Source organism: Mycobacterium sp. E2699 (genome assembly GCF_001666745.1).
Classification (GTDB): domain Bacteria; phylum Actinomycetota; class Actinomycetes; order Mycobacteriales; family Mycobacteriaceae; genus Mycobacterium.
Genome location: NZ_LZJH01000093.1, coordinates 1 through 81,015, shown reverse-complemented (window position 1 = coordinate 81,015; position 81,015 = coordinate 1). Strand labels below are relative to the sequence as shown.

At 70.9% G+C, this 81,015-nt stretch carries 87 protein-coding genes and 2 pseudogenes; 34 read left to right on the top strand and 55 right to left on the bottom strand.

From position 1 onward, the window contains the following. Positions 1-72: 72 nt before the first annotated feature. Both A5696_RS29210 and A5696_RS17360 read right to left on the bottom strand, forming a co-directional pair. Positions 73-147, bottom strand: a pseudogene (locus tag A5696_RS29210) (hypothetical protein); the annotation flags it as partial. Beyond that, on the bottom strand, positions 144-1,757 hold the full coding sequence (locus A5696_RS17360; RefSeq protein WP_067881533.1) for an amidohydrolase: 1,614 nt from the start codon (positions 1,755-1,757) through the stop codon (positions 144-146). The gene A5696_RS17360 and the pseudogene A5696_RS29210, both read right to left, overlap by 4 nt. Before the next feature lie 77 nt (positions 1,758-1,834). Between A5696_RS17360 and fadD8 the strand changes: the two genes are divergently transcribed. Then, on the top strand, positions 1,835-3,436 hold the full coding sequence (gene fadD8 / locus A5696_RS17355) for a fatty-acid--CoA ligase FadD8 (protein WP_067881530.1): 1,602 nt from the start codon (positions 1,835-1,837) through the stop codon (positions 3,434-3,436). 72 nt (positions 3,437-3,508) lie between these two features. On the opposite strand, the gene A5696_RS17350 is transcribed toward fadD8, so the two are convergent. Beyond that, positions 3,509-4,060 (bottom strand): TetR/AcrR family transcriptional regulator, encoded by a 552-nt coding sequence (locus A5696_RS17350; RefSeq protein ID WP_067881527.1) that lies wholly within the window; start codon positions 4,058-4,060, stop codon positions 3,509-3,511. Between the two features lie 83 nt (positions 4,061-4,143). Here A5696_RS17350 and A5696_RS17345 point away from each other — a divergent pair, with 83 nt between their 5' ends. The 11 genes from A5696_RS17345 (at position 4,144) to A5696_RS17295 (ending at position 13,040) form a co-directional block, all read left to right on the top strand. Further along, complete coding sequence (locus A5696_RS17345) at positions 4,144-5,064, top strand: aldo/keto reductase (protein WP_067881523.1); 921 nt, start codon at positions 4,144-4,146, stop codon at positions 5,062-5,064. Between the two features lie 10 nt (positions 5,065-5,074). Continuing rightward, on the top strand, positions 5,075-5,530 hold the full coding sequence (locus A5696_RS17340; protein WP_067881520.1) for a nitroreductase family deazaflavin-dependent oxidoreductase: 456 nt from the start codon (positions 5,075-5,077) through the stop codon (positions 5,528-5,530). 4 nt (positions 5,531-5,534) lie between these two features. Continuing rightward, on the top strand, positions 5,535-6,230 hold the full coding sequence (locus A5696_RS17335) for a hypothetical protein (RefSeq protein ID WP_067881517.1): 696 nt from the start codon (positions 5,535-5,537) through the stop codon (positions 6,228-6,230). Beyond that, a complete protein-coding gene (locus A5696_RS17330; protein ID WP_067881514.1) occupies positions 6,227-7,129 on the top strand; it encodes a 1,4-dihydroxy-2-naphthoyl-CoA synthase in 903 nt (300 codons plus the stop codon). Before A5696_RS17335 ends, A5696_RS17330 begins: the two co-directional genes overlap by 4 nt. A 33-nt stretch (positions 7,130-7,162) precedes the next feature. Then, positions 7,163-8,053: an SDR family oxidoreductase gene (locus A5696_RS17325; protein WP_067881510.1), complete on the top strand. Its 891-nt coding sequence runs from the start codon at positions 7,163-7,165 to the stop codon at positions 8,051-8,053. Positions 8,054-8,125: 72 nt separating this feature from the next. After that, positions 8,126-8,515, top strand: a complete 390-nt coding sequence (locus A5696_RS17320; RefSeq protein WP_067881507.1) for a VOC family protein — start codon at positions 8,126-8,128, stop codon at positions 8,513-8,515. A 112-nt stretch (positions 8,516-8,627) separates the two neighbouring features. Then, entirely contained in the window at positions 8,628-9,872 is a 1,245-nt protein-coding gene (locus A5696_RS17315; RefSeq protein ID WP_067881504.1) for an inorganic phosphate transporter, read from the top strand. After that, positions 9,869-10,174 (top strand): hypothetical protein, encoded by a 306-nt coding sequence (locus tag A5696_RS17310; protein WP_067881501.1) that lies wholly within the window; start codon positions 9,869-9,871, stop codon positions 10,172-10,174. The genes A5696_RS17315 and A5696_RS17310 overlap by 4 nt, the downstream gene beginning before the upstream one ends. Positions 10,175-10,222: 48 nt before the next feature. Next, the gene (locus A5696_RS17305; protein WP_067881498.1) at positions 10,223-10,525 is read left to right on the top strand and encodes a DUF3349 domain-containing protein; all 303 of its coding nucleotides are present in this window, start codon (positions 10,223-10,225) and stop codon (positions 10,523-10,525) included. Positions 10,526-10,593: 68 nt separating this feature from the next. Further along, entirely contained in the window at positions 10,594-11,676 is a 1,083-nt protein-coding gene (gene menE / locus A5696_RS17300; RefSeq protein ID WP_231964363.1) for an o-succinylbenzoate--CoA ligase, read from the top strand. Between the two features lie 11 nt (positions 11,677-11,687). Then, complete coding sequence (locus A5696_RS17295; protein ID WP_067881495.1) at positions 11,688-13,040, top strand: hypothetical protein; 1,353 nt, start codon at positions 11,688-11,690, stop codon at positions 13,038-13,040. A 440-nt stretch (positions 13,041-13,480) separates the two neighbouring features. Here the strand turns inward: A5696_RS17295 and A5696_RS17290 are convergent, their stop codons facing one another. The 3 genes from A5696_RS17290 to A5696_RS17280 are packed head-to-tail and all read right to left on the bottom strand — an operon-like array spanning position 13,481 to position 16,431. After that, positions 13,481-14,143 (bottom strand): DUF2064 domain-containing protein, encoded by a 663-nt coding sequence (locus A5696_RS17290; RefSeq protein ID WP_067881492.1) that lies wholly within the window; start codon positions 14,141-14,143, stop codon positions 13,481-13,483. Next, a complete protein-coding gene (locus A5696_RS17285; RefSeq protein WP_067881488.1) occupies positions 14,140-14,796 on the bottom strand; it encodes a glycosyltransferase family 2 protein in 657 nt (218 codons plus the stop codon). Before A5696_RS17285 ends, A5696_RS17290 begins: the two co-directional genes overlap by 4 nt. 3 nt (positions 14,797-14,799) lie before the next feature. Then, positions 14,800-16,431: a hypothetical protein gene (locus tag A5696_RS17280; protein WP_067881486.1), complete on the bottom strand. Its 1,632-nt coding sequence runs from the start codon at positions 16,429-16,431 to the stop codon at positions 14,800-14,802. Positions 16,432-16,824: 393 nt separating this feature from the next. On the opposite strand from A5696_RS17280, the gene A5696_RS17275 reads away from it, so the two are divergent. Further along, the gene (locus A5696_RS17275) at positions 16,825-18,363 is read left to right on the top strand and encodes a hypothetical protein (protein ID WP_231964362.1); all 1,539 of its coding nucleotides are present in this window, start codon (positions 16,825-16,827) and stop codon (positions 18,361-18,363) included. Here the strand turns inward: A5696_RS17275 and A5696_RS17270 are convergent. After that, a complete protein-coding gene (locus A5696_RS17270; protein ID WP_067881480.1) occupies positions 18,360-19,391 on the bottom strand; it encodes an NAD(P)-dependent oxidoreductase in 1,032 nt (343 codons plus the stop codon). The two genes, A5696_RS17275 and A5696_RS17270, sit on opposite strands and share 4 nt — an antisense overlap. Next, a complete protein-coding gene (locus A5696_RS17265) occupies positions 19,388-20,164 on the bottom strand; it encodes an S-methyl-5'-thioadenosine phosphorylase (protein ID WP_067881570.1) in 777 nt (258 codons plus the stop codon). Before A5696_RS17265 ends, A5696_RS17270 begins: the two co-directional genes overlap by 4 nt. A 60-nt stretch (positions 20,165-20,224) precedes the next feature. Here A5696_RS17265 and A5696_RS17260 point away from each other — a divergent pair, with 60 nt between their 5' ends. Next, a complete protein-coding gene (locus A5696_RS17260) occupies positions 20,225-21,097 on the top strand; it encodes a 1,4-dihydroxy-2-naphthoate polyprenyltransferase (protein ID WP_067881567.1) in 873 nt (290 codons plus the stop codon). 107 nt (positions 21,098-21,204) lie between these two features. Here the strand turns inward: A5696_RS17260 and A5696_RS17255 are convergent, their stop codons facing one another. Beyond that, positions 21,205-21,561 carry a DUF4229 domain-containing protein gene (locus A5696_RS17255; protein WP_067881477.1) on the bottom strand — a complete coding sequence of 119 codons (357 nt, stop codon included), beginning with the start codon at positions 21,559-21,561 and terminating at the stop codon, positions 21,205-21,207. A gap of 46 nt (positions 21,562-21,607) precedes the next feature. On the opposite strand from A5696_RS17255, the gene A5696_RS27715 reads away from it, so the two are divergent. Continuing rightward, positions 21,608-21,766, top strand: a complete 159-nt coding sequence (locus A5696_RS27715; RefSeq protein WP_156738452.1) for a hypothetical protein — start codon at positions 21,608-21,610, stop codon at positions 21,764-21,766. Positions 21,767-21,772: 6 nt separating this feature from the next. Here A5696_RS27715 and A5696_RS17250 read toward each other — a convergent pair whose 3' ends face one another. The 9 genes from A5696_RS17250 to A5696_RS27200 all read right to left on the bottom strand — a co-directional run bounded on the left by A5696_RS17250 (position 21,773) and on the right by A5696_RS27200 (position 29,618). Beyond that, the gene (locus A5696_RS17250; protein ID WP_067881473.1) at positions 21,773-23,068 is read right to left on the bottom strand and encodes a MinD/ParA family protein; all 1,296 of its coding nucleotides are present in this window, start codon (positions 23,066-23,068) and stop codon (positions 21,773-21,775) included. Positions 23,069-23,112: 44 nt separating this feature from the next. Next, the gene (ccsB, locus tag A5696_RS17245) at positions 23,113-24,084 is read right to left on the bottom strand and encodes a c-type cytochrome biogenesis protein CcsB (protein WP_067881470.1); all 972 of its coding nucleotides are present in this window, start codon (positions 24,082-24,084) and stop codon (positions 23,113-23,115) included. Continuing rightward, positions 24,081-25,661 carry a cytochrome c biogenesis protein ResB gene (locus A5696_RS17240; RefSeq protein ID WP_067881561.1) on the bottom strand — a complete coding sequence of 527 codons (1,581 nt, stop codon included), beginning with the start codon at positions 25,659-25,661 and terminating at the stop codon, positions 24,081-24,083. Before A5696_RS17240 ends, ccsB begins: the two co-directional genes overlap by 4 nt. A gap of 101 nt (positions 25,662-25,762) precedes the next feature. Next, positions 25,763-26,542: a cytochrome c biogenesis CcdA family protein gene (locus A5696_RS17235; protein ID WP_067881466.1), complete on the bottom strand. Its 780-nt coding sequence runs from the start codon at positions 26,540-26,542 to the stop codon at positions 25,763-25,765. Further along, complete coding sequence (locus A5696_RS17230) at positions 26,539-27,108, bottom strand: TlpA disulfide reductase family protein (RefSeq protein WP_067881564.1); 570 nt, start codon at positions 27,106-27,108, stop codon at positions 26,539-26,541. Before A5696_RS17230 ends, A5696_RS17235 begins: the two co-directional genes overlap by 4 nt. A 17-nt stretch (positions 27,109-27,125) precedes the next feature. Continuing rightward, complete coding sequence (locus tag A5696_RS17225) at positions 27,126-27,734, bottom strand: histidine phosphatase family protein (protein ID WP_067881463.1); 609 nt, start codon at positions 27,732-27,734, stop codon at positions 27,126-27,128. Continuing rightward, positions 27,734-29,077 carry a glutamate-1-semialdehyde 2,1-aminomutase gene (hemL, locus tag A5696_RS17220; protein ID WP_067881460.1) on the bottom strand — a complete coding sequence of 448 codons (1,344 nt, stop codon included), beginning with the start codon at positions 29,075-29,077 and terminating at the stop codon, positions 27,734-27,736. Before hemL ends, A5696_RS17225 begins: the two co-directional genes overlap by 1 nt. 60 nt (positions 29,078-29,137) lie before the next feature. Further along, a complete protein-coding gene (locus A5696_RS17215) occupies positions 29,138-29,479 on the bottom strand; it encodes a hypothetical protein (protein WP_067881457.1) in 342 nt (113 codons plus the stop codon). Continuing rightward, entirely contained in the window at positions 29,460-29,618 is a 159-nt protein-coding gene (locus A5696_RS27200) for an FAD-dependent oxidoreductase (protein WP_255382106.1), read from the bottom strand. The genes A5696_RS17215 and A5696_RS27200 overlap by 20 nt, the downstream gene beginning before the upstream one ends. A gap of 106 nt (positions 29,619-29,724) precedes the next feature. On the opposite strand from A5696_RS27200, the gene A5696_RS17210 reads away from it, so the two are divergent. Further along, positions 29,725-30,216 carry an STAS/SEC14 domain-containing protein gene (locus tag A5696_RS17210; RefSeq protein WP_067881453.1) on the top strand — a complete coding sequence of 164 codons (492 nt, stop codon included), beginning with the start codon at positions 29,725-29,727 and terminating at the stop codon, positions 30,214-30,216. A 4-nt stretch (positions 30,217-30,220) separates the two neighbouring features. Here A5696_RS17210 and A5696_RS17205 read toward each other — a convergent pair whose 3' ends face one another. The 4 genes from A5696_RS17205 to A5696_RS17190 form a co-directional block, all read right to left on the bottom strand. Then, positions 30,221-31,591: an amino acid permease gene (locus tag A5696_RS17205; RefSeq protein WP_067881559.1), complete on the bottom strand. Its 1,371-nt coding sequence runs from the start codon at positions 31,589-31,591 to the stop codon at positions 30,221-30,223. Between the two features lie 58 nt (positions 31,592-31,649). Beyond that, positions 31,650-32,393: a class I SAM-dependent methyltransferase gene (locus tag A5696_RS17200; protein WP_067881450.1), complete on the bottom strand. Its 744-nt coding sequence runs from the start codon at positions 32,391-32,393 to the stop codon at positions 31,650-31,652. A gap of 235 nt (positions 32,394-32,628) precedes the next feature. Then, positions 32,629-33,774 carry an LLM class flavin-dependent oxidoreductase gene (locus tag A5696_RS17195; RefSeq protein ID WP_067881447.1) on the bottom strand — a complete coding sequence of 382 codons (1,146 nt, stop codon included), beginning with the start codon at positions 33,772-33,774 and terminating at the stop codon, positions 32,629-32,631. An 85-nt stretch (positions 33,775-33,859) separates the two neighbouring features. Next, a complete protein-coding gene (locus tag A5696_RS17190; protein ID WP_067881444.1) occupies positions 33,860-35,458 on the bottom strand; it encodes a phospholipase C in 1,599 nt (532 codons plus the stop codon). Positions 35,459-35,625: 167 nt separating this feature from the next. On the opposite strand from A5696_RS17190, the gene A5696_RS17185 reads away from it, so the two are divergent. Together A5696_RS17185 and A5696_RS17180 are read left to right on the top strand one after the other, a co-directional pair. Further along, complete coding sequence (locus tag A5696_RS17185) at positions 35,626-36,510, top strand: alpha/beta hydrolase family protein (RefSeq protein ID WP_067881442.1); 885 nt, start codon at positions 35,626-35,628, stop codon at positions 36,508-36,510. Between the two features lie 9 nt (positions 36,511-36,519). Next, a complete protein-coding gene (locus tag A5696_RS17180) occupies positions 36,520-38,679 on the top strand; it encodes an acyltransferase family protein (RefSeq protein ID WP_067881439.1) in 2,160 nt (719 codons plus the stop codon). Positions 38,680-38,910: 231 nt separating this feature from the next. Here A5696_RS17180 and A5696_RS17175 read toward each other — a convergent pair whose 3' ends face one another. Further along, positions 38,911-39,600 (bottom strand): GDSL lipase, encoded by a 690-nt coding sequence (locus tag A5696_RS17175; RefSeq protein WP_067881436.1) that lies wholly within the window; start codon positions 39,598-39,600, stop codon positions 38,911-38,913. 162 nt (positions 39,601-39,762) lie between these two features. After that, on the bottom strand, positions 39,763-41,007 hold the full coding sequence (locus A5696_RS17170) for an acyltransferase (RefSeq protein ID WP_067881557.1): 1,245 nt from the start codon (positions 41,005-41,007) through the stop codon (positions 39,763-39,765). A 288-nt stretch (positions 41,008-41,295) separates the two neighbouring features. On the opposite strand from A5696_RS17170, the gene A5696_RS17165 reads away from it, so the two are divergent. Then, positions 41,296-41,727 carry an STAS domain-containing protein gene (locus tag A5696_RS17165; protein ID WP_067881433.1) on the top strand — a complete coding sequence of 144 codons (432 nt, stop codon included), beginning with the start codon at positions 41,296-41,298 and terminating at the stop codon, positions 41,725-41,727. Here A5696_RS17165 and A5696_RS17160 read toward each other — a convergent pair. The 7 genes from A5696_RS17160 to A5696_RS17130 form a co-directional block, all read right to left on the bottom strand. Further along, complete coding sequence (locus A5696_RS17160) at positions 41,711-41,977, bottom strand: hypothetical protein (protein WP_067881430.1); 267 nt, start codon at positions 41,975-41,977, stop codon at positions 41,711-41,713. The genes A5696_RS17165 and A5696_RS17160 overlap by 17 nt on opposite strands. Further along, positions 41,974-42,483: a DUF3093 family protein gene (locus A5696_RS17155; RefSeq protein ID WP_067881554.1), complete on the bottom strand. Its 510-nt coding sequence runs from the start codon at positions 42,481-42,483 to the stop codon at positions 41,974-41,976. Before A5696_RS17155 ends, A5696_RS17160 begins: the two co-directional genes overlap by 4 nt. A gap of 14 nt (positions 42,484-42,497) precedes the next feature. Further along, positions 42,498-43,478, bottom strand: coding sequence for a porphobilinogen synthase (gene hemB, locus A5696_RS17150; RefSeq protein ID WP_067881427.1), 981 nt, complete (start codon positions 43,476-43,478; stop codon positions 42,498-42,500). Between the two features lie 88 nt (positions 43,479-43,566). Next, complete coding sequence (locus A5696_RS17145; RefSeq protein WP_067881424.1) at positions 43,567-45,228, bottom strand: uroporphyrinogen-III synthase; 1,662 nt, start codon at positions 45,226-45,228, stop codon at positions 43,567-43,569. A gap of 22 nt (positions 45,229-45,250) precedes the next feature. Further along, on the bottom strand, positions 45,251-46,195 hold the full coding sequence (gene hemC / locus A5696_RS17140) for a hydroxymethylbilane synthase (protein WP_067881551.1): 945 nt from the start codon (positions 46,193-46,195) through the stop codon (positions 45,251-45,253). 13 nt (positions 46,196-46,208) lie between these two features. Continuing rightward, entirely contained in the window at positions 46,209-47,585 is a 1,377-nt protein-coding gene (locus A5696_RS17135; RefSeq protein WP_067881421.1) for a glutamyl-tRNA reductase, read from the bottom strand. Between the two features lie 97 nt (positions 47,586-47,682). After that, on the bottom strand, positions 47,683-47,952 hold the full coding sequence (locus A5696_RS17130; protein ID WP_067881548.1) for a glutaredoxin family protein: 270 nt from the start codon (positions 47,950-47,952) through the stop codon (positions 47,683-47,685). Between the two features lie 65 nt (positions 47,953-48,017). On the opposite strand from A5696_RS17130, the gene A5696_RS17125 reads away from it, so the two are divergent. The 5 genes from A5696_RS17125 to cmaA2 all read left to right on the top strand — a co-directional run bounded on the left by A5696_RS17125 (position 48,018) and on the right by cmaA2 (position 51,132). Further along, positions 48,018-48,329, top strand: coding sequence for a WXG100 family type VII secretion target (locus tag A5696_RS17125; RefSeq protein ID WP_082956524.1), 312 nt, complete (start codon positions 48,018-48,020; stop codon positions 48,327-48,329). Continuing rightward, positions 48,322-48,612: a WXG100 family type VII secretion target gene (locus A5696_RS17120; protein WP_067881418.1), complete on the top strand. Its 291-nt coding sequence runs from the start codon at positions 48,322-48,324 to the stop codon at positions 48,610-48,612. The genes A5696_RS17125 and A5696_RS17120 overlap by 8 nt, the downstream gene beginning before the upstream one ends. A gap of 105 nt (positions 48,613-48,717) precedes the next feature. Further along, on the top strand, positions 48,718-49,644 hold the full coding sequence (locus A5696_RS17115; protein ID WP_067881414.1) for an HAD family phosphatase: 927 nt from the start codon (positions 48,718-48,720) through the stop codon (positions 49,642-49,644). A 44-nt stretch (positions 49,645-49,688) separates the two neighbouring features. Further along, complete coding sequence (locus A5696_RS17110) at positions 49,689-50,201, top strand: MaoC family dehydratase N-terminal domain-containing protein (protein ID WP_067881411.1); 513 nt, start codon at positions 49,689-49,691, stop codon at positions 50,199-50,201. A gap of 10 nt (positions 50,202-50,211) precedes the next feature. Then, complete coding sequence (cmaA2, locus tag A5696_RS17105; protein ID WP_067881408.1) at positions 50,212-51,132, top strand: cyclopropane mycolic acid synthase CmaA2; 921 nt, start codon at positions 50,212-50,214, stop codon at positions 51,130-51,132. A gap of 54 nt (positions 51,133-51,186) precedes the next feature. Here the strand turns inward: cmaA2 and A5696_RS17100 are convergent, their stop codons facing one another. The 9 genes from A5696_RS17100 to A5696_RS17065 form a co-directional block, all read right to left on the bottom strand. Then, entirely contained in the window at positions 51,187-52,278 is a 1,092-nt protein-coding gene (locus tag A5696_RS17100; RefSeq protein WP_156738449.1) for a lysophospholipid acyltransferase family protein, read from the bottom strand. Further along, a complete protein-coding gene (locus tag A5696_RS17095; RefSeq protein ID WP_067881405.1) occupies positions 52,260-53,372 on the bottom strand; it encodes an SDR family oxidoreductase in 1,113 nt (370 codons plus the stop codon). Before A5696_RS17095 ends, A5696_RS17100 begins: the two co-directional genes overlap by 19 nt. A gap of 71 nt (positions 53,373-53,443) precedes the next feature. Beyond that, on the bottom strand, positions 53,444-53,545 hold the full coding sequence (locus tag A5696_RS27195) for a 30S ribosomal protein bS22 (protein ID WP_003402602.1): 102 nt from the start codon (positions 53,543-53,545) through the stop codon (positions 53,444-53,446). 94 nt (positions 53,546-53,639) lie between these two features. Further along, positions 53,640-53,897 (bottom strand): cell division/environmental response transcriptional regulator, encoded by a 258-nt coding sequence (locus A5696_RS17090; protein ID WP_066917724.1) that lies wholly within the window; start codon positions 53,895-53,897, stop codon positions 53,640-53,642. 139 nt (positions 53,898-54,036) lie between these two features. Then, a complete protein-coding gene (gene proC, locus A5696_RS17085; RefSeq protein WP_067881403.1) occupies positions 54,037-54,909 on the bottom strand; it encodes a pyrroline-5-carboxylate reductase in 873 nt (290 codons plus the stop codon). Positions 54,910-54,937: 28 nt separating this feature from the next. Beyond that, positions 54,938-55,777 (bottom strand): thioesterase family protein, encoded by an 840-nt coding sequence (locus A5696_RS17080; protein ID WP_067881400.1) that lies wholly within the window; start codon positions 55,775-55,777, stop codon positions 54,938-54,940. 23 nt (positions 55,778-55,800) lie between these two features. Further along, positions 55,801-56,643 (bottom strand): sugar phosphate isomerase/epimerase, encoded by an 843-nt coding sequence (locus A5696_RS17075; protein WP_067881397.1) that lies wholly within the window; start codon positions 56,641-56,643, stop codon positions 55,801-55,803. 29 nt (positions 56,644-56,672) lie between these two features. Next, on the bottom strand, positions 56,673-57,644 hold the full coding sequence (locus tag A5696_RS17070; protein ID WP_067881394.1) for a hypothetical protein: 972 nt from the start codon (positions 57,642-57,644) through the stop codon (positions 56,673-56,675). Then, positions 57,641-58,657, bottom strand: a complete 1,017-nt coding sequence (locus A5696_RS17065) for a Ppx/GppA family phosphatase (protein WP_067881392.1) — start codon at positions 58,655-58,657, stop codon at positions 57,641-57,643. Before A5696_RS17065 ends, A5696_RS17070 begins: the two co-directional genes overlap by 4 nt. Positions 58,658-58,853: 196 nt before the next feature. Here A5696_RS17065 and A5696_RS17060 point away from each other — a divergent pair, with 196 nt between their 5' ends. Next, positions 58,854-59,639 carry a hypothetical protein gene (locus A5696_RS17060; protein WP_067881389.1) on the top strand — a complete coding sequence of 262 codons (786 nt, stop codon included), beginning with the start codon at positions 58,854-58,856 and terminating at the stop codon, positions 59,637-59,639. A 13-nt stretch (positions 59,640-59,652) separates the two neighbouring features. Here A5696_RS17060 and A5696_RS17055 read toward each other — a convergent pair whose 3' ends face one another. After that, a complete protein-coding gene (locus tag A5696_RS17055) occupies positions 59,653-60,375 on the bottom strand; it encodes a FadR/GntR family transcriptional regulator (RefSeq protein WP_067881386.1) in 723 nt (240 codons plus the stop codon). Between the two features lie 76 nt (positions 60,376-60,451). Between A5696_RS17055 and A5696_RS17050 the strand changes: the two genes are divergently transcribed. The 3 genes from A5696_RS17050 to A5696_RS17040 are packed head-to-tail and all read left to right on the top strand — an operon-like array spanning position 60,452 to position 63,599. Next, positions 60,452-61,417, top strand: coding sequence for a hypothetical protein (locus A5696_RS17050; protein ID WP_067881382.1), 966 nt, complete (start codon positions 60,452-60,454; stop codon positions 61,415-61,417). After that, positions 61,414-61,743: a hypothetical protein gene (locus tag A5696_RS17045; protein ID WP_067881380.1), complete on the top strand. Its 330-nt coding sequence runs from the start codon at positions 61,414-61,416 to the stop codon at positions 61,741-61,743. Before A5696_RS17050 ends, A5696_RS17045 begins: the two co-directional genes overlap by 4 nt. Continuing rightward, positions 61,740-63,599 (top strand): GMC family oxidoreductase, encoded by a 1,860-nt coding sequence (locus tag A5696_RS17040; protein WP_067881377.1) that lies wholly within the window; start codon positions 61,740-61,742, stop codon positions 63,597-63,599. The genes A5696_RS17045 and A5696_RS17040 overlap by 4 nt, the downstream gene beginning before the upstream one ends. An 89-nt stretch (positions 63,600-63,688) precedes the next feature. Here A5696_RS17040 and regX read toward each other — a convergent pair whose 3' ends face one another. The 6 genes from regX to A5696_RS17010 all read right to left on the bottom strand — a co-directional run bounded on the left by regX (position 63,689) and on the right by A5696_RS17010 (position 69,709). Further along, complete coding sequence (gene regX, locus A5696_RS17035) at positions 63,689-64,372, bottom strand: two-component sensory transduction protein RegX (RefSeq protein ID WP_066917713.1); 684 nt, start codon at positions 64,370-64,372, stop codon at positions 63,689-63,691. After that, complete coding sequence (locus tag A5696_RS17030) at positions 64,369-65,589, bottom strand: cell wall metabolism sensor histidine kinase WalK (RefSeq protein WP_156738447.1); 1,221 nt, start codon at positions 65,587-65,589, stop codon at positions 64,369-64,371. Before A5696_RS17030 ends, regX begins: the two co-directional genes overlap by 4 nt. Before the next feature lie 150 nt (positions 65,590-65,739). Next, positions 65,740-66,489: a phosphoglyceromutase gene (locus A5696_RS17025; protein ID WP_067881372.1), complete on the bottom strand. Its 750-nt coding sequence runs from the start codon at positions 66,487-66,489 to the stop codon at positions 65,740-65,742. A 13-nt stretch (positions 66,490-66,502) separates the two neighbouring features. Next, positions 66,503-67,021, bottom strand: coding sequence for a YbjN domain-containing protein (locus A5696_RS17020; protein ID WP_067881368.1), 519 nt, complete (start codon positions 67,019-67,021; stop codon positions 66,503-66,505). Then, the gene (gene mshA / locus A5696_RS17015; protein WP_067881366.1) at positions 67,018-68,349 is read right to left on the bottom strand and encodes a D-inositol-3-phosphate glycosyltransferase; all 1,332 of its coding nucleotides are present in this window, start codon (positions 68,347-68,349) and stop codon (positions 67,018-67,020) included. The genes A5696_RS17020 and mshA overlap by 4 nt, the downstream gene beginning before the upstream one ends. Before the next feature lie 52 nt (positions 68,350-68,401). Next, positions 68,402-69,709, bottom strand: a complete 1,308-nt coding sequence (locus A5696_RS17010) for an ROK family transcriptional regulator (RefSeq protein WP_067881540.1) — start codon at positions 69,707-69,709, stop codon at positions 68,402-68,404. 177 nt (positions 69,710-69,886) lie between these two features. On the opposite strand from A5696_RS17010, the gene A5696_RS17005 reads away from it, so the two are divergent. Further along, entirely contained in the window at positions 69,887-70,636 is a 750-nt protein-coding gene (locus A5696_RS17005; RefSeq protein WP_067881363.1) for an SDR family NAD(P)-dependent oxidoreductase, read from the top strand. Here A5696_RS17005 and A5696_RS17000 read toward each other — a convergent pair. Both A5696_RS17000 and A5696_RS16995 read right to left on the bottom strand, forming a co-directional pair. Next, the gene (locus A5696_RS17000; RefSeq protein WP_067881360.1) at positions 70,620-71,912 is read right to left on the bottom strand and encodes an Ig-like domain-containing protein; all 1,293 of its coding nucleotides are present in this window, start codon (positions 71,910-71,912) and stop codon (positions 70,620-70,622) included. The genes A5696_RS17005 and A5696_RS17000 overlap by 17 nt on opposite strands. Positions 71,913-72,033: 121 nt before the next feature. Then, positions 72,034-73,152 carry a UDP-N-acetylmuramate dehydrogenase gene (locus A5696_RS16995; RefSeq protein WP_067881357.1) on the bottom strand — a complete coding sequence of 373 codons (1,119 nt, stop codon included), beginning with the start codon at positions 73,150-73,152 and terminating at the stop codon, positions 72,034-72,036. A gap of 26 nt (positions 73,153-73,178) precedes the next feature. Here A5696_RS16995 and A5696_RS16990 point away from each other — a divergent pair, with 26 nt between their 5' ends. The 3 genes from A5696_RS16990 to A5696_RS16980 are packed head-to-tail and all read left to right on the top strand — an operon-like array spanning position 73,179 to position 75,618. Beyond that, on the top strand, positions 73,179-73,697 hold the full coding sequence (locus A5696_RS16990) for a DUF2505 domain-containing protein (protein WP_067881354.1): 519 nt from the start codon (positions 73,179-73,181) through the stop codon (positions 73,695-73,697). A 23-nt stretch (positions 73,698-73,720) separates the two neighbouring features. Continuing rightward, a complete protein-coding gene (locus A5696_RS16985; RefSeq protein ID WP_067881351.1) occupies positions 73,721-74,563 on the top strand; it encodes a carbon-nitrogen hydrolase family protein in 843 nt (280 codons plus the stop codon). Further along, positions 74,560-75,618 (top strand): DUF2993 domain-containing protein, encoded by a 1,059-nt coding sequence (locus A5696_RS16980; RefSeq protein ID WP_067881348.1) that lies wholly within the window; start codon positions 74,560-74,562, stop codon positions 75,616-75,618. Before A5696_RS16985 ends, A5696_RS16980 begins: the two co-directional genes overlap by 4 nt. 10 nt (positions 75,619-75,628) lie before the next feature. Here the strand turns inward: A5696_RS16980 and deoC are convergent, their stop codons facing one another. The 6 genes and pseudogenes from deoC to A5696_RS16950 all read right to left on the bottom strand — a co-directional run bounded on the left by deoC (position 75,629) and on the right by A5696_RS16950 (position 79,745). Next, complete coding sequence (gene deoC, locus A5696_RS16975) at positions 75,629-76,321, bottom strand: deoxyribose-phosphate aldolase (RefSeq protein WP_067881345.1); 693 nt, start codon at positions 76,319-76,321, stop codon at positions 75,629-75,631. Beyond that, positions 76,321-76,734, bottom strand: coding sequence for a DUF2599 domain-containing protein (locus tag A5696_RS16970; RefSeq protein WP_067881342.1), 414 nt, complete (start codon positions 76,732-76,734; stop codon positions 76,321-76,323). Before A5696_RS16970 ends, deoC begins: the two co-directional genes overlap by 1 nt. A gap of 4 nt (positions 76,735-76,738) precedes the next feature. Beyond that, on the bottom strand, positions 76,739-77,026 hold the full coding sequence (locus A5696_RS16965; RefSeq protein WP_197517001.1) for a DUF2516 family protein: 288 nt from the start codon (positions 77,024-77,026) through the stop codon (positions 76,739-76,741). 103 nt (positions 77,027-77,129) lie between these two features. Beyond that, a complete protein-coding gene (gene hbhA / locus A5696_RS16960) occupies positions 77,130-77,723 on the bottom strand; it encodes a heparin-binding hemagglutinin HbhA (protein WP_067881339.1) in 594 nt (197 codons plus the stop codon). Positions 77,724-77,856: 133 nt separating this feature from the next. Beyond that, positions 77,857-78,277, bottom strand: a pseudogene (locus tag A5696_RS16955) (helix-turn-helix domain-containing protein); the annotation flags it as partial. Positions 78,278-78,359: 82 nt separating this feature from the next. Then, positions 78,360-79,745 carry a DUF445 domain-containing protein gene (locus A5696_RS16950; RefSeq protein ID WP_369803363.1) on the bottom strand — a complete coding sequence of 462 codons (1,386 nt, stop codon included), beginning with the start codon at positions 79,743-79,745 and terminating at the stop codon, positions 78,360-78,362. 133 nt (positions 79,746-79,878) lie between these two features. Here A5696_RS16950 and A5696_RS16945 point away from each other — a divergent pair, with 133 nt between their 5' ends. Beyond that, positions 79,879-80,580: a TetR/AcrR family transcriptional regulator gene (locus tag A5696_RS16945; RefSeq protein ID WP_067881333.1), complete on the top strand. Its 702-nt coding sequence runs from the start codon at positions 79,879-79,881 to the stop codon at positions 80,578-80,580. Positions 80,581-80,818: 238 nt separating this feature from the next. After that, positions 80,819-81,015: class I SAM-dependent methyltransferase (locus A5696_RS16940; protein WP_197517000.1), on the top strand; the 197-nt coding region annotated here is incomplete at its 3' end.

Here is an 81,015-nt window from a genome sequence, read left to right as displayed (position 1 = left end):
CCCCGAATACGGTCCGCCCGAGGCCGCGCACTGGCTCGCCGCGGGTATCGAGGCCGCCTACCGCCCGCCCCCGCCGCGGAAGCGCACCCGCATCGGCAGCGCCACCACGTGCAGCCGATCCAGCAGGTCAGCCAGCGAGGGCGTCACGCGCCGTAGACCCGGCGGCCCGCCAGATACGTCGCGCGCACCTCGAGGTCGGCGATGTCCTCGGGCGGCACGGTGCGCGGATCGGCCGACAGCACCACCATGTCGGCGTACTTGCCGACCTCCAGCGAGCCGATCACGTCGTCGGAGAACAGCTGCCAGGCGGCGTCGATGGTCTGCGCGCGGATCGCCTGTTCGACCGTCAGCCGCTCCTCGGGCGCGAGCACCCGGCCGCTGGGTGCCGTGCGGGTGACCGCCACGCTGATGTTGCGCAGCGGCTCCTCGGGCGTGACCGGCGGGTCGTTGTGCAGCGAGATCCGCATGCCGGTGGCCACGGCGGAACCCGCCGGCATCCAACGGGATCCGCGCTCGGGCCCGAACAGCCCGTCGACGATGATGTCGCCCCAGTAGTGGATCTGGTCGACGAAGATGCTGCAGGTGACGCCGAGGTCGGCGGCCCGCCGGAGTTGGTCGGGGCGGATGGCGCCGACGTGCTCGAGGCGCAGCCGGTGGTCGGGGCGCGGGTGCCGCTCGAGCGCCTCCTCGTAGACGTCGAGAATGGTGTCCACCCCGGCGTCGCCCTGCACGTGGCACGCCATCGGCCAGCCCAGCGGGAAGTAGGCGCCGACGATCTCGGTCAGCTGCTCCTTGGTGTAGTTGGCGTGCCCGCAGGAGCCGGGCGGCACCCCGATGGTGCGGCTGGCGTCGGTGTCCAGGTAGGGGAAGGTCAGGGCGATGTTGCCCACCCACGGCGAGCCGTCCACCCAGATCTTGATGCCGACCTGGCGCAGCATGTCGTCGCCCTGGCCGGGGGTGGCGTCGCTGCGCATCTGCGGGTTGGAGATCTCGTAGGTGCGCAGCCGGACGGTCAGCTCACCGCTCAGCTTCTCGACCAGCGGCCGGAACGCCGGGTCGAACGCCATCTCCGAGCAGGTGGTCAGGCCCGCGCGGTTGAGCCGGGCGCACTCGGCGCGCAGCAGCTCCGGGTAGTTGCCGGGCTCGACGGCGCCGGCCAAGAGCGGGAAGACGGCCCCGGTCTCCTCGGCGCTGCCGTCGAGTTCGCCGTCCGTGCCGCGGCCGAACCGGGCGCCCTTGGGGTCCGGGGTGTCGCGGGTCAGCCCGGCGCGCCGGGCGGCGTGCGAGTTGAAATAGGCCTTGTGCCCGGAGTTGTGGATGATCACCAACGGGCCGTCGGGGGCGACGTCGTCGAGCCATTCGAGGCTGGGCTGCGGCAGCCCGGCCTGGAGCAGCGGGTCCCAGCCGTTGAGGTAGGCGCCGGCCTCGCCCCTCTTGGCGACCTCGCCGCGCACGGCCGCGACGACGTCGTCCGCGTCGGCGATGGTGACGGGCCGGATGTCGACGATCCGGTCCGAGAGCGCCATGGCCTCCATCAGCGGATGTCCATGCGCCTCGACGAATCCCGGCATCACGCAGCCCCCACCCATCGAGCCCGCGTCGACGATCTGGGTGCCGGCGCCGATATGCTCGGCGACCTCGGAGCGGGTGCCGACCGCGGTGATGCGTCCGTCGGTGATCGCGAGGGCCTCGGCGGCGGGCCGCTTCTCGTCGACCGTCAGGATGGTTCCGGTGACGACGAGATCTGCGGCGACCATAGGCAGGGATGCTAGTGCTCGCCGGCCTTCGGCGGGGGGTGGCTGACTGGAACTGCAACACGTTCTAGTCTGGCCACATGAGTGACGAGCTCCTGCGCCATCCCATTCATTCCGGACACCTGACCGTCGGTGCGCTCAAGCGCAACAAGAACAAGCCGGTGCTGCATCTCGGCGACACCACGCTGACCGGCGGGCAGCTCGCCGAGCGCATCAGCCAGTACATCCAGGCGTTCGAGGCGCTCGGGGCGGGCACCGGCGCCACCGTCGGGCTGCTGTCGCTGAACCGGCCGGAGGTGCTGATGATCATCGGCGCCGGCCAGACGCAGGGTTACCGGCGCGTGGCACTGCACCCGCTGGGCTCCCTGGACGACCACGCCTACGTCCTGGGCGACGCCGGCGTGACGTCGCTGATCATCGATCCCAACCCGATGTTCGTCGAGCGGGCGCTCGGGCTGCTGGAGAAGGTGCCCGGCCTCAAGCAGATCCTGACGATCGGGCCGGTCCCCGAAGCGCTCAGTGAATCCGCCGTGGACCTGGTGGCCGAGGCCGCGAAGTATGCGCCGAAGCCGTTGGTGGCGGCCGACCTTCCGCCCGACCACATCGGCGGGATGGCCTACACCGGCGGCACCACCGGCAAGCCCAAGGGCGTGCTGGGCACCGCGCAGTCGATCACCACGATGACCACGATCCAGCTCGCCGAGTGGGAGTGGCCCGAGAACCCGCGCTTCTTGATGTGCACGCCGCTGTCGCACGCCGGGGCGGCGTTCTTCGTGCCGACCATCATCAAGGGCGGCGAGCTGATCGTGCTGACCAAGTTCGACCCGGCCGAGGTGCTGCGGGTGATCGAGGAGCAGAAGATCACCGCCACCATGCTCGTGCCGTCGATGATCTACGCGCTGATGGACCACCCCGATTCGCACACCCGCGACCTGTCCTCGCTCGAGACCGTCTATTACGGCGCCTCGGCGATGAACCCGGTGCGGCTGGCCGAGGCCATCCGCCGCTTCGGGCCGATCTTCGCCCAGTACTACGGCCAGTCCGAGGCCCCGATGGTGATCTCGTATCTGGCCAAGAAGGACCACGACGAGAAGCGGCTCACCTCCTGCGGGCGGCCCACCCTGTTCGCCCGCACCGCGCTGCTGGACGCCGACGGCAACCCCGTGCCCCAGGGCGAGGTCGGCGAGATCTGCGTGTCCGGCCCGCTGCTGAGCGGCGGCTACTGGAACCTGCCGGAGGAGACGGCCAAGACGTTCAAGGACGGGTGGCTGCACACCGGTGACATGGCCCGCGAGGACCCCGACGGCTTCTGGTTCATCGTCGACCGGGTCAAGGACATGATCGTCACCGGCGGGTTCAACGTGTTCCCGCGCGAGGTCGAGGACGTCGTCGCCGAGCACCCGGCCGTCGCGCAGGTGTGCGTCATCGGCACGCCGGACGAGAAGTGGGGCGAGGCCGTCACCGCGGTGATCGTGCTGCGGCCCGACCACCCCTCCGACGAGGAGACGGTGGCGCGGGTGACCGTCGAGATCCAGGCCGCGGTCAAGGAGCGCAAGGGTTCGGTGCAGTCGCCCAAGCAGGTGATCGTCGTCGAGTCGGTGCCGGTGACCGCGCTGGGCAAGCCCGACAAGAAGGCCGTGCGGGCGCGGTTCTGGGAGGGCGCCGACCGCGCGGTCGGCTAGGTTCGCGCTGCCGAGCGTGCGGCTGGCCGCACACTCGCGGCCGACCGTGCGGCTGGCCGCACACTCGGCGCTTCAGTGGGCCGACACACCGGCGGCCAGCAGGTCGAGCATGCGGCCCGTCTGCTCCGGCGAGCCGCTGGCCAGGAAGATGCCGATCAGGCTGGACACCACGTCGTCGGCCTGCACGTCGGCGCGCAGGCTGCCGTCGTCGGCGCCGGCGCGCAGCAGCAGCTCGACGGCGCCGACGATGCTGTCGCGGGTCCGGCTGGGCTGCATGGCGCCGGAGTCGAAGATCGCGTGCAGCGACTCGGCCATCCCCCGCTTGGCGGCCACGAAGCCGGCGTAGCGGTCCATCCAGCGGCGCAGCGCCTGCTCGGGCGGATGCCGCTCGAGCAGGCGTTCGGCCGCCGCGGCCACCTCGGCGAGCTCGGCGCGGTAGATCGCCTCGACGAGGGCCTCCCGGCTCGGGAAATGGCGATACAGCGTGCCGATCCCGACGCCGGCGTCGCGGGCGATCGACTCCAGCGACACCGGTCGCCCCTGCGCGCCGGCGAACGCCGCGGTTGCCGCCTCGATCAGCTTGTCGCGGTTGCGGCGCGCGTCGGAACGGCTCGGCTGGACCAAAGTGGAGGATCCTCCGGTTCTGCTAGGCTCGGTGCAAGCGGAGGGCCCTCCGCATTCCTACCAGTGTGGCACGAGGGAGCACCATGACGGATCAAGCGGCCCCAGGCGGTATCGGCAGCATCGGGACGCTCAGCGTCGCCCGCATCGGCTACGGCGCGATGCAACTGTTCGAGGCCACACCCGAGGAGGCGGCCAGCGTGCTGCGCCGCGGGGTCGAACTCGGCGTCAACCACATCGACACCGCGTCGTTCTACGGCCCGGGCGAGGTGAACCGCCGGATCCGCGCGGCGCTGGCCCCCTACCCGGACGACCTCGTCATCGTCAGCAAGGTCGGCGCCCGCTACACGGGCGCGCAGCCGGTGCCCCTGGCCGCCGCCCAGAAGCCCGCCGAGCTGCGCGCCGCGGTCGAAGACGACCTGCGCCAGCTCGGCCTCGACCGCGTTCCGGTGGTCAATCTGCGCCGCATGGACCTCGGGCCCGGCGTGGCCGCCGAGGGCGACCAGATCGTCGACCTCGACGACCAACTCGCCGAGATGGTCGCGCTGCGCGACGAGGGCAAGATCGGCGCGATCGGCGTCAGCGCCGTGCCGCTCGAAGTGGTGCGCCGCGCCGCGCCCGCGGGCATCGCGTGCGTGCAGAACCCCTACAGCGTGCTCGACCGCTCCCAGGAGGAGACGCTGGATTTCTGTGCGGCCGAGGGCATCGCCTGGGTGCCGTACTTCCCGCTCGGGTCGGCGTTCGCGGGGTTCCCCAACGTCGCCGACCACCCGGTGGTGGCCGGCATCGCGGGCGAGCTCGGCGTGTCGGGCGCCCAGGTCGGCCTGGCGTGGCTGCTGGCCCACGCACCCAACACGCTGCTGATTCCGGGCACGCGATCCGTCGCACACCTCGAGGAGAACCTCGCGACGGCGGGCCTCACCCTGGGCGCCGACGCGCTGGCACGGCTGGACGGCGTCGGCGCGACGGCGCCCCAGCCGCACGGGGCCGAACCCTTCCAGAGGTAACGTCGCTGCCGTGGGCAGTGACAAACCGGTCCGGCCGCCGCGGTGGCTGAAGCCGGCCAACAAGCTCTTCATCCGGATGTCGCGGCTGGGACTGAGTTTCGGCGGCGAGAGCCCGGTCGTGCTGACGGTGAAGGGGCGCAAGTCCGGGCGCGACCGGTCGACGCCGGTGACGCCGATGACGGTCGACGGGAAACAGTTCGTCGTCGCCGGGTTTCCCGGTGCCGACTGGGTGGCCAACGCGCGCGCGGCCGGCCGGGCGACCGTGGCCCGCGGCCGGCAGGTCCGGCACGTGCGGCTGGTGGAGCTGTCGCCGGACGACGCGCGGCCGATCCTGCGGGCCTTCCCGGCCGAGGTGCCCACCGGCGTCGGCTTCATGAAGCGGGCGGGACTGGTCACCGAAGGCAGGCCCGAGGAGTTCGAAGCCCTGGCCGGCCGCTGCGCGGTGTTCCGACTGGATCCGGTGTAGGCGGATGCGACGTCTGCTGCTGGCGCTCTCGGTGCTCGTGGCGGTTTTCGGCGTGCCCCCGGCGCGGTCGTTCGCCACGACGGGTTGCGCGCCCGGCGGCACCGCGCCGCCGGTTGGTTCGGCCCAGCGCAAGGTCGGTGACCTCGACTGGGACGGTCAGCCGGACACGTTGTGGCTCGGGCAGTTTCGCGACGGCTCGGGCCGCACCGTGCGGATCGTCGGGATCACGACGGCAAGCGGCGCCAACTCCAGCGTGGAGGTCGCATCGGCTAGTCCAATCCCCTTGAGCGCCTTGGCAATCGATGCCCAACAGGACGGGCAGCACCAAGTGATCGTCAGCGACGGACGCGGCGCCCACCTGTACGTCTTCGCCGACTGCCGGCTGCAGACCGTCGCCGACAACCAGGGCGCGCCGTTCCTGTTCGACCTGCAGGACCTGCGCGGCAACGGCACCGGAATCGGTTGCAGCAACCTGGGGCTGCCATCGCCGGGGCGGCACCTGGTCGGGTTGCGGGCCTCGAACGACGACGGCCAGTGGACCGTGCGCCGCACCGAGATCGACCTCAACGGCACGCTGGCCACCATCGGAGCGTCCGACACCGTGACGGCCACTTCCGCCCAGGACCCCGCGGTGGTCTCGGCGCAGACGATCAGCTGCGGCGACCTCACCATCAGCAAGGACGGAGTTCAACAGCCTTGAGTGCCAACCCTTTTGATGAGCAGGCCTGGCGACCCGTCGACGGATTCGGCGACCTGACCGACATCACCTACCACCGCCACGTCTCCGACGCCACCGTGCGGGTGGCGTTCGATCGTCCCGAGGTGCGCAATGCGTTCCGGCCGCACACCGTCGACGAGCTGTACCGGGCGCTGGATCACGCCCGGATGTCGCCCGACGTGGGCGTGGTGCTGCTGACCGGCAACGGCCCGTCGCCCAAGGACGGCGGGTGGGCGTTTTGCTCCGGCGGCGATCAGCGCATCCGCGGCCGGTCCGGCTATCAATACGCGAGCGGCGACACCGCGGACACCGTCGACGCCGCGCGCGCCGGGCGGCTGCACATCCTCGAGGTGCAGCGGCTGATCCGGTTCATGCCCAAGGTGGTGATCTGCCTGGTGAACGGCTGGGCCGCCGGCGGTGGCCACAGCCTGCACGTGGTGTGTGATCTCACGCTGGCCAGCCGCGAGCACGCCCGCTTCAAACAGACCGACGCCGACGTCGGCAGCTTCGACGGCGGTTACGGCAGCGCGTACCTGGCGCGGCAGGTGGGCCAGAAGTTCGCCCGCGAGATCTTCTTTTTGGGCCGGGAATACACCGCCGAGCAGATGCACCACATGGGCGCGGTCAACGAGGTCACCGACCATGCCGACCTGGAACGGACCGGCGTGCAGTGGGCGGCCGAGATCAACGCGAAATCCCCTCAGGCGCAACGCATGCTGAAGTTCGCGTTCAACCTGCTCGACGACGGGCTGGTGGGCCAGCAGCTCTTCGCCGGCGAGGCCACCCGGCTGGCGTACATGACCGACGAGGCCGTCGAGGGCCGCGACGCCTTCCTGGAGAAGAGGCCGCCGGACTGGAGCCGGTTCCCCCGGTATTTCTGAGGCCGCATCGCGCCCCCGCCTAAACTCCCCACGGTGAGCAAGAGTCCCCTCGGCAGGTTCCGAGACCAGCTGGTGCTGGCCACCATGCGACCGCCCGCGTCGCCGCAGATTCTGGTCAACCGGCCCGCGATCAAGCCGGTCGACCTCGACGGCAAGCGGATCCTGGTGACCGGGGCGTCGTCGGGCATCGGCGAGGCCGGGGCCGAGCGGCTGGCCCGCGAGGGCGCGACGGTGGTGGTCGTCGCCCGCCGCCAGGACCTGCTCGATGACCTGGCGGACCGGATCACCAAGGCCGGCGGGGCCGCCATCGCGATCCCGTGCGACATCTCGGACATGGACGCCGTCGACGCGCTGGTGACCGACGTCGACAAGCGGCTCGGCGGCGTCGACATCCTGATCAACAACGCCGGCCGGTCGATCCGCCGGCCGCTGGCCGAATCGCTGGAACGCTGGCACGACGTCGAGCGGACCATGGTGCTCAACTACTACGCGCCGCTCCGGCTGATCCGGGGGTTCGCGCCGGGGATGCTCGAGCGCGGCGACGGCCACATCATCAACGTCTCGACGTGGGGCGTGCTCTCGGAGGCGTCGCCGCTGTTCGCGGTGTACAACGCGTCCAAGGCCGCGCTGTCGATGGTGAGCCGGGTCGTGGAAACGGAGTGGGGTCGCCGCGGAGTGCATTCGACAACGCTGTATTACCCGTTGGTGGCCACGCCGATGATCGCGCCGACGAAGGCCTACGACGGCATGCCCGCCCTGACGTCTCGGGAGGCCGCCGAGTGGATGGTCAGCGCGGCGCGCACCCGGCCGGTGCGCATCGCGCCCCGGATGGCGATCGTAGCCAAGGCGCTGGACACCTTCGGGCCGCGCTGGGTCAACACCCTCATGCAGCGGCAGAGCATCCAGCCCAACCAGCAAGCCTGATCGCGCTGCCCGTCATGGCCCGTCCGGGCGTAGTGACCCTGCGCGGGCGGTGCGCGTGATAGACACGACGCTATGGAGATCCTGGCCAGCCGGATGCTGCTCCGGCCGGCGGACTATCAGCGGTCGTTGGGCTTCTACCGCGACGAGATCGGGCTGGCGATAGCCCGCGAATACGGCGCCGGCACCGTGTTTTTCGCCGGGCAGTCTTTGCTGGAGCTGGCCGGTTACGGCTCACCAGACCATTCCCGGGGACCCTTCCCGGGCGCGCTGTGGCTCCAGGTCCGTGACGTCGCCGCGGCCCAGGCCGAACTGGAGGGCCGGGGAGTTCCCATCGCCCGCGAGGCGCGGCGCGAACCGTGGGGCCTGCGCGAGATGCACGTGACCGATCCGGACGGCATCACGCTGATTTTCGTCGAGATCCCCGGGGACCATCCGCTGCGCCGCGATACCCGCGGCGATTGAAGAACACCGGGTTAACGAACGGCTAACATCCAACGACAAGTCAAGGTACACCTGCATTTCGGCCATCCCTGCATTCGACAATTTAAGCCCCCTACTACGAGAATCAGGCGCTGTGAACATCGATTTGTTCCTCCTCATCATTGTCGTAATCACGGCACTCGCTTTCGATTTCACCAACGGCTTCCACGACACCGGCAACGCGATGGCAACGTCCATTGCCAGCGGCGCGCTGGCGCCCAAGGCCGCCGTCGCGCTGTCCGCGGTGCTGAACCTGGTGGGCGCGTTCATGTCCACCGCCGTCGCGGCCACCATCGCCAAGGGCCTCATCGACGGGCACATCGTGACGCTGGAACTGGTGTTTGCCGGCCTCGTCGGCGGCATCGTCTGGAACCTGCTGACCTGGCTCCTCGGCATCCCGTCGAGTTCCTCGCACGCGCTGATCGGCGGCATCGTCGGCGCCACCCTCGCCGCCGTGGGCGCGCACGGGGTGATCTGGAAGGGCCTGGTGTCCAAGGTGCTGATCCCGGCCGTCGTCGCCGCGATCCTGGCCATCGTGGTCGGGGCGATCGCGACGTGGCTGGTCTACCGGATCACCCGCGGCATCCCGACCCAGCGCACCGAGGCCGGGTTCCGGTACGGGCAGTGGGGCTCCGCGTCGCTGGTCTCCCTGGCGCACGGCACCGGCGACGCGCAGAAGACGATGGGCATCATCTTCCTGGGGCTGATGTCCTACGGCGCGGTCAGCAAGACCGACTCGGCGCCGCCGCTGTGGGTGATCGTGTGTTGCGCCCTGGCGATGGCGGCGGGCACCTACCTCGGCGGCTGGCGCATCATCCGCACCCTGGGCAAGGGACTGGTCGAGATCAAGTCACCGCAGGGCATGGCGGCCGAATCGTCCTCGGCGGCAGTCATTCTGCTGTCCACCCACTTCGGCTACGCGCTGTCGACCACCCAGGTCTGCACCGGTTCGGTGCTGGGCAGCGGGCTGGGCAAGCCCGGCGGCGAGGTGCGCTGGGGAGTGGCCGGCCGGATGGTCGTCGCGTGGCTGATCACCCTTCCCTCGGCCGGGTTGGTCGGGGCGATCACCTACTGGACCGTGCACCTCATCGGCGGCTACCCCGGCGCGATCATCGGCTTCAGCCTGCTGGTCGCGGTCTCCGCCGCCATCTACATCCGCTCGCGGCGGGTCAAGGTCGACCACAAGAACGTCAACGCCGAATGGGAGGGCAGCCTCACCGCCGGTCTCGAGGCCTCGGACGAACATCCGCCGTCGGATACCGGGCCCAAAGTCGGCACCGGCGCCTCGCGCCGGTCCGGCACCGACGAAGACACGGTGACCGCGGGGAACCCCTCATGAGCCACTTCGGCGACTGGTTCAACTACGAGGCCTCCCTGAAGATCCTGGTGTTCAGCATGCTGGCCGGTGCCGCGCTGCCGGCGCTGTTCGCCGTGGGGCTGCGGTTCCACGCCGTCGGCGGCGGTCAGGTCAGCACGGACGGCAGCCCGCCGCACAAGAATCCGGCGCTGCTGGCGATCGCCTGGGTGATCTACGCGGTGGTGCTCGCCGTGATCCTCTTCGCGCTGCTGTACATCTCCCGAGACTTCATCGCGCACCAGATCAATCAGCCGTTTCTGGGGGCCAAGCCGCCGCACAAGTAGCATCGAAATCGTCCACCCAGCCGAACCCCCGCGTGGAGGGATAGCGACGTGAACGGATTCCTGAGCTCGATCGTCTCGTGGCTGCGCGCGGGGTATCCGGAGGGCGTTCCACCGACGGACACCTTCCCGGTGCTGGCCCTGCTGACCCGCCGGTTGGGTCACGACGAGGTCATCGCGGTGGCGCACGAGCTCATGGAGCGGGGCTGCTTCGACGACATCGACATCGGTGTGGCGATCACCCAGATCACCGACGAGCTGCCGTCGCCGGAAGACGTCGAACGCGTGCGGACGCGGCTGGCCGCCCACGGCTGGCCGTTCGACGAGCCGCGCGACGCCCAGGACCCCGCATAGCCGTCCTGCGTGCGCTCGGCGTGCCGCCGGGTTCCGCGGTCGCGGTGCTGTTGCCGGCCCTGGAGCGGGTGCTGGACGGGCGCGATCCCGCGCTGGTCGCGCTGGCGCCCGGCGACGACGGCACGCCGCGCGCCTTGCGGGTGGGCGAAGACATCGACGACGACGTGGCCCTGGTCGCGACGACGTCGGGAACCACCGGCGCGCCCAAGGGCGCGCTGCTGACGGCCGCGGCGCTGACCGCCAGCGCGTCGGCCACCCACCAGCGCCTCGGCGGCCCCGGCGCCTGGCTGCTGGCCCTGCCGCCCCACCACATCGCCGGGCTGCAGGTGCTGGTGCGCAGCGTGCTGGCCGGGTCGGCGCCCGTCGAGCTGGACGTGTCCACCGGTTTCGACGTCAGCGAATTGCCCTCCGCGATAAGGCGATTGGGTCCCGGCCGACGCTACACGTCGCTGGTCGCCGCGCAGCTGGCCAAGGCGCTGGCCGAGCCGGCGGCGGCGGCCGCGCTCGCCGGGCTGGACGCCGTGCTGCTCGGCGGCGGACCGGCGCCGCGGCCGGTCCTGGACGCCGCCGCGGCGGCGGGCATCGCGGTGGTCCGCACCTACGGGATGAGCGAGACCGCGGGCGGCTGCGTCTACGACGGCGTCCCGCTGGACGGGGTGGCGCTGCGGGTCGGGGCCGACGGGCGCATCGTCATCGGCGGCGCGACGCTGGCGAAGGGCTACCGCAACCCGGTCGACCCCGACCCCTTCGCCGAGCCGGGCTGGTTCCGCACCGACGATGTGGGCTCGGTCGACGAGGCGGGCGCGCTGACCGTGCTCGGCCGCGCCGACGACGCGATCAGCACGGGCGGCCTGACGGTGCTGCCGCAGCCGGTCGAGGCCGCGCTGTGCGCCCATCCCGCGGTCGGCGACTGCGCGGTCTTCGGTGTGCCCGACGACCGGCTGGGGCAGCGGGTGGTCGCCGCGGTCGTGGTGCGCGACGGCAGCGCGGCGCCGACGCTGCAGGCGCTGCGGGCCGAGGTGACCCGTGCCCTGGACGCCACCGCGGCGCCGCGCGAGCTGCACATCGTCGAGGCGCTGCCGCGCCGCGGGATCGGCAAGGTGGACCGGGCCGCCCTGGTGCGCCGGTTCGCCGGCGCGAGCGGTCAATAGGCTGGTCGACCGTGAGGGTCGCGCGGCGGGAGTCGGCAGCCGTCGCGGCCGGGGCCGTCCTGGTGGCGGCGGCGTTCGTGCTGCCACGCCTGCACTGGGGCGTGCGGCCGCGCCTGGACGTGGGCCAGGAGCGGTTCGGCACGCACGCCGGGGCGTCGCCGATCTTCGGGGCGTGGGAGATCCACGCCAGCTGGGGAACCGGCCCCGCGATTCTGATCGCGGTGGCCGCCGTGGTGTGGGGACCCGCTGTGGCGCAACGCCTTTCGTGGCGGGCTCTGACGCTGGGCACCTGGGCCACCGCCTGCGCGTGGGCGTTTGCGCTGGCGATGATCGACGGCTGGCAACGGGGCTTCGCCGGGCGCTTGACCACCCGCGACGAGTACCTGTCGCAGGTGCCGACGATCACCGACATCCCGGCCGCCGTCCGCACCTTCGCCAGCCGGATCGTCGACTACCAGCCGAACTCGTGGACCACCCACGTCTCCGGGCACCCGCCCGGCGCGCTCCTGACGTTCGTGTGGCTGGACCGGATCGGGTTGCACGGCGGGGCGTGGGCCGCCCTGCTGTGCCTGCTGGCCGGGTCCAGCGCTGCCGCGGCCGTGGTGATCGCCGTGCGCGCGCTCGCCGACGAGGGCACGGCGCGCCGGGCCGCGCCGTTCGTGGCGGTCGCGCCGACGGCGATCTGGGTGGCGGTCTCGGCCGACGGATACTTCGCCGGGGTCGCGGCGTGGGGCCTGACGCTGTTGGCCCTGGCCGTGCACCGTCCGGTCCGGTTCCCCGCGCTCGTCGCCGCCGGGGCGGGCCTGCTGCTGGGGTGGAGCGTGTTCCTCAGCTACGGCCTGGTCCTGCTGGGGCTGCCGGCGCTGGCGGTGCTGGTCTCGGCCTCCGATTGGCGCGCGGTGCTGCGCGCGCTGGGTCCCGCGGCGCTGACCTCGCTGGCGGTGGCGGTGGCGTTCGCCGTGGCGGGATTCTACTGGTTCGACGGGTACGCCCTTGTGCAGCAACGCTATTGGCAGGGCATCGCGAAGGACCGGCCCTTTCAGTACTGGTGGTGGGCCAACCTGGCGTGCGTGGTGTGCGCGATCGGGCTGGGCAGCGTCGCCGGGATCAGCCGCGTCTTCGATGCGGCCGCCATCCGCCGCCGCTCGGGTTTCCACCTGGTGCTGCTGGCGATGCTGGCCGCCATCGCCTGCGCCGACCTGAGCATGCTGAGCAAGGCCGAGGTGGAACGGATCTGGCTGCCGTTCACCGTCTGGCTCACCGCGGCGCCCGCCCTGCTGCCGGTGCGGTCACATCGCTGGTGGCTGGCGGTCAACGCCGTCGGCGCCCTGCTGGTGAACACCGTGATGGTCACCAACTGGTGACTTGCGTGTGCGCTGACGGCTTTGCGTGTGCATGTAGGGCGGGATTTCGGCGATTTTTCCGCCCAGCGTTCACGCGCAAAGCCCAGGGCTCACACGCAAACCGGGAGGGGTGCCGCCACGGCGAGTGTGCTCTGACGGCATTGCGAGTGTGCGCTGACGGCTGCGAGTGTGCGCTGACGGCTTTGCCGTGTGTACTGACGGCTTTGAGTGTGTATTTAGGGCGGGATTTCGGCGATTTTTCCGCCCAGCATTCACACGCAAAGCCCAGGACTCACACGCATACCGGGAGATGGTGCCGCCACGGCGAGTGTGCTCTGACGGCTTTGCGTGTGCGCTGACGGCTTTGCGTGTGCGCTGACGGCTTTGCGTGTGCATGTAGGGCGGGATTTCGGCGATTTTTCCGCCCAGCATTCACACGCAAAGCCCAGGACTCACACGCATCAGATGCCGGCCGTGCGGGTGACCCGCGCGAAGCGGCTTTCCGGCCCGCACGCGTCGCGGACCGCGGCGACGTCGTCGGCGACGTCGATGTCGGCCAGGCGTTGCACCTGTGTCACGCGAATACCGTTGTCGCGCAGAGCCTTCAGCGTGAGCTCCCCGGTGTCGGGCCGAGACATCGGCACGGTGCGCAGGCATTCGGCCATCGTCGGTGCCGCCACGCCGAGCACCCACCAGCCGCCGTCGTGGGCCATGCCGAGGATCGCGGGCGCGCCGAGCAACTTCCGCGCGCAGGCGCTCAGCAGTGCGGCGGTGACCTGCGGGGTGTCCATCCCGATCTGCAGGACCGGATGACCGTCGGCCGAGTCGGCGTGGGCGTTGGCGAGCCGGTCGGCGAAGTCGTCGCCGCGCTGCGGGATCACGGCGAACGACGCGAGCCGTTGCCGGATCTCGGCGGAAGCCGCGGCGGCGTCGAGCTCGCCGGTGAGGGCGACCACCCGGGCGGCCACCGGCGCGGCCGCCACCGCGTCCAGCGTGTCCAGCAGCGCGGCGGCGGCGATGTCGGCGGCGACCCGGTCCCCGACCGTCGCCGCGAGCCGAGTCTTGGCCCGGCCCGGCTCCGGCGCCTTGGCGACCACCAGCACGGTCACCGGCAGCACGCTCACGAGATCACCTTCCAGAAGTCGACGATCGCGGTGATGCTGCCCCGCAGCGAGCCGCTGACCTTCGACTTGCCGCCGGTGCGCGGGCCGTAGCCGACGTCGAGTTCGACCACGCGCCAGCCGGCGGCCGCCGCGCGCACCAGCAGTTCCAGCGGGTAACCCGAACGCCGGTCGGCGACACCGAGATTCAGCAGCGCGTCCCGGCGCGCCACGCGCATGGGCGCGATGTCGTGCACCGGCAGCCCGTGGCGGGTGCGCAGCCGCCAGCTCATCACCACGGTGCCCACCCGCGCGACCCACGGCCAGTGCAGCCCCGGCACCGGCCGGCGCCGGCCGATCACCAGGTCGGTGCCGGTGTCCAGCGCCTCGACCAGCCGGGGCAGGTCACCGGGGTCCATCGAGCCGTCGGCGTCGATGACCGCCACGACCGGGGTGGTCGCGGCGACCACGCCCGCGTGCACCGCGGAGCCGTACCCGGGCCGCGATTCGGCCACCACCCGGGCGCCGTACCGGGCGGCCACCGCGGCGGTGGCATCGGTGCTGTTGTTGTCCACCACCAGCGCGTGATAGCCGGCCGGAATGGCGGCCAGTACCGCCGGCAGCGACTCTTCCTCGTTGAGACACGGCAGCACGACCGTGACCGCGTCCTGGGGCATCGGTCAGTGCTGGGTATGCGGGAGCAGCGGTTTCACCGGTTGCTGCGGGGTCACCGGCTGCTGCGTGTGCGGCTGCGTCGGGATCGTCTGCGTTTGGGTGTGTGGTGCCTGCGTCGTCGGCTGCGGTGCCTGCGTCGTCGGCGCCGGCGTGGTGGTGTGCGGCGCCTGGGTCGTCGTCGGCGCCTGCGTGGTAGTCGGCGGCTGCGTCGTTGTAGTCGGCGGCTGCGTCGACGTCGTCGGCGGCTCCGTCGTGGTCGGCGGAGTCGTCGTGGGCGGCGACGTCGTCGTGCTCGGCCCCAGCGTCGTCGTCGGCGGGGTCGTCGTGATCACCGTCGTGGAGGGCGGATACGGGTTCGGATAGGGGTTCGGGTACGGAGGCCGCCAGCCCGGGTAGGGGATGATGATCGGCACCGGGATTGGCACGGCCGGGTTGGGATTCGGCACGAAACCGGGCACGCCCGGCGCCGGATTGACCGGGGCCGGCGCCCCGCCGGGCGACATCAGCTGCGGCGGGATGTAGCCGTTGGAGTCCGGGATGACGCCGCCCTGGAAGCCGGCGTTGGGCTGATCGGCCGGCGGCGGTGGCACCGGGGCCTGCTGCTGCGTCGGCAACAGCGGCATGAACTTGCCCGGGGCGGCGTTCTGGTGGCCCACCACGGGTTGCTGGCTCGCGGTCGGCCGGATGGCGATGGCGACCGCGGCGGCCAGCGATGCGAATCCGATGACGGCAAAGGCGATGACGGCGTTGCCGAGCACCAACGAACGCCTGCTCAACGGCATCCGGCCGGTCTCGGCCTCGCCCTCCCCGAATTCGCCGAAATCGTCGTACTCGGGCCCGAACTCGTCCATCCCGAACGGCTCGCCCTCGCCGGCCATCGAGTACGCCAGCTGCGGCCCCCCGGCGGCCGCCCCGGCCGCGGGAGCGAACGCGGTCTCGTCCCCGGTGAGCGCGGCCGCCGGCGCGATCGCGGTGGCATCGCCCGCCGCCGGGGGCAGGGCGGCCATCGCCGCGCCGCGGGCGACCGCAAACGTGGGGTCCTCGGGAATCTCCACCCGCATGGTCGACGCGTCGCGCAGCTGGTCGGCGACCCCGGCCAGGTTCGATGACGCCCCAACGAGGTAGAGCTCGGTCGGGGCGCCGGGCTGGTCACCGAGCCGGGCCATCATGGTGTCCAGCGCGGCGGTGGCTTCCGGGCCCGAGCCGCCGGCCAGGGGCTGGCTGGCCAGCATGGTCGGCGGCGCGTCCGGGTCTCCGCCCGAAACGACCGACAGCGTCGCCGTCTCGTCGTCGACGACGAGCACACCGCCGGCCCGGCCCGCCGCGCGCATCAACGCCGTCACCGCCTGCGATTCGGAGAGCACCGCGACGTCGTGCACACCGGAGTCCTCGAGCGCCCGGCGCAGCTGGTCGGCCTTGGCGGCGTCCGGCCAGCACAGCCGGGTGGCGACCAGCCGGTGGTTCTCGTCGGCCAGTAGCCGGCTCGTCCCGGCGACGGTCTGGGTCAGGGTGTCGACCGGACGGTCGGCCAGGTCGACGACGGATTGGTCGAGCACGTCCGAACCTTGGCCGCCCGACCCGACGAGCGCCAGGCGGGCGACGGAACCCGTGACCGCGACCCCCAAAACGACGTCCATCCAGGCTCTCCTTCGGCCGGCTACCCCACAACCAGCATGTCCCGGCATCATTACACTGCGATACCGTCGGCACTAACAGTCATTCGGGCGACACGTTCGCCTGTGCAGCGTAACCGGGTTGGCAAACCGGCAAAGCCGCACGCGTTCTGTGCACTGCCGCGTCGTCCGAACGGAGATTATGTTTCCAAGTGAGCAACGAAGTCGGCGCGGCAGGGGGTTCCCCCGCCTCCCGACCCACGTTGCGCCGCAAGTGACCGTCCTCGACATCCGGGGGGAACCGTGAGTCAGACCGGCGACGACGCCCCTACCGGCCCCATCCGCGGGCAGCTCCAATCGCCGCCGCCGGGGCGCCGGCCGGCCGGTGAGGTCCGGGCGCCGACGCGGCGGTGGAGCATCGCCGGCGACCTGACCGCGGCCGCGCTGCTCGTCGTCGCGCTGCTGCTGCCGTGGAACCTGTACTTCGGCATGGGCATCCCGGGCAGCAACAAGCCGCTGCTGGCGGTGCTGTTCGCCGTGACCCTGCTGTCGCTGGTGTCGATCGCGCTGGCCGGCTCCTGGCGGTCGTCGAGCGCGCGATTCAACCCCGGGCTCGCCGCGCGGCTTCGGCTGGCGCTGAACCTTCCCTACGCGCTGCTGGTCCTCGGCTTCGTCGCGTTCGACGTGTTCGAGACCGTCCGCTTCGGCGGCACCGTGAACGTCCCGGGCGGCGTCGGGCCGGGCGCGTGGCTGGGCATCGCCGGCGCCCTGCTGGGCGCGCGACCCGTGCCGGCACCGGCGGCCGATCAAGACATCCGGGCCGTCCGGATCGTCGGCTACGCCTCGATCGTCGGCGCGGCGCTGAGCTTCGGCTTCAACCTGTTCTGGCGGGTGCGTTACGCGCTGCAGGGCGACTTCGGCAAGCAGAACGTGGCGGTCATCGCGACGGCGCTGGTGTACGGCGTGGTGGCGCTGGCCGCGGTGGTCGTCGGGTCTCGGTGGCTGCTGCGCAGCAGCAGGGCCGCCCGGCTGGCGACCGTGGCGCTCGGGGTGTCGACGCTCGTCGCCGGGATCCTGGTGTGGCTCCTGCCGATTGGTCGTGACATCGACGCGTTCCACGGCATCGCACAGAACACGTCGACGGCGGGGGTCGGGTTCGAGGGCTACCTGGCGTGGGCGGCCGCCGCGGCGATCTTCGCCCCGGCCGCGCTGCCGGCCCGGCGCCACCCGTCGGCGACCGAGGAGAACGCCTGGCGGGCGGCGGCCCGAAATGGCTTGCTGCTCATCATCGTATGGTGCCTGGGATCGATGGTCATGCGCATCACCGACCTCATCGTCGGCGTCAGCCTGAACTACCCCTTCTCGCGCTACGACAGCGTGGTGCTGGCCGCGTTCGACCTGGCCACCGCGCTCCTGGCGGTCTGGCTGCGCATCAACCTGGGCAACGACGCCGTCTCGGGCCGGCTGATCTCGGCGCTGTGCGGGCTGGTCGCCACCCTGAGCATCACCCGCGTGGTGGTCGGCGTGGCGCTGGCGCCGCGGTTCGAGGAGCCACCCAACGCCCCGGCGCCAAACCCGGTGTACGGCAACAACCTCGCCCAGCAGATCACCAGCACCTTCGACGTCGTGCTGTGCGTGCTGGGCTTGAGCATCCTCGCGGCGGCGGTCATCACCGGCCGGCTCAGCGTGCGACGGCGGCGCCGCCGCCGCGCCGCCCACAAGCGGGGCGCTCCCCCGGGCTCGGCGGCGCCGACGACGCGCATCCCCGTCGGCCACGCCGGGGCGCCGTCGGCGGCCGCGACGACGCGGATACCGACCCACGGCCGCGAAGCACCCACCACCGCGATGCCGCAACTGGCCGGCTCGCCGCGGATCTTCCGCGGCGACGACTCCGCCACCCGGCAGATCCCCGTCCACAAGCCGCGGATCTTCCGCCCCCCGCAGGGCCCGGGTTAACGCAACGGCGCGAAGGCGAATTCGCGCAGGCCGTCGCGCGGGTCGACGGCCGCGCGGAAGCCCAGCACGTCGGCCGCGCGGGCCGGGTCGGCCACGATATGGCGCACGTCGCCGCTGCGGTACTGCCCGGTGACCACCGGGCGCAGCGACCCGTCCCGCGCGTCGCACAGCGCGTCGGCGACCTCCAGGATCGAGATCGGCCGCCCGGAGCAGACGTTGAATGCCGCGAAACCGTCGGCGTCGACGGTCGCGGCGGCGAGGTTGGCTGCGGCCACGTCGTCGACGTGCACGAAGTCGCGCATCTGACCGCCGTCCTCGAAAACCCTTGGCGCCTCGCCCTTTTCCAGCGACGAGCGGAAGATCGCGGCCACCCCGGAGTACGGCGTGTCGCGCGGCATCCCGGGGCCGTACACGTTGTGGTAGCGCAGCGCCACCACGGAGCCGCCCGTCGCCTCCGACCACGCCAGCGCGTAGTGCTCCTGCGCGGTCTTGCTGGCCGCGTACAGGCTGCGCGGTCGCAGGGCCGCGTCCTCGCCGACCAACCGCCAGGTCACGTCGAGACCACATGCGGGGCAATGGTTTTCGAAGACGCCGGCGTCGAGGTCGGCGCGCCGCCGCGGCGGCGGGTCGACGACGCCATGCTCGGGGCAGGCGTAGTGGCCCTGGCCGTAGACCACCATCGACGACGCCAGCACCAGGCGGCGCACCCCCGCGGCGAACATCTGCGCCAGCAGCACCGTCGTGCCGTAGTCGTTGTGGCCGCCGTAGGCGGGCGCGTCGGCGGCGTCGACGCCGGCACCGACCATCGCCGCCTGGTGGCAGACGACGTCCACGCCGTCCAACAGCGGGGCCAGCGCGTCGCCGTCGCGGACGTCCACCCGCCGACAGCCCTTCGGCAGCACTGCATTCGGGCCGTGCGCGGCGGGCAGCAGGACATCGATGGCGACCACGTCGTGACCCGCCGCCCGCAGCGCGGCGTCCACCCGCGACCCGATGAAGCCGGCCGCGCCCGTCAGCAGAACCCTCATGGCAGCTCCACCGGCAGGGTGACGCCGGTATGCGGCTGGCAGTGCGTGCACGTGCGCTCGGCGGCGACGCGGCGGATCGCCGCGCGCACCAGCTCCTTGAAAAGCTCGATGTTGCGTTCGAATTGGGCGAACACCTCGACGGCCTTCACCCCCTCCCCGGCCGCGATGCCGGCGTCCAGGTCGGTTACCAAAGCGATTGCCGCGTAACAGATTTCGAGCTCGCGGGCCAGCACCGCCTCCGGGTAGCCGGTCATGTTGACCAGGCCGAAGCCGGCCGAGGCGAACCACCGGCTTTCGGCGCGGGTGGAAAAGCGCGGGCCCTGGATCACCACCATGGTGCCGCCGTCGACCACGTCGGGCAGGCCCGTGGCCGCGGCCCGCAGCGTCGGACAGTACGGGTCGGCGAAGTCGACGTGGACGGCACCGGAGTCGAAGTAGGTGTCGGCTCGGCCGCTGGTGCGATCGACCAACTGATCGGGGACAACCACCGCGCCCGGCCCGTTGTCGGGGTTCAGGCTGCCGACGGCGCACGGGCCGAAGACCCGCCGCACGCCGAGCTTGCGCAGCGCCCACATGTTGGCGCGATACGGCACGGTGTGCGCCGAGAACTGGTGGGTCGCGCCGTGCCGGGGCAGGAAGGCCACCTCGTGGTCGCCGACGGCGCCCACCGTGACGGGCGCGCTGGGCGGGCCGTACGGGGTGTCGACGTCGACGTTGCGGACGGACGAGTCGAAGAACGTGTAGAAGCCGCTGCCGCCGATGACTCCGAGCATCCGCCCATTGTGGATGCCCCGCGTTTGATCGCCGGGGGCGGGCACCGGCAGGATGCCCTGGTGGCCAGTTTCGCGCAGTGGGTCGAAGGCGCCCGGCCCCGGACGCTGCCCAACGCGGTGGCGCCGGTGGTGGCAGGCACCGGCGCCGCGGCGTGGCTGGGAGCCGCGGTGTGGTGGAAGGCGCTGCTGGCGCTGGTCGTGGCGGTGGCGCTGATCATCGGCGTCAACTACGCCAACGACTATTCCGACGGGATCCGCGGCACCGACGACGACCGCGCCGGCCCGGTGCGGCTGGTGGGCTCGCGGCTGGCGAGCCCACGGTCCGTCCTGACCGCGGCGGTGGCGAGCCTGTCGGTGGGCGCGGCGGCCGGGCTGGCGCTGGCGCTGCTCAGCGCGCCGTGGCTGATCGCGGTGGGCGCCGCCTGCATCGCCGGGGCGTGGCTGTACACCGGCGGGTCAAAACCGTACGGCTACGCGGGTTTTGGCGAGCTCGCGGTGTTCGTGTTCTTCGGCCTTGTCGCCGTGCTGGGCACCGAGTACACCCAGGCGCTGCGGGTGGACTGGGTCGGGCTGGTGCTTGCGGTGTCGATCGGTGCGCTGTCGTCGTCGGTGCTGGTGGCCAACAACCTGCGAGACATCCCCACCGACGCGCAGTCCGGCAAGATGACGTTGGCGGTGCGGCTGGGCGATGCCCGCACCCGGGTGCTCTACCAGGCGCTGCTGGCGACGGCCGCGCTGTCGACGCTGGTGCTCACCGCGGCGACCCCGTGGTGCGCCGTCGGGCTGGTGGCCACACCGCTGGCGCTGCGCGCGCTCGCGCCGGTGCGCTCCGGCCGCGGCGGGCGCGAGCTGATTCCGGTGCTGCGGGACACCGGGCTGGCGATGGTGGTGTGGGCGATCGCGGTGGCGGGGGCGCTGGCGCTCGCGCATTGACTGGCTGTGCGCTCCTGGCTTTTGGTGTGCGCTCGGGGCGGCCTGGGCCGGCGTGTCGTCGCCCCGGGCTCACACTCAACGCCGTGAACGCACACTCGGCGCAAAAGCTACGCGTCGGGCTCCTCGGGCTCCTGCCGGTCCGGTGCGGCCTCCCCGCGCAGCCGGGCCTGCAGCTGTTCGCGTTCCCGGCGCCGCCGTTCCCCGGCGATGGCCAGCCCGGCGGTGGCGCGCCGGCGCAGCGGCGCGAACAGCCAGATGCCCAAGGGCATCGCGAGGATCAGGGCGAACAACACGGCCACCACGAGCGGGAACTGCGTGACCCCCAGCAGTCGCGCGACGCCGTAGATCGCCGCGCCGAGCGCGGCCACCAGCACCAGCCGCGCCGCCGCGTAGAGCAAGACGTCGACGAGCACGCGGCGGCGCGCGGGCTCTCCAGTGCTGTTGTCCCCAGGACCTTCTGACACAGCTCGAGCCTACGGTGCAGGTATATTCGCTCGGAGGAGGTGTTGAGTGCTCTACCTGCTGCTCGTCGTGATTCTGGGGACGCTGATCTACGTTGGCTGGCGCGCGGCGCGGTCACAGGCCCATCGGCCCAAGACGCGCGTCATCGGACCCGACGACGATCCGGACTTCCTGCGGCGGCTAGGTCACGGGGACAAACCGCTCTAGGCCCCTCTAGGCGACACCCGGGTTGCGCTGATCGCCGGGGAACCCATCGGCCACGACGGCCGCCAACTCGGTGAGCGCCTCGCGCGTCCCGCGCCGCAATCGATCCAGCTCGATCTCGGCGCCCTCTTCCAGGTGCGGGTCGAACGGGATCAGGCGCACGGCGCGGCAGCGGCGCGAGAAGTGATCGATCACCTTGTTCATGTCGACCTTGCCGGTGCGCGGGCGCACGCCGTTGATGACCGCGATCGAGTTGCGGACCAACTCCTGGTGCCCGTGTGCGTCCAGCCAGTCCAGCGTCGCCGAGGCGCTGCGCGCGCCGTCGATGGACCCCGAGGCGACCACCAACAACACGTCGGCCTTCTCCAGCACCGACGACATCACCGAGTGCAGCAGCCCGGGGCCGCAGTCGGTGAGCACCAGGCCGTAGAACCGCTCCAGGATGTCCAGGACGCGGGTGTAGTCGTCGGCCCCGAACGCCTCGGAGACGGCCGGGTCGGTATCGGACGCCAGCACCTCCAGCCCGCTCGGGCCCTTCGAGGTGTAGCGGCGCACGTCGCTGTAGCGCTCGATGCTCCCGGCGTCGTGCAGCAGCTGCCGCACCGTCGCCGCCGTCTCCAACGGGATCTTCTGGCTCAGGGTGCCGCGGTCGGGGTTGGCGTCGACGGCCACCACCCGGTCGCCGCGGATGGACGCGAAGGTCGCCCCCAGCGTCGCGGTGATCGTGGTCTTGCCGACGCCGCCCTTCAGCGACAGCAGGGCGATCCGGTAGCAGCCCCGCAGGGGCCGGTTGACCTGGGCCACCAGGTTGTTGTGGCGCAGGGCGCGGGGGCTCTCGCCCAGGTTGATCAGGTGGCCGGACAGGTCGTAGACCAGCCGGCGCCAACCCTCCGACGGCGGGGGCTTGACCGGCCGCAACAGCATGCCGGTGGACAGCTCCGGGTAGGGCGTGTGCGGCAGGTGCTCGGGCCGGTACGGGGGCGCCTGGGCTTCCGCAGGCGGCGCCTCGGCGGGGCCGTTGTAGTAGGCGCCGTAGGCGGTCGGGTCGACGCGCGGGATGCCCGTGACCGGGGTGGAGTCCCAGGGCGGCATCGGGCCGCGCGCGGGCGCGGGTCCTGCCGCCGTCGACGGTGCCGCCTCCCGCCGCTCGACCGGGGGGACCCGGCGCTCGGTGCGGAATCCGGCGAAGGCGCGGGTCGGCGCGTCGCCCGAGTCCGCCGGCGGTTCGCCGGATTGCCGGGCAGGAGGCAGCCCTGTGGTCTGCGGCTCGGGCGGCCCGACGCCCGTCGTTGGATGGTCGGACACCTGCGCTCCCCCTTGTTGCGATTACTTAGGTCGGTTGCTCACTGTCATCCCACGCCCGCATACGAATGCAGGCCCACGGTGACCAGGTTAACGAAGAACAAGTTGAAGACCATGGCCACGAAACCCACGACGTTGATCCACGCCGCCTTCCTGTCCCGCCATCCCGCGGTCGACCTGGCATGCAGATAGGCCGCGTATACCACCCACGCGACAAACGAAACCGTCTCCTTGGGATCCCAGCCCCAGTACCGGCCCCAGGCCTCCTCGGCCCAGATCGCGCCGAAGATGACACCGAAACCGAACACGGGGAAGGCGAAGATGGTGGTCCGGTAGGCGACGCGGTCCAGGGTCTGCGCGTCCGGCAGGCGCCGCACCATCCTGGCCAGCGCGCCGTCGGCGTCGCTTTCGGAAAGCCGCGACGTGCGCAGCAGGAACAGGATGCTGGCGATGCCGGCGACCATGAACACACCGGAGCCCAGGCTGACCACCGACACGTGGATGGGCAGCCAGTAGGACTGCAGCGCGGGCATCACCGGCGCGGCGTTGGTGTAGAGCCAGCGCCCGGAAACCGTCAGCAGGACCAGCACTGGCACCAGCAGGAACACCCACAGGGGGCGGTATTGCGGCCGGCGCAGCACGACCGCGCCGGCGACCAGGCCGCAGAAGCAGGTCAGGTTGATGAACTCGTACATGTTGCCCCACGGCACCCGCAGGGTCGCCAAGCCGCGCAGCACGATGCAGGCCGCCAGCAGCCCGATGCCCAGGTAGACCACGGCCAGCCCGGCCCGCCCGACGCGCTCGTCGAACGGCCGCTGGTCGCCGTCCTCCACGATGCCGGGGAGGGCGCTGTCGGCGGCGACCGCGCCGGCCGGGACGCGCCGGTCCACGCGGCGGCTCCCCACGTAGGCCAACTCGAAGGCCAGCAGCAACATGGCCACCACCAGCGCCACCACCGCCGAGGTGAACGCCCAGTCCGAGGCACGCGCCAGCCCGATGTCGACGTGCAGGGTGTTCATGTGACGTCCACCTGAGAACTCCTTTTGGACGCGGCGGGCGTGGGCAGGCCGGGGTCGCCCAGTCCTTCCGCCAGCCGCTCGGTCAGCCGCTCGAACTCGTCGCCCCACCCGGAGTTGTCGGTGCGCGCCAGCCCGCCCAGTTCGACGTTCACCGTACCGGCCGCCCCGCCGCCCGCCGCCGTGAGCCTGACCCACACCCGGCGGCGGCGCACCAGCAGCGACACCAGCAGCCCGGCCATCATCGTGACGGCGAAGACGAGCACCCAGGTCTGGCCCGGGTCGTGGGAGACCTGCAGGTTGACGAACGGCACGGCGCCGTCGAAGCGGACGACGGTGCCGGCGGCCGGACCCTGGTCGAGCCGCACCTGCTGGCCGGCGCGCAGGTTGACCCTCTTCTCCTTGGTCAGCCGGCCCTGCTCGATCAGCCGGGGATCGAGCGCGAACAGGGACTGGGGCCGGCCGGTGTCCAGGCCGGTGTCGCCGCGGTAGATGTCGACGGCCACCGCGGGGGCGTTCAGGGCGGGAAAGCGCGACGACAACAGCGACCCGTCGAGCTGCTCGGTGGGCGCCAGCAGGCCCTGGATGGCGATCTCGTGCCGGCGGCGATCGGCGGCGTTGGGATAGCTGCCGGCGGGCGGGTCGATGCGCGCCACGCCCGAGCTGAGCAGGGTCTGCGGGTTGTCGGGCCGCCACTGCACGGTCGACGTGCGCGTCTGCCCGTCCGGGAAGATCACGGTGAACGTCGGCGCGTAGCCGTGGCCCTGCAGGTACACCCGGTCGCCGCCGACCCGCAGCGGGTGGTTGACCTCCAGCAGGTAGTGCCGCCAGGTGTTCGCGGCGAGATCCTGGCCGGCCTGGTAGTCGACGTCGGCGGCGAACGAGGTGGCCTGCCCGGACGGCAGGTAGTGGGCCTGGAAGTCGTTGACCCGGATGCAGATCGGGCGCAGTGACGTGCCGTCGACGGTGTTGCCGGCGCGGAACGAGTCGAACGCGGCCGGCGACGCCGAGCAGAAGCCGGGGCCGCCGTCGGCGATGACGATCACGTTGCCCTCGTAGCCGAAGAGCTTGCCGACCGCCACGGCGACCAGCAGGCCCAGCAGCGAGAAGTGGAAGACGATGTTGCCGAACTCGCGCAGGTAGCCCTTCTCCGCCGAGACCTCGACGACTTCGCCTTCATGCCGGATGGCCGTGCGCCAGCCGCGCAGCCGGCCGGCGACCGTGTTGGCCAGGGCGTTCAGGTCCGCGGCGTCTCCGGCGACCTCCGCACTCGCGTGCTTGGGCAGCCGGGACAGGTTGCGCGGGGCGGGCACCGGGGTGGCGCGCAGGCTGCGCGCGTGCTCGATCATCCGCGGGGTCAGGCAGCCGACCAGCGAGACGAACAGCAGCACGTAGACCGCGGTGAACCAGAAGCTGGAGAACACGTCGAACGCCTGCAGCCGGTTCAGCCAGGGTCCGATCACGCGATGGGCCTTGAGGTAGTCGTCGACCTTGCCGGCGTTGAGGCTGCGCTGCGGCAGCAGCGCGCCGGGTATCGCGCCGAGCGCGAGCAGGAACAGCAGCACCAGCGCGGTGCCCATCGAGGTCAGCGCGCGCCAGGTGTTGCGGCTTTTCGCGGCGAGCAGACGCAAAAGCCCCCAAAATGGGCCACTTTGGGGTGCTTTTGCGTCTGCTCGCGCCATCAAATCGGGAGCCTCACGTCGGATACGAACGCGTCGCGCAGCCAGGAGATGAAATCGTTCCACACCCCGGTGACCAGCAGCACGCCGACCGCGATCAGCAGTGCGCCGCCGAAGATCTGGATGGCCCGGGTGTGCCGCCGCAGCCAGCCCAGGGCCCCCACCGCACCCGCCGAGCCGAACGCCAGCAGCACGAACGGGATGCCCAGCCCCAGGCAGTAGGCGATCACCAGCGCGACGCCGCGCGCGACATTCGCACCGTCGGTGGCCGAGGCCACGGTGATCACCCCGGTCAGCGTCGGCCCCAGGCACGGCGTCCACCCGAGCGCGAACACCGCGCCGAGCAGCGGCGCCCCCGCGACCGTCGTCAGCTGTCGCGGGCTGAACCGCGCCTGCCGCTGCAGCGCCGGGATCAGGCCCACGAACACCAGCCCCATCACGATGGTCAGCACTCCCCCGGCCCGCTGCAGCGCCAGCTGGTTGGTGATCAGCGTGGTGGTCATGCCGAGCACCGCGACGGTGCCGAGCACGAACACCGTGGTGAACCCGGCGACGAACAACGCCGCCGACCCTGCGACCCGCCACCGGGCGGCCGGCGGGGCCTTCAGTGCCCCGGGGGGCGGCTGCTCGTCCACCCCGACGACCGCGGCCAGATAGGACAGGTAGCCCGGCACCAGCGGCACCACGCACGGCGAGGCGAACGACACCAGCCCCGCCAGCAGGCACACCCCCAGCGCCACCAGCAGCGGCCCGGCGGCGGCGATCTGCGCGAAGCCGGTCACGATTCTTGCGCCACCCGCTGCACGACGGGCTGCAGGTCCTGGGCCAGCAGCTCGCGCAGGAAGACCGCGGCGACCCGGTGCTGCCGGTCCAGCACCAGCGTGGACGGGATGACGGTGGTGGGGTACTTGCCACCGAACGCGATCAGGGTGCGCATCGCCGGATCGTAGAGCGACGGGTAGGTCACGTGGTGGTCGTCGACGAAGTCCAGGGCCGCCTGGCGGTTGTTGTCCCTGACGTCGATGCCCAGAAAGGACACCCCGGCCCCGCGGGTGGCGTCGTAGACCTGCTGCAGCTGGCCGACCTCGGCGCGGCACGGTCCGCACCACTGCCCCCAGATGTTGACGACGACGACCTGGCCGGCGAAATCGTCCAGCGACCGGGTGTGCGCGGGGTCGGCCAGGTCCGGTCCGGACAGCGGACCGGGCCGGCCGCGGCTGGACGGCGGGTTGTAGTAGATGTCGGTCTTGCCGCCGGGCGAGACGAATTCGAAGGTGCCGCCCTGGGCCACCGCGTCGTGGCCGGACGAACAGCCGGCGACGAGGGTCGTCAGCACGACCCCCGTCAGCGCCAGTCGCCACCCGGTCAAGGCGCCGCCGGTTGGAAGTACTCGATGTCGACCAGCCGGTCGCCGTCGTAGATGAGCGTGGTGATCGAGCACAGCCCGCATTCGCGCCGCCGCGGGTCGTGCCAGAGCCGCTTGCCGCTCAGGTGCAGCCGCAGCGTCCACACCGGCAGCTGGTGGCTGACGCACACCACCTCCTGGCCCGTGCCGCGGGCGCGCGCCTTGTCCACGGCGGTCGTCATCCGGTTCGCGATCTCGGTGTAGGGCTCACCCCACGACGGCGTGAAGGGGTCGCGCAGCCGCCACCAGAACCGCGGGTCGCGCCACGCGCCGTCGCCGGGGCCGACACGGCGGCCCTCGAAGAAGTTGGCCGACTCGATCAGGTCGGGGTCGGTGTCCACGGCCAGGTCGTGCTTGGCGGCGATGGGCACGGCGGTCTCCTGGGCGCGCTGCAGCGGGGAGGCGATGACGGCGACGATGTCGCGGCCGGCCAGCGCCTCGGCGACGGCGTCGGCCTGGGCTCTGCCCTTGTCGGACAGGTGGAACCCGGGCAGCCGCCCGTACAGGACGCCGCTCGGGTTGTGCACCTCGCCGTGGCGCACTACGTGGACGCGGGTTTCGTCGGCCATCAGGGCTTGTCCTCCTCGGCGGCCCGGCGGGCGGCGTCGGGCAGCGCCCCGGCGACCCGGTCGAACGCGTCGTCGTCCAGGGCGGTCGAGACGAACCACGCCTCGAATGCGCTGCACGGCGGGTAGACGCCCGCATCCAGCAGGGCGTGGAAGAAGGGTGGGTAACGCCACGTCTGGGTCGCGCGCGCCGACGCGAAGTCGGCCACCGGCGTTTCGGAGAAGAACACGCTGAGCATGTTGCCGGCCTGCGGAACCTGATGTGGCACACCGGCTTTCGTGAGCGCCTCCGATATCAGCCCGGCCAGGCGGTCGGCGTTGGCGTCCAGCGCGGCGTAGGCGGCGTCGTCGGCGGCGCGCAGCGTGGCCAGCCCGGCGGCCATGGCGACCGGGTTACCCGACAGCGTGCCGGCCTGATACACCGGCCCCAGCGGCGCCAGCCGCTCCATCACCTCGGCCCGCCCGCCGAACGCGGCGGCCGGCAACCCGCCGCTCATCACCTTGCCGAAGGTGAACAGGTCGGCTGCGACGGGATCGATTCCGTACCAACCACTTCGGCTGACGCGGAAGCCGGTCATCACCTCGTCGACGATCAGCAGCGCGCCGTGTTCGGCGGTGACCGCGCGCAGCGCCGCGTTGTAGCCGGGTGCGGGCGGCACCACTCCCATGTTGCCGGGGCTGGCCTCGGTGATCACCGCGGCGATCTGGTCGCCGAAGTTTCCGAAAGTCTGGCGCACGGCCTCGATGTCGTTGTAGGGCAACACGATCGTGTCCGCCGCGGCCGCGCCGGTCACGCCGGGCGAGGACGGCAGGCCCAGCGTCGCAACGCCGGAGCCCGCGTCGGCGAGCAACGCGTCGGCGTGGCCGTGGTAGCAGCCCGCGAACTTGACGATCTTGGCCCTGCCGGTGAACCCGCGGGCCAACCGGACGGCGCTCATGGTGGCCTCGGTGCCGGAATTCACCAGCCGGATCCGCTCGACCGGGGCGACCCGCCCGATGATCTCGGCGGCGAGCTCGCTCTCGGCCGGCGTCGGCGCCCCGAACGACAGGCCGGAGGCGGCGGCCTTGGCGACGGCGTCGACGACGGCGGGATGTGCGTGGCCGAGGATCATCGGCCCCCAGGAGCAGACCAGGTCGACGTAGCGGTTGCCGTCGGCGTCGGTGAGCCAGCACCCGCGCGCCTCGGTGATGAAGCGCGGGGTCCCGCCCACAGCCGTGAACGCCCGCACCGGGGAGTTCACCCCGCCCGGAATCACCGCGCAGGCGGCCTCGAACAACCTCGCCGACGCCGCGGTGACCCCGGTCGCGGCCGGGGCGGGTGCGGTCGCCTGGTCACTGCTACCCATGCCGACCAGTGTCCCAGCCTCCGCAAATCGTTCAACTACAGGGTGTAGCAGACGCGGGGGTCAGGCGTCTTGCCGGTCCGATTCCTGGGCGGCCCGCAGCTCGCGCCTGGCGGCTTCACGCTCCCGTTCCGCGGCGCGTTGGTGCGCGGCGACGTCGCCGAGGCCTTCCTCGACCGCGAGTTCCTGGATTTCGGCGGCGCGTTCGTGGGCGGCACCCGCCTCGTAATGGCGCTGCAGGTCGCGTCGATGCGCCTCCCGGTCGCGCTCGTGGGCGCGCTCGGCGCGCTCGGCGGCGAGCTTGACGTCGTCCTCGGTGACGGCCTTGCGGGCGGCCAGCTCCGCGCCCCGCCGCTGCAACTCCCGGGCGCGCTCGGCGGCCTCATCACCAGGCGAAACGGCCATGACGCGACATTACGCCGGTTGCGCCGCCCGTGCGGAGCCGCGGCGCCTTCTCGATCAGCGTCGGCTCGCGGCCGTAGCGCCGCAGCCAGTACGCAAGCGTGGGGCCGGCGATGCCGGCACCGACAATGGCGATCTTCATGCGTGCAGACCTCCGGTGAATGAAGCTGTCGCTATCATAGCACTAGGCAACAGTTGCACTGGGAAGTAGAATCTGGAGGCGGGTCGGCGTCCGAGAGGAGGTCGTTGTGCTGAAGGAACTTTCGGGCATGCCGCCCGGAATTCAAGCCCTGGAGGCCGTCGGGACGGTGACGGCGGCGGACTACGGACGGGTGTTTGCACCGCTGGTCGATCGGGCGCGACGGAGCGGAAGCCGGATGCGGCTGCTCTACCAGTTCGGCCCGGCCTTCCAGCGCATCACGGCCGGGGCGCTGTGGGCCGACGCCCGAGTTGGGTTGGGCTACTTGCCAATCCTCGACGGCTGCGCCGTGGTGAGCGACATCGGCTGGGTCCGCGCACCGGCGCGCGACATCGGCGCGTGGATGCCATGCCCGGCGCGGGTGTTCGACAACGCCGAACGCGATGACGCCGTGGCATGGCTGGCCTCACTGGGGCAAGCCTCCGACGTGTCGGCCCGCGATATGGCCAAGGCCTACATCGGTGGGGTGGGCGCCGCAGTCGCGAGCCCTACCGGGCTGCTCGTCTCCAGGGGCATCGGCCACCCGGCATCGGCGGGCTGAGAGTTCATTCGCCCGAGGCGATTTCGCGTCCGACGCGGATCCGGCCGCGGGTCCGGGCGAGGAAGTACAGCCCCCCCACCACGGCCCAGGACAGCAGGGACAGCCATAACTGGCTGCGCGCGGAACGATCGAACGCCATCTGCACGAGCACGGCGGTGATCGCGGCCAGGGTGAGGATCGACAGCGCCGGGAAGAACCACATCTTGACCCGCAGCTTGTCCGCGGGTGTGCGCCTGCGCAGGATGATCTGCGACAGCGCGATCAACCAGTAGACGAACAGTATGATGGCGCCCGACGAGTTGAGCAGGAACAGGAACACCGTGCCGGGCGCCAGCCACGCCATGACGACGCAACCGAAGCCGATCGCCGACGAGACCAGGATGGCCAGATAGGGGACGCCGCGCCGGCTGAGCGTGATCAGCCGGGCCGGCGCCTCGCGCCGGTCGGCGAGCACGAAGAGCATGCGCGAGGCCGTGTACAGGCCCGAGTTCAGGCAGGACAACACCGCGGTGAGCACCACCGCGTTCATCACCTGATCCGCCCCGCGCAGGCCGATGTGTTTGAGCGCTGCCACATACGGCGAGGAGCCCGGCTCCACCGAATTCCACGGCAGGAGCACCACGAGCAGGAACACCGAACCCACGAAGAAGACGCCGATGCGCGCCACCACCGATCGCGTCGCCCGCTGCACGGCGAGCTCGGGATCGCGGCTCTCGGCGGCGGCGACGGTGACGATCTCGGCGCCGACCATGGAGAAGATCACCACGACGATGGCCGCGAAAACCGCCCCGACGCCCTTCGGGAAGAATCCGCCGTGCGACGTGAGGTTGGAGAAGTCCAGGTGATGGCCCGGCAGCAGGCCCAGCGCGACGAGCGAGCCGACGACGAGAAACCCGACGATGGTCGCGACTTTGATTCCGGCGAACCAGAATTCGAATTCGCCGAAGGACGACACCGAGAACAGGTTCGTCGCGGTCATCAACGACATCAGGCACAACGACAGCAGCCACAACGGCGCGTGGAACCAGTAGCCCAGGACCTTTCCGCCGGCGACCGCCTCGAACCCGACCACGATCACCCAGAAATACCAATAGAGCCAGGCCACCGAAAAGCCCGCCCAGCCGCCCAGGGCCCGCGCCGCGTAATCGGCGAACGAACCCGTCGACGGGTTGGCGGCCGCCATCTCGCCCAGCATCCGCATCACCAGGACGATCAGCAGGCCGCACAGCGCGTACGTCAGGAACGCGGCCGGCCCGGTGTCCTTGATCACCACGCCGGAGCCGACGAACAAGCCGGCGCCGATCACCCCGCCGAGCGCGATCATGCTGAGCTGCCGCTGCGACAGCCCTTGCCGCAGTTGCGTTGTGCCGGCCATGGTTAACCACAGCACATCGCCCGCGCGGGCACCACCCCGGCGCGCGGACGACGGGGCCTCAGTCCTCGCGGGTGGCCACCACGGACCAGACCGGCAAGTGCACCAGTCCGTCGTGCAGCAGTGGGCTCAGGATGTCCATCTGGCGCTTGAGCGGCTGCATCTTCTCGACGGCGTCGCCCTGCCGCTCGGCCATGATCCTGCCCATGGCTTCGAACGTCTCGGGGCCGAAGCGGGCCAGGTAGGTGGTGCCGCCGAGGTAGTCCAGGCGCCATCCGCTCGCGCCCAGCACTCGCTCGAAGTTGTCGGCGGGGATGCCCTGCCACTGCAGGCCGTTGACGTTGTGCGGGCTGAACTCGAACATGAACAGCCGCGCGCCGGGCTTGGTGGCGCGGTGCAGCGCCTGCGCGTATCGGGTCTGGGTCGCCTCGTCGTCGAGGAACACGTGGTAGAAGGCGCTGTCCACCACGGTGTCGAAGCGGCCGTCGAAGCCGTCGAGCTTGGTGGCGTCGGCCACCTGGAAATCAACGCGCACCCCGGCCCGCTCGGCGTTGCGCCTGGCCCGCTCGATGGCGGTGGGCGAGCCGTCGATGCCGGTGGCCGAATAGCCGCGGGACGCATAGTGAATGGCGTGGTAACCGGGCCCGGTCCCAGGGTCGAGCACCTCGCCGCGGATCGCCCCGTAGGCCACCAACTGCTGGACCACCGGCTGCGGACCGCCGATATCCCAAGGGATCAAGCCGTCGGTGTGTTCCGCCTCGCCGTACAACGGCTCGAATCCGGACTCGCTCGCGTCAACCGTCATGGTCCCTCGCCTCCAGCTTGTAGACGTCATCGTTCACTAATTCATCACCGTAGTCCGGGCGAGCAAGGGACGCAATCGTCCATTCGAAGCGAGATTGAAGTAAGGGCGCTTCGAGCCTGCGCACAGTGCGTGAAAGCCGCGGAAAATGCGGTCTGAGCGCAGTCTCGATGGCCCGGGCCGTCTGCGGCCGGTTGGGCTCAGAGGTGCAGGTCTCGGTCCCGGATCAGCGCCGTGGCTAGTGCGCCGAGGCGACCGCGAACGGCGTCGACGGCGCCGGTTGGGTCTGCCGGTTGGGGTGGCGCCACAACCCTTTTCGCTCGAGCAGCGGCAGCACGCCCTCACCGAACCAGTAGGCCTCCTCCAGGTGCGGATAGCCCGACAGGATGAAGTGGCTGATGCCCAGCCGCGAATACTCGACCAGCCGTTCGGCCACCTCGGCGTGCGACCCCACCAGCGCGGTGCCCGCACCGCCGCGCACCAGGCCGACCCCGGCCCACAGGTTGGGGCCGACCAGGAGCCGGCCGCTGTCGCCGCCGTGCAGGTTCAGCATGCGGCGCTGGCCCTCCGATTCGCTGCGCGCCAGGCTGGCCTGCACTCGCTCGACGTCGGCCGGGTCGACGGCCGCGAGCAGCCGGTCGGCCTCGGCCCAGGCCTGCTCGGAGGTGTCGCGGCTGATCACGTGAATCCGCAAGCCGTACTGCAGGATCCGCCCCGCATCGACGGCCAGCCCGCGAACCCAGTCGAGCTTCTCGGCGACGGCCGCCGGCGGCTCACCCCAGGTGAGGTAGACGTCGGAGTAGGCGGCCGCGACCGGCCCGGCGGCCGCCGACGAACCGCCGAAGAACACCGCGGGCGTCGGGTCGGGCGGGTTGTTCAGCTGCGCGCCCTCGATGCTGATGTGGTCCCCGGCGAAGGTCACCGGCTCCCGCGACGTCCACAGCTGCCGCACCACATGCAGGAACTCGGCGGTGCGGGCGTAGCGCGCCTCCTTGTCCAGGAAATCCCCGTAGGCGCGTTGCTCGTGCGGCTCGCCGCCGGTGACGACGTTGAGCAGCAGCCGCCCGTTCGAGTGGCGCTGGAAGGTCCCGGCCATCTGCGCGGCGAGGGTGGGACTGAGCAGCCCGGGCCGGAACGCGACGAGGAACTTCAGCGTCCGGGTCCCCTCGATCAGCATCGCCGTGGTCAACCACGCGTCCTCACACCACAGGCCGGTCGGCGTGAGCACCGCCTCGAAGCCGTTGTCTTCGGCGGCCGCGCAGATCTGGTGCAGGTAGCGCAGACTCGCGGGCCGGTCGCCGTGCATCGCCGTGCCGTGCCCGCCCGCGACCAGGTTGCGCGAATCCCCATACGTCGGCAAAAACCAATGAAACGCCAGGCTCATCCTCTCCCCTTCGATCTCTGGCATCCTCCGGGACATCGGTGCACCGCGCGAGGGTTGAAACCGCGGAGATCGGATCCCGGCGAAGCTAGCGCGGGTTGCCGGTGTGCGGGTCGAGGGTCAGCGTCGGTTGGGCCGGACCGCCGAAATCGAACATCCCGGTGAGCGCGCCGGCGCGCTCGTCGAAGGAGTGGTCGCCGATGCGGCCCGTGCTCCAGTTGTCCTCGATGAACCGCAGGATCGAGGTTTGGTCGGCGAGCGTGTGATCGACGAAATTTGCTCTGGCATAAGGGGATAACACCAGCAGCGGCAATCGCGGACCGTACCCGCACCGGCCCTGGTAGGCGGCGGGCGCGGTGGCCGGATCACCGCAGCGGCCCGGGCCGTTCAGGGCATCCTCGGTCGTCGCCGACGACGACACGATCGGCGAGGGCTTGTGATCGTACCAGCCGTCGGAGTCGTCGTAGGTGATGACGATCGCCATGTCCCGCCATACCGGCAGCCGCTGCAGATGGTTGACCGTCTCGACGAGGAACTGCTGCTCGTCGAGCGGATCGGAGTAACCGGCGTGCCCGTTCTGGTACGCCGGGGGCTTCAGGAAGCTCACCGACGGCAGGCGGCCGCCGTCGGCGGCGGCCCAGAAGTCCGACAGGTCGTATTGGTGGTTGGCCTGATCCGCGCGACCGATCTTGTCGACCGCACTCGGCGGCAGATGGTGCGGGTTGGCGGTGGACGAGTAGTACTGGAACGGCTCGTGATGCGGGACGTAATCCGGTTTGGTGCCGAACGGCAGCGCGCCGCCCGTGCCGGTGCCGCCGACGGCCGCGCCGATGTTGTGCGTCGCCCCGCACAGCGCCGCGCCGTTCGTTCCGCGGCCGGTGGGCCTGAAGCCGCCCTGGAACCAGCCCCAGGTGACGCCCTTCGCGTTGAGCAGGTCGCCGACGTTCTTGTTGCCCGGGCCGAACCGCACCTGGTCGCGGGAGGAGCAGTCGTCACCGAGGGGTTGCGAGTCGTCGATGAGGGTCCCCTGCCCGTTGCCGGTGTCGGCGATCACGTTGTGCGGCGGGAACCGCTGGCCCCCGGGCATGAATGTGGCTGTCACGCCGTGGGTTTGGCCCGAGACGAGGTTGATGTGGCCGGGTGAGGAAGGGCCGAAGGTGGTGTTGTAGAAGTTGTCGCTCATCGAATAGCGCTGCGCGTAGTTCCACAGCGCGGTGACCGTGTTGCCGTCGTAGTAGCCCATCACCAGCCCGGGGGTGTTGAAGGCCGGCGGCGGGCACGGCTCGCCCTCGGTGTGCTCGACGAAGCGGTCCATCGCGCCGCCGTTGAACGCCGCCTGCTCGGCCTGGTAGGCGTGGTCCTGGTCGCAGGTGACCTGCTGACCCGGACCGCCCAGGCGCATCGGCTGGACCGCGTTGGGGTTGTGCGTCAACAACTCTGGCGTGAGGCCGTCCACCCCCGGGGTGCCCGCTCTGGCGGTGAACGGCTGGCCGTCGACGCCCGCGGCGCGGGGATAGGTGCCGAAGTAGTGATCGAACGACACGTTCTCCTGGTATACGACGACCAGGTGGCGGATCGGCGTGGCGGTCGCGGGTTCCGCGGCCGGGCCGGGCCGGTGCGCGCACGCGGCGACCAGACCGAGCACCGCGACGGGGACCGCCAGGACGGCGAAGCGCTGCACCACCATGCCGCGAAGGCCTACCGGCTCCAGGTGCCCATTGCGTGAACGGCGCGTCAATAACAGGGGTCCGGCGCTTCGAAGGTCACCTCTTCGCGACCGACAGATCACACGAGATCACACAATGCTTCCAAAACGGCGTGGCTTGGCCGAAAACGCCGTGTCGGCGCGGCATTATGACGCCTGTGCCTGACCTGAACCGCCGCGCGGTACTGCGTATGGGCGCCGGTGCCAGCGCGGCGGCCGCTGGCGCGTGGGTGTTGAGCGCGCTGCTGGATCCGCTCGAGCCGCACGCGGCGCCCGCGCCGCTGGCCCCCGCCCCGTTCGAGCCGTCGGCGGCCGGCAGCACCCTGCCGAACCGGTTGACCGGCTCGTTCGTCTCGGCGGCGCGCGGGGGGATCAAGACCAACTGGGTGATCGCCCTGCCGCCCGGGCAGAAGGCCGAAGCCGGCGCCCTGCGTCCGGTCATCGCGCTGCACGGCAAGGACGGCGACGCCAACATGATGCTCGACTGCGGTGTCGAGAAGGCGCTGGCCCAATTGGTCAGGGAGGGCAAGCCGCCGTTCGCGGTGGTGGGCGTCGACGGCGGCGCCAACAGCTATTGGCACCGCAGGGCCTCGGGCGAGGACCCCGGCGCGATGGTGCTCGAGGAGCTGTTGCCGATGCTGTCCTCGATGGGTTTCGACACCTCCCGGGTGGGCTTTTTGGGGTGGTCGATGGGCGGCTACGGCGCGCTGCATCTGGGCGCCAAGCTGGGCCCGTCGCGCACGGCCGGCATCTGCGCCATCAGCCCGGCGTTGTACACCTCGTTCACGGGCAGCGAGCCGGGCGCCTTCGACAGCTACGACGACTGGGTGCAGAACACCGTGGTGGGCGTGCCGGCGCTGAATTCGATTCCGCTGCGCGTCGACTGCGGCACCTTCGACCGGTTCTATTTCGCCACAAGACAATTCGTCGGCCAGCTGAAGACGCCCTCGGCGGGCGGCTTCTCGCTGGGCGGGCACGACATCGGCTACTGGCGAACGCAATTGCCGGGCGAGCTGGCCTGGATGGCGACCTAGCCCACGCACATGACAGTCCGGCAGGAAGACACCGCCAGCGGCCCACGTCGAGTGGAGCGGCGGACTTCCCGGAACGGTTTTCGCCCGGACATCGAGGGGCTGCGCGCCGTCGCGGTCATCGCGGTCGTGCTCTACCACGCGGGCATACCCGGACTCGGCGGCGGCTACATCGGTGTGGACGTCTTCTTCGTCATCTCCGGCTTCCTCATCACCGGGCTGCTCTGGCGCGAGGCCGCCGCCACCAATACCGTTGCGCTGGGCCGCTTCTACGGCGCACGGGCCCGGCGCCTGCTGCCGGCCGCGGCCACCGTCGGCGTCACCACCGCCGTCGTGGCGGCCGCCGTCCTGCCGCCGCTGCAGGCGCGCAGCGTCTTCGTGGACGGCATCGCCAGCGCGCTGTACGTGGGCAATTACCGGTTCGCCACGCGCGGCACCGACTACCTGTCCGCCGATATCCCATCGCCGTTCCAGCACTACTGGTCGCTGGGTGTCGAGGAACAGTTCTACCTGGCGTGGCCGCTGCTGATCATCGGCACGGCGTGGCTTGCCGGCAGGGTGCGCCGCGGCGCCGGCGCGGGCGCCGCGCCCTACGCGGTGGTGCTGGCCGTGGTGGCGGCGGCGTCGCTGGCGGCGGCTATCGGGTGGACCCGCACGTCGCCGTCCTGGGCGTTCTTCTCGCTGCCCACCCGGGCCTGGGAGCTGGCGGCCGGCGGCCTGGTGGCCCTGTCGATCCGGCACTGGCGCAGGCTGCCCCTGCTGCCCGCGACGATCGTCGGGTGGGGCGGCCTGGCGCTGATCGCGCTGACCTGCACCCAGCTGGGCCCCGGCACCCCGTACCCCGGCACCGCGGCGCTGCTGCCCGTGCTGGGCACGGCGCTGGTGATCGGTGGTGGGTGCGTCACCGGCGGCCTGGGCGTCGGCCGCGTGCTGTGCCGGCCGGAGATGCGGGCGATCGGGCGGGTGTCCTACTCCTGGTACCTCTGGCACTGGCCGGTGCTGCTGCTGATGCCGCAGCTGCTGGGCGAGCCCGCGGGGCTGCCGGCCAGGCTGACCGCCACCGCGGTGTCCGGCGGGCTCGCCGTGCTCACGTTGCATCTGGTCGAAAACCCCGGCCGGTTCGCGGCCGCGCTGCGCCGGTCGGTGCGGGCCAGCCTCGCGGCGGCCGCGGCGGCCACCGCGGCGGCGGCCTGCGCGTGCGTGGTGTTGCTGACGATGACGCCGGTGCCCGCGGGCCACGGGGTCGCGGCACCCAAGGCGAACATCGCAGTGCTCCCCCCGGCCAACGTCCCCGCCGTCAGCCCCCAGGAGGCGACCGTCCGGCAGGCCTTCGCGCAGGTGCGCGACGCGGTCGCGGCGTCGGCCGGCCTGCGCGCCGTCCCGTCCAACCTGGACCCGCCGCTCGCGCAGGCGCCGGCCGACAAGGCGCCCGTGTTCGTCAACGGGTGCGTGCGCTCCTGGCGCGAGGTCGGTCAAAGCGAGTGCGCGACGGGCGATACCGCTTCGCCGACGACGGTGACCCTGGTCGGCGACTCGCACGCCGCCATGTGGGAGCCGGCGCTCCGGCGGGCCGCCGAGCAGCGCCACTGGCGGCTGGAGACGCTGGCCAAGGTGACGTGCCCGCTGCAGGAACTGCCCATCCGCAGCCCGTACCTGGGTCGCGAGTACACCGAGTGCGAACAGTGGCGCGCCCAGGTCTCCGACCGGCTCAGGGCCGAGCACCCGCGCCTGGTGGTGCTCGACATGAGCCGGCGCTACGGCGCGGACTTCGGTTTCAAGTCCTACGACCCGGCTTGGATCGACACGCTGGGCCGCGCCGTGGCGCAGCTGCGGAGCACCGGTGCGACCGTCCTGGTCCTCGGCCCGGCGCCGGACCCGCACGGGCCCGTGCCCGCCTGCTTGTCGGCCCATCTCGACGACGCCACCGCGTGCGCGCCGGCGCGGCAGGCCGCGCTCGACGGCGACGGCATCGGTGCCGAGCGGGCGGTGACCACCGGCGCCGGCGGGCAGTACGCCGACCTGACGGACCTGTTCTGCACGCCCGACCGCTGCCCGCCGATCATGGGCAACACCTTGATTTTCCGCGACGACAACCACGTGACGACCGAGTACGCGCAACTGCTGGCGCCCGTGATGGGCGCGCTGGCCGACCGCGCGCTGGCGGGCGGGTGACCCTTGTTGAACTTCTCCGTGCGAACGAACGTCTTATTGCTGAAGGGTTTTGGGAGGTTGTGAGATGACTTCGCTGCTGCTGGTCTGCATTGCGGCCATCGCGCCGGTCGCCGGCATCGGCCTGATGCAGTTGCAGGCGCGCCTGGAACGGTGGGACTACGAACGACACGCGGAAGACTAGTCCCCGCAGCGTATTTCGCTAAACCCTTGCGGGGCTGGGGCTTTCGCCGATCACCGGGACAGCTGCATGCTGATGAGTGGCGCGATGTTGTCCGCGAGATACTGATGCCCCGCGTCGTTGGGGTGCACGCCGTCCGGGCCGATCAGATCCGGCCGGTCGACGAACCAGTGGTCTCCGATCGGATCCACGAACGCCGCCCCCGCGGCCCGGGCGGCCGCGTTGAGCACGTCGCGGATCTGCAGGATCGACTCGGGCACGTCGGCGGTCGGCCACGGCGGGCCGATCACCAGCAACCTGGCGGACGGCGCGAACCGGCGCGCCAAGGCGAAGGCGTCGCGGGCCTTGTCGGCGACCAGCGCGGGATCCGCGCCCTCGTCGTTGCGCGATCCGAAGAACACCACCAGCGCGTCGCCGGGCTTGACCGCCCTGGCGGTCAGGTCCTCGAAGATGCTGCCGTGGTCGCCGGGCACCACGTAGCCCGCCCTGCCCTCGGCCGCCACGTCCGCGGCGCGCCGCACGCCCCGCTGCGCCAGCGCGTGCCAGGCCAGCGCGGTCCACGACCTCGGCCCGAGGCCGCCCTCGTCGGTGCCGGTGGTGTACGAGTCGCCGACCACCGCGAGGTGGTTGACGCGCGAATCCAGCGTCAGCGGTCGGTAGGCCCGCACCGGGCGCGCGGGCGCCCCTGAGACGACATTCAGCACCAGGGCGAGGCCGGCAATGGCCGTGACCAGGCGACTCACTGCAACCTCCCCCATGCATCGTCATGCGCCGCACCGAAATCAACGGAATCGTACGGGAAACGACGCGGACTCGACGTCAACCCGCTGAATCGCGGCCGGCCGCTCCGGCCATGGTATTCGACGGATCAGGCGCATCGCACGGGTCGCGCGGCGAGGCGAACGTCACACCGCGCGGGCCGAAACCGCTTCCAGCCCACCGTCGATCGGGTGCAGCTTGGTGCCCGCCGGCTCGCCGGCCACGGCCTTCTCGTCGGCGGGCCTGACGTCGACCATCCTGCGCATCCACCGGCGCGCGGGCTCCTCGACGAAGTGGTACATCAGCGCCGACAGGCCGACGGCGATCGCGAGCAGCCCGATGATGTTCCATTTCCACGGGTTGTCCTGCTGCCATGGCGTGAGGTTGAACTGAAGCACCGCCCATCCCCACGACGTGTGCACCAGCTCGTGAACCATGTACAGGCAGAAGGAGATCTGGCCGCCGTAGACCATGACCCGCGTCGACAGCACCCTGGGCAGGCTGCCCACGCCGATGGCCAGGGTGATCACCAGCGGCACGAACAGCACGTCGACCACCCCGCCGCTGTCGTTCTCCACGATCCCGGAGATCGGGTGCGCGTGGAACCAGTACAGGACGCCCACCATGGCTGCCAGGAGCAGCAGGGAGGCGTACCCGGCGACGCGGCGACCGCGCTCGGTCAACCGCAGCCTGCGCACGGCGGCGCAGGCCAGGGCGCCGGCGGTGAACTGCGTGACGATGCGCGGCAGCCAGCTCCACGGCGTGTAGAAGTGGCCGCTGGTCAGCAGCATCACCACCGGCGGCAACGAGGCCGCGAATGCCAGCGCCATCAGGCTGCGCGACCTTGTCGCCTGCTTCATCCGCAGGATCACCAGCACCAGGAACCCGAAGAGCAGGTAGGCCAGCCACTCCGCGCTGATCGACCAGGCCGGGCCGTCCCAGCTCGAGTCATCGAAGAACGGCACGAACCACAGCTGGACCAACAGGATCTGGCGCACATAGCTGATCGCGGTGAGCTGGCCGGCGTCGGGCGACGGCACGTGACCGACGTGCAGGGTGAAGATCACCCATACCGCGGCCAGGTGCAGGGTGACCAGGTACACCGGCCACACCCGGGCCAGCCGCAGCCACAGGAAGTGCAGGGTGGCGCGCGTCGACCACGAGCGGCCCATCCGGTCGAGGTAGTTCCAGGTCAGGACGAACCCGCTGAGGATGAAGAAGAGGTCGACGCCCTGGGCCCCGCAGTTGAGCACCGGCGCGAGCGCGTCGCGGAAGTCCGGCGAAATGTCGCTCACCATGGGCCGGAAGTGGAACAGCACCACCCACACGGCGGCGACGATGCGGAGTCCCGTCAGGGCCTTGATCTCTCCCCGGATCTCTGCGCCGCGCACGATGCTCTTTCCGTCTGGACTTGCCGTTTCGTATCCGATCTGTCCGGCTGACCGGGCGATCACGAGCCCCCCGACTGGCAACCGGCAGCCCACGAAGCCTAGCAGCGGACGGCTTCCGATGGCGTGATGGGCCGTGGCGTGGCACGGCTACAAAACGGCCACGATGTTGCCTGAACCCCCACCAAACGCCCCGAAATCGGCTTCTTAGCAAAGAGTTAGAGGCGGCTTCCGGTCCCCTTAGATTTGGCGGGCACCTTTAGAGGACAGGTCGAAGGGAATGAGGCGCTCATGACAATCACCACCGTCGCGACACGGCACGGGTACGGCACCTTCGACTGCGATGGCGCCCAGATCCGCGCCCACTGCCGGCACTTGGCGACCGTGGTGACCATTCGCGGCGACATCAACGCGGCCAACGTCGACCGGGTCAGCGAGTACCTCTGGCGTTTCACCCTGGGGAGCAACCCGGTGGTGGTCGACCTGAGCGACGTGACCCACTTTGCTGCGGCGGGTGTCTCGCTCGTGCACCGGCTCGACGAGGACTGCCGCGCCGCCGGGGTGGAGTGGACGCTGGTCGCGAGCCCCGCCGTCATGGGGCTGCTGGGCGGCGAGGGCGAGTTGCCGGTCGCGCGCTCGGTGCGCGAGGCGCTCCGCAACCTGGCCGAAGCGATCGTGAGCCGCCGTCAGCTCGTGCTGCCGCTGATCAAGAAGACGGCGTAGCTTTTCCCGGCGTCCGCGCCCGCAGCAGGCGGGCGATCCCGACCACCGCCAGCACCCCGGCGGCCGTCACCAGCACCAGGGTCAGCAACAGCAGCTGAGGGTTGTACACCAGCGACGTGGTGAACGGCTGCCCGTCGGCGATGGGGGCGACACGCACCGTGTGGCGCGCGTGCACCCAGCTCAGCCCCCCGCCCACCAGCGCGACGCAGGCCAGGGCGAGCTCCACGACGGCGCGATAGCGGGCGATCACGGCGTGGGCCCGTCGTCGCGGTCGTCGGCGGCGTCGGAGCCGGCGGGCTCCACCCGCTCCTGGACCAACGGCGTCAGGGCCGCCCGTAGCTGACGATGACGGCGGGCCCAGGCCTGGGCGGTGCGGTCGCCGGTGAGCTTGAGGCCGATGCCGATGCGGTGGCGCGGCACCCCGACCAGTTCGCCGAGCGCCCGCGACGACTGCCATCTCGCCAGCTCCTTGCCGGACGCCTCGTGGTGTTCGGGTTCGGGGTACACCTTGAGGATTTCGCGCACCAGGATGGTTTCGGTGCCCTGCCGCAGGGCGTCTTCGGTGAGCTCCACCGAGACGTGGATCCGTGCCGCCTTCACCTGCAGCCCCACGAACGCCGACACCAGGACCAAGAAGATCGCCGGGACGACGAACGACACCGGGGCCCCGCTCCAGATTTCGATCAGCACCATGGCCGCCGCCGACGCCGGGCCCAGCGCCACCCACCACCAGCTGGCGCCGGGCTCGTAGAACAACGGCCGGGGGTCCGTCACGACAGCCAGCTTGCCGCATCCGCGGCCCAATAGGTGAGCACGATGTCGGCCCCGGCGCGCCGGATGCCGGTCAGCGACTCCAGGGCGGCGGCGCGCTCGTCGATCCAATCGTTGGCGGCCGCGGCGCAGATCATGGCGTACTCGCCCGACACCTGGTACGCGGCCACCGGCACCGGCGAGACCTCCGCCGCCGCCGCCAGCACATCGAGGTAACCCAGGGCGGGCTTGACCATCACGATGTCGGCTCCCTCGTCGAGGTCCAGCCGCACCTCGCGCAGCGCCTCCCGGAAGTTGCCGGGCTCCTGCTGGTAGGTGCGCCGGTCACCGGACAGGCTCGAGCTCACCGCCTCGCGGAACGGGCCGTAGAACGCCGAGGCGAACTTGGCGGCGTAGGCCAGGATCACCACGTCGGTGTAGCCGGCCGCGTCCAGGCCGTCGCGGATCGCGGCCACCTGGCCGTCCATCATGCCGCTCGGTCCGACCACATGGGCGCCCGATTCCGCCTGTGCCACAGCCAGTTTGACGTAGCGGGCCAGGGTGGCGTCGTTGTCCACCCGGCCGCGGGCGTCCAGGACGCCGCAGTGCCCGTGGTCGGTGAACTCGTCCAGGCAGGTGTCGGCCATCAACACCGTGGCGTCACCGAGATCCTTGGCCAGGTCGCGCAGCGCGACGTTGAGGATGCCGTCCGGATCGGTGCCGGCCGAGCCGGTCGCGTCCTTGTCCTGATCGCGGGGAACGCCGAACAGCATCACCCCGCCAACCCCGGCGGCGACGGCCTCCTCGGCGGCCCGGCGCAGCGAATCCCGGCTGTGCTGAACGACGTTGGGCATCGATGCGATCGGCCGCGGTTCGTCGATCCCGTCGGCGACGAACATCGGCAGCACCAAATGCCTTGGCTCCAGCGACGTTTGCGCCACCAGGCGACGCAACGCGGGTGTCGAGCGGAGCCGGCGCGGGCGCTGCCGGGGGTAACTCATGCTCGTCCGTCGCCGCGAGCGTGCGCAGAATGCCAGCCCAGACGGCGTGTCGCTGTACAGACACGCACACTCGCCCGACCGGCGGCCACTAGCGCCTGCGGCTCTTCTTACGCGGCGGCGGCAGCGCCCCCTCGGCGCGCAGCCGCGCGGCGTGCTCGGCCAACGCATCGACCAGGGGGCCGACGGCGGCGGTGTCGGGCTGGACGTCCACCCGCAGGCCGAATTCCGCGGCGGTCTCGGCGGTCTTGGGGCCGATGCAGGCGATGATCGTGCGCGCGTGCGGTTTGCCGGCGATGCCGACCAGGTTGCGCACGGTCGAGCTGGAGGTGAAGCACACCGCGTCGAAGCCGCCCGTCTTGATCATCTCGCGGGTGGCCGCCGGCGGCGGCGCGGCGCGCACGGTCCGGTAGGCCGTGACGTCCTCGATCTCCCAGCCGCGCTCGCGCAGCCCCTCGGCCAGCGTCTCGGTGGCGATGTCGGCCCGCGGCAGCAGGACCCGGTTCACCGGGTCGAAAACGCTGTCGTAGGGCGGGAAGTCGTCGAGCAGGCCCAGCGAGGACTGCTCGCCGGCCGGCACCAGCTCGGGGCTGATCCCGAAGGCGCGGACCCGGTCGGCCGTCGACTCGCCGACGCAGGCGATCTTCACCCCGGAGAACGCCCGGGCGTCCAGCCCGAACTCGCCGAACTTCTCCCACACCGCGCGCACCGCGTTGGTGGAGGTGAACACCACCCACTGGAAGCGGCCGTCGACCAGGCCCTTGACGGCCCGCTCCATCTGGGCGGGGCTGCGCGGGGGCTCGACGGCGATGGTCGGCACCTCGATCGGCAGGGCGCCGTAGGACGTCAGCCGCTCGCTCATCTCGCCGGCCTGGTCCTTGGTGCGGGGCACCAACACGGTCCAGCCGTACAGCGCGCGGCTCTCCCACCAGTTCAGCTTTGCCCGGCTGGCCACCGTCTTGCCGATGGTCACCACCAGCGGCCCGGTCATCGGGCCGGCCGGGTCGTTGCCGCCCAGGACGGCGGGATCGGTCAGGCCGGCCAGCGTGGTCTCGACCGAGCGCTGCTGGCAGGTGGTGCCCTGCGCGGTCACCACGCAGGGGGTGGCCTCGGCCAGCTCGTGCTCGATCAGGGCGCGGGCCGCGTCGGCCACGTGCGACGCGGTGGCCTGCAGGATCAGCGGGCCGGGCGCCGCCGCGAGCGCGTCGAAGTCCACGTCGCCGCGCACGTCGGCGACCGTGTGCGACGAGCCCAGCGGCAGCCCCGCATAGGTGGGGACGGCGCTGGTGGCGGCCAGCCCGGGCACGATCTCGATGTGCAGGTGGCTGCGCGCGACGGCGTTCACCTCCGTGATGACCGCGTCGAGCGTCAGCGGGTCGCCGGCCACCAGCCGCACCACGTCGGCGCCCGTACGGGCCTCGGCGACAAGCGTTTTGGCGACCTCGGCGGGCTCGCCCAGCGCCGGGCGGATATCGGGGCCCTCGGTGATCACCGCGGGCCCGGCCTGGCCGGCGTCACCGTCGGGGTTGCCCTCGGCCTTGGCTTCCGGGCCGGCCGGCGCCGGGCCGGAGACCGGCGGCAGATCCCTGCCGATCAGCGCGAGCACGGGTTCGGGCACGTCGGGGTCGGTGAACACCAGGGCGGCGTTGGCCAGCACCGTGGCAGCCCGCGTCGTCAACAGTCCCGGGTCGCCGGGGCCCGAGCCCACGAACGTGATGTGGCCCGGTCTCGGCTTACGCCCTCGCGTCGTCATTGTCGCTCCCAAGTGACTCTCTTCAGTTTCCTCGCGCGGGGTCTTGCCGCGCTCCCCCAATCAGCTCTTCGGCCCCCAGCTCGAGCAGCTCGGCGGCGACCGAGAGCCCCAGCTCCCGTGCCCGACCGGGAGTGCCGATGCCGGACGCGCGGATCACGTCGGACCCGTCCAGCGCCGCCACGCAGCCGCGCAGCGACAGCTCTTCGAAGACGCGGCCCTCGTCGTCGATGGACTCGACCACCTCGGCGATCGCGCCCACCGGTGCGGAGCAACCGGCCTCCAATTCGGCGAGCAGGGCCCGCTCCGCGGTGACCGCCGCGCGCGTGTCGGCGTCGTCCAACTCCGCCAGCACCGCGGCCAGTTCGTCACCGGCGCGGCACTCGACGGCGAGCGCTCCTTGAGCCGGTGCTGGCAACATCTGCACCGGCTCCAGCGTCTCGGTGACATCGTCGAGGCGGCCCAGCCGGGCGAGACCGGCCCTGGCCACCACGATCGCGTCAAGATCACCACTGCTTACCCTGTTCAACCTGGTATCTAGGTTGCCTCGTAGGGGGCGGATTTCCAAACCGAGACCCAATGCTCTAAGCTGTGCGGCCCTGCGCGGCGACGACGTGCCCACCAGCGAGCCCGCCGGCAACTCACCCAGCACCAGGCCGTCGCGCGCGACGAGCGCGTCGCGGGGGTCGTTGCGCGGCGGTATCGCGGCGATGGTGAACCGCGGGTCGTCGGCCGTCGGCAAATCTTTGTGCGAGTGCACCGCGGCGTCCACGCGGCCGTCCTCGATGGCCTCCCGCAACGCGGTCGTGAAGGCGCCCACGCCCAGGCTCTGGATGGGGGCCGACGACCGGTCGCCGGCCGTGGTGATGGTCACCAGTTCGGCGGGATGGCCGTTGGCGATCAGGGCGTCCCTGACCACACCGGCCTGGGTGGTGGCCAACAGGCTGCCCCGGGTGCCTATCCGGATCACGTGCGGCAATCGGCTACTCGCCGGACTGTTGCGGCGTGGCGTCGAATCGGCTTGGCGCGACTGGCAATTCACCAGCGGCCACAGCGGCGACCGAGTCAATGGCGGTCTGGTCGAGTTCGAAGAGTTCGCGCAGCGCCTCGGCGTAGCTGTCGCCGCCCGGGGCGCTGGCGAGCTGTTTGATCCGCACGGTGGGTGCGTGCAGCAGCTTGTCGACCACGCGGCGCACGGTGCGCGCCACCTCTTCCCGGTGGGCGCTTTCCAGGCCGGGCAGCCGGTTGTCGAGGCGCAGCAACTCCGCCTCGACGACGTCGGCGGCCCGCTGTCGCAGCGCCGTCACCGTCGGGGTGACCTCGGCCATCCGCTGCCCCGCCAGGTAGGTGGCGACCTCGGTCGCCACGATGTGGCGCGCGGCGTCGACGTCGGCGGCCGCGGCGTGGGCCGACGGCTCGCGCTGCACGCGGTCCACGTCGACGACCCAGACCCCGGGCAGTCCGGCCACCGCCGGGTCGACGTCGCGCGGCATGCCCAGGTCGCAGATGACCAGCGGGTGGGCGGCCTCGTCCCGGCGGGCCGCGGCCAGCGCGTGGTGCACGTCCGCCAGTGAGACGACGGGGCTCACCGCGCCCGTGCAGCTGACCACGACGTCGGCGTCCGCCAGCGCGTCGGGCAGCCGGTCCAGGGTCAGCGCCTCGGCCCGCACGCCGGATTCGCGGATCTTGCGGGCCAGCCGCTGCGCGCGCGAGGCCGAGCGGTTGACCACCGCGACCTGCTCGATGCCGGCCCGGGTCAGGTGCGCCGAGGACAGCGCGCCCATCGCCCCGGCGCCGACGACCACGGCGGTCTTGCCCGCCAGCCCGCCCAGCCTGCGCTCGGCCATGCCCAGGGCGACCGAAACCACCGACGCGCCGGCGGCGTCGATGGCGGTTTCGGAGTGCACCCGCTTGCCCACCGACAGCGCCCGCTGGGCCAGCTCGTGCAGCACCCGGCCGACGGTGCGGTTGGCCTCGGCGGTCCCGTAGGCGCGGCGCACCTGGCCCAGCACCTGCTGCTCGCCGACCACCGCGGAATCCAGGCCGCTGGCCACCGCGAACAGGTGCTCGACGGCGGCCTCGCTGTAGCGCACGTAGGCGTACTTGGTCAGGTCGCCCATCGACATCCCGGAGTGTTCCGACAGCACCTGCCCGACCACCGCCAACCCGCCGTGGAACGCGTCGACGACGGCGTAGACCTCGACCCGGTTGCACGTCGAGAGCACCATCGCCTCGGTCACCAGCGGCGACTGCAACACCCGATCGACGATCTTGACCTGATCGGATTCGTCGATGCTGAGTTGTTCCAGGACGGAGACCGGCGCACTGCGGTGCGAAACCCCGAAGAGCAGGACGCTCACGGCAGCATCACCTGGCCAGCTCCCTTGCTTCCCCAGTAACTGAACTGCTGTCCACGGTAATCGTTGATCAGCTGGGCTACCAAATAAGTGACCGCCGTTACCGAGCGAGGTCCGCGCGCAGCCGCGGCTCGTCCACCTCCCAGTAACTGTGCTCGCGCCCGTTGAGCAGAACCACCGGCAACCGATCGCCGAACTCGGCACGCAGGCCCGGGTTGCCCGCCGCCGCGGCGGCGTCGACGTCGGTCGCCGCCAGCTCGAAGCCCAGCTCGTCGGCGAGCTCGACCAGCCGCGCGTGCACCCGCGCGCAGATCGTGCAGCCGTCGCGGGTCAGCAGCTCCACCCGCGGCCGGCCGGTGCCCTGCGTCATGGCGAACAGTGTGGCACTCGCGTCGGTGAATTGTGGGGCCACGCCGCGGCGGTTAGGTTGCCGATGTGGCTGCCCAGGACGCGGTGCGGGTCGATCCCGAGGCGATGCGGGGGTTCGCCGAGGCGCTGGCGGGGCGCGCCGAGGACCTGCGGAACCAGTTCGCGGAGCTCAACGCCCAGGTCGGCGACATGCTCGGCGGCTGGCGCGGCACGTCGGGAAGCGCCTACGCCGACGCATGGGAGCTGTGGCACCGCGGTGCCGGCGAGGTGGAGGTCGGCCTCTCGATGCTGGCGCGGCTGGTGGCCCGGGCCGGCGGCCTCTACCGGGAGAACGAGGCGGCGTCGGCCCAGGCTCTGCGCGGGGTGCGCCGTGGCTGAGCCGTTTCGGGTGGATCCCCGGGCGCTGGCCGACGCCGTGCAACGAATGACCGAATTCGGCCGCTATGCCGAAGACATGCTGGCCGAAATCGATTCTCTGGTAAGCACTTTGCACTCGACATGGACGGGCAGCGGCGCGGCGGCCCACGTCGAGGCGCATCGGCACTGGGCCCGCGGCGAAGCGATGATGCGCGAGGCCCTGGCCCAACTGCGGGCCGCGGGCGAGACGGCGCATGCCAACTACACCGGAGCGATGTCAACGAATTTGGCCATGTGGTCCTGACCTGACGCCTCAGGCGCGCAAACCGCCCGGAATCCCCGCCGGATAGGGTTGAGAACGGTCATCCCACGGATTACCCGGCGGCACAGCGATCTAGGAGGTTGGGCCTTGGCTTCATCGGCTTCCTCTGAGCCGGGCGGCGCGGACCCCGCCGGCCGCCCCGACCTCGACGCGCTGGTCGACAACGCGAGCGCCGAACGCGCGCTCGAGGATCTGGCCACCGTCGCCCCCGCCGCGCCCGACGAGGGCCGCCCGCAGCCGCCGATCGACCTGACCGCGGCCGCGTTCTTCGACGTGGACAACACCCTGGTGCAGGGTTCGTCGGCCGTGCATTTCGGACGGGGCCTGGCCGCCCGCAACTACTTCACCTACCGCGATGTGCTCGGATTCATTTACGCCCAGGCCAAGTTTCAGTGGTTCGGCACGGAGAACAGCGACGACGTCGCCGCCGGCCGGCGCAAGGCCCTCGCGTTCATCGAGGGCCGCTCCGTCGAGCAGCTGGTCGCGCTGGGCGAGGAGGTCTACGACGAGATCATCGCCGACAAGATCTGGCCCGGCACCCGCGAGCTCACCCAGATGCACCTGGACGCCGGCCAGCAGGTGTGGCTGATCACCGCCACCCCCTACGAGCTGGCGGCGACGATCGCGCGACGGCTCGGGCTGACCGGCGCGCTGGGCACGGTCGCCGAGTCGGTGGACGGCGTGTTCACCGGCAGGCTGGTCGGCGAGATTTTGCACGGCCCCGGCAAGGCGCACGCGGTGCGCTCGCTGGCCATCCGCGAGGGCCTCAACCTCAAGCGCTGCACGGCCTATTCCGACAGCTACAACGACGTGCCGATGCTGTCGCTGGTCGGCACGGCGGTGGCCATCAACCCCGACGCCCGCCTGCGGGCCCTCGCCCGCGAACGGGGGTGGGAGATCCGCGACTTCCGCACCGCCCGCAAGGCCGCGCGGATCGGGGTGCCCTCGGCGCTGGCCCTGGGCGCGGCCGGGGGCGCGCTGGCGGCGCTGGCGTCGCGGCGCCAATCGCGCTGATAGGCTGCGCCGCTGAGACGTAATCGAGCGGAGAGCACAGCGGCATGACAGTCCCAGAATCGGCCCGAGGGATCATCGGCAGCCACTACCGGGCACCGGACTACTTCCAGGTGGGGCGCGAGAAGATCCGGGAGTTCGCCCAGGCCGTCAAGGACGATCACCCGGCGCACTACAACGAGGCCGACGCCGCCGCCGCCGGCTACCCCGCGCTGGTGGCGCCGCTGACGTTCCTGGCCATCGCGGGGCGGCGCGTGCAGTTGGAGATCTTCACCAAGTTCAGCATCCCGATCAACATCGCCCGGGTCATGCACCGCGACCAGAAATTCCAGTTTCACCGGCCGATATTGGCGCACGATAAGCTCTACTTCGACACCTATCTAGACTCGGTGATCGAATCCCACGGCGCCGTCGTCGCTGAGATCCGCAGCGAAGTCACAGACGCCGAGGGCAAGCCGGTCGTCACCAGTGTCGTTACGATGCTGGGGGAAGCCGCACACCAGGACGCTGGCGCTGAAGAAACCGTCGCCGCGATCGCATCGATATCAGCCGGAAAGTAGGGCGATTCCAATGTCACAGGGTGAAACGGGTGGCACCCAGCTGAAGCCGCCGGTCGAGGCAGTCCGATCCCACTACGACAAGTCGAACGAGTTCTTCAAGCTGTGGCTTGACCCGTCGATGACCTACAGCTGCGCGTACTTCGACGAGAAGCCGGACCCCAATCACCTGACCAAGACGCTGGAAGAGGCGCAGTACGCCAAGCGCAAGCTCGCGCTGGACAAGCTGAACCTGGAGCCGGGCATGACGCTGCTCGACATCGGCTGCGGCTGGGGCGCGACCATGCGGCACGCGGTGGCCGAGTACGACGTCAACGTCATCGGCCTGACGCTGAGCGAGAACCAGTACGCCCACGACGTGGCCAAGTTCGAGGAGATGGACAGCCCGCGCCGCAAGGAGGTGCGAATCCAGGGCTGGGAGGAATTCGACGAGCCGGTGGACCGCATCGTGTCACTCGGCGCGTTCGAGCACTTCGCCGACGGCGCCGGCGATGCCGGATTCGAGCGCTACGACACCTTTTTCAAGAAGTTCTACAGCCTGACGCCCGACGACGGCCGGATGCTGCTGCACACGATCATCATCCCGGACAAGGAGGAGGCCCAGGAGCTCGGCCTGACGTCGCCGATGAGCCTGCTGCGCTTCATCAAGTTCATCCTGACGGAGATCTTCCCGGGCGGGCGGCTGCCGCGGATCTCACAGGTCGACCACTACTCGTCCAACGCGGGCTGGAAGGTCGAGCGCTACCACCGCATCGGCAAGAACTACGTGCCGACGCTGAACGCGTGGGCGGATGCGCTCGAGGCGCACAAGGACGAGGCGATCGCCCTGAAGGGGCAGGAGACCTACGACATCTACATGCACTACCTGAGGGGCTGCTCGGACCTGTTCCGTGACAGCTACACCGACGTCTGCCAGTTCACGCTCGTCAAGTAGTTCTGCGACGCAAGACGGCCCCGGTGTCGCGCCACGCGGCGCCGGGGCGTTTCGCTAGCCGAAGAAGATGTTGCGGCGCCCGGCCAGCAGCCGGTACAGGGTCTGCTGGATCGTCTCGCGCACCTGGTCGGTCAGCTCGAAGGTGACCATCGGGTCCTCGGCGTCGGAGGCGGCGTAGTCGTTCGTGTAGATCGGTTCACCGAACGCGATGCGCCACTTCGACGGCAGCGGCACCAGCCCGGCGGGGCCGGCCAGCGGGAACAGCGGAGTGATCGGGAAGTAGGGCAGGCCGAACAGCCGCGCCAGCAGCTTGACGTCGGTGAGCATCGGGTAGATCTCTTCGGAACCGACGATCGAGCACGGAACGATCGGGGCCTTGGTGCGCAGCGCCGCCGTCACGAATCCGCCGCGCCCGAACCGCTGCAGTCGATAGCGGTCCTCGAAGCGCTTGCCCAGGCCCTTGTAGCCCTCCGGGAACACGGCGGTGAGTTCGCCGGCGGCCAGCAGGCGGTGCGCGTCCGTCGTGCAGGCCATGGTGTGGCCCGCCTTGCGCGCGGCTTCGCCGACCACCGGCAGGTCGAACACCATGTCGGCGGCCAGCAGCCGCAGGTCCCGGTGCGCCGGGTGTTCGTCGTGCACCGCCACCGACAGCATCAGCCCGTCGAACGGCAACACCCCGGCGTGATTGGCCACCACCAGCGCGGCCCCGTCGCTCGGCAGGTTCTCGATGCCGCTGACCTCGACCCGGAACCACGACCGGAAGAAGAACCGCAGCAAAGGCCGGACGACCGCGCTGTTGAAGTGCGGATCGAAGCCGAACTCGTCGACGGTGTAGTCGCCCGTGAACCGCTGCCGCAAAAAGCCGGCAACCGCGGCCACCCGTTGTGCGAGCTCGTTGAGCGGCGCCTCGGCCGTCGACGGTGCACCAGCGGCGCGGCGGTGTTCGTCGATTTCGCGAACGACCGCGGCGATCTGTTCAGCCGACGCTCGGCCGCGGGGATCGGACAGCAGCGAGGGATGTTGGCGGGACGATTCCGCGCGTTGATCGGCTCGACGGCGCGCAGCGACCCGACCCCGATTTGTATGTAGTGGAATGACGTTCGCTCTGGTTTCGCCCGTCACGATCTCTACCTGACCCCGCCCCATGGAATTGGATTTCGGCTTCCCCAGCGCTGCGCTAACGCTACGACGCGACCCTCCAGGGAGCGTACCCGATCAGGGTCGATTATGGGAGTCAGGCCACGGCCGCGGACGTAGTCGTCGAACGCCTCGGCCGTCGTCCATTTTGGCTGGTAGCCGAGCTCCGTCCGCATTCTGGTGGTGTCCATGACGCGGCCGTAACTCAAATACTCAAACTGATCCCGGGTGATCTCGGTATAGCGGTTGGCCCGTCTCAGCGAATCCAGCGCCCACACGCCGAACCCGGGCACCGGCACCGGTATTCGGCCCGCCCGCCGGATCGCCTGCGAGAGCATGATGATGCCGTCGGCGCCGATGTTGAAGGTGCCGGCCTTGCCGGCCATCGCCGCGCGCTCGAGGGCGCCGAGCGCGTCCTGCTCGTGCAGCAACTGCAACCGGGCGTCGCGGCCGAACATCGTCGGGACCAACGGCCCCGCCAGATACCGCGACAGCGAGGTGTCCATCGCCGGGCCGATCATGTTGGCCAGCCGCAGAATCGTCACCGCGATGTCGGGGCGCCGCCGGGCCAGCCCGCGCACGTACCCCTCGATGTCGAGGCTGTCCTTGGCGAAGCCGTCGCGAAACGGCCGCCGGCTGCTGCTGTCCTCGGTGAACATGACCGGATCGTGCGCGCTCGACCCGTACACCTCCGACGTCGACTTCAACACGACGCGGCGCACCGAAGGCGCCTTCTGGCAGGCCGCGAAGAGTTGCATCGCGCCCATCACGTTGATTTCCTTCAGCGCGGCGCTGCCACCGGATCGCGGGGCGTACGACGCCGCCGCGGCGTGCACCACGGTGTCGACGTCGCCGTTGCGAATCACCTTGGCAATGAAGGGATTACGAATGTCGGCGCGAACGAACTCGGCGCGCCCCATGCGGCGCAGCATGTCCTTGCTGGGGGCGATCGCGTCCACCGCGATGACCGCTTTGATCAACGGGTTCTGCGCGAGCCGGGCAGTCAGGTAGCCGCCCAGGAACCGGCAGGCACCGGTGACGAGCACCACTTTGGGGTAGTGCACGGTGCCGGTTGCGGCACCTTCCCCACTCGACTGATCCACCCGAACAGCCTAACGGGCGTGCTAGACGGCGGCGTTACGGCGACGCGACGGTCGACTGGGCTTACTCGGGCTTACTTGCCGAGTTTTCTGCGCTGCACCCGGGTGCGACGCAGCAGCTTGCGGTGCTTCTTCTTCGACATACGCTTGCGCCGCTTCTTGATTACTGAACCCATGAACTCCGCTATCTGACCGGTGACCTGCTCCTACTTGACCCGGACACTTTACCCGGCCCTCAGCGCGGAACACCAAACCGGCGGCCGCGGCAGGTCAGCCCGCGTCGAAGTACGAAGTCTCCAGCATGTCGTGGACGGCCTTGGCGTGCACCCGGAAGGACCGCCCGACCCGCACCGCGGGCAGCTCGCCGTTGTGCACCAGCCGGTACACCGTCATCTTGGAGACGCGCATCAGCGCCGCGACCTCCGCGACGGTGAGAAATTGCGTCCTGGCCTGCTGGCCATCGCCGGAACCGGAGTCCCGCCCCTTAGCAGCGGAATCGCGTGCCGATGGCCCGTTCGTAGACGTCATCGCAACCCAATCGTGTCAGGCTCGCGCAATGCCAGCGGCTTCCCCTCCGCTGGCACCCACACGTGCATACAAGAGGAGAATAGCGGGACTAATGGGGTTAATGGTACTGGTGAGGGACAATCCGTCCGGAAAACTTGAATTATTCCGATGTAATTCTTAGCTGCTCAGAGCGCCTTTTCGCGGCCTGGACGGCCGCGTCGACGGCCACCCGCAATCCGCCCCGTTCCAGTTCGCGCAGCGCAGCGGCGGTGGTGCCGCCCGGCGAGGTGACCGTCGCGCGCAGCTGCGCCGCCGTGGCGTCCGCACGCACCCCCAGCGCCTCCCGCTCGGCCAAGGGCGACGAATCCATCCGTTCGAGCAGCATCGCCGCCGAGCCGGCCATCGTCTGCGCCGTCAGGTCGGTGGCGACCTGGCGGCTCAGACCCGCGGCGACGCCGGCGTCGACCAGCGCCTCGACCATCAAGAAGAAATACGCCGGGCCGGATCCCGACAGGGCGGTCACGGCGTCCATCTGGGATTCCGGGACGGTCAGCACGCCGCCGACGGAGTCGAACAGCGCCGAGACCTCTTCCAGCTGTGGCTCGGTGACGTAGCGGCCCTTGGCCAGCGCGGTCACGCCCGCGCCCACCAACGCCGCGGCGTTGGGCATCGCCCGGACCACCGGGGTTCCGGCCGGCAGCTTGGATTCGAAGTAGCTGATCGTGATGCCCGCCGCGACGGTGACGAAAACCTGTTCGGGGCTGTCGGTCTCGGCCTCGGCGGCCGCGCGGGCCAGCTCCCCCAGCACGCTCTCGACGTCGGCGGGCTTCACCGCCACGACGACGAACGTCGCGTTGTCCACCGCGTCACCGACCGGCGCCACGCGCACGGCATAGGTCTCCGCCAGGTACTCGGCGCGCTCGGGCATCCGTTCGGCCACCACCAGGTCCCTGACCTGCCGACCCGCGCGCAGGAGGCCCGACAGCAATGCCTCGCCGATGCTGCCGCCGCCGATGATCGCGATACGTGCCATGGGAGCAAAGCATTCCAGACACCGCCCGTCAGCGGGCGGCGGGCACCATCGCCAGTTGCCGGGCCTGCACCACCAGTCGGCCCAGGTGGTCGACGACGATGTGGTCCTCGTCGAACCAGTCATGTCCGATCTCCATGCAGGTCGCGAGGATCCGCAGCCACCCGTCGGCGGGCAGAGCCCGTAGGAAGGCCGTCAGCTGGATGGTGGGCGCCCACCCGGTGCGGTCGACGGCGAAGGTCACCGGCGCCGACAGATCTCCGCACATGAGCGCGAACAGCGCGTCCGGCGCGACGCCGCGGGGGCGCGCCCACATCTGGATCATCGGCGGGTGGCCGTCGCGCGGCCGCATCGTCGACAGCAGCGGTCGCACGTCGCATCCCTCGCCGAGGTGCACCAGGCCGGCCAGGGGGTGACCCGGCCCGATGGGCTCGACGTCGTCGGGGGGTTCGGGAGCCATCAGATCCAGGACCGGGTTCGCCGACAGCAGCGGCGCGTGCGAGCCGTCGGGCGGAAAATGCTCCGGCTGGCCAAGGTTGACCACCGCATGCACCGCGGTGCGCTCGCCCTGCATGAGCTCGACGTCGACCACGCTGACCCGGCGGCCGCGCTTGCGGAACGAGGTCACCAGCCGCATCGGCCCCGGATCCGGCGCCCACAAAAAGCTCGCCGACACGGCCACTGGTTCGGGTCCGTCCGGCTGCGCGCCGCACGCGGTGCGGGCGGCATTGGCGCACAGCGCCAGCATCGCGCCACCGTGCACCTTGGGCCCGATGGTCCAGTGCTTGTCGAGCTCACCTTCAAAAACGCGTGGGTAGATGCCTTGACCGGCCTCCCGCAACGTCATTGCGGTGGTGAATAGCGCGTCCATGTTCTCCTGGTGGTCTTCGGAGGTCAGCGCAGCAGGTGCGTGCGCGCGAACTGTAGCGACTCGGCGAGCATCGCTTCGCGCTCCTGGGCCGAACGCGCGCTGGACGTCGACACCTCCAGGATCACGTGACCGGCGAAGCGGCCGCCGGCCAGCATCTGGCACACCTCGGCGGTGGGTTGGGTGCCGCGTCCCGGCACCAGATGCTCGTCGGCCGGCAGGCCGCTGCCGTCACACAGGTGCAGGTGGGTCAGGCCCTCACCCATTCGCCGGGCCATCTCCAGCGAATCGGTGCCGGCCGTCGCCGTATGCGACAGGTCCAGCGTGTAGTTGGCGTGGTCGCCGTCCAGCGGGTCGTAGGACGGCGCGAACGCCGAGATCGCCGGGCCCGGGCCGCCGCCCCGCTTGCGCATCCGTTCCCGGGACTGCCCGGGCCCGAAGAACCGGTCGGCCCGGAACGGAAACATGTTCTCCACCGCGACCTTGACGTCGCTGGACGCCTCCAGGGCGGCGACCTGGTCGCTGAACCCCTCGGCGTAGCGCCGCTGCCAGCGAAACGGCGGGTGCACGACGACGGTCTGTGCGTCGAGCTGCTCGGCGGCCTGCACGCTGCGGTCGAGCTTGGGAATCGGGTTGGCGCCCCACACCCGCTGCGAGATCAGCAGGCAGGGTGCGTGGACGGACAGCACCGGCACGCGATAGCGCCGGGACAGCTTCTTGACGGCGCCGATGTCCTGGCTGACCGACTCGCTCCACACCATCAGCTCGACCCCGTCGTAGCCGAGCCTGGCGGCGTATTCGAAGGCGGCCTCGGCCCGCAGTGGGTACACCGAGGCCGTCGACAGGCCTACTTTGATTGCCGGGCGCAATGGTCTCTATGGGTTCTCAGTGGATCTGGCTAGCCCGACTGCAGCGACAGGACCAGCGGCCCCAGGGTGATCAGCGCCCCCACCGCGACGGCGATCAGCGTGCTTGCGATGTCCTCGGTTTTGCGCACCACGCGGACTCCCACCACGAGGCCGAGGATGACCAGCACCGTCAGCACCAGGGCCACGATGCTGTTCCACCGCCACAGCTCGTCGAACGCGACGAACAGCCCCGCCCCGAACGCGACGGCCAGGATCGACTGCAGCACGGTCAGGAAGCCCTGCCACAGCCCCTGGAGCCGGCTCGGCGCCTCGTGCAGTTCCTCGTCGGCGCGGCCGACCTCGGCGTCGAGGCGGTCCTCGCCGAGCTCTTCCGTCAGCGAGTCCGCGGACGGCTCGCCGCCGCGCCGCCGGGCCACCTCGTCGGCGAGCGTCTGGCCGCCGAACAGCGTCGAGTCGGAGTGCAGGAAGGAGCGCACGAAGGCGGAATCCTCCGACGTGGGTTCGGCCTCGCGCACCTCGGAGTCCATCACGTCCACCGGGACGTCGGTGTAATGGTCCAGCGGGTCGGGGCTCATGTCCTCGGCGCCGGACTGGGCGGCATCGGCGGGGGCCTCGGGGTGCGGCAGGGGCCGCGGGTAGGCGCTGCGCTCCGGGCCCGACAACCGTTTGGGTTGGGGCGGTGACTTGGGCCAGCGCGGCTCGGGTTCGGACCAGTACGAGGTCGTGCGCCGGTCCTCGGCGGTCTGCTCGGCGACCTGGATCGTCCCGTTGGCCGGCTCTTCGGTGACGTCGTGGTCGTCGTCGTGGTCGTCGTCGTGGTCGCGGATGACGGGGATCTCACCGGTGAGCTCGGCGACGGTCACCGCGTCGCTGTCGCCGCGCCGACGGCGCCGCCGCCGGGTGACCGCCGGGGCGCCGATCGTTCCGTTCCTGGCCAGCAGCTCGGCCACCGAGATCGGCCGAGTGCCGGGGCTCTCGGTCTCGGAGTGGGGTCCGGTCATGATTTGTCGCCTCTCGATCGGTTGGCGTTCCGATCAGCCTTCTGACCTCCAGCATCGCGCAAGGAACTGTCGAACAGCGCAGTTCCGTCGGCTTCGCTGTCGAGTTTGCGCAAGATGAGACCTTCCCGTAACGCCCACGGGCAGATATCCACCGCTTCGATCGACAGCGCTCGCATGCTCGCCTCCGCCACCAGCGCACCCGCCACGATCTGCGGTGCCCGCTCGGCGCTCACTCCCTCCAGTTCGGCCCGGTCAGCGGTGGTCATCCTAGAGATGAAAGCTATGAGTTGCCTGAGGCCGTTCTCGGTCAGCGTCCGCTTGACCCGCGGTCCGGCCGCCGAGGGCGCCGCCCCGGTCAGCCGCGCCAGCGAACGGAACGTTTTCGACGTGGCGACCGCGAGGTCGGGCGGCCCGGCCTCGAGGACCGTGACGGCGGCCTCCGCCAGCTCGGCGTCCAGCCAGTCGCGCAGCATCGCCACCCGCCGCCGCCCGGGCGGATCGTCGGGCAGCCATTCCCGGGTCAGGCGACCCGCACCCAGCGGCAGCGACAACGCGACCTCGGGCTCCTCGTCGACGCCGCTGGACAACTCCAGCGAGCCGCCGCCGATGTCGAGGTTGATGATGCGACCGGCGCTCCAGCCGTACCACCGGCGCACCGCGAGGAAGGTCAGCCGCGACTCGTCGACCCCGGTCAGCACCTCGAGCTCGACGCCGGCTTCCTTGCGCACCCGGGACAGCACGTCGTCGGAGTTCTCGGCGTCGCGGACCGCCGAGGTGGCGAAGGCCATCAGCTCCTTGCAGCCCGAGCTGTCAGCGATCTTGGCGAACTCTTTGATGGTGGAGACCAACTTGTCGGCGCCGCGCTTGGTGATCTTGCCGGAGCTGTCGATCGACTCGGAGAGCCGCAGCGTGGCCTTCGTCGAACTCATGGGCGTGGGATGCCCACCGCGGTGGGCGTCAACCACCAACAGATGAACCGTGTTGCTGCCCACGTCGAGCACGCCTAACCGCACAGCAACAACCTAGCCGGGTGACGATGCGCGCCGCGAAGCGGCGCGAGGTGGGGGCACCCCCAGCCGCGCAAGCGGCGAGGGGGCGAACCGGCAATTCAGCCCCGCCGGGTGACGATGCGCGCCGCGGTCCGACCTGCCGACGAGTCCGTCGCGTCAAAGTGCCGGACGGCCGGAATCGTGGTCTAACGTTGGCGACGTGGCGAATTCGCACCCGGAACCGGGTCAGGAGGTCGAGTTGGACTTCGCCCGCGAATGGGTGGAGTTCTACGACCCGGACAATCCGGAGCACCTGATCGCGGCCGACCTCACCTGGCTGCTGTCGCGTTGGACCTGCGTGTTCGGCACACCGGCCTGCCGCGGCACGGTCGAAGACCGCCCCGACGACGGGTGCTGCTCGCACGGCGCGTTCCTGTCCGACGACGACGACCGGGCCCGGCTGGACGACGCGGTCAAGACGCTGACCGACGAGGACTGGCAGTTCCGCGAGAAGGGCTTGGGACGCAAGGGTTACCTGGAGCTCGACGAGCACGACGGCCAGCCCCAGTACCGCACCCGCAAGCACAAGGACGCCTGCATTTTCCTCAACCGGCCGGGGTTCCCCGCCGGGGCCGGGTGCGCGCTGCACACCAAGGCTCTCAAGCTGGGGGTGGCACCGCTCACCATGAAACCCGATGTGTGCTGGCAGTTACCGATCCGGCGCAGCCAGGAATGGGTGACCCGGCCCGACGGGACGGAGATCTTGAAGACCTGGGTGACCGAATTCGATCGCCGCGGCTGGGGCTCCGGCGGGGCGGACCTGCACTGGTACTGCACCGGCGATCCGGCCGCCCATGTCGGCGCCAAGCAGGTGTGGGAGAGCATGGCCGACGAGCTCACCGAACTGCTCGGCGCGAAGGCTTATGCGGAGCTGGCGGCGATGTGCAAGCGGCGCAGCAAGTTAGGGCTCATCGCGGTGCACCCGGCCACCCGGATCGCCGAATAGCGCCGGCCCGCGCTCAGGTGGCCTGGGTTCTTTTGTAGGACAACACCATTCGCAGGGCGCTGGCGTTGAGGTAACCCTCGACCGCGGCGGCCGCCGCTTCCGACTGGCGCGCCAGCACGGCGTCGGTGATCGCCCGCAGGTCGGCCAGCACCGGGGCGGCGTCGTCGTAGGCGCCGGTGAGTTCGTGCTCGCGGCCGCCGAACGCGTGCTCGACCCAGCGATACAGCAACCCCAGCGCGCGGTTGCGGGTGCCGTGGATGAGCACCCGGAAGTAGGCCAGGTCGGCGGCCTGGCGCGCCGCCGGGCCGTCGGCCTCGCGCACCGCCGTCAGGGCGGCGCGCAGCGACTCGGCGTCCTCCGGCGTGCTGCGTTGCGCCGCCAGCCGGCCGATCATCGGGCCCAACGCCGCCCGGATCTCCAGCAATTCGGCCAGGAACTCGGGGCCGAGCCTGCGGACCAGCGCCTCGACGACGGCGGGATGCGTGAGCGCCTGGGGGTCGCACACCACGTTGCCGCTGCCGTGCCGGGCCTCGATGAGACCCATCTGCTGCAGCCGGGCCAGCCCCTGGCGCAGCGACGTGCGGTTGACGCGGAGCTGCTCGGCCAGCTCGCGCTCGGGCGGCAGGGTCGACCCGGGCGGAAAGGCGCCGTCGAGGATCGCGTCGGCGATCGACGCGGCGATCTGTTCGTCGACCCGCTGGCGATCGGGCGGCTGCAGTGCGCTTGACTGGTTCATTGGCTCAACCAATATAGTGGACCGACCGGGCCCCGGACAGCAACCGAGCGCCCGCGTCCCGACCGGAGGTGAGCACGTGGACGACGAGCTGCGATCGGCCTCCGCCCCGCGCTGGCGCGGCAAGGCCGGCCGCCTGGAGGTCTGGTACGCCACCCTGTCGGATCCGCTGACCCGCGCCGGCCTGTGGATCCACTGCGAGACGGTGGCTCCCCTCCACGCCGCGGACGCCCCCTACGCGCACGGCTGGGCGACCTGGTTCGCGCCCGACGGCCCGCCGCGCACCGAGCGGTTCGGCCCCGAGCCCGCCGGGCCGGCCTCGGGCACCGCCTGGTTCGACGCGGCGGGGGTGCGCGTGGCGCCGGAAAAGCTGGCCGGGCGCGCGGGATCGCTGGCATGGGATCTGTCCTGGACGGACGCCGGCACGCCGTTGTGGACGTTTCCCCGGGCGGCGTGGGAGCGCGAGCTGCTGCCCGGCGCCCAGGTGGTCGTCGCCCCCACCGCCGACTTCGCGGGCTCATTGACCACTGACCTTCAAGCAGACGCCGCCGCGCGCATCGAGGGGTGGCGCGGCGGCGTCGCGCACATCTACGGACACGGCAACGCCCGGCGCTGGGGCTGGATCCACGCCGACCTCGGCGGCGGCGACGTGGTGGAGGCGGTCACCGCGGTGTCGCACAAGCCGGGGCTGCGCAGGCTGGCGCCGATGGCGTTCGTTCGCTTCCGCATCGACGGGAAGGATTGGCCCCCAAGCCCTTTGCCGTCGCTGCGGATGAAAACGACGCTGGGCCTGCGGCACTGGCAGCTGGAGGGGCGCATCGGCGGTCGCCGGGTGCTCATCCGGGTCGACCAGCCGCCGGAGCGGTGCGTGAGCCTGGGATACACCGACCCCGACGGCGGCCGCGCGGTGTGCACCAACACCGAGCAGGCCGACATCCACGTCGACATCGACGACCGGCACTGGTCGGTGCTGGGAACCGGGCACGCCGAAGTGGGGCTGCGCGGCGCTGACGCACCCCAAATCAACGAAAGGATCCCGTCGTGAGCTTTGCGCTCGACCCGCCGCTGCTGTTCGCCGCCGGAGTGCTCATCGAGCGGCGGCTGCCCCCGGACCGCCGGGACCTCGCCGAGGCCGCCACCCTCGGCGTCTTCTTCGGCGGCTCGTTCGGCCTCTATAACAACGTGCCCGGCCTCGGTGTGCTGTGGCGGCCCTTCCGCGCGCAGAACGGGCGCGACTTCATGTGGAACAGCGGCGTTTTCGGCGTCGACACCGCGCAGGCGGGCCCGCGGCTGCACGCGGCGGCGGCCGGCATCTTCGCGACCTATCCGTTCTTCATCAAGCTGGGGCGCCGGGTCGGACGCTTCGGATGAGCCGTCTCGCCGCGTCGTTCGGCGCCGCGCTGCTCCCCCGGGAGTGCGGCGGCCCGGCACCCGCCGAGCTCGCCGGCCGCGTCGACCGCTACCTGGAGCGGCTGCCAGCCACATCACGGGCGGCGGTGCGGGCCGGGTTGGTCTCGCTGGCCGCGGCGAGCTACCTCACCACCGGCCGCTCGCTGTCGCGGCTCGGCCCCGTTGAGCGGGAGCGGGTGTTGCGGCGGGTCGCCGCCCTCGGCCCGGACGCCGGGGCGGCCGTCGAAGCGCTGAAGGCGATCGTGCTGCTGGCCAACGGCGCCGAAACCTATGCGCCCGAACTGCTTTCGCGTGCCCAGGAGCATGACGTCGCGCGCCCGGACGCGCCCCTGAACGTCACCCCGTCGCCCGAGAGCGGCTCGGTCGTCGTCGCCGACGCGGTCGTCGTCGGGTCCGGCGCCGGCGGGGCGATGGTGGCCCGCACCTTGGCGCGGGCCGGCCTCGACACCGTCGTGCTCGAGGAGGGGCGGCGCTGGACCGTCGGGGATTTCCGCACCGGCCATCCCATGGACCGGTACGCCGGGCTGTACCGCGGCGCGGGGGCCACCGTCGCGCTGGGCCGCCCTTCGGTGGTGCTGCCCATCGGTCGTGCGGTCGGCGGCACCACCGTGGTGAACTCCGGCACCTGCTACCGGCCGCCGCCCGCCGTGACGCTGCGCTGGCGCGACGACTTCGGCCTGCGCCTGGCCGATGAAGACCGGCTGAGCGAGCGCCTCGACGACGTCGAACGCACCATGCGGGTCGCGCCGGTCCCGCTGGAGATCATGGGGCGCAACGGGCGGCTGCTGCTGGATGCCGCCGCGACGCTGGGCTGGCGGGCGGCGCCCATCCCGCGCAACGCGCCGGGCTGCGAAGGCTGTTGCCAGTGCGCGATCGGCTGCCCGCGCAACGCCAAGTTCGGCGTGCACCTCAACGCGCTGCCGCAGGCGTGCGCGGCCGGCGCGCGGATCATCTCGCACGCCCGCGTCGAGCGGGTGCTGCACCGGCAAGGGCGCGCTCGCGGGGTGCGCGCCCGCCGCCCCGACGGCACCGCGCTCGACGTGCTCGCCGACACGGTCATCATCGCCGCGGGCGCCACCGAGACGCCGGGGTTGTTGCGGCGCAGCGGTTTTGGTGCTCACCCGCGCCTGGGCCGCAACCTGGCGCTGCACCCGGCGACGATGCTGGCCGGGCGATTCGACGACGACGTCGTCGCCTGGCACGGCGTCCTGCAAAGCGCGGCGGTGCACGAGTTCCACGAGTCCGACGGCGTGCTGATCGAGGCGACCTCCACGCCGCCGGGGATGGGTTCGATGGTCTTTCCCGGCTACGGCGCCGAGCTGCTCGGCTGGCTCGACCGCGCGCCGCAGGTCGCGACGTTCGGCGCCATGGTGGCCGACCGCGGCGTCGGGTCGGTGTCGTCGGTGCGCGGCGAGACGCTGGTGCGCTACAACATCGCGCGGGCCGATGTCGCCAAGCTGCGACTGGCGATCGAGGCCATGGGCCGGCTGCTGTTCGCCGCGGGTGCCGTCGAGGTGCTCACCGGCTTACCCGGCGCGACGACGGTGACGTCGCTGCCCGCGCTGCGCGATGCGCTGAGCCGAAGCGACGCGCGCAGCCTGCATCTGGCCGCCTTCCACCCGACGGGCACGGCGGCCGCGGGCGCCGACGACCAGCGCTGCCCCGTCGACGAGACCGGGCGGCTGCGCGGCGCAGACGGCGTGTGGGTCGCCGACGCGTCGATCCTGCCCAGCTGCCCGGAGGTGAACCCGCAGCTGTCGATCATGGCGCTGGCGCTGGGCGTGGCCGACGAAATCGTCGGCGCCCGCGCGAATTGAGTGTGAATCCTGGGTTTTGAGTGTGCGTACAGGGCGCCCTGAGTGCACAATCCGCGCCGTGGCTTCACACGCGAAGCCCTCAGCGCACGCTAGCCCTCGAGCTTGTAACCCAGTCCCCGCACCGTCACCAGGTGCACCGGGTTGGCCGGGTCCGCCTCGATCTTGGAGCGCAGCCGCTTGACGTGGACGTCGAGCGTCTTGGTGTCGCCGACATAGTCGGCACCCCAGACCCGGTCGATCAACTGCCCGCGGGTCAGCACTCGTCCGCTGTTGCGCATCAGGTACTCGAGCAGGTCGAATTCCTTGAGCGGCAACGTGATCGTGTCGCCGTTGACCGAGACGACGTGGCGCTCGACGTCCATCCGGACCGGGCCGGATTCCAGCACGCCGTCGCTGATCTCGGAGTCGTCGTCGCCGCCCCGGCGCAGCACGGCGCGGATCCGGGCGATGAGCTCGCGCGCCGAATAGGGCTTCGTGACATAGTCATCCGCGCCCAGCTCCAGGCCGACGACCTTGTCGATCTCGCTGTCGCGCGCGGTCACCATGATCACCGGCACGCTGGACCGGGCGCGCAACTGCTTGCACACGTCGGTGCCCGACATGCCCGGGAGCATCAGATCGAGCAGCACGATGTCGGCGCCGGCACGGTCGAACTCGGCGAGGGCCGCGGGCCCGTCGGTCATCACCGTGGCCTCGAAGCCCTCCTTGCGCAACAGGAATGCCAGCGGATCGGCCAGCGACTCCTCGTCCTCCACGATCAAGACACTGGTCATCTACTCAGTTCTTCCTCTCGTTGTGACCTGTTGGGCCGCACCTCACGGCCCAGCGGTGGCTCGGGTTCCTCGTCGCTGTCCTTGTATGCCGGAATCGACAGGGTGAACGTCGACCCGGTCCCCGGCTTGCTCCACACGCCGATGCTGCCGTTGTGGTTGGCCGCAACGTGTTTGACGATGGCCAGGCCCAGCCCACTGCCGCCGGTGGCCCGCGACCGCGCCTTGTCGCCGCGGAAGAATCGCTCGAAGACCCGTTCCTGGTCTTCCAGGGGGATTCCGATGCCGCGGTCGGTCACGGCGATCTCGATGTTGTCTCCGCGGCGGCGGCGGCTGATCGACACCGGCGACCCCGGGGGCGAGTAGGCGATCGCGTTGGACACCAGGTTGGCCAGTGCGGTCACCAGCAGCCCCTCGTCACCCAGCACCCGCAGGCCGCTCGGCGCGTCGGTGCGGACCTCGATGTGGGCGTTGTCGGCGGCCACCTTGTGGCGTGCAATCGCCTCGGAGACAACGGTGTCCACCTCGACCTCGGTCACGTTGGGCAGCCGCTCGGCGCCCTGCAGCCGGGACAGCTCGATCAGCTCGGCGACCATGTCGCCCAGCCGGTTCGCCTCGACGAGGACCTTCTCGGCGAAGCGGCGGACGGTTTCGGAGTCGTCCGCGGAGGCGAGCAGCGCCTCGGCCAGCAGGGCCATGGCCCCCACCGGGGTCTTGAGCTCGTGGCTGACGTTCGCCACGAAATCGCGCCGGGTCGCCTCCATGCGGGCGTAGTCGGACTGGTCGTGGACGAACACCACGGCGAACCGGCGGTCCTCCTCGCTCAGCAGCCGCGCCTGACCGTGCACCGAGAGCCCGGCCCGGCCAGGCCCCCGCTTCGGCGGCCGCAGGTCGAACTCGACGTCGACGCCGGTGAGCGCCTGCTGCGCGGCCTGCCAGGCCTGGTTGTCGAGTTGACGGTCGCGCACCAGGCCCAGTTCCTTGGCCCGTTCGTTGAGATAGACGACGTCGCGGTGCGAATCCACCACCGCGGCGCCCAGCGGCATCAGCGCGACGATGCGCTGCAGCATCTGCGCGACCGTGATGCCCGTCCATTCGGTGGTGGATTGCTGGCGGCGTTGCACCGCCCGCGGCGCGAGCCGGGCCCCGACCGCAACTCCTGCGGCCAGCGCCAGCACCGACAAGACCCCGGCCAGCAACAGCGCCGAGAACACAGTCACAACAAAATCCTACAAATTTGGTGAACGCCGCCCTAGCGGAGCGAGGCCAAAATCGGACAAGTCACATCTTGCGCTATAGGTGTTCCGCTTCCGTTCACTCGATGTTTGGCAAACGGGCCTATGCAGGCGGTCTTTTACCTGCGGACCGACTCAGGCCCGTCCTTGGCCGGCAACCGCGGCGGCGCCCGCCGCGGCCGCCTCCGGGTCCAGATACGTGCCGCCCGGCAGCACCGGCCGCAGGTCGGCGTCCAGGTCGTAGCGCAGCGGAACGCCGGTCGGGATGTTGAGCCCGACGATCTCGTCGTCGGACATCCCGTCCAGGTGCTTGACCAGGGCGCGCAGCGAGTTGCCGTGCGCGACGATCAACACGGTCTTGCCGGCCCGCAGGTCCGGGACGATGACGTCGGTGAAATACGGCAGGAACCGCGCCACCACGTCGGCCAGGCATTCGGTCAGCGGGCCGCCGCCGATGTTGGCGTAGCGGGGATCCGCATCCTGGCTGAATTCGCTGCCCCGCTCGATCGGCGGGGGCGGCGTGTCGTAGCTGCGCCGCCACGCCATGAACTGCTCCTCGCCGTAGCGGTCCTTGGTTTCGGCCTTGTTGAGACCCTGCAGCGCGCCGTAGTGGCGTTCGTTGAGCCGCCAGCTGCGCCGCACCGGGATCCACAGCCGGTCGGCGGTGTCCAGCGCCAGGTGCGCGGTGGTGATCGCCCGGCGCAGCAGCGACGTGTAGAGCACGTCGGGCAGCAGCCCATGTTCGCTCAACAAATCGCCGCTGCGCTCCGCCTCGGCCCGCCCCTTCTCGGTCAGCCCGACGTCGACCCAGCCGGTGAACAAATTGAGGGCATTCCAGTCGCTCTCGCCGTGGCGCAGCAGCACCAGCGTGGCAGTTTCACCCATGCCGGTCAGTGTCTCACGCAGGTTCGTCGTCCTCTTCGTCGATCAGATGCGCGAAGGCCTGCAGGTTCTTCAGCGACTCCCCGCGGGACACCCGCCACTCCCACTCTTTCTGGATCGACGACCGAAAACCCAACTCCAGCAACGTGTTGAAGTCGGAGTCCACGGCCTCGAGCACCTGGCCGAGCACCCGGTCGATCTCGTCGGCGTCCACCGATGCCAGCGACATGCGGCCCACCAGGTAGATGTCGCCGACGTTGTCGAGGGTGTAGGCGACCCCGTACAGGCGCCGGTTGCGCCGGAGCAGGAACCGGTAGACGCCCTCGTGGTTCTCGTCGGGCTTGCGGCACACGAACGCCTCGACGCGCACCGAGTGCTCGCCGATGCTCAGGATGGTGTTGGTCTTGAGCTTGCGCTCGCCGGGCAGCTCCACCACCAGGCCGGGCAGCCCGCCGTGCGCCCCGGGGAACTCCGAGTAGGTCAGCCCGCTGGCCTGCAGCGTGCGCTCGATCACGGCCTGCACTGTCGAGTTCACGCGCCCACCCCGCGACGGGTCGCCCAGCGGCGGGGCTTGCGCATCGCGGCCCGGTCGCGAAAGCGGCGCTGGCGCAGGGCGGTGAAGTCGCCGATCGCGCGCCGATAGCTGGTGAGCAGCGCGTCGGTGGTGTTGTCCCAGGAGAACGTGGCCGCGTACGCGGCCGCGGCGCGGCTCATCGCGTCGGCCCGGGGCGGGTCGAGCCGCAGCATCCGGTCCAGGGCGGCCGCCCAGTCGCCGACGTCGTGTCCGGACACCAAGCTGCCCGACACCCCGTCACGCACCGCCACCGGCAGGCCGCCGACCGACGCGGCCACCACCGGGGTGCCGCACGCCTGCGCCTCGACGGCGACGAGCCCGAACGACTCCGAATAGCTGGGCACCGCAACAAGATTGGCGGCCTGGAACAGGGTGGCCAGGTCCGGACGGGACTGCGGCGGCAGGAAGTTCACCCGGTCGGTGATGCCGAGTTCGTCTGCCAGCCTTACCAACCCGTCCGGGGAGGCCAGGCCGCTGCCCGACGGGCCGCCGGCCACCACGATGCGCAGCCCGGGCAGTTTCGCCGCGGCGCGCAGCACGATGTCGGGGGCCTTCAGCGGCTGGATCCGCCCGACGAAGGCCACCAGGTCGCCGTCGAGCGGCAGCCCGAGCGCGGCCCGGGCCGCCCGGCGGTCGCCCGGGCGGAACACGTCGAGGTCCACCCCCGGGTGGACCACGTCGATTCGCGCCGGGTCGGCGTGGTGGATCGAAATCAGTTGCGCCGCTTCGTCATCGGTGTTGACGATCAGCCGGTCCGCTTCGTCGACGACCTGCTGCTCCCCCACCGTGCGCAGCGGCGGCTCGGGCGCATCACCGTCGGCCAGGGCGGCGTTCTTGACCGCGGCGAGCGTGTGCGCGGTGTGCACCAACGGGACCGCCCAGCGGTCGCGGGCCAGCCAGCCGACCTGCCCGGACAGCCAGTAGTGGGAGTGCACGATGTCGTAGTGACCGGGTTCGTGGGACGCCTCGGCGCGCAGCACCGCGGCCGCGAACGCGCACAGCTGAGTGGGCAGGTCGTATTTGTCCAGGCCCTCGAACGGCCCCGCCACCACGTTGCGGACCAGCACGCCCGGCGCCACGTGGGCGATCGGCGGATCGGCCGACGCGGTCGCCCGGGTGAAGATCTCCACCTCGATCCCCCGCCGCGCCAGGTGCAACGCGGTCTGCAGCACGTAGACGTTCATGCCGCCGGCGTCGCCGGTCCCGGGCTGGGCCAACGGTGAGGTGTGCACCGCCAGAACTGCGACCCGGCGCGGGTCGCTGCGCCGGGAACCGTCGTCGTGCCGCACTCCTTCATCTTTACAGGACGGGCCGCGACCCGGCCCGAGCGCGCCGTTCGCTCTACGCGGACGACTCGCCGGCGGCCTCTCGCAGCCGGGACTCCAGCGCCCCGGCGCGCCGCATCGCGCCCAGCGGATCCGCGTAGAGGCCGCCCAGGGACACCGTCCCGGCCCCGGCCTCCTGGACCCGGTTGCCGAAGGCGGTGACGCGGATGTCGCGCGCGGGAAGGACCGAGCGCACGGCGAACGCCGCCTCCACCTGCCCCATCGCCTCCGGGTACTCGGTGAAAGCCTGGCCACCGACCACCAGCTCGTCGGGGTTGAGCATGTCGCGCAGCAACGCGACCGCCTCGCCGAGCACCCGGGCCCGCTCGGCCAGCAGGGCCTGGGCCTGCTGGTTACCGGCCCGGGCCACCCGCAGCAGGTCGGCCATCGCGGTCGTGGCCCCCGCGGTGCGGTTCCCGGGCGGGACGCCGGGCAGGATCTTGAGGCGGCGCGCCGCGACCAGGACCGCTTCGTCGCTGACGGTGGATTCCAGCTGGCCCGTCCCGCCGAGCAGCTCGGAGTGGGCGGGCAGGGCCGCGATGGTGCCCGGCCCGCTGGCCGGGCAATGCACCCGGCCGCCGATCACCAGCGCATAACCCACGGTCTCGCGGGCGTACACATACAGGCTCGTCGGCGAGCTCGGCGCGAAGCGCCGCAGGCCGAGCAGCAGCTCGGCGCCCGCCATCGCGTCGACGTGCGAGGCCACCGACAGCGGCAGTCCCAGCGCGTCGGCCAGCACCGGGCCGACGGGCGCCTGCCGCCACCCCAGCCGCGGGTGGTCGACGAGGCCGGTGGCGCCGTCGACGGTGCCACCGATCGCGACCCCGACCCACAGCGGCCGGCGCCGGTGCCAGCGCTGCAGGTACCGCGAGGCGCTCTCGGCCAGCGACGCCAGCGCGGGCCCGGGGGGCGACAGCGGCGTCGGGGTCTCGACGGTGTCCAGCGTGCGGCCGAACAGGTCGGTGGCCACGATGCTGGTGGTGCGCGCGCCGATGTGGATGCCGAGCGTCACGAACGGTTCGTGGTTGACCTCCACCGGCACCCGCGGGCGCCCGATGGCCCCGGAGACGGCCAGGTCGGCGCGTTCCCGCAGCAGGCCCGCGTCCAGCAGGGCGATGACCTGGCGGTTGACCGTGGCGATGCTCAGCGAGGTGACGGCCGCGATGACGTCGCGGCCCACCGGGCCGCGCAGCCGGACGGCGCGGAACACGGATGCCGCCGCCGAGTCCGAGATGTGTAGCGCCGGAGGCAGGATCTGGCGGTGCATCCGCGGAAGGCCTTTGCGGCTGTGGGAATGGTGGCTACGGGTAAGGGTAGTGCGCATGGGTGTCCTTTTGTGTGCGAGTTCCTGATGGCCGGCTTCGGCCACACCTGAAAGTCAGGAGCGGCAAAGTGCGCGACAACAACACGCACCCGCCGCGCACAGACACGCGGCGGTGTTGTTGATCAGGGCGCCAAGGAGCACCCCGAGAACTTAGCACGTTCACTAGAGTTGTTCCGTGTGAACGCAGCTGGGGGACAACGACGGGTCGCGGTGGTTACCGGGGCCAGTTCGGGCATCGGTGAAGCGACCGCGAAAACCCTTGCGGCACAGGGGTTCCACGTGGTCGCGGTGGCGCGCCGGGCGGACCGGCTCGAGGCGCTGGCCGACGAGATCGGCGGCACCGCGATTGTGGCCGACGTCACAGACGACGACGCGGTGCGGGCGCTGGCAACCGAATTGAGCCGGGTCGACGTGTTGGTCAACAACGCCGGTGGCGCCTGGGGGCTGGAACCGGTCGCCGACGCCGACCTCGAACACTGGCAGTGGATGTGGGAGACCAACGTGCTGGGCACGTTGCGCGTCACCCGCGCGCTGCTGCCCAAGCTCATCGACTCCGGCGACGGCCTCATCGTCACGGTCACCTCGGTCGCGGCCATGGAGACCTACGACGGCGGCGCCGGCTACACCGCGGCCAAGCACGCGCAAAGCGCCCTGCACCGCACGCTGCGCGGTGAACTACTCGGAAAACCGGTGCGGCTCACCGAGATTGCGCCGGGCGCGGTCGAGACCGAATTCTCCCTGGTGCGCTTCGACGGCGACCGGCAGCGCGCCGACGCCGTCTATGCCGGGATCACGCCGTTGGTGGCGGAAGACGTCGCCGAGGTCATCGGGTTCGTGGCCACGCGGCCATCCCACGTGGACCTCGACCTGATCGTCATCAAGCCGCGCGACCAGGCCAGCGCGACGCGGTTCAACCGCCGGGGCTAGGCGACGGGCTCGTGGTCGTCGCCGGAGTAGAAGTGGGCGTGCCCGACAGCGTCGGCGCGTTCGACGGGGTGACCGGCGCGGTGACCGGAATCTGAGTGGCCGGCGGGTGCGCGGTCGCGGGCGGCAGCGCCGACATCGCCACCCAGGTGTCCCAGTCCACCGCCCAGTCCCAGATGTCGCCGTCGGAGTAGGACAGCTGGATCGAGCTTCCCGTCACCTCGACCGGGTCACCGTAGATCGCGGTCCGGTAGTACTGCTCGGCGTCGGCCGTCGACAGGTTGATGCAGCCGTTGGTGACGTTGCTGTTGCCCTGCGCGCCCGCGCTCGACGGGTTGGCGTGGATGAACTCGCCGTTGTTCGAGATCCGCACCGCCCAGCGCTCGTGGGCGTTGCTGTAGCCGGCGGCCGGGTTGGACATGTAGAAGTCGGAGTACTTCTCGGTCACCACGTGGATGCCGTTGCGGGTGACGTTGCGCGCCTTGTCGGCCTCCCCGTAGCTGCACGGGAAGTCCATGATCACGCCGGCGTCGGTGACGACCTGGATGCGGTGCGAGGAGACCTCGGCCTTGACCACCTGCCGCCGGCCGATCTGGAAGTGCAACGAGATGTCGTCGGCGCCGTACGCGCCGTCACCGAACGGCCGTCCGTAGAACTTGGCGTCGACGTTGACGGTGGTGCCGGCCGGGTAGTACTCGCGGGTCCGGTAGTGGACGCGGGCGCCCTGCGCCTCGTCGGGCAGCCAGGCCCAGCTGCCCTCGACGGGCGGGTCGGTGGTGACGGTGAGCGCCTTCTCGACGGCGGCCTTGTCGCTGATCGGCGAATCGAACTGGATGATGATCGGGGCCGCGACACCGACGGTCTGGCCGTCGGCCAACTGGAAGGCGCCGCTGATCTTCTTGCTCGGCGACACGGTGGTGAACTTGCCGCTCACCGGGATCGCCTTGCCGTTGTGGCCGACGGCCGACCCGCTCCAGGTGTAGGTCGCGTCGTAACCCAGCGGTTCGGTGGTGGTGAAGACGGTGCGGTCGGAGTTGAACGACCCGGCGACCGCCTTGCCCGACGAGTTCGTCAGCGCCACCTTCTGGAACCAGCCGTCGGTGACCTGCACGCTGATCGGCGCGATCGGGACCACGTCCGCTGCGGAGTCGGCCGGCTGGAACTTCAGCTGCGGCGCCGGCGGCTCCTTCTTCTCGGCCTGTTTGTTGGCCACCGTGCCGGCGCAGGCGGCCAATACGCCGGGGGCGAACACGCCGAGCCCCAGGGCCGCCAAGGCCATGCGCCGGTTGACCGGCGGGGGGGAACTGGAGGTGCTCACGACAGTTAAAGATACCGTGAGACAAGACCCCTACCCCGCCATGACAATTCGAGGCCGGGGCGCCGCTTCCGGGAATTTGCGGCTAAAGCCTGCAACCGAGCAGGACAGGCTCCGGTTCCAGTGTGATACCAAACACAGCGCGGACTCCGTCACGCACGGTGCGGGCCAACGCGATCACGTCCCCGGCGGTCGCGCCGCCGCGGTTGGTCAGGGCGAGAGCGTGCTTGGTCGACAGCCGGCACGGCGCCTCCGGGCCGCCGGGTTCGGGGTCCGGGTAGCCCTTGTGAAAGCCCGCCCGCTCCACCAACCAGCCCGCGGCCAGCTTGACGCCGTCCGGCGCCGGGTAGTGCGGGAGCGGGCCGTCCACGCGATCGGCCAGCCGCTCGTACACCTGGCGGGAGACCACCGGGTTGGTGAAGAACGAACCCACGCTCCAGGTGTCGTGGTCGGCGGCGTCGAGCACCATGCCCTTGGCCGACCTGAGCGCCAGCACCGCCCGGCGGACGTCACCGGGGTCCGCGCGCTCACCGCTGGCCGCGTTCAGCGCGGCCGTCAGCTCGCCGTAGCGCAACGGCGCGCTGCGGCCCGATGCGTCCAGCGCGAACTCCACTTCCAGTACGACGGAAGGGATTTCACCGCCCGAGCGGTTGGCCCGCTTGAACGCGCTGGTGCGGTAGCCGAAGCCCAGCTCGTCGGCGGGCACCCAGCGCACATCGCCGGTGCGGCGGTCCAGCACCCGGACGCGGGTGAGGGTGTCGGACACCTCCGCCCCGTAGGCCCCGACGTTCTGCACGGGGGTGGCCCCGGCCGAGCCGGGGATGCCGGACAGGCATTCCAGCCCGCCCAGGCCGTGCTCGATGGCCGCAACCACCACGTCGTCCCAGACGGCGCCCGCCTCCGCGCGAAGCACGTTGCCGTCGACGGTGACGGCGTCACCGGCCAGGCGCACCGCGGTCAGCTCGGGCAGCGTGTCGGCGATGACGAGGTTGGAGCCGCCGGCAAACACCAGCACCGGCCCGCCGCCGCCCGTGCGGGCCTCGTCGTCCAGCTGCCCCAGCACGGCGACCACCTGTTCGGCGCTGGTGCAGGTGATCAGGCGCCGGGCGACCGGCCCGACCCGCAGCGTGGTCAACGGCGCGAGCGGCGCCGCATCGGCGACGTGGGCACCGGCGAACAGCGAACCGGCACCGGTCGGTTTCATGGCCCGTAACGGTAGCCTGGCCAGCTATGCCGCGTTCATTCGAGTTGTCGGCCGACTACCAGGCGAGCGTCGAAGAGGTTCATCGGGCCTTCCACGAGGAGGGCTATTGGCGCGCCAGGCTGGCCGACATTCCCGTCGACGAGGCGAGGCTGGAGTCGATGCGCATCGGCGGCGAGTCCGGGGACGACGGCACCGTCGAGGTGGTCACGCTGCAGGTGGTGCGCAGCCACAACTTGGCCGCCGTCGTCAAGCAGCTGCACCGGGGTGACATCCGCGTCAGACGCGAAGAAACGTGGGGACCGGTCACCGACGGCATCGCCTCGGCGTCGATCGCGGGCACGATCGAGGGCACCCCGGTGCACGTTTCGGGCACCGGCGAGCTGTTCCCCGTCGCCCGCGGCGCCCGGATCTCCTACTGCGTCACCGTGAAGGTGCGGGTCCCACTGATCGGCGGCAAGGTGGAGCGGCTCATCGGCGCCCAGTTGGCCGAGCTGGTGGCTATGGAACAGCGCCTGACCGCGGAGTGGATCGCCAACAACGCCTAACCGCCGGGCCTAAGCTGGCGCCCATGCGAATCGCGCTGGCCCAGATCCTCAGTGGCAGCGATCCGGCGGCGAACCTGCGGCTCGTCGGCGACTACACCCGCCGGGCCGCCGAGGCGGGCGCCACGCTGGTCGTCTTCCCGGAGGCGACCATGTGCCGGTTCGGCGTCCCGCTGGCGCCGGTCGCCGAGCCGATCGACGGGCCGTGGGCGAACGGCGTCCGCAGCATCGCGACGGAATCCGGGATCACCGTGATCGCCGGCATGTTCACCCCCGCCGGCGACGGGCGGGTGACCAACACGCTGATCGTGGCCGGGCCGGGTGCCCCCAACCGGCCGGACACCCACTACGACAAGATCCACCTGTACGACGCGTTCGGGTTCACCGAGTCGCGCACCGTCGCGCCCGGCCGCGAGCCGGTGGTGGTCGACGTCGACGGGGTCCGGGTCGGGTTGAGCGTTTGCTACGACATCCGGTTTCCGGCGCTCTACACCGAGCTGGCCCGGCGCGGCGCCCAGCTGATCGTCGTGTGCGCGTCCTGGGGCTCCGGTCCCGGCAAGCTCGAGCAGTGGACGCTGCTGGCGAGGGCGCGGGCGCTCGATTCGATGAGCTACGTCGCCGCCGTCGGCCAGGCCGACCCCGCGGACGCCCTGACCAAGTCGGGCTCCGGCGCGGGAGCCCCGACCGGGGTGGGCGGCAGCCTGGTGGCCTCGCCGCTCGGCGAGGTGGTCGCCTCGGCCGGCGACGGCCCGCAACTGGTGGTCGCCGACATCGACGTCGACCGGGTGGCCGCGGCCCGCGACAGCATCGCGGTGCTGCGTAACCGCTCCGACTTTGCTCAGCTGGATAGGGCAGAATCGGTTGGGTGACGAACCCACAAGGCCCGCAGGGACCACCCAACGAGGGCCCGTCGACGTGGGCCCGTCCCGCCAGCCAAGGCCCGTTCGGTCAGCCCCCGACTGAGCGGCCCACCGAGCGCATCAGCACCGGTGGCCCGGGCCAGGTCCCGCCGCCGTTGGCGCCCGGCCAGCAACCCGGCCAGCAACCCGGCCAGACAGAGAGGTTGGGCGTCGCGAACCCGAACCCGCCGCGGCCCCCCCACGCGCCGCCGCCCATCCCGCCCGCGGGACCGACGGAGAAGCTGGCCACTCCGAACGAAGAGCCGGCACCGGTGAAAAGAAAACGACGCTTCCTTCGCGACCCGCTGTCCATCCTGTTGATCTGCATCATCGTGTTCGCGCTGATCGTCGCGGGCCTGATCGGGGCCGAGCTGTACGTCCGCCACGTGGCGGACACCAAGGTCGCCGAGGCGGTGGCGTGCGAGGTCAAGGACCAGGCCACCGCCTCCTTCGGCGTGACGCCGCTGATGCTGTGGCAGCAGATGACCAAGCACTACACCAACATCTCGGTGCAGACCGCCGGCAACAACATCCGCGACGCCAAGGGCATGAAGCTCAACCTCAACATCCGCGACGTCCGGCTCCAGTCGACCGCCAACTCGAAGGGCACCATCGGCTCGCTGGACGCCACCATCAGCTGGACCAGTGACGGCATCAAGCAGTCGGTGCAGAACGCGATTCCGGTGCTGGGACCGTTCGTCACCAACAGCGTGACCACTCACCCGGCCGACGGCACGGTCGAGTTGAAGGGCATGCTCGACAACATCACGGCCAAGCCGGTGGTGTCGGGCACCGGGCTGCAACTGCAGATCGTGAGTTTCAACGCGCTGGGCTTCACCATGCCGAAGGAATCGGTGCAGTCGACGCTGGACGACTTCACCGCGCAATTCACCAAGAACTACCCGCTGGGCATCCACGCCGACAGCGTGCAGGTCACCGATACCGGTGTGTCAGCGCACTTTTCGACGCAGAACGCCAGCATTCCCAACGACAACACCACCGACCCCTGCTTCGCCCACGTGTGAGCGGGGGCGGCTAGTCGAGGCCGTCGAGCACCGCGCGGGTGGCCGACAGGCCGAGCCGCGTCGCCCCGGCCCCCACCATGGCCAGCGCGCCGGCGGCGGTGCGGATGCCGCCGCTGGCCTTGACCCCCAGCCGCCCGCCGACGGCCCCGGCCATCAGGGCGACGGCGGCCACCGACGCGCCGCCCGCGGGATGGAATCCGGTCGAGGTCTTGACGAAGTCGGCACCGGCGTCCTCGGCGGCGCGACACACGTCCGCCAGCCGGCGCCCGTCGGCGAGGCCGAGCAGCACCGCCGACTCGACGATCACTTTGAGCACGGCCCGCGGCGCCGCGGCCCGCACCGCCTCGATGTCGGATCGCACCGCGCCGAGCTCGCCGGCCAGCGCGGCGCCGAGGTCGATGACCATGTCGATCTCCCCCGCCCCGCACGCCACCGCATGCGCGGCCTCGTGCGCCTTGACCTCCGACACGTGCTTGCCCGACGGGAAACCCGCCACCGCCGCCACCGGCATGGCGGCCCCGGCGGCGGCGTCGACAGCTTCCAAGGCGGCCGGGACCATCGAGGGCGAGACGCACACCGCGTAGACGCCCAGTTCGGCGGCCTCGGCGACCAGGGCGGCGACGTCGGCGCGGGTTGCCTCGGGTTTGAGCAGGGTGTGGTCGATCAGGGCCGCCAGCTGGGCGCGGGTGGGGTGGCCGGCCACTAGAACGCTTCTTCGGGACCGCCGGGGTTGCAGCCGGTCGCGAACATCTCGGCGTCGTCGACCACCGGGCGCCAGGGCTCCAGGTTCCAGCTCGCCTTGCCCGGCTGGGCGAGCTCGGCGAACTGCCAGTGGCAGACGAACTGCGCGCGCATGCCGGCGGCGTCGGCGTCCGGCGACAGCGCCAGCACCTCGCCCCAGGCCTCGTCCGCGTCGGTGGCGACGAAGGGCCGCCTGGCGGCCATCCGCCCCGAAGGTGTCGGAAAGACCCGCAGGCTGGGCAGCCCGCTCCAGTGCGCCCACTGGGTGTGGTCGATGAAAGGGGGTGCGGGGGTGGCGTCGGCACGAGCGGGAGCCGCCGCCGGCGAGCCGAGCAGCGCGACCGCCACCGCGGGCGCGGCCAGCAAGGCTTTCATCCCGCTAGCGCGACTTGCCCTGGATCTCAAGGAGTTTGGGCCGCACGTCGACCAGATACACGCCGGCCGCGCACGCGGCGATCGCCATGCCGAGCACGCCGAAAACGGGATACAGGATGGAGGACATCGCCACGGCCCCGCCGAGGATGAGCAACCAGACGGGTTTGGTCAGCTTGTCTGCGGCGGTATATGCGTCGCGCCGCTGCAGCGCCGCGTGCACAAACGCGTACACCGCCGTCACCAGGATGGCGAGAAGCAGGACCCACATGACGGTGTTCACTACATGAGGCACGCCATAAGGGTATGCGGGCGGCCCGCAAAACGTCGACTCCGAGTCGCCCCGGAGGGCAACTCGGAGTCGAGCGTCATCTCACCGAGTTCGCCTCGGTGCCGGATTACTTCTGGGTGACCTTCTTGGCCGACGCCTTCTTGGCCGGCGCCTTCTTGGCCGCAGCCTTCTTGGCGGGCGCCTTCTTGGCCGGGGCCTTCTTGGCCGACTCGGCCTTCTTGGGCAGGTCGATGCCGACCAGCTTGGCCGCCCGCTCACCGACCGCGCGGGTCTGGGAAGCGACGGTGCCCAGGGCCTCCTGGGTCAGCTCGACGGCTTGGTCCACGTAACCCTCGGCGCGGGCCGACGCGTCCTCGAAGGGCCGCTGGCTGCGCAGGCGCTCCAGGGCCGACTCGCCGCGCTCGACCAGCTCGTTGTACCGGCTGGTCGCCGCCTCCAGGTAGCCCTCGGCGGCCTTGCGCAGCTCCTCGGACGTGAACCGCTCGCGCAGCTCGGTGAACTGCTCGGGCAGGTCCTCCTGCAGCTTCGACAGGCGCGCGCGGCGCTCCTCGACCCGGCTGCGGGTCTCGGTGCGGGTCTCCTCGGCACGCTCACGGATGTTGGCGATCAGCTCGTTGACGGTGGCCAGGGCCAGGTCGGCGGCGCCCAGGGCTGCCAGCAGCGGGGCACGCAGGTCCTCGACGTTCGAATTTTCAGCCATGTGCTTCGTGTTTCCTTTCATGATTTGTCTTGCTATCGGGGTTACTACTTCTTCTCATCTGAAAAAAGGGCCAAGTGTCAGTCCTGGGGGTGAATTCGGGGGGAATTGTCAAGACCCGCGGATTGACAGGGCAATCACTCGTCGCTGTCGGATCCGCTCGGACACTCCTCCACAATCGATTCGTTCTGCTGGGTGAACGACGCGTAGATCTCCAGCAGGATCTGCTTCTGCCGCTCGGTGATCGCCGTGTCGGTGATGATGGCGTCGCGCACCTGGCTCTTGTCGCTGGGCTCGAGGATCCCGGCCCGCACGTAGAGCACCTCGGCCGAAACCCGCAGCGCCTTCGCGATCTGGTTCAGGACGTCCGCGGACGGCTTGCGCAATCCGCGCTCCACCTGGCTCAGGTAAGGGTTGCTGACACCGGACCGCTCGGCGAGCTGGCGCACCGAGACCTGCGCGTTCTCCCGCAGATCCCGGATGAAGCTGCCGAGGTCGGAGGCCACTTCGGAAGCCGCCGTGGACACCTTGGCCGAGAGTTTCTCCTCCGGCGGCATCGCGTACTCCTCGGGTGGGCCTGATCGTTACGCGCCCAGAGTACGACCAAGTGCTTGCTATTGCAAGCACTTGTTAGCACCCCTAGAAAAGCAGCTGCGCGACGGCGTAGATGATCAGCCCGGCCAGGGACCCCACGACGGTGCCGTTGATCCGAATGAACTGCAGATCGCGCCCCACGTGCAGCTCGATGCGCCGGCTGGCCTCCTCGGCGTCCCAGCGCTCGATGGTGTCGGTGATGATCGCGGTGATCTCCACCCCGTATTGGGAGACCAGGTGCTGGGCCGCCCGCACGATCCAGTTGTCGACCTTGTCGCGCAGATCGGCGTCGTCGCGCAGCGACTCCCCGATGCGGACCACGGTGTCGGCGATGCGCGTGCGCAGCGTGCTGGACGGGTCGTCGACACCCTCGAGCACCAGCCTTTTCAGCGTCCGCCACGCCGTCGCCGCGGCGTCGGCGATCTCGTCGCGCGCCATCAGCTGTTCCTTGACCGCCTCGGCGCGGGCGATGGTCTCCGCGTCGTTCTGCAGGTCGTCGGCGAACTCGAACAGGAAGCGCGTCGCCGAACGGCGCAACTCGTGGTCGGGGTTGCGGCGGACCTTGTCGGTGAAGTCCATCAGCTCGCGGTGGATGCGGTCACCGACGAGATGGTCGATGAAGCGGGGCGACCAGCTCGGGGAGTCGCGCTCGACCACCCGCTGGATGACCTCGCCGGCGTTCAGCGACCACTGGAATGCCCGGTCGGCCAGCAGCTGGATCAGCGCCTCCTGGCGGTTTTCGGCCAGCAGGGTGGACAGCACGCGGCCCACGGGCGGACCCCATTGCGGCTCGGCGATGCGGCGGACGATCATCCGGTCGATCACCTGCTGGACGTCCTCGTCGCGCAACAGCTCCACGAGCACCCGCAACACCGTCGCCGTCTCGCTCGCCACCCGGGCTGCGTGGGTGGGCTCCGAGAGCCACTTGCCGAGCCGGCTGGGCACCTGCGCGTCGCGCAGCTTCGTCTCGACGACCGGCGCCGACAGGAAGTTCTCCCGCACGAACGTGCCCAGGCCCTCGCCGAGCTGGTCCTTCTTGCGCTTGATGATCGCGGTGTGCGGGATGGGAATGCCGAGCGGGTGCTTGAACAGCGCGGTGACCGCGAACCAGTCGGCCAGCGCGCCGACCATGCCGGCCTCGGCGGCGGCCCCGACGTAGCCGACCCAGACCGCGGTGGCGCCGTGCGCCTGCGCCCACCGGCAGGCGAGAAACACCACGGTGGCGCCGACCAGGAAACCCAGCGCGACCGTCTTCATCCGGCGCAGCGCCGCCCGTCGCTGCGCGTCGGCCTCCGGATCGGCCCCGGCGAAGGATTCGGCGAGGGACGGTCGAGCCCTGCCGGCCGGGGGCGCGATCAGATCCGGGTCCGACGGCGGGACGCCGGACCGGCTCGGCGCTTCGGCTCTGTCCGGGGCTCTGTGTACCACCACACCATCATCTATCGCCGTGGGCAGTTAGTGTTACCGCCCTGCTTGTGGCCCCCCAGCGTCCGCAGCCCATGCGCCTAAACCGGCCCGGTAACCCGTAGTATCGGGGGCGTCGATTGAGTGGGAAGCGGCGAGAGTGGCAGAGCGGATAACGGCCGCGACCATCAAGACGGATGGTCGCAAGCGGCGCTGGCACCAACACAAGGTGGAGCGGCGCAATGAGTTGGTCGACGGCACGATCGTGGCGATCCGCCGGCACGGCCGCTTCCTGAGCATGGACGAGATCGCCGCCGAGATCGGCGTCTCCAAGACCGTGCTGTACCGCTACTTCGTCGACAAGAACGACCTGACCACCGCGGTGCTGATGCGCTTCGCGCAGTCGACGCTGATCCCCAACATGGCGCGTGCGCTGACGTCCAACCTCGACGGCTTCGACCTGACCCGCGAGATCATCCGGGTGTACGTCGAGACCGTCGCGGAGGAACCCGAGCCGTATCGGTTCGTGATGGCCAACAGCTCGCCGACCAAGAGCAAGGTGATCGCCGACTCCGAGCGGATCATCGCCCGGATGCTCGCGATGATGCTGCGCCGGCGCATGCAGGAGGCCGGGATGGACACGGGCGGGGTGGAAACGTGGTCCTACATCATGGTCGGCGGCGTGCAACTGGCCACCCACTCCTGGATCTCCGACCCGCGGATGAGCGCCGACGAGCTGATCGACTACCTGACCATGCTGAGCTGGAGCGCGATCTGCGGCATCGTCGAGGCGGGCGGCTCGCTGGAGAAGTTCCGCGGGCAGCCGCATCCCTCGCCGATCCTGCCGCCGCGAGAGCCGTGAGGCGGCGCCAAGACGCCTCACGTGGGCGTGGGCTGACGCCTCGAGGCCGTGGACCCATGCCGTTCGCACCACCAACCCGCCCCCGCGTCTTGTGACGGGTATGTGACGTAGAGCCAAGCCTTGAAATGCGACTTGGACAGCCTTAACGGCTAGCATGCAGGGGATGCATCGGGGGTAAACCGGGGCGCGCGGGCGCTGGGAAGCCCGGGACCCGAGATACAGAAAGGCTCAATACCTCATGTCTGTGCAGCTCACGCCGCATTTCGGGAATGTGCAAGCACACTACGATCTCTCGGACGACTTCTTCCGGCTGTTCCTGGACCCCACCCAGACCTACAGCTGCGCCTACTTCGAGCGCGACGACATGACGCTCGAGGAGGCGCAGAACGCCAAATTCGACCTGGCGCTCGGCAAGCTGAACCTCGAGCCGGGGAT

Bases quoted from the DNA above. Each gene is read 5' to 3' on its own strand.
- A5696_RS17195 (WP_067881447.1), bottom strand. From the start codon at position 33,774: ATGAGCCTGGCGTTTCATTGGTTTTTGCCGACGTATGGGGATTCGCGC.
- A5696_RS17165 (WP_067881433.1), top strand. From the start codon at position 41,296: ATGACAATCACCACCGTCGCGACACGGCACGGGTACGGCACCTTCGAC.
- regX (WP_066917713.1), bottom strand. From the start codon at position 64,372: ATGACCAGTGTCTTGATCGTGGAGGACGAGGAGTCGCTGGCCGATCCG.
- A5696_RS17225 (WP_067881463.1), bottom strand. From the start codon at position 27,734: ATGGCCGACGAAACCCGCGTCCACGTAGTGCGCCACGGCGAGGTGCAC.
- A5696_RS17090 (WP_066917724.1), bottom strand. From the start codon at position 53,897: ATGACGTCTACGAACGGGCCATCGGCACGCGATTCCGCTGCTAAGGGG.
- proC (WP_067881403.1), bottom strand. From the start codon at position 54,909: ATGGCACGTATCGCGATCATCGGCGGCGGCAGCATCGGCGAGGCATTG.
- A5696_RS16995 (WP_067881357.1), bottom strand. From the start codon at position 73,152: ATGAAACCGACCGGTGCCGGTTCGCTGTTCGCCGGTGCCCACGTCGCC.
- A5696_RS16970 (WP_067881342.1), bottom strand. From the start codon at position 76,734: ATGAAAGCCTTGCTGGCCGCGCCCGCGGTGGCGGTCGCGCTGCTCGGC.
- A5696_RS17110 (WP_067881411.1), top strand. From the start codon at position 49,689: ATGACAGTCCCAGAATCGGCCCGAGGGATCATCGGCAGCCACTACCGG.
- A5696_RS17070 (WP_067881394.1), bottom strand. From the start codon at position 57,644: ATGACCGGACCCCACTCCGAGACCGAGAGCCCCGGCACTCGGCCGATC.
- A5696_RS17025 (WP_067881372.1), bottom strand. From the start codon at position 66,489: ATGGGTGAAACTGCCACGCTGGTGCTGCTGCGCCACGGCGAGAGCGAC.
- A5696_RS17335 (WP_067881517.1), top strand. From the start codon at position 5,535: ATGCGACGTCTGCTGCTGGCGCTCTCGGTGCTCGTGGCGGTTTTCGGC.
- A5696_RS27195 (WP_003402602.1), bottom strand. From the start codon at position 53,545: ATGGGTTCAGTAATCAAGAAGCGGCGCAAGCGTATGTCGAAGAAGAAG.
- A5696_RS17180 (WP_067881439.1), top strand. From the start codon at position 36,520: ATGACAGTCCGGCAGGAAGACACCGCCAGCGGCCCACGTCGAGTGGAG.
- A5696_RS16990 (WP_067881354.1), top strand. From the start codon at position 73,179: ATGCCGCGTTCATTCGAGTTGTCGGCCGACTACCAGGCGAGCGTCGAA.
- A5696_RS17265 (WP_067881570.1), bottom strand. From the start codon at position 20,164: ATGCTCGGAGTCATCGGCGGCAGCGGCTTCTACACGTTCTTCGACTCG.
- A5696_RS16985 (WP_067881351.1), top strand. From the start codon at position 73,721: ATGCGAATCGCGCTGGCCCAGATCCTCAGTGGCAGCGATCCGGCGGCG.
- A5696_RS17310 (WP_067881501.1), top strand. From the start codon at position 9,869: ATGAGCCACTTCGGCGACTGGTTCAACTACGAGGCCTCCCTGAAGATC.
- A5696_RS17280 (WP_067881486.1), bottom strand. From the start codon at position 16,431: ATGGACGTCGTTTTGGGGGTCGCGGTCACGGGTTCCGTCGCCCGCCTG.
- ccsB (WP_067881470.1), bottom strand. From the start codon at position 24,084: ATGAACACCCTGCACGTCGACATCGGGCTGGCGCGTGCCTCGGACTGG.
- A5696_RS17100 (WP_156738449.1), bottom strand. From the start codon at position 52,278: ATGGGGCGGGGTCAGGTAGAGATCGTGACGGGCGAAACCAGAGCGAAC.
- hemB (WP_067881427.1), bottom strand. From the start codon at position 43,478: ATGAGTTACCCCCGGCAGCGCCCGCGCCGGCTCCGCTCGACACCCGCG.
- A5696_RS17345 (WP_067881523.1), top strand. From the start codon at position 4,144: ATGACGGATCAAGCGGCCCCAGGCGGTATCGGCAGCATCGGGACGCTC.
- cmaA2 (WP_067881408.1), top strand. From the start codon at position 50,212: ATGTCACAGGGTGAAACGGGTGGCACCCAGCTGAAGCCGCCGGTCGAG.
- A5696_RS17040 (WP_067881377.1), top strand. From the start codon at position 61,740: ATGAGCCGTCTCGCCGCGTCGTTCGGCGCCGCGCTGCTCCCCCGGGAG.
- A5696_RS17205 (WP_067881559.1), bottom strand. From the start codon at position 31,591: ATGGCCGGCACAACGCAACTGCGGCAAGGGCTGTCGCAGCGGCAGCTC.
- A5696_RS17145 (WP_067881424.1), bottom strand. From the start codon at position 45,228: ATGACGACGCGAGGGCGTAAGCCGAGACCGGGCCACATCACGTTCGTG.
- fadD8 (WP_067881530.1), top strand. From the start codon at position 1,835: ATGAGTGACGAGCTCCTGCGCCATCCCATTCATTCCGGACACCTGACC.
- A5696_RS17240 (WP_067881561.1), bottom strand. From the start codon at position 25,661: ATGGGCACCGCGCTGGTGCTGCTGTTCCTGCTCGCGCTCGGCGCGATA.
- A5696_RS17320 (WP_067881507.1), top strand. From the start codon at position 8,126: ATGGAGATCCTGGCCAGCCGGATGCTGCTCCGGCCGGCGGACTATCAG.
- hemL (WP_067881460.1), bottom strand. From the start codon at position 29,077: ATGGGTAGCAGTGACCAGGCGACCGCACCCGCCCCGGCCGCGACCGGG.
- A5696_RS17010 (WP_067881540.1), bottom strand. From the start codon at position 69,709: ATGCGCACTACCCTTACCCGTAGCCACCATTCCCACAGCCGCAAAGGC.
- A5696_RS17130 (WP_067881548.1), bottom strand. From the start codon at position 47,952: ATGACGCAGGGCACCGGCCGGCCGCGGGTGGAGCTGCTGACCCGCGAC.
- A5696_RS17080 (WP_067881400.1), bottom strand. From the start codon at position 55,777: ATGGACGCGCTATTCACCACCGCAATGACGTTGCGGGAGGCCGGTCAA.
- A5696_RS17200 (WP_067881450.1), bottom strand. From the start codon at position 32,393: ATGACGGTTGACGCGAGCGAGTCCGGATTCGAGCCGTTGTACGGCGAG.
- A5696_RS17215 (WP_067881457.1), bottom strand. From the start codon at position 29,479: ATGGCCGTTTCGCCTGGTGATGAGGCCGCCGAGCGCGCCCGGGAGTTG.
- A5696_RS17285 (WP_067881488.1), bottom strand. From the start codon at position 14,796: ATGCCCCAGGACGCGGTCACGGTCGTGCTGCCGTGTCTCAACGAGGAA.
- A5696_RS17270 (WP_067881480.1), bottom strand. From the start codon at position 19,391: ATGAGGGTTCTGCTGACGGGCGCGGCCGGCTTCATCGGGTCGCGGGTG.
- A5696_RS17185 (WP_067881442.1), top strand. From the start codon at position 35,626: ATGACGCCTGTGCCTGACCTGAACCGCCGCGCGGTACTGCGTATGGGC.
- hbhA (WP_067881339.1), bottom strand. From the start codon at position 77,723: ATGGCTGAAAATTCGAACGTCGAGGACCTGCGTGCCCCGCTGCTGGCA.
- A5696_RS17190 (WP_067881444.1), bottom strand. From the start codon at position 35,458: ATGGTGGTGCAGCGCTTCGCCGTCCTGGCGGTCCCCGTCGCGGTGCTC.
- A5696_RS17000 (WP_067881360.1), bottom strand. From the start codon at position 71,912: ATGGCCTTGGCGGCCCTGGGGCTCGGCGTGTTCGCCCCCGGCGTATTG.
- A5696_RS17055 (WP_067881386.1), bottom strand. From the start codon at position 60,375: ATGAACCAGTCAAGCGCACTGCAGCCGCCCGATCGCCAGCGGGTCGAC.
- A5696_RS27200 (WP_255382106.1), bottom strand. From the start codon at position 29,618: ATGAAGATCGCCATTGTCGGTGCCGGCATCGCCGGCCCCACGCTTGCG.
- A5696_RS17360 (WP_067881533.1), bottom strand. From the start codon at position 1,757: ATGGTCGCCGCAGATCTCGTCGTCACCGGAACCATCCTGACGGTCGAC.